The organism is Streptomyces malaysiensis subsp. samsunensis, assembly GCF_024519315.1.
GTDB classification, from domain to species: Bacteria; Actinomycetota; Actinomycetes; order Streptomycetales; family Streptomycetaceae; genus Streptomyces; species Streptomyces malaysiensis.
Genome location: NZ_JANIIC010000018.1, coordinates 1 through 115,343, shown reverse-complemented (window position 1 = coordinate 115,343; position 115,343 = coordinate 1). Strand labels below are relative to the sequence as shown.

Genomic DNA, 115,343 nt, shown 5'->3' with positions numbered 1-115,343 from the left:
GCCACCGTGGAAACGCGCCTCACCCACGAGGCACACAGACTCGCCACCAGCCTGCTCGTCGACGCCAGCCCCCGACCCTCCGTACCTCACCAAGCGCTCGCGCGATTGCGGGACTTCCTCGTGGTGAACCTGCGTCACCACCACGACGCCCAGGACGAATGGCTGTGGCCGCATATCGCGGCAGCGGCACCGGAGGCGAAGCCCGCACTCGACGACTTGACCGAACAACACAAACACCTGGACATCGCACTCACCCGCCTCGCCAACATCGACCTTGACAGCCAAGGCCACCGCCAGGCGCTACACGAGGCAGCCGTAGCCGTACGCGACAGCGTGCATGACCATCTGACCCACGAAGAGCCGGTCCTGTTCCCCGCCTTGCGGGAGCACATCACACCGTGGCAGTGGAAGAAGCTCTCCCGACGAGTCATCGCCACGACCCCTCCGGCGGCCGGGCACCTGATGATCGGACTCCTCGACGAGGTGGCCGCACCGGCCGAGCTGCGCTCGATCTTCGCGAACATGCCACCCCCGGTGAAGGCCCGGCTACCCGCCATCCGCACCCAAGCCGCCGCCGACCTGCAAGCCCTCCGAACCGGAGGCCCATGACCCCGCCCCGGCACCCCCGCACACAGACCCCCGGCGCCACCCGGATACAGACGCCCGCCGCCCACCACGACAGCACAACGCCGGCAACCGGTTCCACACCCGGATCCCGAACCCGGTAGGCTGACCTCTGGCCGCCACACCAGCGACCACCAGGGACCGGACGGATCCGTGCGGAGCCCGGCCGATGATCACCATTCACCGCCGAGCTTCCCACCACACTCCCAACCCAGTCCCCCGCCTCCGTAGCTCAGGGGATAGAGCACCGCTCTCCTAAAGCGGGTGTCGCAGGTTCGAATCCTGCCGGGGGCACCACGCATTACGCCGCTGACCTGGGGTTTCTCCCCCAGCGAGGCGCCCTATTCGGCCTCGGACTCCACGTCCGGGGCCGTTCGCGTGAGCGATGCCTGAACGCACGGGGAGTTGATCTCCCGAATAACTCCCCAAGGATCAGCATCATCCGGCACGACCTCCGGGCCAGACCTCTCCGTACCGTCCGGCTCCGGCTCCACGCCGGAAACGGTGTCCTCGGAGGCGGCACGTACGCGCGGCACGAACCGGGCAGCGGCCTCGGCGATCGCCAGATCCGCCTCGGGAGGCAGGGTCGTATACGTGTCGGCCGTGATGGTGATCACCGACTTGATCCTCACCGAGGACGGCAAGCCGTACGTGCTGGAAGTCAACAGCACGCCGGGTATGTCCCGTGACAGCAACTTCGCGGTAGGGGCGGCGATGGTGGGGCTCACGCACACGGATGTCGTCTTGGCGATGCTGCACGAGTCCCTGGCCCGCCCGCCACGGGTCTGCGCGACCGCGAAGTCGGCGGCGGCGCCCGCGATCCGGTCCTCGTCCTCGGTGCGGTCGTGCGCGGCGGTCGCGTTGGCGCGGGCCAGCAGTTTTCGGGCCGGCTGGGCATTCCGGGTCGTGACGGCCTCGTCCAGGCGCGCGAACAGTCGTCGCCCTGATCGACAGCTCTTTCACCGGCGCTCGCCTGAAACCGACTCGCCATCCGACAACACCCCGAGGAGATCAGTAGACAGGTGTCGGCCGCCGTCCGTGACGGCGGCCGACAACCCGCCTCGTCCCTCAGGTTCTCACCACGCTTTGCGTGAGCGCGCCTCGACGACCAGGTCGGGGTCGGGAACCCGTCGCTTGGCAGCGACGGTGGCAAGCATCTGCTGCGAGAAGTGGAAACCGAAGTCTTCGGCAACGAGCTTGCGCCAGGGGCGAGACACGATGTTGTGGGTTGCCCAGCGAGCGAACCGCGGGCGCTTCATGATGTCGCCTGCGATCGCCCACGCCTTCGGCAGGAGCTCCTCACGCGGAAGTACGTCGCTGACGAGCCCGTAGTCGAGTGCTTTCCGCGCGGGGATGGAGCGGCCACTGTAGATGTCGTAGGCCGCCCGCTTCGTGCCCATCAGGTGCTGTAGGGCGAGCGAGAGTCCGTCTCCCGGCGCGGTGCCCGCCATGAAGTGCGGGTCCATGAAGTCTGCGTCTTCCGCGGCCAAAGTGATGTCGCAGAGTAGCGCGAACTCGGTGTGGATCCCGGGACCGTTTACCGCCGCGATCGTCGGGATGTCGAGGTTGTTGACGAAGTTCTCGATCAGCTTCCACGCATCGATGGTCTGCTGAAAGATGTAGTCGGGCTCCTCGTCGACGATGGGCCGCGGCCACGTCTCCTCGGGGTCGCCTCGGAACCAGGTCTCGCCGGTGCCGGTCAGGATGAGGACATGGTTGTCGGGGTCGTTGCCCACGTCCTGCCACACCCGGTTCCACGCGTTGTGGGCGGCCCAGTTGTGGATGTACGGACCGCCATCAGTGTGGAGCCGAAGCTCGATGATCCCGTTCTCCCTGCGCATCTTGAAGAAGCCGGCGTACTTCTCTGAGTACTCCTCAAATGCGGTCGGTGGAACGTGGCCTTCCCACCGGGGGTCTGACATGGTCGCCAAGGTCGTCCTCCTTCGTCAGCGCCGGGATAGCGACGCTCTCGCACTAATGCGAAGATCATTACTCCGCGAGGAAGCGGCATGACCGGCAACGCAGGAAAAATCCCCAGAACCCGACCGCGATGAAGTTTGACGGCAGACAGGCGCGCCCTTCTGCCGCAATTCGGCCGGCGTCACGAGCTCCACGCCGGAACTCAAAGGGCATCGCGAGTTGCGGAGTCTGGAATCTCCGCACGGAGCCACGTCGGGATGGATCGGCACACCGCACTTGAACAACCGCATGCCCACCGAAACATCAACCTTTTCCCGTAACATAGAGTCACGTCTTATGAGTCATTTGGACGAGAGTCGGCAGGACTACGACCTCGATGAGCTCGATCGGCGGCTCATCCATGCCCTCCAGATCAACCCGCGAGCACGCTGGGCTGCGCTGGCGCCGATTATCGGGGTCGACGCGGTCACCCTCGCCCGGCGCTGGGAACGCATCGTCGAGGCTGGCATCGCATGGGTGTCCGGACATCCCGGCCCGGAGCTGAGAGGGCCGTCGGCCATACTGGAAATCGAAGCCCACCCTGCCGCCACGCTCGGTCTCGCACAGGAGATCTCGGCGGACAGTGAAGCGTTCACGGTGGACCTCACGGCCGGGGGACGCGAGATGCTCGTGCTGGTGGCCACATCCAGCATGGATGCCCTCACGGAGTATTTGATGATGCGGGTACCGAAACTTGACGGGATTCGGGCGACCCGGGCCCACTTGTTCACGTCACCCTTCGTGCACGGAGGTCAGTGGCGTCTTCGCTCCCTGTCAGCCGAGGAGATCGCTGCGGTAGAGCGGAGCATCGAGGTCTCGCGATCCCCGAGGGGCCGCGTCGACTCTCAGCTGGAGGACCAACTCCTTCGCCTCCTGGGTGCGGATGGCAGGGCGACAGTGGCTTTCCTGGCGAGGACCATCGGCGTGGGCCAACGTCGGGTACGGGATGCGGTTGCGGCCATGACTGCACAAGGGCGGTTGGACACCCGCCTGGATATGGCAAAAGCGCAATCAGGCCGGCCGGTTCATGCGTGGTACTTCCTCCGTGTCCCTGCCGCGCTCGTGCAGCGCGTCGGGTCGGTGCTCACACGTATCGGCGAGATCCGCCTCGCGGTTTCAACTGTCGGACAGTACAACCTCATCCTCGCCGTGTGGTTGCCGACGCTGGCCGGCGTGCAGCGGCTCGAGGCCGTCCTCGAGGAGAAACTTCCCGGCGTCAGCATCGCCGACCGTTCCGTCGTGCTGCGCACGGTCAAGAAGGAAGGACACCGCCTCAATGCCCATGGGCACGCCACTGGCGAATTCAGCCCTCTGCTGACCAATATGCCTCAGCCAAGCCCGTCTTTCGAGTGAAATCCTGCAACAGGCCGGGACCATTACACGCGCGGACTACCGTCCCGCTTCATGACCACTTCGACAGCTCCTGTCAGTGTCTTCGACCTGTTCACTATCGGGATCGGGCCCTCAAGTTCGCACACAGTCGGACCGATGAAGGCAGCCGCCGCCTTTGCGGAGGACCTACGACGAGCGGGCACGACGGACAGCGTCGAATCAGTGCGAGTGGAGATATTTGGCTCGCTCACCGCGACCGGACACGGGCACGGCACGTTCACCGCAGTGCTTCTCGGCTTGGATGGTGCGCAATCAGCCAGGATCGACTCCGGCGAAGTTGAGCGAAGACTGGCGGACATCACGGCATCCGGCACGGTGAGCTCGGCACAGGGCAACGAATCCCCTGCCGGATCGAGGACCTCGTGCTGCGACCGTTGACCGTACGGCCGCGCCACACGAACGCGTTGACACTCACGGCATACGGCCATGCCGGCGTTGCTGTTCGATCGGACACGTACTACTCCATCGGTGGCGGGTTCATTGTCCGCGACAGCGACGAGGAGCGCCCTTCCGGCGTGCGATCGAGAACGCCTGCGGCGGCCGCGTCGTGACCGCACCGCCGGCCGTCAACGTTGTCGAGCGCTGAAGCCGCGTCAGCCCCACCCCGCCCAACCTGCGCAGTCGAACATTCATGAAATGAGGAGCAATGGCAATCCGCACAGTCTTCAAGAATGGGACCGTCTTCGACGGAACCGCAGCAGGCATAGCCGACCTCGTCATCGAAGGCCGCCACGTCGTCGATGTCGGGACCGATCTGGACGGTGATCACGTTGTGGACTGCTCTGGAAAGTCGGTCCTCCCCGGGCTGTTCGACTGCCACGTGCACGTGATGACCCGAGACTTCAACCTCGCACGCGCCGAACAACAAGCCTTCTCCTTGCAGTATTACGAAGCAAAGCGCAACCTGTCGCTCCTGCTCGACCAAGGCATCACCTCTGCCCGAGATGCCGCAGGCGCAGACCTAGGGGTGAAGCAAGCGATCGCACAGGAACTCATCGAGGGACCGCGACTTCAGATCGCGATCTCGATGCTGTCCCAAACGGGCGGGCACGGCGATGTCCATCTCCCCTCGGGAGGTCATCGATCGATCCCGATGATGACGGCACACCCCGGACGGCCCAACCCGATCGTCGACGGCCCGGACGGAGTACGGCGAGGAGTTCGTGAAGTGCTGCGCGCGGGAGCCGACGCAGTCAAGATCGCCACCACCGGCGGAGTCATGTCTCCAGGCGATAATCCCCGCCACGCCCAGTTTCGCGCCGACGAGCTAGCGGTGATCGTCGCCGAAGCCGCCGCGGCCGACACCTACGTATTCGCCCACGCGCAGGGGACCGAGGGAATCAAGGCAGCCTTGCGGGCCGGCGTCCGTTCCATCGAACACGGCTACTACCTGGACGACGAAGCAGTCGACCTCATGCTCGAGCGTGGCGCCTGGCTCGTTCCCACGCTGTCAGCAACACGCGCCATCATTGACGCCGCTGACAGCGGCATACCGATCCCGGAAGAGAACGCCAACCTTGCCCGTGAGGCCGTCGAAGCTCATCAGGCGAGCTTCGCACTCGCCGTCCAGGCGGGAGTGAAGATCGCCATGGGGACCGACAGCCCGCCCTACTGGAGCCCGACAGCGAGCAACCTCAGAGAACTCGCTCTGATGGTGAACTCCTCGTCGATGTCCGCGCTGGATGCCTGGCGCGCCACGACGTCGAGCCCGGCCGAACTCCTTCGATTCGACACCGCCGGAAAGTTGGCAGCCGGCAAGCTCGCGGATGTGGTCGTCATCGCGGGCAGTCTGTCCGATCTCGACGACCTTCGCGGCCGGGTTCGTCAGGTGTGGCTCGACGGCACGCAGGTACGGTGACGCGTTGTGCGCATGCCCTCGATCAAGCCCAGCGAATTGACAGCCGAGCAGCGCTCGCTCGACGCTCACGTCCGACAGCTCATGGCCGGGTTGCCCGCGCCGTTTACCTCGACTGATCCCGACGGCGCGCTGATCGGCCCGTTTCCGGTGATGCTCCGCTTTCCCGGGCTCGCCCGCCCGCTGCTGGAGTGGTTCACGGCCGGCACCGGTGCCTCAGTCCTGCCCGCCCGGGTGCGCGAGGTTGCGATTCTCACCACGGGGTCGCGGTATGCCGCGGCCTACGAGCTGTACTCGCACTCCCGGGTCGCGCTCGACGTCGGTCTGCCGGAGGACATCATCGAGGGCCTGGTCGCGGGGCAGCGCCCGGCAGGCATGACCGCCGAGGAAACGGTCGCTCACGATGTGGCTGCCCGGCTGCACAGCGGCGCGCCTTTGCCGGGAGCGCTTTACCGAGCCGGGGTCCGCGCCTTCGGCGACTCCGGTATGGCTGAACTCGTCTTCCTCGTCGCGCAGTATGCCGCCATCTCGGCGATCCTCAATGCGTACGACGTGCCACTGCCGCCCGACGGCGACTGACCCTGCGTCAGGATGTTCGCCGCTTCCATGGCCTTCGCCCTGATTTCGGGGGCTCGGCACTCCCCGCCCCCGCCCCGAAACAGGGCTTTCGACACTGGGCTTCGGCCCCGGGCGCTTCCCCCCGACACCGCCAGTCCGCTACCGGGCCTCCTGGCAGCTACCCGGACCGGACTCCCACCGGCAGGCGACAACCAGCTTACGACCAAAGATCACTTACAACATCAAGACCTCCAGCCTGCTGGGCGCGCGAAAGCCCGAGGCTAGTCGGTTTGATCGCGATCGGCGTCCGTCCCGCTGCGCCGGGCTATGAGTTCATCCTCGATACGCCGGAGCGTGGCATTGACGATCTCGATGGTGGCGGGGTCGTCGATGATGCCCCGGAGGGTCCGGTCCCAGTTGTCGCGGAGGATCTGGTGATTCTGGTGGGCCTTGTCGGTGGGGTACAGGCGCACGCCTCGGGCGTTGCGGTCGTCCACGACGCGATCCACGAGCCCCCTCTTCTCCAGGCCGCGCAGTACCCGGCTGAAGTTGCTCGACGGAAGCAGGGTCGCCTCCGACGCGGCTCGCGCGGACGTGCCGGGGTGGTGGTGGATGAACCGCATGACGCCGATCTCGATCGGCGTGCACGGCTCGAAGGCGGGGTCCGCCGGGGGCCGAAGCTGCCGCCCCACGGCGAAGACCAGGTCGGCCAGCTCGTGGAGACTGGCGGCTTTGACGTCGCTCATGCCACGAGGATACCTTCCTATCGCCCGATAGCTATCAAGCGATAGCATTGGACGGCGGACGCCCCCGCGCCTCGAAGACCGTGGCGCTGCTCAGGCGATCCACCGACTCATGGATGAGGAATCCCCTATGGACATCAGCGGAGCCGTAGTACTCGTGACCGGAGCGTCGTCAGGCATCGGAGGGGCCACCGCACGCGCCGCCTCCCGCGCCGGTGCGCGCGTGGTGCTCCTCGCCCGCCGCGAGGAACGCATCCGACAGCTCGCCAAGGAACTCGGCGAGTCCGTGGCCCTGGCCGTGCCATGCGATGTGACGGACCGCGTCCAGGTCGCGGCGGCCGTAGAAGCCGCGATCGAGAAGTTCGGGCGGATCGACGTCCTGGTGAACAACGCAGGCCAGGGGCTGCAAGCGACCGTCGACGCCATCGACCCCGAGGACTTCCGGGCCGTCCTCGAACTCAACCTCGTCGCACCCCTGACCGCGACGCAGGCCGTCCTTCCGCAGATGCGCAAGCAGGGAGCCGGGGCCATCGTGAACGTGGGCTCCGGGATCATCTGGTCCTCGCTGCCCGGATCCGGCGCATACTCCGCCTCCAAAGCCGCCCTCGCCAAGCTCTCGGCCATCGCCCGCGCCGAGCTCGCCGACGACAACATCACCGTGTCGATGATGTTCCCCTCGATCACCGAGACCGAGTTCGTCAGGACAGTCCGCGGCGACGTCGCAGGCGCGCTGAAAATGGAGGACTCCAGCGGCCTGGCACCCCAGTCGCCCGAGGCCGCCGCCGACACAATCCTCGATCTGATCAGGAGCGGCGCCGAGCAGGCCGACCTCGTCCCGGAGGAGTACGGCGGCACGCTCAAAAGCTGAGCCACCGAAAACTGAAAATACCCCGACGCACGTCATGAAGCCGGGCGGGCAACGCCTTCCGCCGCTGCCGACGAAGCACAGCCGGCAGCGGCGGAAGGACACCCACCACCCGGTCCGTTACCGAAGGAAGAGACACGGCACATGGAGATAGGCATAGGGCTGCCGGGTCACGTCACCGGCCTTGAGGAGCGTACGTTGGTGACATGGGCGCGGCGGGCCGAGGAGCGGGGATTCGCCTCGCTGATCGCCAGCGACCGCCTGGCCTGGTCCACTCCGGAACCCCTGATCACACTGGCCGCGGCAGCCGGGGCCACCGAACGCATCCGGTTGGTCACCAGCGTGCTGCTGGCCCCGCTGCACACCAACCCCGCATTGTTTGCCAAGGCCGCGGCGACCTTGGACCGGATCGCGGGCGCCGGACGGCTCCATCTCGGTCTCGCTCCCGGAGCCCGCGAAGACGACTACCGGGCGAGCCACCTGGACTTCAGCACCCGAGGGCGCGCCCTGGACACACTCGTGGAACGCGTCACCGCCATCTGGCGGGGTGAAGAGGAGGTGGGTCCGGCCCCGGTCACCCCCGGAGGGCCGCCACTGTGGTTCGGCGGCGCATCGCAGGCGACGCTGCGGCGTATCGCCTCCCACGGCACCGGATGGATCGCCGGAACCGGCGGAGACATCGACGAGTTCATCACATTCGCCACCCGCCTCCACAGCCGCTGGAAAGAGGCCGGCAGACAAGGACGTCCGCGCACCAGGGCCACGGCGATGTTCGCCCTCGGCGGCCACGCACACCGATCCCTCGCCCGCGCCGTCAACGACTACTACGCCTTCGCCGGCCCCGACTACGTCCGGACCGTCATCGACACAGCGGCCACCACCGCCGACATGATCCACGCAACCGTCACCGCCCACGAAGCAGCCGGACTCGACGAACTCGTCTTCGTGGGCAACGACACCGACCCGAAGCAGATCGACCTGCTCGCCGACATCCTCGGGGACAAACTCACCTCCCCGAACAGCACAACCAGGGCGCCGGACCGCTCACATTGAAGGAACCAAGATGCCGAACGAGTTGAACCACTTCATCGTCCACTGCCGTAACGTATGCGGTCGATTCATCAGGCCCATGCGGGCGGTGCGGAAGGCGAGCAGCCCGGTCCGTACGGGGGTTGGCCGCCATACGGTGTCTCATACGCCCTCCCCTGACCTGGCCCGCCGCGCGGCCTCCTCGTAGGTGTGCAGCAGACGCTCCCCGGTCTCGCACCCGGCGCCGGGCGTCCGGCAGGCCGGGCAGCCCGCAGCGTGCTCGATGGCCTCGCGCCATTCGGTCTCCGCGGCCGGACCGGTGGAGGTCTCCGCACAGGAGGGAGCGCAGGCGCGCACCTCGTAGGTCGTCCGCGTCGCGCCTCGCCCGATCGTGACCGTGCCCAGCGGCCGATCCGCGCCCAGCGTCCGCCCGCACAAGGCGCAGTTCCAGCCCTGGAACTGCTGGTAGGTCAGCGTGTCCGGGTCGATTCCGGCGGGCCCCGGTCGCGTCGTGGCCGCCTCGTGGCTCTCCTTCATCGGAGCCCCTCATGCTCGGCCGCGGGCGCGTTGGTGAGGGTCCGCGGGTGCTGGGGCTTCGGGTGGAGGGCGTGGGCGGGGCAGGCGTACGTCACCTTGCCGACGGCGCCGCGCTCGTCCTCCACCTCGACCGGGATCGGCTCGTCGGTGGGCAGATGGCAGCGGTGGCAGAGTTGGCGTCCTTCCGGCATGCGCCCGTACTCGGCGCGGTCTGCCTCGGCCAGCGCCTCCCACAGGCGCCGGGCGTCGGTCAGGTAGTGGTCGGGCGTTAGCGGCACGCGCCAGTGGGTGCGAGGGCCCTCGATCCAGGAGGCGGGCGGGACGCCGAGGTACGTGCTCGCGTCGGTCAGCTCGGTGAGGACGCGGACCTGCCGCAGGTGCCAACTCGTGGCGGAGCCCACGGCGAGGAGCCAGTACAGGGGGCCGTGCTTGTCCTGGATCACGGCGCCGGTCTCGTCACCGAGCAGACCGAGGGCGCGTTCGCCGACGGTCGGGGCCGCGCGGACGGCGTCCCACCATCTGCCGACCAGTAACGCCTCGACGTCCTCGGTGTTCGGCGGTGTCCACAGCAGGTCTCTGGTCTTCATACCGCGCCTACCGGAGACGCGCTGCGAAGGAAGGCGATGTGAAGGGCAGTGCCGTTCTCGTCGCCGCGCTCGCCGAGCTCATATCCCGAGGCGGAGACGTAGCGTCCTTCCTGGCCGGCAATCCCCTTCACCGGATTGGCGCCGAGTGGGTTCGGCACACACAGCTGGGCATCCTTCGCCACTATCGACAGTCCGTAGGCTTTCAGTCGATCGGCAAGATCGCGGTAACCGGATGTGTCCATGCATCGATGTCATCGCACTGGAAGTCGCGGCGGGATATGACAACCTATGACATGGAGTGGATCATGACTCGGGCTGTGGCCATCACCGGCACTCGGGCGACAGCACATCGCGATCTCGCCGGCTACGCCGAGCTGTTCGCCAGCTATCTCCGCCCTTTCGCCGATGCCGACGCGCACTTCTACATCGGAGGAGCGAAGGGCATTGACAGCCTGTCCCTGTTGTGGCTGGTCGGGAACGCCGAAGCACGGATCACGGTCGTCGTCCCCGGCACGGTCCAGCAGCAGCCCGACGAGGCGCGACAGGCCATCGCCCGCAGCCGCGGCCGAATCACCGAAGTGGTCGAGCTGCGCACCGAACAGCTCGGTGCGCCCGCGTTTCATGCTCGGAATCGGTGGATGGTTGACCGCTCCGACATGGTGATCGGATTTCCCCTGGCAGGCCCTCACGGGACCTCTGGGACGTGGCAGACTCTCGATTATGCGGCGCAGCAGGTGAAACCTCACCTCGTCGTACCCGTGTGACACGGATCACCGGCATGATGAGCGCATGAGCACGTGCGAAAGCATTCGTGGCGCCGCCGCCCTCAAAGCTCTCCGAAAGGCGCGAGGCTTGTCCCTGGCCGACACGGCGCGGTCGCTCATCGATACAGCACGTCGCCTCGGCCAACCGCTCGACTCATCGGCCACGAGTGTGCAACGGTCCGTTGCCCGGTGGGAGAGCACAAAACGTCCCATCCTCCCCGGCAATCGATACCAGCTGCTGCTCGCGCACCTCTACGCCCGCGGTGCCGATGGCCAGATAGCCCTCGGTTCCGGAAGTGACTTCGTCCAGCTGCTCGATGCCCTCGCCCACCTGGGAGAGGCGGAGACGCAGCTACGCGAGCTGCGCTCCCTGCTCGTACGCACGGCCACCGACGACGGCACCGGGCTGCTCGCTCTGCTCGGACCCACGACGCAGCCATCGATGGCGGCCGCGCTCGCCGATCCGGCGCGCGTCGACGATGCGCTGCTCGCCGGGATGCGGGCAGCCGTTGGCGACGTCAATTCACAGGTGGGCTCGTTACCTTTCGCCCGGCTGCAACTACTGCTCGCCCCGGTGATCGAATCTTGTCGGCGGCTGCTGGCCGGCGACGTGCCCGAGCCGCTGCGGCCTGAGCTGCGCACGGTCGCGGCGCAGGCGTATACCCTCGCCGGCCGGCTCGCGTTCGAAACCCGGGATGACCACGCGTCCCGCGCACTCTACGCGGCCGCCACCGACGCGGCGGGACAACTCGGCGCCCCGTGGCGCCGGGCAGTCGTTCACATGAGCCACGCCCTGGTCAGGCTGTACTCGGTACCGGGCATCGAAGCGGCCCGTGAGCTGGTCGGCGCTGCGGTGCGCGATGCTCGTACCGGCGATAGCGTCCGCGTGCGGGCCCGTGCACATGCGCTACAGGCGGAGATCGCCGCCCGGTCGGGCGCCGAGCGGCACGCGCAGACCGCGCTGTCGCTCGCCTGGTACGACCTCGACCGCAACGTGGACGGCGATCCGGCGCCAACGAGCTTCACCGCTGATCACCTACGCGGATTCGAGGGCCTGTGCGAGCTGTACGTAGGAGATGCGGCGGTCGCTCACGATGTCTTCGCCAGCAGCGCGGAAGCCCTGGACTCGCCGCGTGAGCGGGTACAGCGTGCCATCGTCTCAACTGATCAGGCCCTGGCCTGCATTCGCCTCGACGCGCCGGAGAGGGCAGCGGACCTCCTGCACGCCTGCGTCGACTCGACAGCCAGCACCGGCGGGCGTGTACCCGCGCTGCGGCTGCGCCAGGCGCGTAAGGAACTGTGTCCGTGGCGACGCGAGGGCTTCGTTGCCGATCTGGATGATCACCTCATCGACGTACTGGGAAGCTGACACGACGAAACGCCTCCTCCCGGCCGCGGCGCCACACCTTCACCGGGCTGCGGGTGCTGGCCAAAGGCCGGGCGGTCCTGCTGATCTCACACCGGCTCGCCAACATGGCTCATCGCCCGCTTTCCAACCCGTTCCGCTGAGGAGAAAGATCCCAGCCATCACGGTCCCAGCTACCACGGTCCCGACCACCTCGGTCCACCGCTGCCCTGAAACCCCCGTTTTTGGGAAGGACGTGCCCCTCGTGTCCACCACGCAGGACGAATGGAACACCGGCTACGCCGCAGGTCGCCGCTATCGTCGGCTCGGCGACCGTGAGCGGTCGCTGCTCGCGGCACACGTGCCCGCACCGGTCGGTGGCAAGGCCCTCGACGTCGGGTGCGGGGTCGGAGAACTCGCTGCCCATCTGTCCTCGCTCGGCTACCGCGTCGATGCCGTCGACTGGTCGGACAACGCCCTCGCCGAGGCAACCGCCCAGCACGGTGACGCCGCGCGGTGGTTGCGCCTGGACATCGAGCTCGACGACTGGGCGCCCCTGCACGCCGAGGGGTACGACGTGATCATCCTCCGGTTCGTGTATCCCTTCCTGAAGCACCGCGACCGAACCATGCGGGCCCTCGGCGGCCGCCTGCGGTCCGGCGGCGCCATCGTGGTCATCGCGCCCCTGGCCGCCGACACTCCGGCCGAACGGCGCGGTATCGCGCTGGACGAGGTCGAACTCGTCCAGCTGGGTGCCGGCTGGGCCGACATCGAACGCCACGACGCCGAAGGGCTGGCCTTCGTGGTCCTGCGCGGCCCGCAGCCGGCGGAGGCCACACCGCTGCCCGAGCCATCGGCCGACCACACGCGATACGCACCCGCCGATGCCCGCGGCGCGACACCCACCTCGCGGCAGCACCACTTCACGCTGCTGGAGCGCTACTACGCCCAGGTGGAGGCGGGACGCAAAACGATCGAAGTGCGGGTGGGGACAACCGGAAAGGCGGCCGTCGAAAGCGGGGACACGATCGTCTTCCACGAGCCGGACAGCGGGCGGGAGCTCGACATCGTCGCCAAGCGCATCACCCCATACGGCTCATTCGACGAGCTGCTTGCCGCGGAGGATCCAGCGCGCATCGATCCCGACGCCACGCGAGAGGAGCAGCTCGCCACCCTCCGCCGTATCTACCCGCCGCACAAGGAGGCCCTCGGCGTCCTGGCCTTCGAGTTCGACCACCGCCCGGGACGGCCCGGCCACACCATGCCGCTGACGCCCGCGGAATACGTTCAGACGGTGCCCCATCACACGGTGTACGGCAGTCTGTACATCCGCGACGAGCACGATCGCCCGGTACAGCTGCGCTCGGTGTACGGCAACCGGCAGTGGCACTTCCCCGGAGGCAACGCCGACGCCGGGGAAGATCCCTTGGAGACCGCACGCCGCGAAGCGGTCGAGGAGACCGGGCTCGAACTCGGCCAGGGCCAACCACGCCTGCTGCTGACGCACTACCTCCGCGCGGGCGGCCGCTGGCCGCTGGGCAAGATCGGCTTCGTCTTCGACGGCGGCCGGCTCAGCTCCGAGCAGCTGCGCCGTATCCGGCTCGACCCTGCCGAACACGATCTGTGGGCCGTCCATGATCTCGCCGAGTGGCGGCGGCTCATGGGTGAGCCGCACTTCGCCCGTCTCGATGCCATCGAACGCACCCGCCAGGGCCGAGGGCCGCACTATCTCGTCACCGGGCCTTGACGCCCGAACCGGATGATGGGGCCACGCAGTTATCACTCGTTTCTCTCTGCTCCCGGGAGTTCCCGTGTCCGTTGAGGACCTCAACGCCGAAGCCTGGACCGTTTACGGCCGCCGCCCGGCACACGTCTCCGACCGCCCCGCACCCGACTCCAGCCGACCCGCGCGCATCTCCAGCCGGCCCCGCACCCCACGGCCGCCCGCGCCGCACGCCGCCATCGGCGTCGGCGCCATCGTCCTCGGCGACCAGGGCCTGCTCCTCGGCCGCCACCGTCACGGCACCCTCGAACTACCGGGCGGCACCGTCGAAGCGGGGGAATCCCTCCAGGAGACCGTGATCCGTGAACTCGCCGAGGAGACCGGTCTGATCGCCCGGCCGGACGACGTCACGCTCCTGGGCACGCTCCTCGACCACGTCGGAGACGTCGTACGGGTCAGCGTCGGCGCCATCGTGAACGCCTGGCAGGGCGAGCCGTTCACGCGGCCGGACGAGAGCGTCGGCGACTGGGCCTGGTACCCCCTGGACCAGCTGCCCGACGACCTTTTCGTATGCAGCGCCCAGATCCTCACCGCCTGGCGCCCCGACCTGCCCATCGACCACACCCCGGCGCATTTCACCCCCTACGACCGCCGCACGGCACCTTCGGGCGACGTCTGATCGGACCCGACAACCTCCCTAAGGCCACCGCGGGCGTTCGCCGCGTCCAGCCCGCCGGATACGGGCTACGCACCCCGCGCGGCGAACGCCGCCGCGCCCAGGAGTGCCTGGTCCTCGCCGTCGGCGCGGGCCGAGAGGGTGAGTCGGGCGAGGCTCGGGGTGTGGTGGCTGAGACCGGCGGTGAGGGGTGGGCCTATCAGGGGCCACGCGGCGGTGATGGAGCCGCCGAAGACCACCGTGTCGGCCTCGAAGGCGGTCAGCCATGGGGCGAGGGCGCCGCCCAGGGCGTGCAGGGCCGAGGTGATGATGTCGCGGGCGGTGGCGTCGTCGGCGGCGGCGCGGGCCGTCAGCTTGCGCAGCCCGTCGACGGGGCGGCCGGTGCGGTCCGTGTAGTGGGCGGTCATGGCCCGGGTGGAGACCGTGTCCTCCAGTGGGCGGCCGTCGACGGTGAGCAGGTCGACGCGGCCCTCGGGCGGTACGCGCGGGTCGTCCTCGACGATCGTCCCCCGGTCCAGGAACGCGGAGCCGACCCCCGTGCCGAGGGTGACCGCGACGAGGCGCCGGCTGCCGGGGTGGGCCGTGAGCCGGGCGCCCAGTGCGAAGGCGGAGGCGTCGTTGAGGAACCGCAGCCTTGCCGGGCGTGGGTTCAGACGGGGCGTCAGCAGGTCGCCGACGGCGAGGCCGTCGAGCGAGGCGAACTTGCCGACGCCGTGGTAGCGGGCGATGCCGCGCGCGTAGTCGAACGGCCCCGGGACCGCGATGCCCCAGGTGCCGAGGGCCGCATGCGCGCCAACGGCCGGATGTCTGCCGAGGGCCGAGTGCGCGCCACGGTCCGGATACGCGCCCCGGTCCGTACGCACGCCACGGACCGGATGCGCGCCCCGGTCCGTACGCACGCCACGGGGCGGATACGCGCCGCCGTCCGTACGCACGCCCCCGTCCGTACGCGTGCCGAGGGCGCCCACCGCGAGTACGCCATTGGCGGCCTCGGCGAGCGTGGCGAGGAAGTCCTCGGGGCCGATGCCGGGCGTCAGCGGCAGGCGGCGCCTGGTGCCGTCCGCGATCCGGGCCCGGTCGAGGTCGACGGCCGCCGCCGTGACATGGGAACCACCCACCTCCAGGACGGGCACGACGGAGGGCTCGTCGGCGCGCCGGTGCGGCCCGGGGCCTTCGGGAACCGTCATCGACGCCTACCGCGGGGCCGGATGGTCGACGAGCGTGGTCGCGATGGTCACGCGCCGCGGCGGCTGCGGGACGGTGCTCGCCTGCCGCTCGAACAGCAGCTTCGCCGCGGCCCGGCCGATTTCGACCGGGTCGTAGGAGACGACGGTGAGCGGCAGGTGCAGCATGTCGGCGAGTTCGATGTCGTCGAAGCCCGCGAGGGAGACCGGCTCCTCGTCCGGCGCACGGTCCCGCAGGGCACGCAGCGCGCCGACCGTGTTCCGGTTGTTGGCGGTCAGCAGCGCGGTCGGCGGGTCCGGCAGGGCGAGCATGGCGCGTGCCGCCTCCTTAGCGAGCCCGCTGTCGCCCCGGTGCTGGCTGACGTACCGCTCGTCGAGCGCGATGCCCGCCTCCTCCAGCGCCACCGCGTAGCCCCGGAAGCGTTCGGAGCCCGTCCACAGCGACGGCGGCAGACCGAGGAAGCCGATGCGCCGGTGGCCGCGGGCGACGAGCCGGCGGCAGGCGTCCCGGGTGCCGCCGAAGTCGTCGACGAGGACGCAGTCCACGTCGATGCCCATCGGCGGGCTGGCCGCGAGCACCACCGGGAGATCGCGCAGCCCGCCGAGGTGGCCGTGGTCATGACCGGCCGGGACGACGACCAGGCCGTCCACGCCGCGGTCCACCAGGTCGGCCACCACGTCCCGTTCGGTGGCCGGGTCCTCGCCGGTGCTGCCGAGCATGACCCGTGCGCCGTAGCTCACACAGATCTGCTCGAGGCCGACGGCGAGTTGGGAGTAGAAGGGGTTCGCCAGGTTGGTCACGACCAGGCCGATGAGCTCGCTCGGACCGCCCGAACGCAGCTCCCGGGCCCGTTTGTTGGGGCGGTAGCCGAGGGCCGCCACCTCGGCGAGCACCCGCTGCCGGGTGGCCTCGCCGATTCCGCGCTGACCGCGCAGCGCGCGGGAGACGGTCATCGGGCTGACGCCGAGCCGGGCGGCCACGTCCCGCATGGTGAGGGCCGGTTCGGAATCCGAATGTGCGCTCATACCACCTGTGCCTTCACCAGACGGACCGGATCCGGCCCCTGATTGTGCACGCGGTAGGCGGTGACGGACGCCGGTACAGCGAGAGTCTCGGCATAGTGTACGGAGTGCCGGTGGCCGACCGCGGTGGTGATGACCGCGCCCTGTCCGTCCACGACGGTCAGCACATGGAAGCGGCCGTCGGTCCGCTGCTCGGCGGCCCGGCCCGGCTCCACGGCGATCCGGTGCACCTGGAAGAACATCGCCGGGAGCGCGCCGAGCACCTCCTCCCGCCAGCCGTCGCCCGCGCGCAGCGGCCGGGGCCGCTGGATCAGCTCGCGGGCGACCGCGGCACCTGACCGCGCCGGGTCGAGGTTGCGGAAGGCGTGCTCCACGTGCACGGCACGCTGCCGGTCCGCCGCGTCCCGCCGCAGCCAGTCGTAGAACCGCAGTGAGTACAGGTAGGGGGTGGCGCTGACCTCGAGGACGACATTGCCCTCGCCGCTGCCGTGCGGTGTACCCGCCGGGACCAGGTACAGCTGCCCGGCCTCGGCGGGAAACACCTGTACGTACCGCTCGATGTCGAACGGTGTGCCGTATGCGTCGGCGGCGTGCGCACTGTGGTGGAACGCCTCGACGTCGGCGCCCTCGCGCAGGCCGAGGAAGACCTTGCTGTGCTCCCCGGCGCGCATCAGGTAGTAGCTCTCGTGCTGGGTGTACGGCCAGCCGAAGACGCTGTGCATATCGTCGGGCCTGGGGTGGCAGTGGACGGAGAGGTTTCCGCCGCCGACGGTGTCGAGGTAGTCGAAGCGGACCGGGAACGAGGTGCCGAACATCTCGTGCACGGCCGGGCCGAGCACATCCACCGGGGAGAGCGCGACGACGAGCTGGAACGGCACTTCCACACACCTGGAGGCGTCGTCGCCGAGCAGGACGCCGCTCTCCGGCGCGATCAATTCGTAGCCGAGGGCCGTGTTCTCCGCGTCCGGGTTGTGACCGAGCGTCTCCTGTGCCCAGTGCCCGCCCCATGGCGTCGAATTGAAGGTCGGCCGGGTGCGGAAGGGGCGGGTGGCGAGCGACCGGCAGGTCTCGCGCAGCGCCTGCCCACCGATCGACGCCGGGAAGACGGTATCGGTAACGTCGATCCACCGGTCGATCCGCTCCGCCATCTGGTCGCGATGGCGGTCGAGCAGCGGCCAGTCGATGTAGAGCAGCCGCCGCAGGGTCGGCGGCTCGTCCTCGGGCGCCGCGAGGTTACGGCCCCGGCCGTGCTTGACCGCCGCCTCCGCGTACCGCTTCGGCAGATCGGCCCACCACAGGACGTCGGCGTCCCCGAGCGCGGCGCCCGGCCCGAGCAGGACGCGCAGCGCGCCGTCCTCGCCCGGGGCGGCGAGCGCCGCCAGGGCCGCCGGATCCATCAGTTCGGCGAGGTCGCCACCGGCGAGCCGCGCGAAGTCGGGGTCGTCCCGCAGCTGTTCGGTCTCAGTCAGCCGCCGGACCGTCTCCCAGTCGCGCACCGCCGTCCGGACGTCCGCGAACTCCAGCCGGGTGTGTCCGTCGCCGAACGCCGCGCGGAGCCCGGTGGCGACGGCGGTCCAGTCCAGGACCGCGGGGCCGTCCACGGCGAGGACCCGGGTGCCCTTCGGGAGCGTCCCGGCCGCGTCGGCCCAGCCGACGGCGACCGCGTCGGCGAGGAGTGGATAGCACGGTGTCGGTTCGTACTGCGGCGCCTTCGTCTTGAGCTGCGGACCCTCGCCCATGTCACCAATCCCGTGAGATACGTTAACGCGCGCCTTCTCAAACCACCTGCGCGCCTGTACGTTACCGATAACTTATCAGGTCGGTGATTCCGTGACGAGGGGGTCAGATGGGGTCGATCGACATGCCATTCGGGATGAGCCGGCGCAGGGCGTTGGCCTCCTCCTTCGCAGGCATCGCCAGTCTTGCGCTCAGTGCGTGCGCACGAGGTTCGATGAGCCGGCCCGCGCCGGCCGACGTGGTCTCGGTGTTCAACGACAACCCCACCTGGGCGCCGGGTTTCCGGGCGGCGGGCAGCCGGCTGCGGCCGCTGTCCGGCTTCCGGCTCGCGCCGCGGGCGGTGCCCAACGTCAGCAACTACCAGCAGATCGTGCGCATGTCGGCGCGGACCGACTCCACGGCGGATCTCATCAAGTGGTGGAACGGGTACCGGCTGCGCGATATCGCCCGCTCCGGAATCCTCGCCGATGTCACCGACGCCTGGGACGAGGCGGCCCGGCGCGGCTGGAGCGACGACACCGCCCTGCGCGAGACCTTCAGCCACGAGGGCAGGCAGTACGGCGTCCCGCTCTACAAGTCCTACTACGTCGTCTTCCACAGCCGGTCCGTCTTCGAGCGGCTGGGTGTGGAGGTGCCGACGACCTGGCGGCAGTTCCTCGACGTGGTGGACGCCGCGCACGCCAAGGGCATCACACCGATCTCCTCCGGCGGCGCGACCACCTGGGAGTCGTCGATCTGGTTCCAGCAGCTCGTCAACGGGCTCGACCACCGCTTCTACCTCGACCTCACGGCGGGCAGGGCCTCGTACACCGACGATGTGTGCCGGCGCGCGATGGCCCTGTGGAGCGATCTGTACCGGCGGGGCGCCTTCTCCTCGCCCGACGCCTCGTCCACGGACGTGCCGGGCCAGTTCGCGCAGGGCCGCACCGCCATGTGCCTCTACGGCACCTGGAACACCGGGGCGTTCCTCGACGCCGGGGTCAAGGACGCCGACCTCGGCGCGTTCCTGCTGCCCCCGCCGCCCGGCGGCGCCCCCTCGGTGCTCGTGGAGAGCGGCGTGCTGGCGGTTTCGGCACACGCCCACAAGCGCGACGCCGCCCTCGCCGTGGCACGCGCCTGGCTCGACCCCGCGGTCCAGCGGGCGTGGACGGGCTTCCTGCGGGACACCTCCGCCGATCCGGGCGTCGTGCCGAACGTGGGCACGGTGCGCCAAGTCGCCGCCCAGGTGCGGCGGGAACGGCCGACGCAGGCCATCCGCTACTGGGAGGCATCGCCCCCGGTACTGATCGAGGGGAACGTCCAGGACCTGAGCGCCTTCATGATCGACCCCACATCGGCGCAGGCGGCGAAGACCCTGACGAACATGCAGCACCGAGCCGACAAGGAGTGGACGGTGTGGACGTCCTGACCACTGCCGACGAGGCAGCCAGCCGAACGGGGCCGCACCGGCCGGGGCCCCTCCCGCCCGATCCGCGCTCCGCCCGCCTCCGCGCCGCCGCCTGGGTGGGCGCGTTCCTGGCACCCGCCGTGGCGCTGATCCTGCTGCTCCTGGTCGTGCCCTTCCTGATCACGGCGTGGCGCAGCTTCTTCGACGACAACGGCATCACCGCGCGCTTCGTCGGCCTGTCCAACTACACCGCGCTGTTCACCGACCCCGACTTCGGCCGGTCGCTGCTGAACACCGTGCTCTGGGTGGTGGGCACGCTGGTCCTCCCCGTGCTGCTGGGCCTGCTCCTCGCGGTGCTGACCCACTCGATGCGCTGGGGCGCGGTGGCCCGGACCGCCGTGATCATCCCGTACGCGCTCTCCGGCTCGGCGACGGCGCTGCTGTGGACGTTCCTGCTGAAGAGCGACGGGGCGGTCAACCAGACGCTGGGCGCGGTGGGGCTCGGCAGCTGGCAGCAGGAGTGGCTGCTGCACTGGCCGTTGAACACCTTCGTCATGATCGTGGCGACGACATGGCAGGCGACCGGGGCCTCGCTGATCCTGTTCCTGATCGGGCTCCAGACCATCCCCGCGGACACCATCGAGGCCGCCCGGCTCGACGGCGCGCAGGGCCTCCAGCTGTTCCTGCGCGTGATCGTGCCGCAGCTGCGGCCGATGACCGTCGTGGTGGTGGGCATGTCGATCGTCAACAGCCTGAAGACCTTCGACATCGTGTGGCTGCTCACCCAGGGCGGCCCCGGAACGGCCTCCGAGACACTCGCGCTGACGATGTACCGGCAGACCTTCACCCTCAACCGGTACGGCTACGGCGCCGCCGTCTCCGTCGTACTGACGGTCGTCGTCATCGCCGCCTCCTGGCTCTACCTGCGGCAACAGGTGCGGCAGCGGTCCGGGGAGGGCGTATGACGGGCAGAAGAGCGCGCGGCGTCCTGGTCACCCTGGTCTCCGTGCTGTGGCTGGTGCCGACCTGGCTGGTCGTGGTCAACGCCTTCACCCCGGCCAAGCGGTACACCGGATCGCCACGGTGGTGGTTCACCTCCCCGGGGCTGTTCGCCAACATCCGCGCCGCGTTCGACAACGCCGATGTCGGGCGGGGGCTGCTCAACACACTGATGTACGCGGTGATCGGCGCGGCGGTGGCGGTGGTGATCGCGGCACTCGCCTCGTTCGCCGTCACCGTGATGCCGGTGCGGCGGCCCGGACTCTGGTTCTGGTTCATCTTCATCGGCACCGTGCTGCCCCTCCAGACGTTCCTGTCCCCGCTGTTCACCGGGTACGCCACCACCGGCCTCTACGACACCCAGTACGGCATGCTGCTGATCTACGTGGCGCTGACGATCCCCTTCGCGTTCTTCGTCAACCGCAACTTCATGCTCACCGTGCCGAAGGAGATCTCCGAGGCGGCCCAGATCGACGGCGTGCACTGGCTGTCGATGTTCCTGCGGATCCATCTGCCGCTGGCCAGGAACGCGCTGCTGGCCGCCTTCATCTTCCAGTTCACCTGGATCTGGAACGACCTGCTGTTCGGCATCACCCTGTCACTCAGCCCCAACGTGCGGCCGGTGACGGCCACACTGGCCGACCTCAACGGCAACTACTCCACGGTGGGACCGCCCGTCGTGCTCGCCGGCGCGCTGATCGCCTCGGTGCCGACCGTGGTCCTCTTCTTCGTGTTCCAGCGCTTCTTCGTCAACAGCCTGCGGCTCACGTCCTGAACCGAACCACCCTGGGAGAGAAGAGACACATGACGACGCGCGCCCTCGTACGCGACCGCCGCTGGTCCACCGACAAGGCCCGGACGAGCATGATCGGCCTCGCCGTCGCCGCCACCGCGCGGGCCGGCGGCACGGAACTGCGGGCCCTGCCGGAACACCTCGCACGCCGCGCCGACACCGGCGCCCGGCGCGGTGTGCGCATCCTCCTCTCCGGCGACGCGCCGGACCACGAGGGGTGGACCTTCGAGGTGGAGATCGCCGGCCGGGGCCCCGTACCCGTCGAGGTGCTGCCCGCGCCCGGCGGGCCACGCCTCATGCTCCCCCTGGAGCGCGACCGCCGCGAGGTGCGCGTCGTGGCCCGCAACGGCGACGCGTCGGCGGTGCTCGCCTTCGCGCTGGACCCGCCGCGGGACTGGACGATCCACCTGGTCCACCACTCACACCTGGACATCGGCTACACCGATCCGCAGGGCACCGTCCTCGGCGAACACGTCGCCTTCCTCGACTCCTGCCTCGATCTGACCCGTACCACCGACGGCTGGCCCGACGACGCCAGGTTCCGGTGGGCCGTGGAGTCGCTGTGGTCGTTCGAGCAGTGGGCCGCGGTCCGGCCGCCGGAGCGGGTCGCGGAGTTCGTCGAGCGGGTACGCGCCGGTCAAATCGAGCTGACGGCCATGCCGTACAACCTCCACAGCGACACCTGTTCCACCGACGAACTCCATGAACTGCTGCGTCTGGCCCGCCGGGTGCGGGACACCCACGGGATCGAGTTCCGCTCGGCCATGCAGACCGACGTGCCCGGCTCCGTCGCCGGGCTGCCGGACGCCCTGTCCCCGCTGGGCGTGCGCTATCTGTCGGTGGCGCACAACTGGGCCGGGCGCTCGGTGCCCACCACCAACGGCGGGGCACGGCTGCCGCGCCTGTTCCGGTGGCGCGCACCCTCGGGCAAGGAGGTGCTGGTGTGGATGACCGACAGCCCGCACGGCCTGGCCTACATGGAAGGGCCCGTGCTGGGCTTCGACACCTCCTACGCCATGGTGGACGACCTGCTGCCCGCCTATCTGACCTCGCTCGCGACCAACCCCTACCCGTTCCCGCCCGAACTCCTCGGCTCACCGGCCCCCGCGCCCGGGGAGCGCGAGCCCTACCCATGGGATGTGCTGCACCTGAGGGTGCAGGGCCACTTCGGGGACAACGCGCCGCCGCGGCTGATCCTCGCCGAGACCGTGCGCCGCTGGAACGAGACATGGGACAGCCCCCGGCTGCGGCTGTCCACCAACACCGACTTCTTCACCGACGCCGAGGCCCGCCTCGGCGACGCCATCCCCGCCTTCGAGGGTGACTGGGGCGACTGGTGGGTCGAGGGCGTCGGCTCGGGCGCCCGGCCCCAGGCCATGGTGCGCCGTGCCCAGTCCACCGTCACCGACGCCGCCACCCTGTACGGCATCGCCGCCCTGGCCTCCCCCGCCGGGCCCACCACCGACCTGGCCACGGCCGCCCGCGGCGGCGCCGACCAGGTGTACCGGTCGGTGTCCCTGTTCAACGAGCACACCTGGGGCGCCGCCGACCCGTGGACCCACGGTGACGCGGGCGGCGAGTCGGGCGAGCAGCAGTGGCACTGGAAGTACGGGTACGCGCTGCACGGCGACAACGACGCCGACACCTTCCTCGACCACGCCTCGGCCGCCCTCGGCGCCGTACTGCCCGCCGCGGCCGACGCCGATGTGACGTACTGGGCCGTCAACACCACGGCGGCCGCGCGCACCTCGGTCGTGACGGTGTTCCTGCGCGAGAGCCGGGTCCCGCTCACGAGCGAGGTGTCGGTGACCGACGGCCGCACGGGCGCTGAACTGCCCATGGTCCAGGAGGCGCAGACCAACCCGGTCCACCGGGACGCCGGGCGGTGGCTGCACATCCACGTGCCCGACGTGCCGCCGTTCGGCCTCGTACGGCTGGATGTGAGGGTGACCGGCGAGGACGGCGGCACGGTGGTGGCCTCCCCCGTCCCCCTCCGCCTCGACGGGGACGCGGAGGGCGAGCGGCGCAAGGAGCGCGCCGTACCCCTGCCCACCGCCGACGATCTGATCCTGGAGAACGCCCACCTGCGCGTCCGTATCGACCTGACCAGGGCCTGTGTGGCGAGCCTGGTCGAGAAGGCCACCGGCCGTGAACTCGTCGACCAGGACGCCGTCGTCGGTTTCAACGGCTATGTCTACGACACGTACACCACCGCGGGCGGCTACAACCACCAGGCCAACAAGACCACGGTGAGCGAGGAACTGGAACTCCTCGGCTCCCGGACCCAGGCCCGCCCCGCCGTGCTCCTCGAACGCGTCGACGACGCTCTGGGCCAGCGGCTGACCTACGAGTACGCGGCGGACGGCGTCCGCCGGGCCCGCACCACGGTCGGCCTCGGCCGTGACGACGCGCATCTGGTGATCGACAACCGGTTCGACAAACCCGCCACCATGACGAAGGAGAGCGCGTACCTCGCGTTCCCGTTCGCGCTGTCGCGGCCCACGGTGCACTACGAGATCACCGGCGCGCTGACCGGCACGGGCCTCGCGCATGTGCCCGGCGCGCCCCAGCACATGCGTGCCATCAGGTCGTTCGTCTCGCTGGCGGACGACGGCGGCCCCGTGGCCTGGGTCACCAGGGACGCGCCGCTGGTCGAACCGGAGACCATCGCCCTGCCCTACGCGCCCTTCCCCGACTCGACATCGCCGCGCCAGGCCGGCACGGTCTACTCCTGGGTGCACAACAACCTGTGGGACACCAACTTCCCGTCCCAGCAGGCGTTCCACACCACCTTCCGGTACGCGGTGGGCGTCCGCCGCGGCGGTGAGACCATCGACGCCGACGCCCTGGCGCTGCGCACCGCCCATGAGGTCGACCACCCGCTGATCGGCGTGGCCGCACACGGCGCGCCCGACGCGGACCGGCCGGCCGAACTCGCGCTGCTCTCCGTGGACGACGCGCGCGTCGCGGTCCGCGACGCGGCCCCGGTGCCGGGTGACGACGGCGTCGATCTGCTGGTGAGGCTCCAGTCCTTCGCCACGGAGCCGCGCACGGTCCGGCTCAGGTGCGGCTTCCCCGTCGCGGGGGCGGAGCGCGCCACGTACCTCGGCGACCCCGACGGTTCCGATGCCCCTGTCGCCCTCGACGGCCACGACATACTCGTGGAGATCCCCCGTCTGGGGACCACGGCGGTGCGGGTGCGCCTGGCGCCGCGGGGGTAGCGGGGTAGCGCATCGCCCGCCACCGGCCCGGCGCCGGTGGCGGGCGTGCCGCCGGCCCAAGGGCTCGGCCGCCGGTGCGCAAGCGGTCCCGGAAGCGACGGTAAACTGAGGGCTGATGCCGGAAACCCGCCAGCCCTGCCCAGCACCCTCGACGCCACCGGTGGACATGCCTCGTAGCGGAGGAGGCTGGCTCCCGCACGGCTTCCACCTGCACACCCACTCCCACGTCCAGGGCCAGCTGGTGTACGCGGCCGCCGGTGCCCTGGCCACCACGACCGCGCGCGGGACCTGGGTCGCCCCGGCCAACCGGGTGACATGGACACCGCCCGGATTCGACCACTCCCATCGCTTCTACGGCAGGACCGACGCCCGCCTCGTCATCATCCCGGCCGAACTGTGCGACGCGCTCGTGGCGCACCCGAGCGTCTTCGCGGTGAGCCCCCTGCTGCGAGAGGCCCTCCTGGCGCTGACCGACCGGCGGGAGGTCCGGCCCGGCGCCCACGAACGGCTGCGCGCGGTGGTGATCGACGAGCTCGCCGAGACCCCCGAGCAGTCCCTGCACCTGCCCGAACCCCGCGACGACCGGCTGCGTGCCGTCACCGACCTCCTGCACGCCGAGCCCGGCCGGACCAGGACCCTGACCGAGCTGGGACGGACCGTGGGCGCGAGCGAGCGCACCCTGAGCCGCCTGTTCCACACCGAGTTGGGCATGAGCTTCCACCGCTGGCGCACCGTCCTGCGGATCCACCACGCCCTGGTCCACCTCACCGGCGGCCGGTCCGTCACCGACACCGCGACGGAGTGCGGGTGGTCCAACCCCTCGAGCTTCATCGACGCGTTCACCGAGATCGTCGGCCAGACCCCGGGCCGCTACCAAGCGGAGCTGCGCGACGGCAGGAGGTTCAGCCGACCTTCGGGCTCCGCCGCTCGATGAGGACGACGTCGCGCCATATGCCGTGGTGGCGGCCGATGCGTTCACGGGTGCCGATGGTGCGGAAGCCCGCACGCCGGTGCAGGGCGAGGCTGGCGGTGTTCTCGGGGAAGATGCCGGATTGAATGGTCCAGATGCCCGCCGCCTCCGTGGAGGCGATCAGCGCGTCCAGAAGCGCGAGCCCGAGCAGCTTGAGGTGGTGGGAGATCGTCGGCTGCGACAGGTCGAAGGCGGGGGTGAGGTCACAGACGCAGACCTCGCCTCCGGCGCGGGAGGCGATCATCGACAGCAGCCGGAGCCGGATCGGGTCGTCCAGCGCCTTGAACACCTTCGCCAGCTCGATGGACCGTGCCTCGTCCAGGGGAGCGGTCAGCAGTCCCGGGCAGCAGCCGTCGGCGCCGTCCCGGCCGAGCACCACGAGCTCTTGTTTCGACATACCTCAATATTGACGTTCTTCGATCCATCGCGCAATCTTGCATCGAAGAACATCAATACAACCCGATGGGGGATAAGCCATGTCCCGTGTGCAGCTCGCTCTCAACGTGCCCGACCTCGACGCCTCGGTGGCGTTCTACACCAAGCTCTTCGGCGTCGAACCGGCCAAGCGCCGCCCGGGATACGCCAACTTCGCGATCGCCGAGCCGCCGCTCAAGCTGGTCCTGATCGAGGGCGAGGCGGGACAGGAGACCCGGCTGGATCACCTCGGTGTCGAGGTCGACTCCACCGACCAGGTCGACGCCGCCACCGGCCGCCTCGAGGGCGCGGGGCTCGCCACGTTCGAGGAGAACGACACCTCCTGCTGTTACGCCCTCCAGGACAAGGTCTGGGTGCACGGCCCCGGCAAGGAGCCCTGGGAGGTCTACGTCGTCAAGGGCGACGCCGACCGGATGGGTAAGAGCGCGGCCCTCGAGGGCGGCGACGCCTGCTGCTCATCAGGAGGCTGACGGTTCGTTCGACGTCCGGATCCAGCCGGGATCACGTGCCCGGACGGGGCGCTCTCAAGTGCTGGCGCTGGGCCAGTTCCTCGTCGTCGACCAGGGTGAGCATGGGCCGGCCCGGTACGCAGAGCATGGTGACGGTGAAGCGGCTCCATGAGTCCGTGCGGTTGTTCCCGTCCTGGTAGTGGATGACATCGCCGCCCGGCTCCCAGAACGTCTCCCCTGCCTTGATCACCCGCTCCGGCTCGCCCTCCAGCTCGAAGAGCATCTCGCCCTCCAGCATGAAGCCGAAGGCGGGGCCCGAGTGGCGGTGTGGCGGGAGGCCGCGCTCGCCGGGAGGGTAGTCGACGCGGATCGTCATCGCCTCCGCTTCCTCCGGCACGAACGGCGGTTTCACCGATTGCAGCACGGTGATCGCCGGGTTCAGCGCCGCCAAGCGCGCTTGGCTCTCGGCGCTGCCCGCCGTCGACGCCTTCTTCGCCATGGCGAGACCTCCAGTGGTGGGCCGGCTGGGTCGGGAAGGCCCGCCGGTGCGGTGCGTCGGTCGCCTTTCGGTCACCTTTCGCCGCGCACCGAGGGCACTGCCTCCAGATTGCGACGGTGCGCCGCGCGGCGCACGCGGGCCCGAATCCGGCCGGGCCGAGCGGAGATCACATCCCCGTCTCGTTTTGCGCTGGTTCCGCAACCGTTCAGCTTTCAGACATCTCTAGCTTCACGACCCTTCCGTTCCGGGCGCCGGGGGAGACAGGTGGCGGTCCGGGCTCAAGGGCGACCGATGCGTTACTTCACTGGAGGATTTGTGCGCAATAGAACCCGAGGCGCGGTGGGTGTGGCGATCGGCGTCGCCGTGACCGCCGCAGTGGCCGCCGGGGCCGGCGCCGTGGTGTCCAGCGGCGACGGGCCCGACCAGAAGCGGCCCTCCCCCGCGGCTGCCACGGCGGGGAAGACCACTCCGGGCGACATCGACCACGACGGGTATGCCGACCTCGGCGTGGGCGCGCCCGACGGGACCGTCTCCGGGAAGTCCAAGGCGGGCTATGTGGGCGTGACCTATGGGGCCGAGGATGGCGTCGACACCGGGCGGCACAGCACATTGTCGCAGGCCAGCGCGGGGGTTCCCGGGACCCCCGAGGCCGGGGACCACTTCGGTTCGGCCGTGGTGCGCGGCGATGTGGACGGGGACGGCTACGGCGATCTGATCGTCGCCGCGAACCACGAGGCCATCGGGGACGCCAAGCGGGCCGGTTCCGTCACGGTCGTCTTCGGCTCGAAGGACGGCCTCTCCGACGACGCCATCGCCTTCCACGCGCCGAAGGCCACGGCCTACGCGCTGTTCGGCGACACAATGGCCGTGGGCGACTACAACCACGACGGCCGCGACGACATCGCCATCTCCGACGGCACCGAGGTCCAGGTCGTGAACGGCGCGGCCAACCTGCGCGAGACGGCCACCCCGAAGATGTCCGGCGTCACGCCGCCCGGCGGCGGGGCGGGCGTGGAGCATCTGTCCTCCGGCGACATCGACGGGGACGGCTTCGCCGACCTGGTCACCGTCGCCTACCAGGACGACCCCGCCGACGAGGGCACGCTCGGTGTGCTGCCCGGCTCGCCCACAGGGCTGAAGAGCACATCGCTGGGCGAGGACGTGCCGCTGCCGTTCGCCTCGTACCGGGCCGTGGTGGGTGACATCAACGGCGACGGCAAGGACGACGTCGTCACGGACACCGGCTTCGAGGACGGTCCGGACGACGCGCGCCTGCGTACGTACCCGGGCACCGCCACGGGGCTGGACACCGCCCACCCGGTGAACTGGACGGGCAAGCGGCAGAACGGCATGGCCTCCCGGCTCACCGACATCGACGGCGACGGCCATGACGACCTCGTCGTCGGCGACACCGGCGCCGAGGCCCCCGGGGGCTACAACGACGCCGGTGCCATCACGGTGCTCAAGGGGACCGAGGACTGGCTGACCGACGCGGGTGCGCAGACCTTCTCCCTGGACACCGAGGGCGTGCCCGGTGAGATGGCGGGCAACGACAAGTTCGGCGAGGCCGTCTCGCCTGCCGACTACAACGGCGACGGCAAGCCCGATCTGGCCGTCGGGGTCCCGAACCGGACCGAGGGCGCGGGCGCCGTGGCCCTCCTGTACGCGGGTGCCGACGGGCTCACCGCCGAAGGCTCCGCCCTCATCGGGCCGAGCGATCTCGGCTCCCCGGCGGACGACGCCGCGTTCGGCCTGGAGCTGTCCGGTCCCGCGACGAAGTAGCAAACGCTTCATATCGCGCTCCACATAGATGGCCCGGCCCGGCTCGACCGGCCGGGCCATCGGCCGAACGGGGTTCTCCCGTGTACCGGCTCAGCCCGCGGCCTTGGCCAGGATGCGCCCCATCTCCTCACCGCCGAAGGCCCGCAGAGTTGTGGTGCGTACGTTGCCCGCCCCGCTGAGCTGCAAGGACGCGGCGGTGGCGGTCTCGTCGTCGGGGGCCTCCACGATGCATACCAGGTCGTACGGCCCGACCGTCCAGTAGATGTCCACGAGCCTCGCCCCCAGCTTGCTCAGCGCCGCGGCGAAGTCCTGGGAGCGCTTCGTGGTGTCCTTGTAAGCGCGGACTCCCTGCTCGGTCCAGTTCAGCAACGTGATGTAGGTCGCCACGGCCCTCACCTCCACAAGAAGAACGTCCGTGGGTTCAATTCTGGAAGTAACGTCATCAAACCGCACACCTTGCGCATCGGCGGAACGCGGAGTGGTTTGCCGAATCGGCAACGGACGTGGTCCGCGCCGCGGACGGCACGGCATGCTCGGGCCCGTCGGCCGCCACGCAGAGTGAACGCGCCGGAGTACCCCGACCCCCGGAGGGAACCATGCCGCAGACGACCACGACCGACCTCACCCACCGTCTGGTGGCCTCTCCCGCCGGGCGGATCCACCTCGTGGAGCAGGGCACCGGGCCGCTGGTGCTGCTCGTCCACGGGTTTCCGGAGTCCTGGTACTCGTGGCGCCACCAGCTCCCGGCGCTGGCCGCGGCCGGGTACCGGGTGGCCGCCATCGATGTCCGCGGCTACGGACGGTCGTCCGCGCCCGGGGCGGTGGACGCGTACCGGCTGCGGGAGCTGGTGACGGACAACGTCGCCGTGGTGGAGGCGCTGGGCGAGGAGTCCGCCGTGGTGATCGGGCACGACTGGGGCTCTCCCATCGCCGCCAACTCCGCCCTGCTGCGGCCGGATGTGTTCCGGGCGGTCGGGCTGCTGAGCGTGCCGTACTCCCCGCGCGGCGGCCCCCGGCCCTCCGAGGTCTTCGCCGGGATGGGCGGTGAGGAGGAGTTCTACGTCGCCTACTTCCAGGAGCCGGGCCGGGCCGAAGCCGAGATCGAGCCGGATGTGCGCGGCTGGCTCGCGGGGATCTACGCGGCGCTGTCCGGGGACACCATGCCCGAGCCCGGGAAGCCGGACCCGCACTTCATCACGCGCGGCAGGACGATGCGCGAGCGGTTCCCCGCCGGGCGGCTGCCCGCCTGGCTGAGCGAGCGGGACCTCGATGTCTACGCCGGTGAGTTCGAGCGGACCGGGATGAGCGCGGCGCTGAACCGCTACCGGAACATGGACCGGGACTGGGAGGACCTGGCCGAGGTGGACGGTGCGCCCATCACCCGGCCGTCGCTGTTCATCGGCGGTGCCCTGGACGCCTCCACCGCCTGGATGGGCGACGCGATCAAGGCATATCCGAACACCCTGTCCGGGCTCGTCGGCTCGCACATCCTCGAGGACACCGGCCACTGGATCCAGCAGGAGCGCCCCGAGGAGGTCAACCGGCTGCTGCTCGACTGGCTGAACGCGCTTCCCGCGTAAGGCATGTGACCCGCCCGGCTCGGTAAGAGCCTGTGTCATATCCCCGGTCGGATCAGCGTGCGGCGTCTGGTGCGTGCGATCGCAAGGCGCCGGAGCGCCCTCGTGGCGGAGCCACTCGGGCGTTTCGGCAACGCGGCGAGCGTGCGTGCCAGGCGTCGCACGCCCGGCCGGGGATATGACACAGGCTCTAAGTCTGTGTGGTCGCCCTCACAGCTTCCAGGCCCCCTTGGCGAGTGTGGAGAGCCCGCCGGCCAGCGCGAGCAGCAGCACGAGCAGGCGGGCCCCGCGTTCGGGGACGCGGGTGGCCAGTGCCCTGCCGATGAACGCGCCCGCCGCCATTCCGGCGAGCGCCAAGGTCCACAGGGAGGTGTTCAGCCGGGGGACGCCGTTGGCGGCGACGGAGAAGGCGTTCACCACGATCCCGTAGAACTGCGCGTCCGGCACGAACTCGCGGACCGTCCAGCCCGCGTTCACCGCGTACAGGGACACCGGCGGACCGCCCAGAGAATCAGCTCCGCGCCACAACAACCACTCATCACACGGAGTCTTCCCCATCCGGACCGGAGGGAGATCAATTCCTCAGTGGGCGGCGGTCCTGGGAGCGCTGGAGGGCGCGGAAGTCGTCGAAGAACCCGTAGTTGTGGGCCGGTGAGCCGTCATCGGAGCGCTCCACGGTGCGGTTGGCGTAGAGGCTGTTCAGCAGCCAGGGTTGCTTGTCGGGGCCGAACTCCCTGGTCATGGCGGCGCCTTGGGTGACCCCGTACGTGGCCACGGCGAGGCGTCCGGTGTCGCGGAAGTAACTCACCTGGTCCCTCAGGAAGTGCTTGTGGCTCTCGAACCACGGGCTCATCGAGAGGAAGTCGCGCCACTTCTCCTCGGGGAAGGGGTGCTCGACGGCTTCCTCGATCACCTTCCAGACCGGGGTGGCGGCGGGAAGGTGGTAGCGGCTCGCGAAGCGTGCGGGGATCTCGTCCTTCAGGTGCAGCTTCCACAGCTGCACCAGGGAGAACTCGGTGACCAGGAACTTCTGGCCGTCGCGCAGCCGGGGCAGGATGTAGTCGACATAGGGCTTTACCTCCTTGGGCGCGGACACATGGGGGTGGATGTCCACACCCTCCATCTCCTGGGTCCTGCGGGTGAAGGACAGCCAGCGGTCGGTGGCCGCCGTCCGCCCGTCCGGCTTGTCCAGGTGGTTGAACGCGCCCATATAGAGGCGGGTCCGGCAGTACGAGGGAAAGTGCTTCTTCCGGTACGCGACGATGTGTTCCGCGACCGTCTCGTAGAACCTGTTCAGCGCGCCCGAGCTGCGGTCCCGGGGAAGGCTCTCGATGAACGGCTCGTTGCCGATGGCCAGGACGTCGACGGTGTCGAGGACGGCGTGCAGAACCCTGTCGACCCGGGCGAGTTCCTCGGTCATGGCCGAGCTGCCCGGTCCGGGAATCGGCCGGTGGTTGTACGGGAACTTCAGCGAGAGCACCGTGCCGTAGCCGAGGTGGTGGGCGTCCAGGAGCCGCTCGATGGCGCGCTGACGGGAGGCGTCGGCCGTGACCTCGGGCATCGGGACGAAACCCCGGATCCAGCTCGCGGAGACACCGCGCAGCTCGCCGAAGGTCACGCTGTCGGGGTCCTCGTTGAAGTTCGCGCCCAGCACACCGTCCGGACCTTCGGCGGCGGCCCTCGCGTCCGGGGAGTCACCGGCCCGCTCGCGTGGCCGTTCCTCGCCCGGTGTGCACCCCGCGGCGAGGAGGACCCCGCCGGACAGGGCCAGAACACGTCGCCGTGAAAGCGGCTCCTTCCTCGTCTCCCTCTCCCGGTGCACGCTCTCCTGGTGCACGGCGTGCGCGTTCGTATCCAACTGACGCTCCCTGTCGGTGCCGGTGTTCCGGGCGCCGCTGCCCGGACCGCCCGGGAGGATGCGTCGGCGAAGGCTGCCCGTTGCCCACGGTGCCCACGTTTTTCGTGGGCACCGCGTGCCCGGGTGCGCAGCCGCCCGATCAGTGGGTGATCCGCGTGGTGACGGTCAGCGGGTGATCCGGACGGTGACGGTGAGCGCCCCTCTGTTGTCGTCGAGGCAGCCGTCGCGGTCGTTGATACGAAGCTGGAGGGAGCCCTGGCGGGATGCCTGGAAGTGCCATGCGCGCCCTACGCCGTGGGGGTTCCCGGGGTTTCCCGGGTAGCGGCCCAGGAGGGCGCCGAAGGGCGCGGCGGAGTCCATCTTGCAGTCCTTCCACGCGAAGCGGAGGGATTCGTCATCGGCGCGGGTGTGGCCGAGCGGACCGACGAGCGGCAGGTTGGCGGCGTCCACCGTCCAGGTGCCGGTGGTGTAGGTGACCATCACCTGGTCGCCCTTCCGGACCGGGGTCGGCGTCGCGGTCTGCCAGCCGCGGGCCGCGTCCACGGTCACCTTGGTGGTGGCGGAGGAAGGAGACGGTGCCTTGTCGTCGCTGTCGGACGGGGGCCCGAAGGTGAGTAAGAGGCCCGTGCCCAGGGCCGCCACCGCGAGCGTGGCGCCCGCCGTCCACCACCATGTGCGGGCCCGGCCGCGGGGTCGCGGGGGTGGCCGCCCACCGGCCGGGTCGACAACGGTCGGCTCCCGGTCCAGGGCGGGGGTTCCGGTGAGGGTGTGCGGTGCGGTCGGGGTGGGGGTGCCGGTCAGGGTCCTGGGTGCGGTCACCGTGGGGGGCGCGGTCAGCGTCGGGGGGTCCGTCACGCCTGCGGCGGACCCCGGGAAGTGGCCCGGGGACCCGGCCGTACCCGCCGTCCCCGCCGTTCCCGCCGCTTCCGGAGGCCCCGCCGGGGGCAGTGGGCCCGGGTCGTCGGCGCCGTCCGCGACCCGTCGCAGCGCGGCGCCGACCGTGGCGGCGGAGGGGCGCTGCCCCGGGGACTTGTTCAGCAGCGCCTCGACGATGGGCCGCAGCGGCCCGACCTGCTCCGGGATGACCGGATCCGCGAAGGTGACGGCGTGCAGCGCGGCGGCCCCGGTGGGCCGCTGGAACGGCGGCACCCCGGAGGCGACCGCCGACAGCGTCGCGCCCAGCGACCACAGGTCTGACGGCGGGCCGACCTCCTCGTCCGTGAGCCGTTCGGGGGCCATGTAGCCGATGGAGCCGAGGAGTTCACCGGTGGTGGTGAGCGACTCGTCGTCTTCCAGGGCGGCGATGCCGAAGTCGGTGAGAACGGCGCCGCCGTCCTGGCGCAGCAGGATGTTGGCGGGCTTGATGTCGCGGTGCAGCGCCCCGGCGGCGTGCACGGCCTCCAGCGCACCGAGCAGCTGGAGCCCGAGGGCGGCGGTGTGGCGGGGGGTGAGGGGGCCGGTGTCCGCGATCCGGCGGGCCAGGGAGGGGCCGTCGACCAGCTCCATCACGATCCACAGCCGGTCGTCGTGTTCGACCAGGTCATGGATGCCGACCACATGGGGGTGGTGCACCCGGGCGACGGTACGGGCCTCCCTCAGCGCCCGGCGCATCCGTCTGTGGTGCTCGCGGTCGTCGCTCGCGACATGCAGCTCCTTGGCCGCGACCTCGCGCGCCAGCATCTCGTCGTATGCGCGCCAGACCGTGCCCATACCGCCTCGTCCGAGCCGGTTGCCCAGCTGGTAGCGCCCCGCGATCAGCCGTACGTCGTCCCCGCCCGATGTCACCCGATCTCTCCTGTTCTCACGCCCGATGAGCATAGTCCGGATGCGTTCGAACATCATCGCGCACAACTGATTCACTCGTCAGGCGAGAGCGCAACACCTGGGTGAGATTCCCCTTGATTCAGGGAGAAAGCGGGCATCCTGTAGTCACATTCATTGCGCTTATCTCAACGCGTCCGTACGGTGTCGGCCATGCGGCAACAGTTCGACGTGGCGGAACGCGTACGTCAGGTGATCGGCGAGGCCGGTTGTACCCAGCGTGAATTCGCCCGGCGGGTCGTGATGGACCCGTCCAAGCTCTCGCGTTCGCTCAGCGGGAGCCGGCGCTTCACCGTGGCCGAGCTGGCGCGGATCGCCGACGCCGGGAACGTGGACGCCGGGTGGCTGCTCGGCACCACGGCGGCGCCCGGAGCGGCCGGCGCGCCGCGGCCGACCGTCCCCGCCGCGCCCCCCGACAGCGGTCGGCCGCTCCAGATCGTGCGGGAGACGGTGGGGCTCATCGCCGAGCGCGGCTTCCACGCCGTACGCGTCGCCGATATCGCCGCCGCCTGCGACACCAGCACCGCCACCATCCACTACCACTTCCCGGGCCGCGACGAGCTGCTCGAAGCCGCCGTGCGCTGGTGCATGGACGAGGACACCGTGCGCCGCGCCGCCCGGATCGCCGAGGCCGACGACGCGCGCGAGGAGCTGCGGCAGCTGATCGCGCTCCAGGTGCCGTACACCGCGCGGCAGCGGCAGCAGTGGCTGGTGTGGATGGACCTGTGGGCCGAGGCCGCGCGGTCCACCGCCATCGGGCGGCTGCACGCCGACTTCTACCGGCAGTGGCGGCAGACCGTCGCCGAGGTGATCCGGCGCGGGATCGGGCAGGGGGTCTTCCGCACCGTCGACCCGGAGTTCAGCGCGCTGCGGCTGACCGCGCTGATCGATGGGCTCGCGATTCAGGTGCTGGCCACCGAGCCCGGACAGGGCGGTACGAGCGCCGAGGCCATGGAGATCGCCTGCAACGCGCATGTGGACACCGAATTGACCGCACGGCGGTCCGGCACGGATGCGGCCGGCCCCGCCGACCAGCCCGTCGGCCCCACCGGCCCCACCGGCCCCACCGGCCCCACCGGCCCCGCCAGCCCGGTCGACCCCACCGACCCCGTCGACCAGCCCGGACCGTAGTCCGGACCGTAGCTCCGCGCCGTTCCGCACCGCGAGAGCACACCGCGAAAGAGGGAGAGAGCCCATGCCCATGAACGACAGCGTCATCATCACCTGTGCCCTCACCGGCGCCGGTGACACGGTGGGCCGCAGCCCCCATGTCCCCGTCACCCCCGAGCAGATAGCCCGCTCCGCGGTCGAGGCCGCGGGGGCCGGGGCGGCCGTGGTCCATATCCACGTACGCGACCCCGAGACCGGCGCCCCAGCCCGTGATCCGCGGCTCTACCGCGAGGTCGTGGAGCGGGTCAAGGAGACCGGCACCGACGTCGTCATCAACCTCACCGCCGGCATGGGCGGCGACCTCGTCATCGACCCCGAGAACCCGCTCACCCATCTCCCCGGCACCGACCTGGTCAGCGGCCTGGACCGGCTCCCCCACGTCGAGGAGCTGCTGCCCGACATCTGCACCCTGGACTGCGGCTCGCTCAACTTCGGCGAAGGCAGCAACCTCTACGTCTCCACCCCCGACATGCTGCGCACCGGCGCCAAGCGCATCCAGGAGCTGGGCGTACGCCCCGAGCTGGAGATCTTCGACACCGGACAGCTGTGGTTCGCCAAGCAGCTGCTGGCCGAGGGGCTGCTGGACAACCCGACCGTCTTCCAGCTCTGCATGGGCATCCCGTGGGGCGCCCCGGCCGACCCGGGCGTGCTCCAGGCGATGGTCAACATGCTGCCCGAGGGCGCCCAGTGGGCCAGCTTCGCGCTGGGCCGGACGCAGATGCCGTGGGTGGCGCAGTCCATCCTGCTCGGCGGCAACGTACGGGTCGGTCTTGAGGACAACCTCTACCTCAGCCGGGGTGTCAAGGCCACCAACGGCCAGCTCGTCGAGCGCGCGGTCCAGGTCATCGAGCTGCTGGGCGCGAACGTCGCCACACCGGACGAGGCGCGGCAGCGGCTGGGCCTCAAGCCCCGCGCGTAAACCCCCACCAGCTCCCTTCTTCTCTTCCCCTCCCCTCACACCCTTCTCCCCTCACACCCTTAGGACCGCCATGCCCCCATCCCCCTGCGCCCCCGAAGAGGTACGCCGCGTCGCCTGCGTCGGCGCCGGAGTCATCGGCGGCGGCTGGGTCGCCCACTTCCTGGCGCGCGGCTACGACGTCACCGCCTGGGACCCGGCACCCGACGCCGAGGAGAAGCTGCGCCGCCTCGTGGACGCCGCCTGGCCCGCCCTGGAGCGGATCGGCCTCGCCGACGGCGCCTCCCCCGACCGGCTGACCGTGGCCGCGACCGCCGAGGAGGCCGTGGCCGACGCGCAGTTCGTCCAGGAGAGCGCCCCCGAGAAGCTGGAGCTCAAGCGGTCGCTGCTGGCCCGGCTGGACGCGGCGGCCCCGGCCGGTGTCGTCATCGCGTCCTCCACCTCCGGCTATCCGATGACCGATATGCAGACCGAGGCCGCCGACCCCGGCCGCCTCGTCGTCGGCCATCCCTTCAACCCGCCGTATCTCATTCCGCTGGTCGAGGTCGTCGGCGGGAAACAGACCGACGCCGCCGCGGTCGAGTGGGCCTCGCGCTTCTACAAAGTGGCGGGCAAATCCGTCATCACCATGGAGCGCGAGCTGCCCGGTTTCATCGCCAACCGGCTCCAGGAGGCGCTGTGGCGGGAGGCGCTGCACATGGTCGCCAATGGTGAGGCCACGGTGAAGGAGATCGACGACTCGATCACCGAGGGGCCGGGGCTGCGGTGGGCGTTCATGGGTCCCTGCCTCACGTTCGCCCTGGCGGGCGGCGAGGGAGGCATGGGACATATGCTCGACCACTTCGGACCCTCGTTGAAGTCTCCGTGGACCCGTCTCGAGGCGCCTGAGCTGGACGACACGCTGCGTGCGGCCATGGTCGACGGCTGTGACGAGGCGGCGGGCGGCCGTACCATCGCGCAGCTCGTCGCGGAGCGGGACCAGGGCGTCATCGACGTCCTGCGGGCGACCGGCCGACTGCCGCGGCAGCGCACCGAGGGGACGGACGGCATCGCACATAACTCCAGCACCATGGGAGACGAAAAGTGAGCAGTACGCTCCCCGACTACCGGCAGACCGTACGTCCCGAGTGGATCGACTACAACGGCCATATGAGCGAGGCGTTCTACGTCCTCGTCTTCGGCCACAGCACCGACGAGATGATGGTGGAGACCGGTCTGGACTCCGCCTACCGCGCCAAGACCGGCTGCTCGCTCTACACCGTGGAGTCGCATATCCGGTATCTGCGCGAGGTCGACGAAGGCGCCGAACTCACCATCCGTACGCGCGTGATCGGCGTGGACGAGAAGAAGGTGCGGTTCACCCATGAGATGCATGTGGGGGAGCCGAACGCCGCCCCCGTGGCCACCACCGAGCTGCTCGCGCTCCACATCGACCAGAACGAGAGCCGCTCGGCTCCGTTCCCCGACGAGATCCGGGAGCGGCTGACGGATCTGCTCGAGAAGGCCCCCGAGTGGGCGGGCCGGGCGATCGGCCCGGTGCCGTCCGAGGCGGGTTGAACGGCGTGCCCACCTCCTGAACGCCCCGGTCCCGGAATCATCCGGGGGCCGGGGCGTTCTCCACTCCCGCCGAGGCGTTCTCCACTCCCGCCGGGGCGTTCTCCGTCCCCTGCCGGGGCCGTTCTCCCTTCCGCGGCGGGTGAGGTTGAATGGCAGTGGAGGACACTCCGAGGGACGCGCGGCCAGGGGCGGCACACGGCGAGGGGTGACGAGACCATGGCGGACGCCGGACCGAACGGCTACGGCTACGGCTACGGGGACTGGGACGGGACCGGGACCGGGACCGGGAACAGGGACGGGGACGGGGACGAAGACGGCAAGGGCCGGCGCATCGAGCTGAGCGAGGTGCCCGAGACCCTGCTGTGGAACCTCTATATGCGGGCTGCCGAGGCCCGCCGGGCGCGGACCGTGCTGGCCGACCCCAAGGCCGTGGAGCTGGTCGACCGCATCGACTACCCCTTCGAGGAGACCTTCGGCGCGCCCAGCCCGCTGCTGGCGCAGGGCCACGCGCTGCGGGTCCGCACCTTCGACACCGCCGTACGGGCCTTCCTGGACGAGCATCCGGACGGCACGGTCGTCACGCTCGCCGAGGGCCTGGAGACGCAGTACTGGCGGGTGGACAACGGGCGGGCGCGCTGGCTGTGCGTGGAGCTGCCGGAGACCGCCGAGGTGCGGCGGTCGCTGCTGCCGGACGAGGAGCGGCGGCGCACCCTCGCCCGGTCGGCGCTCGACCTGTCCTGGCGGGACGAGGTCGATCCCGCGCACGGGGTGCTGATCACCGCCCAGGGGCTGCTGATGTATCTCCGGCCGACCGAGGTGAAGGACCTGATCGCGGGGTGCGCCGAGCGGTTCCGGGGCGGGGCGCTGGTCTTCGACGCGGTGCCCCGCTGGTTCAGCGCCCGGACGCTGCGCGGCGAGATGCGCACCGCGCAGGGCTATCAGGCGCCGCCCATGCCATGGGGCATGGACGCGGGCGAGCTGCCGAAGGTGCGGACGGCCCATCCGGCGATCACGGACGTACGCGAGGTGCCGCCGCCGCGCGGGCGCGGGTTCTACTACGGGGCGCTGGCGCCCGTGATGCGGTGGCTGCCCGCGGTCCGGAATCTCCGGCCGACGATGACGGCGATCGCGCGCTTTTCCTGAGCTTCCGCGGCCCGTCCGAGCGGTCCGGTCACTCCGGCGGGACGCTGTACCGCTCCAGGGTCGCCTTGGACACCGAGGTGTCCATGAGGCGCAGTTCCCACGGTCCGGTGTTGACGTCGAAGTCCTTGCCGAAGCCGACCCACTTGCCGGCCATGCGGCGGCTGGTCGGCTCCACGAGCAGCTGAATCGCGCCGTGGTAGCACGCCCCCTGGTAGTAGCCGCCGGTGGCCGTCTGCTCGGTCCAGGTACCCGTGACCACGCTCCGGTCGACGGTGAAGTCCAGGGAGAGCGGGGAGTCGGGGTTCAGGGACGCTCCGTTGAGTGACCGTCCCGTCAGGCGATTGCCGTGCTGCACGAGCACCACGTAGTGCCTGCCCTCGAAGACGTCCTCGCGCCCTGACGAGTAGTACTCGTACCGGGAGAGCCAGACGCCGCTGTAGTTGTCTGCCGCCGTCTGCCGGCCCGCCCGGGTGTCGGCGGAGGCGGGAGCCACGCCCTCCGCGCTCGGTGTCATGTCATGCCCTCCCGCCCCATCGCCATGGACTCTCGCCATGGGCACCTGCGGGGCGAATCCCAATGACTCGATCGGCACCCCTGTGACCCTCTCCAGCGCGCGGATGTAGACCGGCCTCGGTGATCTGCTGATACCGGATTCCCAGCGTTGGACCAGCCGTTTGCTGGCCTCGTTCGGCTCACCCGACCCGACACCTGCCCGGCGGAGCGCCTTCGCCAGGTCGTCCTGGCTCATCCGCAGGCCGATCCGCACAGCCCGCAGCGCGTCATTCGGTGCGTGTACCTCGGTCGTCATGGCGTCCACGCTAGCCGCGAACGCCCATGAATGACACCGAAATGACGCCCTTCGAGGGACACCCGAGTAACGCCTTTTCTGTCGTCGCGGCGCCCTGGGCAATGGCGGGACCATCACGACCCAACGCGACAGAAGAGGCAGATCGTGATGGACAAGACAGAAAAGGGACAGCGGCTCATGAGCATGCGGGTGTCCCATGACAGTGGCCGGACCTGGAGCGCCGAAGTGGTGGTCATCAGCAGCGACCCTCTGGCTCCCCTCCTCACCTCGACATGGCCGCCCTGTCAGTGCTTACGCTGCGTGACCGGGTCGGGTCCCGCGGCCGCGCGGCTCACTGGCGGTACGGCTCGGTGAACGAGGGGCAGCGGCGAGAATGGACAGGTGAGACGCCCCATGGACATCGCCACCCCGTTGCGGCCGCGGCTGCCGTCCCCCGTGCGGGACGTGGTCGATCCGTGGCTCGCCGATCGGGGCGTGGCGCTGCGGCTGAAGCGGGACGATCTCATCCATCCGCTGGTGCCGGGCAACAAGTGGCGCAAGCTCACGCCGAATCTGCGCGCGGCCGTCGAGCGGGGGCACACGCGGCTGCTCACCTTCGGCGGGGCGTACTCCAACCACATCCGCGCGGTGGCGGCGGCCGGGGCCGCCTACGGGCTGTCGACGGTCGGGGTCATCCGGGGCGACGAGTTGGCCGACGCGCCGCGCAACTGGTCGCTGACGCGGGCCGAGGACCACGGTATGGAGCTGGCCTTCGTCAGCCGCTCCGCCTACCGCGAGACGCTGCGCGGGCTGAGCGAGGACGACCCCGGCACCCTGCGGGGGCTGGAGGAGCGGTGGGGGCGCGCTTACGTCCTCCCCGAGGGCGGTACGAACGTACTGGCGGCGCGCGGGGCGGCGGAGCTCGTCGCGGAGCTGCCCGACCTGGGGCCGGGCGACGTGGTGTGCTGCGCGGTGGGCACCGGGGGCACGCTGGCCGGGATCACCGCCGCGCTCCCGGCCGGTGCGCGGGCGGTGGGGTTCGCCGTCCTGAAGGGGGCCGAAGGCCATCTGGACGGCGAGGTGGCCGAGCTGCACCGGCGCGGTTGGGGGCGGGCGTTCGGCAACTGGCACATCGACCACGGCTACCACGGCGGCGGCTACGGGCGCGTCCCGGCGGAGCTGGAGGCGTTCGCGGCCCGGTTCGAGGAGCGGCACGGGGTGCGGGTGGAGCGGCGGTACGTGGCGAAGATGCTGTGGGGTGTCCACGGGCTGGTGGAGCGGGGCGAACTGCCGCCGGGCAGCCGGGTGACGGCGGTGATCACCGGCCCGCCGGATCCGAAGCCGGAGCCAGAGCCGGGGCGCGCGGGAAACGGAGGCGAGTCGGGGCGCGCGGCACGCGGGGGCGGGTAGGGGCGCGCGGGAAACGGGGACGGGTCGGGGCGGCTCACGGGCGGGGGTCGGGGGCGCGGCACACGGGGCGGGTCGGGGCGCGCGGCTCACGGGCAGGGGACCCGGCGCGCGGGGGCCGGTCGGAGTACGCGACGTACGGGCAAGGGCCGGGGGCACAGCGCGCGAGGCGGGTCGAGGTGCGCGGCACACGGGCAAGGGTCGGGGGCCCGGCGCGCGGGGGCCGGTCGGAGTACGCGACGTACGGGCAAGGGCCGGGGCCCGGCGCGCGGAGGCCGGTCGGGGTGGTCAGTCGGGGATGCGGAGGCGCATGACCGTTGTGGCCGCGTGGCGGACCGTGCTCTCGTGGCGGACCTCCACCGTCAGATCCGGGGCGATGGGGCGGTAGGCGATCTCGGCGCCGACCCGGTCCAGCGCGGTGGGGAGTTCGGCGGGCGGAGGCTGTGGGTCGGGCAGGTCGCGCAGGGCCGAGCCGAGCTGGGCGCGGACGCCCGTCGAAAGCGGGGCGGAGATCACGGGCGCGTCATCGCCGGGGAGCACCAGCGCCAGGGCGCGGGGGCGGAGCCGGGGCCCGACCACGCCGACGACGACGGCGTCACGGGCCTCCGAGTGGCGCAGCTTCCGCCAGTGGCGGCCCGGCCGGTACGGCTGATCCAGATCCTTGATGACCAGGCCCTCGACGCCGATCTCCGGCAGCGCCTCGTACCAGGTGGCGGCGAGCTCCGGGTCGGTGGTCATGGGAACGGCCTGGAGCGGTGGGCCGAGCGGTTCGAGGAGCGCCATCAACCGGGCGCGACGCTGTTCGTAAGGAAGCGGCCGCAGATCCTCCGCCCCGATCGCGAGCAGGTCGAAGGCGGCGTAGGAGGCGGGCAGTTCCCGGGCGAGCCGGCCCGCCCGGGACTCGGACGCGGCGAAGGCGCGCTTCTGGACGGCGGCGAAGTCCGTACGGCCGCCCGCCCACACCACCACCTCACCGTCGAGGACCGTACCGGGCGGAAGCGGCCGCGCGGCGGCCTCCAGGTCGGGGAAGGCACGGGTGATGATGCGGCCGGAGCGTGCCTGCATCCTTACGGTGTCCACCAACCGGAAGATCAGCAGCCGATGCCCGTCGAATTTGGGCTCGTACGCCAGCCGCCGTCCGGGCGGGGCGGTCGGCAGGGTGGGGACGACACGGGCCAGCGCCACCTCCACCGGTGGCTGAAGAGGCGGCTGAGGGGGCTGCCGAAGGGGCGGCTCCTGGGAGGTCATCGGTCCGCCGCGCTTTCGTCGTCCGCCGCGTCTTCGTCGTCCGCCGCGCTTTCATCGTCGGCCGCGTCTTCGTCGTCTGCCTCGCCCTCATCGGCGGCCTCGCCCTCATCGGCGGCCCCGTCCTCATCGGCGGCCCCGTCGTCCCCGCCCCCGCCGCCACCCGTCGGCAGCGGGCGTGCCTGCGCCGGGTCCAGCAGCGGGGCCAGCAGATCCCCGTGGCGGTCGAGCCGCGCGGGGATGTCGTCGATCAGGAAGGTCAGCGCCGAGGGGTCGCCGCACTCCTCGACCTCCTCCCAGGTGACGGGCGCGGAGACGGCCGGTTCGGAGAGGGCTCGCGGGGTGTACGGGGCTGCGGTGGTCTTCGCGGCCGCGTTCTGGCTGAAGTCCACGTACACCTTCCCCGGCCGCAGCGAGCGGGTCATCTTACGGATGACCAGGTCCGGCATGGCGTTCGCGGCCTCCAGGGCCAGCCGTCTGGCGTAGGCGGTGGCCTGCCGGGACGGGGTCGGCTCCAGCGGCACCAGCAGATGGAGCCCCTTGGAGCCACTGGTCTTGGCGTAAGCCGTAAGGCCGTCGGCGCGCAGCCGCTCGCGCAGCCATACGGCGACGACACGGCAGTCCACGATCGTGGCGGGCGGCCCGGGGTCGAGGTCGAGGACGAGCCGGTCGGCGCTGCCCACGCCCTGGTCGATCCGCCACATCGGGGTATGGAGCTCCACCACGAGGTTGGCCGCCCACATCAGCGAGGGCAGGTCCTGGATCAGCACCTGCCGCGCGGTCTCCCCCTTATGGCGGGTGACTTCGGCCGTGGTCACCCAGGAGGGCGTGCCCGGAGGCGGGTTCTTGGTGAAGAACTTCTGGCCGTCGGGGCCGTCCGGGTAGCGCAGGAACGCCAGTGGCCGCCCACGCAGATGGCCGAGGAGGGCGTCCGCGGTGGACGCCAGATAGTGCAGCAGCTCGCCCTTCGTGGTGCCGGTGGCCGGATGGATGACCTTGTCGAGGTTCCTGAGCGTGATCCGCCGCCCCTCCACCTCCGCGATCGGGGACATACGATAAGAATCTCACGAAAGGGATCAAGCATGCGATCTATCTGGAATGGGAACATTTCCTTCGGCCTGGTGAGCATTCCGATCAAGATGTATCCGGCCACCGAGGACCACTCGATCTCGTTCCGGCAGATCCACACCCGCGACGGCGGCCGCATCCGCTACCGCAAGGTCTGCGAGCTCGAGGACAAGCCGATCGAGTCGGGCGAGATCGGGCGGGCGTACGAGGACGCGGACGGAGCGCTGGTCCCGATCACCGACGAGGACCTCGCGGCCCTTCCGCTGCCCACCACCCACACCCTGGAGATCGAGGCGTTCATCTCCGCCTCCGAGATCGATCCGCTCCAGCTGGGCGACGCCTACTACCTGGGCACCAGCGGCGCCGCCGGGGCCAAGCCGTACACATTGCTGCGCGAGGCGCTCAAGCGCAGCGGGAAGGTCGCCATCGCCAAATACGCCCACCGGGGCCGCGAGCGGCTGGGGATGCTCCGCGTCGTGGGCGACACCATCGCGCTGCACCGGCTGCTCTGGCCGGACGAGGTGCGCGAGCCCGCGGGGGTGGCCCCCAAGGAGAAGGTGACCGTGAAACCGGCCGAACTGGACCTCGCCGACACCCTGATGGAGACGCTCGGAGAGGTGGACATCAGCGAACTGCACGACGACTACCACGAGGCGCTGGAGGAGCTGGTGGCGGCGAAGATGTCCGGCGCCACGCCCGCGGCCGAGCCCGGTGAGCGGCCTTCGGGCGCGCAGGTGGTCGACCTGATGGCGGCCCTGAAGGAGAGCGTCCGCAGCGCCAGGCAGTCCCGGGGCGAGGAGGGGGCCGGAGCGGCCGCGGCGGCGGGGGAGGCCGGTGACGCCTCGGAGGGGGGAGCCGAGGAGGAGGCGGAGGCTACGGTCCACGAGTTGCGCGGCCGCAAGAAGGCCCCGGCGAAGAAGGCCGCGGCGACGAAGAAGGAGCCTGCGGCCGTGGCCGAGAAGAAGACCGCGGGGGCGAGGAGGGGCGGGACGAAGGCCGCCAAGGCGGCGGAGAAGGAGCCTGCGGAGAAGGCCGCCACGAAGAAGGCGGGTGCGAAGAAGGCTGCGGCCAAGAAGAGCGCGGCCAAGAAGGCCACCGCGAAGAAGCAGACGGGCAAGCGGACCGCCTCCTGAGGCGGGCGTGGCACCTGGCGAGTGCGCGCCGCCCGGCGCGGAGCGTTCCGCGCGCCGTCCAGGCGTACGGACAGGACCCACCCCTGGCATAGCGCGCCTGCGGCGGGCCTTTCCCCTACCCGCCCCTTCCCGCAACCGGGGCTCCGCCCCGGACCCCGCTCCTCAATCGCCGGAGGGGCTGATTTCAGCCCGTCCGGCGATTGAGGACACGCCCGAAGGGCGTCCGGGGTCCAGGGGGCGGAGCCCCATGGTTCGGGAAGGGGCGGGTAGGGGAAAAGGCCCGCCGCAGGCGCGACTGGCCCGGCCACCCGGTCCCGGGTCCCGGGTCCCGGCACGCCGTCAGGTCCCGGCGCGGCCGGCGCCTCAGCGGAAGGCGGCCGCGCGGTCCTCCACCCACTGCGCGAACGTACGCCCGGGACGCCCCGTGACCCGCTCCACCTCCGGTGAGATCGGCTGCGGCCGGTCCACGCACTCCGCGAAGACACGCAGCAGCGAATCCGCCATCTCCGGCGTGACGAAGCCGTGCGCCATCCGCTCCCGCGCCGCCTCGTGCGAGATCTCCTCGTACCGCAGCGGCCGCCCGATCACCTCGCCGATGATGCGCACCTGATCGGCGAAGCTCAGCGACTCGGGCCCGGTCAGCTCGGGCGACTGGCCGACCAGGTCGTCGGCGAGCAGGGCGCGGGCGGCGACCGCGCCCATGTCGGCCTCGTGGATGGGTGCCATCTGCGCCCCGGCGTACGGCCCGTACACCGCGTCCCCGGCCTTGATCTGGTCCACCCACTGCATGGCGTTCGCGGCGAAGGCGCCCGGCCGGACGAACGTCCACTCCAGCCCCGTGGCCTCGACATCGGCCTCCAGCGCGCGGTGGCGGGCGCCGATCGGGTTCTCCTCGGGGTCGAGGTCGGCCAGGACGGAGGACGAGGAGAGCATCACGATCCGCCGCACCCCGCTCTCCTTGGCCCGCTCCAGGAGCTTGCCGATCCCCACCTGCCACACCACGGCGGGGTTGAGGAACAGCCCCGTGGCACCGTCCAGGGGCAGCTCATCGGTCCGGGCCGCCCGTACGCCCTCGGGCAGCCGGGCCGCCTCGGGGTCGCGGGTGAGCGCGAGCACCTCGGCGCCCGCGTCGGCCAGCTCCTTCACCACATGGCCGCCGACGTTTCCGGTGGCTCCGGTCACCACGAACATGATGAATCTCCTTGCCTGTCCTGCGATCCGTACGTAGCCGCAGCCAGGTTCATCCAAACGGATGATGTTGTCAAACATATAGATGAGAGCATGGCGGGAGCCCCCGGCTAGCCTGTCCGGGCCGAGGTCCGGGCCGAGGAAGAGGAGATGACGACGATGCAGGGGACGCCCAAGAGGCCCCGCCGCGCCCCCACGCCCGAGGAGCGCAAGCTGGACCCGGAGCGCTCCCGGCGGCTGCTGCTGGAGGCGGCCAGGGACGAGTTCTCCGAGAAGGGGTTCGCGGGCGCCCGCGTCCAGGACATCGCGGACCGGGCGGGCGTCAACAAGCAGCTGATCGCCTACCACTTCGGCGGTAAGGAGGGCATCTACCAGGAGCTGGGCCGCGAGTGGCTGAAGCGCGAGGCGACCTTCAACGACCCCTCGGTCCCCTTCGAGGAGCTGGTCGTCCGCTACCTCCGGGAGGTGTTCGACGACCCTCGCGGCATCCGGCTGGCCGTCTGGCGCGCGCTGACCGGTGAGGTGGCGGAGGAGCAGCCCGAGGACCTGTCCGACATGCGGCGCCGGCAGGCGGCCGGCGAGCTGGCCGACGACCTCGACCCGGCCGCCGTACTGCTGATGTGCTACGCCGCCGTCTCCGTACCGGCCACGATGCCGCACGCCGTCCGCCAGATCTTCGGCATCGAGCCGGACTCGCCGGAGTTCCGGGAGCGGTGGGAGGAGCAGCTGCGCCGCCTCGTCCGCCATCTCGCCGCGTAGCGCCCCGGGGGCCTACTCGCTCGCCCCGTCGATCTGGAACGTCTGCACCGACTTCTCGGCGAACGGAACGCTCAGCCGCTTGCCGTCCAGCGCCGTGTCCTGGCGCGGGGTGTAGAGATCGCCCGCGCCGGAGGTCTGGGTGGACCAGCGCGGCACCAGCCCGCCCGTGCCCCCGGTGACCCGGCCGAAGCGGGACAGATCGAAGGTCAGCGTCTGCGCGGCGCCGGGGTTGACGGCGACGAGCACGAGCCGCCGCGCGCCCGGGTCGTACGCGGCGACCGCGTGGTCCGAGCCGGTCTCCAGGATCCGCATCCGGGGGCGGACGTGGCGGGTGAACTGGGCGAGCACGTAGTACTTGGGCTGCACGGCGCCGGGCTGGGCGGTGTCCGGGTCGTAGTGGATCAGCGCCCAGCCCGCGCCGGGGTCCATGACCTGCCAGTACGACCACGCGGTGGGGTGCAGCCAGCGGAAATCGAGGCAGAGGTTGGTGGCCAGGGTGAGGCCCGTGCCGTCCTTGTCGCCGGTCTCGGAGTTCCACAGCTTCTTGCCCGCCGCGCGTACATCCAGGTACAGCAGATCGCGGCGGCCGCCCGAGCCCTGGTAGCCGTGCACATTGACCTGGTCGACCAGGGCGCGGGTGGCCGTGTCGAAGGAGTTCCAGGTGGTACGGGCCAGGTCGTAACCGGTCTCGTCCGAGGCCGAGATCCGGGTGCCGGTCAGCCCGCGCGCGTCGAGTTCGGTGCGCAGATGGCCGAGGACGGCCCGCTGGACCGACGCGTCGATATGGCAGCCCTCCTGCGTGCCGTCCGCCTTCCACCAGGCGGAGGACGGCTCGTTGAACGCCTCGACGGTGGCGAAGCGGACGCCCCAGTGGTCCTGGGCGTAGCGGGCGGTGGTGGCGAGATGGAGCGCGAACTGGCGGTGGTTCCAGGGCTGGAGGTTGTTGCCGCCGTCCGCCGCGCCCGACGGGTTGTGGTTGAGACACATCCACCACATGGGCGAGTTGGCGAACAGCTCGGCGACGGCACCCCGCTGAACGGCCTTGACCAGCGCCGCCCGCTGGACCGCGTCGGCGTCCCAGTGCCAGGCCGGGGAGGCGGGGTCCTCGCTGCTCCAGTCGTGCCAGTAGCCCTCGATCTGCTTGAACCGGGGGATGTTGGGCGAGGCCACCATGGACTCGCCCCCCGCGCTGGTCCAGGCGCAGCCGCCGAGGTTGTAGCGGGCGATGTTCAGCCCGAGACCGGGCAGCGACCGGCCGCCGTAGCCCACCGCCTCGGTGGTGAAGAAGAGATCGGCGAAGTCGTCGCGCCGCCCGAAGAGATTGGCCCACCAGGCGAGCGAGGTGCCCCAGCCCTCCCAGACCCCGTGGTCGGTGCCGGGGTCGACGCCGATGGCCTCGTCGGCCCGGGCGGTGCCGGTCGTGAGCGCGGTGCCGAGCACGGTGGTGCCCGCCGCCGCCAGAAGCGTTCTGCGCCGCATCGTCAGTCCCCTCCGCCGCGCCGGCCCCCGTCGCTTACGAAGGGTCGGGGCAGCGGCGGGAGTTGTCGAGAGGGCCCTGGGCGGTTCTCCCGGCGGTCCGCCGGAAAATCGGTTGCCTCCGCCCGCCTCCGTGTCCAGGATGTCCGCGACCTCACGTCCGCGAACGTCCGCGAAACGTCCGCGAACGTCCGCGAGCCTCTACGAGCAGGAGCGACCGATGCGCCGATTCCTCGAAACGACCCAGCGCCCCCACCGGACGACCGTTTTCGAGGACTTCAGCATCCATGCCCAGCTCTCCACGGGTCTCGCGGACCCTCAACATCGGCGTGCTCGCCCATGTCGACGCCGGTAAGACCAGCCTGACCGAGCGGCTGCTCTACGACGCCGGGGTGATCGACCGGCTCGGCAGCGTCGACGCCGGGGACACCCAGACCGACACCGGCGAGATCGAGCGGCGGCGCGGCATCACCGTGCGGACCGCGGTCGCGTCCCTCACCGCCGGGGACACCCAGATCAATCTGATCGACACCCCCGGTCACTCCGACTTCATCGCCGAGGTCGAACGCGCCCTCGGGGTGCTCGACGGCGCGGTGCTCGTGCTGTCCGCCGTCGAGGGCGTCCAGGCACAGACCCGGGTGCTGATGAAGACGCTGCGGCGGCTGCGGCTTCCGGTGCTGCTCTTCATCAACAAGATCGACCGTGCGGGCGCCCGCGACGAGGGGCTGCTCGCCGACATCCGCCGTGCCCTGGCCCCACATCTCGTCCCCCTGACGGCGGTACGCGCCCCGGGCACACGGAACGCGCACGTCCGGCCGCGTTCGTTCGACGATCCGGGGGTGCGCGCCGAGGCGGCCGAGGTGCTGGCCGAGATCGACGACGCGATGCTCGCACGGGTCGTGGACGGTCCGCTCCCCTCGGCCGAGGAGGTGTGGGCCGCGCTCGCGTCCCGTACGGCGGAGGGGCTGGCGCATCCGGTCTTCTTCGGCTCGGCGCTCAGCGGCGCGGGCGTCGCGGACCTGGTCGAGGGGGTCGCACGGCTGGTGCCGCCCGCGCCGGGCGGCACGGAGCCGCGGGGCACGGTCTTCGCCGTCGAACGCGGCGGAGGCGGCACGGGCGGTGATCGGGGCGGCGCCCGCGGCGGCCGTACGGCGTATCTGCGGCTGTTCTCCGGTGAGGTGACGCTGCGACAGCGGGTGACCCTGCACCGCCGCGAGCCCGGCGGCGCCCCGACCGAGCACACCGGGCAGATCACCGCGCTGGAGGTCATCGGACGGGCGGGCGCCGCACGGGGGCCGCTGACCGCCGGGAACATCGCGCGGGTCAGGGGGCTGCCCGGGGTCCGGGTCGGCGACCGGCTCGGGCCCGTCCATGACACCGCGTCGGACCGGCGGCACTTCGCCGCGCCCAGCCTCCAGACCCTCGTCCGCGCGCGCGAGCCCGGCGCCACCGCCGCGTCCCGGCTGCACACCGCGCTGCTCGACCTGGCCGACCAGGATCCGCTGATCCACGCGCGGGCGATGCCGGGCGGGGCCACCTCGGTACTGCTGTACGGCGAGGTGCAGAAGGAGATCATCGCGGCCACGCTGGTCCAGGACTACGGCATCGAGGCGGACTTCGAACCGAGCCGGCCCGTGCTCGTCGAACGCCCCTCGGGGGTCGGCGAGGCCGTTCATGAGATCGCGCGTTTCGACCACACCGGGCTGTGGGCGACCGTCGGGCTGCGCGTCGAACCCACCGAGCGCGGCGCCGGGGCGGTCTTCGGCTACGAGACCGAACTGGGCGCGCTGCCCCGCGCGTTCCACAACGCGATCGAGGAGACCGTGTACGAGACGCTGCTCCACGGACCGCGCGGGCGTTCGGTGACGGACTGCCGGGTCGTCCTCGTGCGCTCCGGTTTCATCGGCCCGATGAGCACCGCGGCCGACTTCCGCGACATCACCCCCGTGGTGCTCGGGGAGGCCCTGGAGCGGGCGGGGTGGCGGGTGTACGAGCCGTACCACGCCTTCGAGCTGGAGCTTCCGCCCGAGGCGCTGGCCGCGGTCACCGCCCACCTCGCCGCCGCCGAGGCGGACATCGGCGAGAGCGTGGACGGTGCCACGGGATGGCTGGTCCGGGGCGAGCTCCCGGCCCGCCGGGTGCACGGTTTCGAGCAGGTCCTGCCCCGGCTGACGCACGGCGAGGGGGTGTGGTGGTCCCGGCCGTGCGCCGACCGGCCGCTGCGCGCCGGGGCGGCCCCCGGGGCCTAGATCTCGGGCGGCCCCAGGCGGTTGTAGACGAGGCTGTTGCTGGTGCCGCCGGGCGTGGTGACCGTCACATTCACCGGCCCGGCGGACCCGGGCGGCGCGACGGCGGTGAGGGTGGGAACGCCGACGTAGAAGTACGTCACGCCGTTGCTGGTGCCGCCCGGCGTGGTCACCGTGATCTGCGCCGGACCGGCGGGCCCCGGCGGGGCGACGGCGGTGATCTGGGTGGCCGAGACGACGGTGAACGACAGGGCTGGGGTCGACCCGAAAGTGACGGCGGTGACGCCCGTAAGGCATGGCGCACTCCCTCCTGGGATGAGGGCGGGGCACGGAGGTGGACGGGACCGGACGGGCTGGACCCGCTCGCGCTCACGGAATCCGGTGCGCGGCAGCGGGCTTTGGGGCACCCGCCCGGTCCTCCTCGCGGTACGCCTGGCGCCCGGCTCCGGCGAGGGTGCGGCGCCCCAGCGCCGAAGGAAACCGGCGGGGGTCCCACCACACACTTTCAGTAATCCATCCGACGTAGCGCACCACAAGGTGGGTGACGCTACGTCACCCGAATGGCCGGGCGCGTGCGACGGGCGGCGCCGTGCACCGTACGCGCCGGGCCTGCCATCCCGCTCCGTACCACTCCGGCACGCCCCTATGCGGCCCTGGGCCCGCCCCTCACCCGTTCCCGTGACCCAAAAGACGGACGGGTCGCTTCCGTACGTCCCGGGCGTATGCTCTTGCCACATGGAGGCGGAAATGGGCATTACCGCCGATGCGACCTCCAGCGGGGGCACATGGCGGGTGAGAATCCGTAGCTCGGCCGGTGACGTCCTGGGCGCCGGAGTCCTTCTGGGCAGCGACACGGTGCTCACGTGCGCCCATGTGATCCCCGACGACGGGCTTCCGGTGCCCGCCACCGAGGTGCTGGTCGACCTGGTCGAGGTGGCCGACGCCGAGCCCGTCCCCGCGCGCGTCGCCGACGGCTGCTGGGTGCCCCAGCGCTCCGACGGATGCGGCGATGTGGCGCTGCTGCGGCTCGGCCGGCCGCAGCCCGCCGAGCACGCCGCGCCGCTCTACCGGCTGCCGCCGGTGCTCGGCCGGCCGGTGTGGATGGGCGGCTTCCCGAAGGGGCTCGACAACGGCCACTATCTGCGCGCGAAGACCGCCGGGCGGGTCGGCCCCCGCGCGGAGTGGGTGGGGCTCGACCCCAAGTCGCCCCGGGATGTGGTCCGTAGGGGCTTCAGCGGCGCCGGGGTGGAGGACGAGGCCACGCGGCATGTCATCGGCGTGGTCGTGAGCCGCTACGACGACCCCGTCGACATCCCCTCCGCCGAGCGCCTCAGCGTCTCGTACATGATCCCGGTCGAGACGATCGTGCGCCATCTGCCGGTGGTCCACCGGTGGGTGCGCGGGGACCCCGGGGTGGACCGGCCGCTGGTCTCCCGGCTGACCACCGGCGTCCAGGACATCGGCTTCGCCCAGCGGCTCGCCGTATGGCTGCGCCGGGAGCCCCTGACCGGGCGCACGGGCATCACGGACGTGGAGACCGTGGTCATCGAGGACGACGACCACGCGCGGTACGAGGCGCTCAGCCGCGCCATCACGCTCGCCGACCGCGAGCTGTCGGGCGGCGGCCCCGACGACGCGGTCTCCGCCGCGCCGCACGGCACCGTACCGCCGCTGGGCAGTGTGGACCTGGCCATCGACGTCACCGGGCGCACCGACACCGAGGTCGCGCTGCGGGTCGCGGACCGGATGGATCTGCGCTCCCCCGGCGACACCTCCCCGCTCAGCCGGGTCCGGGCCAACGCGGTGCCGCTCACCATCGTGGCCGTCGGCGTGGACCGCGCCCGTGACCCGCAGGCGCTGGTCGGCTTCATGAAGCTGCTCGCCGACCGGGGCGGCCGGCTGATGCTGGTCTTCCGCGACCCCCACTCCCGGGGGCTGCGGCTGGCCGAGCGGCTGTTCCGCCCCGAGGCGGCCCGGATCGACGCCTGGCTGGACGAGCTCGCCGGGCGGGTGGCCCTCGCCACCGGACGTGAGCACGAGGCGGCCGGGCGCGGGGCGCGCCGCTCGTCGTCATCGGACGCCGAGGACGCCACGGCCCTGCGGATCAATCTGACCCGGCTGCGCTCCGACCCCGAGCTGCGCTCCCACCGCATCGTCGCCAAGCTGGCCGCGTTCGAGCATTCGGTCCGTACGGTGGCCGAGCGGGCCGAGGAGACGCTGCGGGTGATCGACGCCCAGCAGCCGGCGGTCCAGGAGCTGAAGTGGCAGCTGGTGTCGTACACGGCGATGCTCGGCAGCAAGGCCGAATCCGAGCGGGCGGAGCTGATCCCACTGCACCGCGCGGCGGTGCGGCTGCTGGCCGAGGTGCCCTGTGATCTGCCGGAGGCGCGCCGCGCCGTCGACCGGTTCGTGGCCGCCGTGCACACATCGCCGGAGGGGGAGGCGCCATGACGAGCTGTGTCCGCCCGGACTGCCGCGGCGAGGGCCTGGGCCGGATCAACGCCCGGGGGTTCTGCTCGGAGTGCGGCCGCCGGGCACTGCCCACCGCCCCCACTCCCCCGCCCGCCGCGCCGCCCCCTTCCTCGGGCGCCCGGCCCGGCGCCGCTCTGCTGTCCGAGTCCACCGCGACCACGGCCCGTGCCCGCCGCCGCGATGTGGCGCGGAAGTTCACCGTGCGGCCGGCGGGCGAGGATCCGCTGGCCCTGCCCCGGGTCGAACTGCCCTCGCTGCGCGACCTGGTGATGGACGATCCGCGTCCCCCGTCGCGCGGCCAGACCTGCGGCCGTGAGGGGTGCGACGAGATCGTGGGCGCGCCCTACGCCGGGCAGCCCGCGCTCTCCCGGGGCTACTGCCCGCGCTGCCGCCATCCGTTCGACTTCACCCCGCGGCTGAGCCCCGGGGATCTGCTGGGCGATCAGTACCGGGTGATCGGCTGCGTGGGGTACGGCGGGCTCGGCTGGGTCTATCTCGCCGAGGACACCCAGCTGGACGACCAGCCCGTGGCCATCAAGGGCCTGATCAACAACGAGGACGAGGCGGCCCTGCGGACGGCGGTCGAGGAGCGCCGCTATCTGACCGTGCTCGACCACCCCGGCATCGTCCGGATCATCAACTACGTCACCCAGCCCGACCCCCGGGACGGCGCGCTGACCGGCTACATCGTGATGGAGTTCGTCGACGGGATGACGCTCGCCCAGATCAAGGACCACATCGCGGACGCGGTGCGGCCGTACGACGGGCCCCGGCTGTACGAGCACATCCTGGCCTACGGCTGTCTGGTGCTGCGCGCGGTGGGCTATCTGCACGGCGAGAAGCTGCTGTACTGCGATCTCAAGCCGAGCAATGTGATGCACCACGAGGACCGGGTCAAGGTGATCGACCTCGGCGCGGTGCGGCGGCTGGGCCAGCGGGACGGCGGACCGCCGGTGATCACCGAGGCGTTCGCCGCCCCCGAGGTGCTCGCCCGGGGCGCCTCGGCCCTCACCGAGCGCCATGACCTCTTCGGGGTCGGCAGGACGCTCGAAGAGCTCTCGGAGAGCGCCACCCGGCAGGCCCAGCGGCCGCCGGGCCTGGGCGCCGAGTCCTACCGCCGGGTGCTGGCCCGCGCCACCGCGGCCGACCCGGAGCGGCGGTTCGGGTCGGCCGCGGAGATGTCCGAGCAGCTGTGGGGCGTCCTGCGGGAGATCCACTCGTTGCGGCTGAGCCGCGAACAGCCGCAGCCCTCCACGCTCTTCGCCCCGACCTCGGCGCTGCTGGACTCCTCGCTGGGCCGGATCCCGGACCTGGAGCGCTGGCTGGACGGAGAGCCGCGCCCGCTGCTCGTCTCCGGGCTGCCCCGCCCCGGGCAGGTGCCGCTCGGGCTGCCGGTGCCGTTCCCGGACGCGGCCGACCCCGGCGCCGCGCTGCTGGGCGTCCCGACCGACAGCGGGCCGCGGCGCCTGATCGAGCAGCTGCACGCCTTCCCCCGCCCCTCCGCCGAGATCCGGCTGCGCACCTGCCGCGCCTATCTGGAGCTGGGTGAACGGGACGCGGCGGCCCAGGAGCTGGCGGTCGCCGTGGAGCTGATCGGCTCCGCCGCCCCGTACGACTGGCGGCTGTCCTGGCACCGCGCCCTGCTGCGGCTCGCGGACGGCGCGGTGGCCGACGCCCGCCGGGAGTTCGACGCGGTCTACAGCGCCCTGCCCGGGGAGTACGCCCCCAAGCTGGCGCTGGGCTACTGCGCCGAGCACCTGGGCGACCACGAGGCCGCGAAGCGGTTCTACGACGCGGTGTGGCAGCGCAACCGCTCCCAGGGCAGCGCCGCCTTCGGGCTGGCCAGGCTCCGGCTGGCCGCGGGCGACCGGGGCGGCGCGGTGGACATCCTCGGCGGGGTGCCGAAGGTCTCCCGCCACTACGACGCCGCGCGGATCGCCATCGTGCGGGTGCTGTCGGGGCGTTTGGGCCGGACCGAAGGCGGCGCCGCCCTGCCGACGGCCGAGGACCTGGCGGAGGTGCGCACCCGGCTGCCGCGGCTGTATCTGGACGAGGGAAGGGAGTCCGGCCCGGCCCGCGACCGGCTGACGGCGGAGTCACTGGAGGTGACGCTGGATTGGGCGGAGCGGCAGTCCGGCTCCGACCAGCTCCCTGACCGGGCCCGTTCAGGGAGCTGGAGTAGTTGGGGGAGACCACGACGCCGCGGCGGGGGGCACCTCCCCGCGGTAGCCGGGGGAGAACCGAGCCCCGGAAAAGGGCCCTTGCCCATTGTCTTCGGTGAATGGGAGGACGAGAGCGCGCTGCGCGCGGAGCTGGAGCAGACCCTGCGCCGGCTGGCCCGGCAGGCGGACAGCCCCGGGGCGCTCGGGACGCTGATCGACCGCGCGAATGCCATCAGGCCCATGACCCGCGTCTGACAGGGGGATCAGATGAGCGAGGACGACAGAAAGCAGTACGGCCCGGACGGCGCGGACGGCGGTCCGGCCCTCACCCTGCGGGTGCACCAGAACAAGTACCTGCCCGTCTCGGCGGGCCGCACCGAGATGCACGCCATCGTCAGTGTGCGGGCCCAGGGCCTGGGCCCGGCGGCGGCCCGTACCGCCGCCTCGGAGGTCATCGTCATCGACTGCTCGATGTCGATGAGCTGGCCGCCGACGAAGATCGCGGCGGCGCGGCGGGCCACCGCCACCGCGGTGGGCATACTCCGCGACGGCACCCGCTTCGCGATCGTCGAGGGCACCGAACAGGCCCAGATCGTCTATCCGTTCACCGGCGGCATGGCGGTCGCGGGGCCCGACACCAAGGCGGCCGCCGCCCGGGTCGCGGCCCGGCTGCCCGCGATCGGCGGCACGGCGATCGGCTCATGGCTGGATCTCGCCCGCCGGCTGCATCTGCGGCAGCCCGCCGCGATCCGGCACACCCTGCTGCTCACCGACGGCCGTAACGAACACGATCCGCCCGGCTATCTGGACCAGGTGCTGGATGCCTGCGCCCCGCACTTCACCTGTGACGCGCGCGGTATCGGCGACGGCTGGGACGCCGCCGAGCTGAAGCGGATCGCGCGGCGGCTGCACGGCAGGGCCGACGCGGTCCTGGAGGACTCGGCGCTGGCCGCCGAGTTCGAGGAGATGGTCTCCAGCTCGATGGCCAAGGCGCTGGCCGGGGTGCGGATCCGGATCCGCACCCGGTCGGGCGGCCGGATCGGCTTCGTCAAGCAGGTGCACCCCACCCGGGCGGACCTCACCGAGGAGGGCGTCCGCCCCGATGAGCGCACCTGGGAGTGGACCACCAGGGCGTGGGGCGACGAGACCCGCGAGTACCAGGTGTCCGTGCTCGCCGATCCGCGCGGCGATCCGATGGGCGAGGACGTGGAGCTGGCCGCCGTGGAGCTGGTGGTGGAGGGCGACACCGCGCTGCCGCTGCCCGAGCCTGAGTCGGTGCTGGTCCAGTGGACGGACGATGTGGTGCTTTCGTCCCGTATCGATCCCCGGCTGGCGCACTACGACGCCGACTCCGAGCTGGGCCACGCCATCACCGCGGGCTGTGACGCGTACGAGGCGGGTGACCGGGAGCGGGCCCACCACCAGTGGGGGCGGGCCGTGCAGCTGGCCCATCAGCTGGGCAGCGAGAAGATGCTGACCCGGCTGGGCGGGCTGGTGCACATCCTCGACGCGGCCACCGGCGAGGTGCGGATCCGCGAGCCCATCCGGCCGCTGGACCTCAACTCGGCGATCGTCGTGTCGGAGGAGAGCGTCCACTTCGTGGGCGCGGAGCGCCCGGAGCCCGCCGCGCCGCCCGCCGAGGATGTCATCTGCCCGGCCTGTCTGCGCCGGGCGCCCGCCACCGCCGGGTTCTGCCAGCAGTGCAACGCCCCGCTGAGCGGCGAACCGGACGGCGGGAGCGGCACGGAAGGCACGGGCGGCGGGGGCAGCGGGAGCGGCACGGACGGCGGGAGCGGCACGGACGGCAGGGGCGGCGGGGGCGGCGGAGGCTGCACGGACGGCGCGATATGAGCGGCGCCCACGCCATCAGCGGCACCCGCGCCTTCCTGGTGCGCCGGCTGATCGCCCTGCTCGTGGTCACGGCGGTGGCCGTGACCACGCTGCTGGCCGCGTACTACGGCGTCAGCCGCAACTCCAGGGCGGTGACCGACCGCTCCACCCCGGCGATACTCCAGGTCGCCGCCGCCATCGACGCGCTGACCGCCTCCTACGACGAGGCGCGGCGCAGCATCTCGAGCCCCACCGCGGAGTTCGAGGGGCTCAGCGAGGAGTACCGCGACAAGCTGTCGACGGCCAAGCAGAGCCTGGCCCAGGTGTCCAAGAGCACCATCGGCGGCGAATCGGCGCGCGGGTCCCTGCGCACCTGCGCGGCGCTGGTGACGTCCTATGGCGACACCGTCGAGCAGGCGTACGCGAACCGCGACAACCCGACGCTCAGGGGTGCCTATCTGGGGTACGCGGGCTCCATACTGCGGCACGGCCACAGCGGCATCCTGGACCGGCTGAAGGCGGTGCAGGACCGGCAGTTCGACGTGCTCGACGACCAGACCTCCTTCGGCTGGCTGCTGTCGTTCGCCTGGTGGCTGCTGGTGCCGGGGCTGTTCCTGACGCTGGCGGCGCTGCTGGTGCACACCCAGCGCTTCCTGCGGCACCGCTTCCGGCGGCTGGTCAATCCCTGGCTGGCGGCGGCGACCGCGCTGCTCGTCGCCCTGCTGCCGCTGGCCGTCTTCACGTATCAGACCCAGGACCGGCTGGAGTCGGCGCGGGCCAGCCTGACCCGATCCGACATCGGCCGCACCGGCGGCCCCACCGCCAGGGAGGTCGCGAGGACGATGCGGAACGCGCATTGGCAGGCCGGTGCGGTCGGCTGGATACCCGTGGGCGGGGCCGTGCTGGCCGTGCTGATCCTGGTGGGTCTCCAGCCGCGTATCGACGAGTACCGGTTCCAGCCCCGATGAGCGCGGCGAAGCGGTCCGGCCACGCCACGGCCACGGTCCTCGGGCTGTGGATGGTGCTGCTGTGCGTCGTGGGCGCGGGCGATACGAGCGGCTGGCAGTCGCGCGGCAGTGTGAGCGTGCTCGCGTCGTGGACCGGCGACGAGGGCGCGGCGTTCCGGCATCTGCTGGACACCTTCACCCGGCACACCGGCATCCATGTCGGCTATCAGGGCACCACCGCGCTGCGCGAGGTGCTGGCCTCGGAGGTGAGCTCGGGCACGCCGCCCGACATCGCCGTGCTGCCCAGCGGGGGCGAGCTGGCCGCCTACGCCCATCAGCGCCAGCTGATCCCGCTGGACGCGGTGATCCCGAGCCGGGAGCGCACGGCCTACGGACGGCTGTGGACCCCTCGGCTGAGCTCCGACGGGCCGGTCTACGGCATCGCGGTCAAGGCCGACCTGAAGAGCATCGTGTGGTACGACCACGACCGCCGCCCGGACACGCTGCCCGCCCTGGCCGCCGACGGCCGCCGGTGGTGCGTCGGCATGGGGGACGACGCGGCCTCCGGCTGGCCCGGCACCGACTGGATCGAGGATCTGCTGCTCCAGCAGCAGGGCAGGGCCGTCTACCAGGACTGGGCGACCGGCGGGCTGCCGTGGACGGACCCCCGGGTGGCGCGGGCCTGGCGGAGCTGGGGGTCGCTCTTCGGCAAGGACACCGCGCGTACCGCGCTGATCACCGACTTCCGGACGGCGGGCACGAAGCTGTTCGGCGCGGACCCGCCGTGCGCGCTGGAGCACCAGGGGTCGTTCATCCGCGGCGGCTACCCGCGACCCGCCGAGGCGGACTTCGCCTTCTCCCCCGGGCTGCTCCCCGATACGGACGGGCGGTCCACCGCCCGGGAGGTGTCGGGGGACTTCGCCGCGATGTTCCGGGACACACCGCAGGCGCAGGAGCTGATGCGCTACCTGATCTCGGCCGACGCCCAGCGGGCCTGGGGGAGGACGACCGCGGGCAGCAGCACCCACCCGTTCTTCGCCAACCGCGACGTCCCGCTCGACGCCCAGGGCGACGACACCGTGGACCGGAGGATCGCGACGACCCTCCGGGACTCGGCCACGCTGTGCCTGGACGCCTCCGACGCCATGCCCACACGGATGCGGCTCGCCTTCCAGCGCGCCGCGCTCAGCTACCTCAGCGACACCAGCCGGCCGCCGGACGGGCTGCTGCGCAGCCTGGAGAAGATCCGCCAGAGCCTGCGCGGCGCCCCCGACCAGCCCTGGCTGTCCACGGTCTGCGGCTGAGCCGGCTCAGCCGAGCCGGCTCACGGTCTTCCGCGGGGCGGGCTCAGGGAGCCATCTCCTCCGGGCAGGGCGTGCCGCGCGGCAGCTGGTACTTGCCCGTTATCCGGTAGACGCCGGGCCGAGGGGCGTGCAGCACGGTCCACTCGTCCTCCGGCTGGCCCTCCTCACCGCCCTCGGTCTGCTTGGTGAGGCAGCCCTCGCGGTTGACCGGCAGCTGGTCGTCCTTGCCCTTCGGGGCGTGGACGCTGTTCCCGTCCTCGTCCACCAGGCCCAGCCACGGCGAGTACGGGACGCGGATCAGCACCGGGCCCTTGGAGCGGACCGACACCACCAGCTGGTCGGCGCCGGCGCGCTGCACGGTGGCGGGCGGGTCGGCGATCTGCGTCGGGTCCTTGACCTCGTACAGCTTCCAATTGGCGTCCGACCAGACCTCGCGCAGATACGGCAGGCCGGTGCCGAGCAGCTCGGCCTCCTGCTCCGCCGCGGTGTCCGGGTCGTCCGCGGGCAGCACCACATAGTGCACCGCCCAGCGCTTGAGCCATTCGTGGTAGCTGGCCGGGGTGAGGGTGTCCTCGCCGTAGAAGATCGGGTTCCGGTCGATGTCGCGCTGGCGGTTCCAGCCGCGCGCCAGATTGACGTACGGGGCGAGCGCGGAGGACTCGCGGTGGCTGCGCACCGGAACCACCTCGACCCGGCCCCGGTCGGCCTTCTCCCGCTTGAGCCGGTCGACCAGCGGCGCCAGCTCACGGGCCCAGGACGCCGAGGGGGTGGTGTGGATGACATCGTCGGCGGTCTTGACCCCCTGCCACACCGTGACGGTCACGAGCGCCAGCACCAGGACCGTCCAGCGGCGGCCGGCCGGCGTCGAGCGCAGCTCGGCGCGCGGGGGCCTGCGCAGGGAGGGCAGCGCGGCGATCAGCACCACCCCACCGAAGATCATGCCGAGGCGGGAGATATTGGTGCCGACCTGGGAGGGAATCACCCAGGTGAGCACCACCCCGAGGCAGTAGAGCCCGGCCCCGACCCGCACCGTCGACCACTCGCGCGGTACGCAGAACAGCACGGCGCCACCGGTGATGAACGGCAGGATCACCGACCCGATGCCCATCGGCTGCTCACCGGAGAACGGGAACAGCCACGCCGACAGACCGACCACCAGCACGGGCGTGATCCCGAGCGCGTACGCGGCGGGGCGCCGCTTGGTCAGCCACAGACCGGCGGCCACTATGCCCACGAACAGGCCGGCCACCGGGCTGGACATGGTCGACAGCGCCGCCAGCAGGGCGGCCAGCGCAAACCGACCGGTCTTGTGGTGCCAGTGCCGGGACCGCCATCGGCGGGGCCAGGCGAAGATCACGGCCACCGCCGCGAGCCCGAACATCGCGCCGAGCCCGAAGGTCACCCGCCCCGAGATGGCGTTGCAGGTCAGCGCCAAGGTGCCGTAGAGGGCGGGCCACAGCGGCCGCCGCACGGCACGGCTGCGCACCAGCAGCAGCGCGAGCAGCCCGGCGCCCAGCGTTCCCGCGATCATCATCGTCGAGCGGACCCCGAGGACCGCCATCAGATATGGCGAGATCACGCTGTACGAGACCGGGTGCATCCCGCCGTACCAGGCCAGGTTGTACGCCGAATCCGGATGCTGGAGGGCGAACTCCGCCCAGGCGTCCTGCGCGGCGAGGTCACCGCCGCTGTTCGCGAGCAGCGCCACCCACAGCAGATGCAGCAGCGCGGCGGCGGCCAAAGCGGCGAGAACAGGGTGACACAGGGCAATCCGGGCGCGCTCGAGCAGCCCGCCAGAAGCCTCCCGGTCGCTCCCGCGCTCCGCCTCCGCCGGGGCCGCCGGCCCGGCCGGCCAGCGCTGCGTGGGTACGCGTATTCGCGCGGCGGTGCTCTCCTCCGAGCCCCCGCCTTCATCAGCCCGTGTCGGATCCACGGTGGTCACTGCGGCTCTCCCCGTCTTCCCCCGAGGTCTACCCCATCGGTCCTCAACCCTGTGCCGGGTCACTCCGGTTCGCGTGCGGGTCCAGGCCGGGGACCCTCGCGACGCTAGCACGCGAGGGCGGCCCCGAGCCGTGTCGGACCCCGGCGGCGTTTCGTGCCGGGGCCACTTCACACGTCCTCCTTAGCCCACTTCCCCAGTGGGTCAGCCGATACGGGTCAGTTTCGCGCCGAACGACGGCTCGGACAGATCCTCCTGAAGCGCCACCGGCGCCGTGAGCTGTCCGGGGCCCGTGCCCACGGTCACCTCGCCGACGACCGTGCCCGCCTTGGCGGAGTGCGGCACCTTCTCACCGCCGTCGCCGATCTTGATGTCGACCGCGAGACCGGACCAGCCGACCGCCTTCAGATCCTTGGTGGCGACGACCGGCGTGGTGCCGCCCAGCCCGTCGTCCACCTGTCCGACGACATCGCCCTTCTTGATGACGGTGGCCGAGGTGAGCGCGTCCTGCACGGCGGTGATCAGCTTGTAGCTGTTGGTCTGCGCCAGCTGGAGGCTGGCGTCCAGCGTGGTGGTCGCGCGCTGCTCGAGGACGACACCGAGGATCCGCTGCTGCTTGCCGTCGATCGTCCGCACCGCACCCCACATCAGCGCACCGCCGGCCGGGGTGGACGAACCGGTCTTGATACCGATCACCCCCGGCTTCACCAGCAGATTGTTGTTGTTGTAGATCCGGTCCTTGAGACCCGGGATATCGGTGTTGGGCGTCGCCACGACCGCCCGGAACGCCTCGGACTGCATCGCCGCCTTCGCCAGCTTCAGCTGGTCGGCCGCGGTGGACTTGGTGGACTCCTTCAGACCGCTGGGGTCGGTGTAGGTGGTCTGCTTCATCCCCAGGCTCTCGGCCGCGTCGTTCATCTTCTTGACGAACGCGTCCAGCGAACCGGCGTCCCAGCGGGCGAGCAGCCGGGCGATGTTGTTGCTGGAGTTGATCAGCAGCAGCTGGAGCAGCTGGTGCTGGGTGAAGGTCTGCCCCTCCTTGACCGCCGCCCGCGACTCGTCGGCGGACTTCGCCTCCTTGGCCGCCTGGGCGTCGATCTCTATCTTCGGGCCCTCCGCGTCGCCCTTCAGCGGATGGTCCTTGAGCACCACATAGGCCGTCATGACCTTGGTGACGCTGGCGATCGGCACCGGCTTCTGCTCCCCGGAGGCGCCCAGGGTGCCCACGCCCTCGACCTCGGCGGCGGACTGCCCCTGGTCGGGCCACGGCATGGAGAGCTCACCGCCGCCGAAGCGGTAGGTGGGGTCCGAGGTGAGCTTCAGCGATGGATCCGGCAGCGGCCGCAGCGCCTGGACGACACCCAGGATGATCACGAGCAGCGCGGCCAGCGGCGTCCAGATCTTGACCCGGCGGACGACCGTCCGCAGCGGTGTCTCCGGCTTGGGCGGCGTGTTGGTCAGCTGCGCCAGCAGGTCGAGCGGCGCCGGCTGCTTGCCGTCCTCCGTCATCGGCGGCAGCGGCTGCTGCTTGGTCCGCTCGGCCTCGGGGACCGCCGGCGGGGCGGCGGAAGGGGCCGGCGCGGAGGGCTTCGGCGCGGAAGGCGCGGCGGAGCGCTTCGGCGGGGCCGGGTCGTCGGGGGACCGCAGCGGGACGAACTTGCTGGTCCGCTCGTTGTCCGACTCGCCGACGGGCTTCTTGCCGGACGTCTTGCCGTCGGCCTTGTCGGCGGTCTTGCCGTCGGCCTTGTCCGCGGCCGGGGCCGGGGGGCTGACCGCCTTGAAGGCGGTTGTCGGCTGGTCGACGCCCTTCTTGCCGCCCTTTCCGGGCTTCTCCGGGAGTACGCCGAAGGCGGCCGTCGGGCGGTCGATCGGCTTGCCGGAGGCGGTGGCATCCGCGCCGGAGGCGGTGGCCTTGCCGGACGCGCCCTTGGACTCGCCCTTCTCGGCCTCCTCGGCCCCTTCCTTCTTATCGGACTCCTTGGCCTCTTCCTTCTTGGGCTCTTCCTTCTTGGCCTTGCCCTCGGCCCGACCGTCCTCGGCGTCGTCCTTCGGCTTCACCGTACGGAAGACAGCCGTCCGCTGATCGACCGACGGCTTCGACGGCTCACCGCCGCCCTCGTCCGCCCCGGCTCCGGACGCGTCCTCAGCCTTCACATCGGCGTCGGCGTCATCGGCCTTCGCCGCGTCAGTCTTGACGTCCCCCCGGTCCGCGCCGCCGGAGACATCGGCGCCATCGGCGCCATCCGCTTCCGGCTCCGCGTCGGGCTCGGACGCCTCCCCCTTGGGCGATCCGTCCGACGCACCGGAATCCGCGTCCGGCTCGGCCGTCGCCTCCGACGTCCCGGAACCTTCGCCCTGTTCACTATCGCGAACACCAGAAACTTTGGCGTCGCCCTTATCGGCCGCCGATGTCTCAGGTTCCGCTTCAGCCTCCGCTTCGGCCTTCGCCCCGGAGGTCACTTCGGGTTCGCCGGGAGCCGATTCCGGCTCACCCGAACCCGACCGGAGGTCGTCGGACACGACGGCGACCGCCGTCGAGCCCTGGCCCGCCTCCGCCTCGCGCGAGATCGCGAGCCGCGGATCGCGCTCTCCCCTAGCCGTCTCCCCCGACGACTGCTGCTGATCCGACCTGCCGGGGGACTCGCCCGCCACCGATGCCTCCTCGATATGTGTCGCGGGACGCCGTACGCCCCATGGCGTCACGTCCCGCAGCCCAACCTCTACCAGTGTCCTGTGTGTCCGGCACGCGATCGCGCAACGCCACAGCCGGAGAGCGTCCTCAGGTGCCCGCCCACCTGCTAGACGAGAACGACATACCTACTGGTTCCCACCCAAACCCCCCAGGCACTCTCGACAGACCAATGTGAGAGGGGTCACCCTGTCATTCATCCACGCGGGGAGGCATGGATGGGCAGGAGCCGCAGAACAATTCCGGAGGAGCTTCTGCTGCTCGCTTTGGACCCGACCACGGGTACCACGGCGCAGCCGCAGTCGCTCGACCTCGGTCTTGCCGGGGCACAGCTAGTAGAGCTGGCCCTGGCCGGACGAATAGCCCCTGACGGGGATCGTATCGCCGTGGTGCTGCCACGGCCGACCGGAGATCCGACTCTGGACTCCGCGCTGGAGTTGCTGCGCCGACGCGGCAGTCCGGTGCGGGCCGTCCACTGGATCGGCGGGCCCCGGCTGGGGCTGCGCCAGACGTACCTCACGCACCTGGAGCGTTGCGGCATGGTGCATGCCGTGGCGGGCCAGATGTGTGGCGTATTGCCGACGACGCGCTACCAGGCGACGGACACGGCGATCAGCCGGGAGATCAGGGCCCGGCTGGACAGCGCGATCCGCACCGGCGTACCGCCGGACCCGCGGACCGCCGCGCTCGCCGCCCTGGCCCACGCGGTCGGGCTCGGCAAGCATCTGTACCCCGGGAACGAGGGGCGCTCCTCGCGCTCCAGGCTCCGGGATCTGATCCGGCACGACCCGATGGGCGGTCTCGTGGCGCACGCCGTGATGGACGTGCAGAACGGTGTCGCGGCGCAGCCACGGCGCGCACCGGCCGGAGGACGACAGCCGGGGGCACGCGCCGCGGTGGAGCCCGCGGCCGGCGTTCCGGCCCAGCCGTCCCGCCGCGGGAGCATGGCCCGCGTCGGAGCGCGCTGAGGCGCCTTCGGGGCACCACCGCACCACCGCGCACCACCCGAGCCCGTCGAACGCACCAGCAGCCCGTCAGCGGGGCGGCGGAGCCCGTTCCCGGCACCGTCCGGGGCGGAGCGCCACCGTCCGGCTCCGAGCAGCACCCAGCACCACCGACGCTCCACCGACCGCACCGCAGTCCCCACCGACCCGGTTCGGGAGCCGCTGAAGCGCGCGGGGTGGTGGGACGGCCGATTTGGACGACCGGCCGTCCCACCGCCCCGCGCGCGCGTTCGCCCACCGTTGTGCGGCCGCCTTTTGTGCGGCCATTTCCCAGCGCGGTCCCGTCCGGTAGTGGCAGGCTGCTGAACAGCAGAAATCAGCAGTACGAAGCCGGAGGTGCACGTCCTGTGACATCGAACGTCGGCCCCACTGTCCGGCGACGCCGGTTGGGCCAGGAACTGCGCAGGCTCCGCCAGGAGAAGGGCATGACGGCGGAGGAGGTGGCGGAGGAGCTGATGGTCTCCCAGTCGAAGATCAGCCGACTGGAGAACGGGCGCCGCAGCATCAGCCAGCGCGATGTGCGCGACCTCTGCCGCACGTACAAGGTGGAGGACAAAGCACTCGTCGATTCTCTTATGCAAATGGCGAAGGAGTCGCGCCAGCAGGGTTGGTGGAACGCCTTCGGCGATGTGCCGTACAGCGTCTACATCGGCTTCGAGACGGACGCGGCGTCGCTGCGGGTCTATGAACCCCAGGTGCTGCCCGGCCTCTTGCAGACGCCGGAGTACGCGGAGGCGGTGATCAGCGGCGCCCTGCCGGAGGCCCCGCAGGACCAGATCGCCCAGCGGGTCCAGGTCCGGCTCAGGCGCCAGGAGCGGATCACCGATCCGCTGGCCCCGCTGCGGCTGTGGGCGGTGGTGGACGAGGCGGCGATGCGGCGGGTGGTCGGCGATTCCAAGATCATGAGTGATCAGCTGGACTATCTGGTCCGGATGAGCCACGAGCCGCATGTGACGGTGCAGGCGCTTCCGTTCGACATGGGGTCGCATCCGGGAATGAGCGGGCAGTTCACCATCCTGGAGTTCTCGGACGAGTCGGACACCAGCGTCGTCTATCTCGAGGGCGTGACCAGCGACCTGTATCTGGAAAAGCTCAGCGATGTGCAGAGCTACAGCATGATGTACGAGCATCTGCGGGCCCAGGCGCTCAACGCGGACCAGAGCCGTCAGTTCATCACCGAGGTGGCCCAGGAGCACGCCCGCCGACACCGGGAGCGGGGCGGGACGACCCCGGCGGGCTGAGCGGGAGCGGGGGGCGCACAGGGCATGGAAACACCCCGGGGAACGCTCCGGGAGACGCTCCGGCGCGAACGGCGAAGAGCGGAGGCTACACCTCCGCACCGAGCCGCGGAAGGGGCCACGGGAATATGCCACTCGGTCGAGTGAATGGCCCGCTTTCCAGACGATGTTGCCGAGTAACGTCGGTGACGCCTCCAATCGGGGGTTCGTCTCATCAACAAAACGCATCGGAGCAATCGTGTCCATTCAGCAGGGAAAGACGAGCATGTGGGTGAAATCCTCGCACTCGGCCGGAAACGGCGCTTGCGTGGAGATCTCCTCCCCGGTCACCAGCGAGGTCGCCGTGCGCGATTCCAAGGACCCCCAAGGACCGACGCTCAGCTTCGCCCCCGCAGCGTGGTCGGCCTTTGTGTCCGACGTCAGCCGGGGCGGCTTCGACCTCGACTGATCTCCGTGACACCCGGCCGCGGCAGCGCGGTCGGCGGCGTGGAGCCGCAAGCCTGTATCCGAGCCCTCTCGACCGGTCGCCGTCCCCGCCGAGAGGGCTCCAGGCATTTCCGGCGCTTTCCGGCATAGCCGCTTCAGCGGAGTTCCGCCACGTATTGGTCCGTACCGGGAATCGTCGGAATGAACGGCGCCATGAATTCCACCCGGCCGAGCCCGGCATCGGCCACCTCACCGTCCAGACCGGTGAAACAGCGTTCCCAGCATTCCCGGGGATCGGTCTGGAGGAACCAGAGCAGCGTCAGCCGGGTGCCGACCCCCTCGACCTGCTTCACATACGACATCCGGTCCAGGGGAAGCGGGGTCGGCCGGAAGACCGTGACCATCGCGGCGGGCGAGCCCGCGAGCCGGCGCGGCAGATGTCTGGACCGGAGCCACTCGAGCAGCTCCTCCCGCCGCTCCGGGCCCTCGCTCTCGATCACCTCCAGCACCAGCCCGGCATAGGGGTGGTCCAGCGCGTGGTGATCGCGCGGACCGGCCGCCCCGTCCCGGTAGACGGTGGCCTCATGGTCCTGGAAGGCCGTGAAGACATGCGTACGGTCCTGGTGGACCCGGCCGTCCCGGAGCAGCCGCTTGTTGATCCCCACCGTCCATCGCATGTGGTCCGCGTAGCGCCCCTCGGTGAGCCAGTAGACGGAGAGGTAGCAGCCGGCGGTCACCGGCTGGGCAATGGCCGATTTCTCGGGGTAGCGCAGCAGCTGTAGCTCACGGGTGGCGACCCAGCGGCGGCCCGCGTAGATCCAGGGCATGGCCATCGCGCCCGCGATGAAGTGGTCGTCCTCGTACCAGCGGTTGTAGGCGTACTCATGGCCGGGGTGCGGTTCGACCATCGTGATCAGGGCGTGGCCAGGGCGCACCCCGTACGGGCCGACGGAGGCCAGTTCCGCGTACGCGTCGCTCGTCATGTCCCCCAGGTGTAGCTGACGTGGCGTCAGTTGGGGAGGGGTCGGTCGGCATCAAGTGTGCCGATTCGGACGATTGACGGGCCGGGGCGTCCCGTGGCGCCTTCCACCGGGGTCGCCCCGCGGCGCTCTGGCCATCTGACGGCCGTCCCCCTAATCTGACGCGACGCCAGATACGGGAGGTGCCGCCATGCCGTTACAGGGCAAGACCATCGTCGTCTCCGGGGTGGGGCCAGGGCTGGGAGCCCGGGTGGTCGCCGCATGCGTCCGGGACGGCGCCCGGGTGGTGATGGGGGCGCGGACCGAGGAGCGGCTGCCGAAGGTGGCGGACGAGGTCGATCCGGGCGGGGAGCGCACCGCCTGGCGGACCACCGACATCGCGGACGAGGCGCAGTGCGAGGCCCTCGCCGCGCTCGCCCTCGACCGCTTCGGACGGATCGACGCCGTGGTCCATGTGGCCGCGCTGGACAGCCATTTCGGCGGGCTGGAGGACGCCGACTTCGGGTCCTGGGCCCAGGTGGTGGACATCAATCTGTTCGGGACGCTCCGGATGACCCGCGCCTGTCTGCCCGCGCTCAAACGGAACGGCGGCTCGGTGGTGCTGATCGGCACCCAGTCGTCCTCCGCCGCCCCCACCAAGGTGCGTCAGACCGCGTATGCCGCCTCCAAGGGCGCGCTGACCTCGACCATGTACGCGCTCGCGCGCGAGCTGGGGCCGCACCGGATTCGCGTCAACACCGTCCAGCCGGGCTGGATGTGGGGGCCGCCGGTGCGGGCGTATGTGGCCTTCACCGCACAGGCCGAAGGCGTGAGCGAGGCCGAGGTGCTGACCCGGCTCACGGACGGAATGGCCCTGCCCGAGCTGGCGACGGACGGCGATGTGGCGGAGGCCGCGGCGTTCCTGGCCTCCAACCGGGCCCGGGCGATCACCGGGCAGTCGCTGCTGGTGAACGCCGGTGAACTGATGCGTTAGCGCGACTCCTGTCCGGCCCTTTCGGGATCCCGCTCCCGTATTGACCCATCGATAGGTGGGCATGCGTCTGACGGCGTCTCACGAAGTGCCCGCTCATCGTGGGTTCACCGGTATGCGGCAGACAACGCCCCGTCAGGTCAAGAAAGAGTAAATTGGTTCTGCTTCCTGATTTGCGTTCACACTCGTGACCCTTAGAACCCTTGACCGGTTACCCGAACGAGCGGTTCAATCCCGGAAGTACCCCGCTCCCGCTCGGGGGAACCGCCCATGACGAACGTCGCGGCGAAGTGCGCACCCGTTCATATGGCGGACCCTGGGAGGGGACATGAACAGTCTCGACTGGGCTGTACTGATCGGATACTTCGGTGTCATGGTCGCCATCGGCCTCTGGTCCCACAAGCGTGTGGACAATGTCAGCGACTTCTTCACCGCCGGCGGCAAGATGCCCTGGTGGCTGTCCGGGATCTCGCACCACATGTCCGGCTACAGCGCGGTGATGTTCACCGGATACGCGGCGATCGCCTATCAATACGGCATCACCTCCTATGTCACCTGGTCCTTCCCGATCGCCATCGGCATCGCGATCGGCGCGAACCTCTTCGCACCGCGCCTCAACCGGGTGCGCAGCAAACTGCGTGTGGCCTCGCCGCTCGAATATCTGAAGAACCGCTACAACCTCCCCACCCAGCAGGCGCTGGCCTGGTCCGGGGTGCTGTTGAAGATCGTCGACGTGGGCGCCAAATGGGCGGCCATCGCGACCCTGCTGTCCGTCTTCACCGGTGTCTCGCTCAACCAGGGCATCCTGATCACGGGCGCGGTCACCGCCATCTACTGCACGGTCGGCGGGCTGTGGGCCGACGCGCTCACCGAACTCGGCCAGTTCATCATCCAGTTCGTGGCGGGCATCGCGATGCTGATCGCGGTGCTCCATGAGCTGGACGGCTTCTCCACCCTGTGGAGCGTCTGGGACGACCTCCCCGACAGCCACCACCAGCCGACCGTCGGCCCGTACACCCTGATCTTCCTGCTCGCCTACCTCTTCATCAAGACGTTCGAGTACAACGGCGGCATGTGGAACCAGGCACAGCGCTACATGGCGACCGACAGCGCCCACTCCGCCAAGCGCTCGGCCCGGCTCTCGGCCATTTTGTGGTTCGTCTGGCCGCTGGTGCTGTTCTTCCCCATGTGGGTCGCGCCGCTGATCATCAAGACGGACAAGCCCGACAACTCCTACGCCGAGATGGCCGAGCACCTGCTGCCGCACGGTCTGCTGGGCCTGGTGATCGTCGGCTTCTTCTCGCACACCATGGCGATGTGCTCCTCGGACGCCAACGCGATCGCGGCGGTGGTGACCCGGGACATCATGCCCGCCGTCTTCAAGTCCGTACGGGAATGGTCCACCCGCACCGGGCTGCTCGCGGCCCGCTACACCACACTGCTCTTCCTCGCCCTGTCGATGGCCATCGCCACCCAGGTCAACTCGGACTTCTTCGGCGACATCATCAGCGTCGTGATCAAGTGGGTCGCCGGGCTGATGGGGCCGATCGCGATCCCGCTGATGCTGGGCATGCTGCGCGCCTTCCGCAAGTCGGGCCCGACGGCGGCGCTGATCAGCTGGGCCATGGGGCTGATCGCCTTCTACCTGGTCAACTACCCGATCAACGACGCGATCGACGGAGGCGTGAACCTGGAGTACCAGATCTCCATCCCGCTCGCGGTCTCGCTCGTGCTCTTCATCGTCATCGGCTACATCAAGCCGGAGGACACCCCGGAGCGCGATGCCATCCTCGCCTCGCTCAACTCGGATGACGACGGGCCGGGTTCGGCGGGTGCCGCACTGTCGGAGCCGGAGTCCGGCGCGTCCGGCCACAAGTCGGTGGCGAGCGCCACGGACTGACGCCTTCCGCTCTGCGGCCATGGACCGGGCCGCCGGTCACCACCCATCGCGGGGTGACCGGCGGCCCGGTCGCGTCTGGCCACAACTGGGCGAGCGGGTCATAAGCGGAATGCGATGACCAGGCGTCGTTCAGCGAACGTGGCAGTCCAGGCGATCTTTTCTTCACCTGAGGTCCACATCCGGAACGTACTATGGTCGGCCGTCCGCCACCCGCCACCGACCGCACCGCCCGGACCCGGCTCGCCCCGCTCCCACCGAGCCGCCGTCCACCGGGACCTCTGGAGCCCCCGTGACCGCCACCCAGACGATCACCGACTCCCGGATCCACCGGGCCCGTGCCGCCGTACTGCGCCGGCCGGTTCTGTGGGCGGCGGTGTTCTGCCTGCTCTCCTTCACCGGATTCTGGATCGCGCAGCGGGCCGCCCAGGTGTCGATGGTCGATCTGCTGGTCTACCGCGCCGAGGGATGGACCGTACGCGATGCGACGGATCTGTATGACATGCGGGCGACTCAGCACAATCTCCCCAATACCTATCCGCCGTTCGCGGCCCTGCTCTTCACCCCGCTGACCGTGATGGGCACTGGCGTCCTGCGGACCTTCGGGACGGCCCTCAATCTCGTCCTCATGGTCGCCGTGGCCCATCTGTCGCTGCGGCTGGTCGATCCGCCCGCCCGGGTGCCGCGGCCGGCCGCCGTCCTGGCCCTCGCCGCCGCCGGGGTGTGGTGCGAGCCGGTGTGGACGACACTGCGCTACGGGCAGATCAATCTGCTGGTCACGGCGCTGGTGCTAGGGGATCTGACCCGCCGGGCCGGCCACCGCTGGGCGGGGGTCGGGACCGGTATCGCCACCGGGATCAAGCTGACCCCGGGGCTCTTCGTGGTCTTCCTGGGCCTCGCCGGACTGCTCCTCGGCCTCCGGCGGCTGCGGGCGCCCCGGGCGCCCGGGAGGCGGACCGGGCCCGCGGGCGGCCCGCTGTGGCGGGGCTTCGGGAACGACCATCTGCGGCGCGCTGCCGTCGCCGCCGCCGCCTTCGCCCTCACGGTCGGGTTCTCGGCCCTGGCGCTGCCGCATGACTCCCGGCGCTTCTGGACCGAGGTCGTCTTCGCGACCGACCGCCCCGGCGATGTCGAGGGCGCGGGCAACCAGAACCTCAAGGGCGCCCTCGCCCGGCTGCTGCACACCCCCGACCCGGGCATGTGGTGGCTCACGGCGGCCGTACTGGTCGGCTGTGCGGGCCTGGCCACGGCGGTCGCCGCCCAGCTGACCGACGACGGCCGACTTCCGAACGCCCGCGCCTGGGCCGCCCTGACCTGCGCCGTGACCGCCCTCATGGTCAGCCCGGTCTCCTGGTCGCACCACTGGGTGTGGGCCGTCCCGATGGTCCTGCTGCTCGCGGTGGAGGCGGTGCGGCGGCGTACGGCGGGCTGGACGGCCTGGACGGTGGTGACCGGGCTGCTGTTCTGCTCCTTCATGGTCTGGTACGCGCCCCACAGCCGGCCGACCCGGGTGGAGCTCCACCAGAACCCCGCCCAGATGCTGCTCACCGCCGTCTATCCGCTGCTCGGCCTCGCCTTCCTGGGCGTGGCCGCGTATCTGACCGTGCGCGCCGTAAGGCGTCCATGGCGCCCATGGCGTCCATGGGAGGGGAACGGGCCCGTACAGCGGCAGATGGCCACCGCCGGTGCGGGTGCGCGGTGGCGGCCGGAGCGGACTCACCCGCGTGGGTGAGCGGACCTACGCGCGCGGGTAGCGGGTGAGCCAGGCCGGGGAGGAGCTGCCCGGGCCGTGGAGGGCCGGGCCCTGGGTCATCTCCATGGCGAAGTCGTCGGCCAGCTCCAGGATCGTGCCGCGCCCCTCGACCTCCGCCAGCCAGGCGGGCGGCAGCGCGGTCTCGCCGTGCAGCGCGCCCAGCAGATTGCCGCAGACGGCCGCCGTGGAGTCGCTGTCCCCGCCGTGGTTGACCGCGAGCAGCAGCCCATGGCGGACGTCCTCGGCGACCAGGGCGCAGTACAGCCCCATCGCCAGGGCCTCCTCACCGGTCCAGCCCTCGCCCAGGGACGCCACCCGCTCGGAGGTCGGCAGGCCCTGCCGTACGGCGCCGAGAGCGCGCCGCAGCGCGTTGGTGGTCTCCTCGTGGCCGGGGCGGGTGGCCAGATGGGCGAGGGCGCGCTGGACGGCTCCGTCCAGCGCCTCGCCGCGTGCCAGGCCGTGCACGATGAGGGCGAAGGCGCCCGCGGAGAGATAGCCGGTGGGGTGGCCGTGGGTCTGGGCCGCGCATTCGATGGCCAGTTGGAAGACCAGCTGCGGCTCCCAGCCCACCAGCAGGCCGAAGGGCGCCGAGCGCATCACGGCGCCGCACCCCTTGGAGTCGGGGTTCTTGGGCGCCTCCAGGGTGCCCATGGTCTCGTCGGCGAGCGCGGTGATACAGGCCCGCCCCGGGGAGCGCTGGGCGTACAGCCACTCCTCGCGGGCCAGCCAGCCGGCGTCCTTACGGCGCTCATCGGGGCCCCAGTCGCGCTGGGTGGAGTACCAGCGGCGGTGTGCGGAGTGGATGTCGGTCGGCGGATGCCAGGCCCCGGTGTCGCGGCGCACCTGCGCCCGTATCAGTCCGTCCACCGTGAACAGCGTCATCTGGGTGTCGTCGGTGACCCGTCCACGGCCGCCATAGGCGGGCAGGAAGTCCGTCACACCCTCGGGTCCGTGCGCCTCCCTGATCTCTTCCAGCGAGGCGAACTCGACGGCCGCCCCCAGCGCGTCCCCGATGGCGCCGCCGAGCAGGCAGCCGCGCACCCGGCTGCGGAAGTCCTGCTGTTCGGCGCGGCCCCATACGCCGGTCGCTGCGCTGGCGGTTGCGGTCACGACCTTTGCCTCTCTTCTTCGTTGATTCTTCGTTGCGTGAATGGCCCTGGACTGTCTTTGAACTGTAATGGACATCGAATGATCGCCTCTTGGCCGCCGCGGTTTGTGAAGGCGTCATCACGGAGAAGACGACGGACGGCCGCATTCCGAGAATTGCGAATTCCCTCACCGAATGTCGTCTCCGCACCCCGAATGTCGTCTCCGCGCCGAATCCTTATCGAGCACTGTCCGGGCCGGGGCCCAGGGCCGTGCGGAGCTCGGCGAGCGGGGCCCGGAGGGCGGTGAGGAGCGCGCCGTCCGCCCCGGGACACTGTGCGAGGTCATCGAGGGCTCGTACGCTCTCGTCGGCGATCTCCCAGTACGGCCGGGTGACGGAGAGCTCCGCCACGAAGCGCTGTGCCCCGGCCCCGTCCCCGAGGGCGGCTCTGCTGACGATCGGTGCGGCCACCCGGGCCTGTGGATCCCACTGGCCGCCGTGCTCCTCCAGGAGCGCCTCGAAGGCGGTCCACCGCTCCCGCGCCTGGGGGAGACCGGCGCTGAGGCTCACCAGCAGCGCGTGCTCGAAGGCGATGTCGAGGTCCTTGTCGTCCAGGGCCGCCGCCCGTTCGATGTCCGCGGCTGCCTCGGCGTACCGGCCCGCCCCGCGGTGGCATCTGGCTCTGCCCTCCAGCGCGAGCAGGTCGTCGGGGTCGAGCCCGAGCGCCCGGTCCAGGTCGGCGAGGGCGGCCGCCTCGTCGCCCAGGCGCAGCCGCAGGGCGCCCCGGACCGCCGGTGCCCAGGGGTCGTCGGAGTCGGCGGCCACGGCGGTGTCGAAGTCCGCCAGGGCCTCGGCGAGGCGGCCGGTGTGCTCATACGTCTGTCCTCGCCGGACCAGCGCGAAGACATACGAGGGCGCCAGCTCGACGGCCCGGCCGAAGTCCTCCAGCGCCTCCGGGAAGCGGTCCGTCATCCGGTACGACTCACCGCGCTCGGCCAGCACCGCCTGATCGTCCGGGTGGGACGCGAGATAGCTGTCGGCCGCGCTGATCGCCTCCTCGTAGCGGTCCAGGTTGCGCAGCGCGTGGATACGGCTGAACCCGGCGTTCTCGGAGCCGAGTTCGATGGACCGCTCGGCGTCCGCGAGGGCCTCCTCGTACCGCCCGAGCATCCGGTAGGCCGTGGCACGCTCCGCGTGGGCCCAGGCCCATTCCGGCCTGATCTCCAGCGCCCGGGTGAAATCCGCCAGCGCGCTGTCGTAGTCCCGGACGGCGGAGTGGACCAGGCCGCGGGTGGACACGGTCCACGCGCTCGCGTCGTTCAGCTCGAGGGAGCGGGTGAGGTCGGCCAGGGCGTCCTCGAACCGCCCCAGAAGGCTGTTCACCTCGCCGCGCTGGGACAGCACCCAGGCGAAGTCGGGATCGAGTTCGAGGGCGCGGTCGAGGCTTTCCCGCGCCTGCTCGTACCGCTTCATGCCGAGGTAGGCGTATCCGCGGGCGGCGTGGGCGCGGTCGCTGCCGGCGTCCAGCTCCAGCGCCCGCTCCGCGTCCGCCAGCGCCTCCTCCAGCTCCTCCATGTCCGCCCGGGCCATGCCGCGGAGCGCGAAGGCCACGGCCGAGGCCCGCTCGTCCTGCTCGACCTCGCCGATCAGGAGCGTCATCGTCGTCGCCATGTCGCTCAGCGTGGACTCCGCCAGGAAGCGTTCGCCCCACGCCCGTACGGACTCCACTCCGCTGTCGCGGCCCGCCTCCAGCAGCGTCCGCATCCAGCGGCGCTCCCAGGACGTCGCCGTATGGTTCAGGTAGTCGCACAGATACGCGCGCAGCTCCCCGCGCAGCGCTTCCTCCGGGGTCGCGCACAGCCGGTGGTACGCCTCCTCCAGCCGGCAGTCCAGCCACCGCTCGTGCTCCCACTTCTCGTCGCCCCGCAGCGTCTCCTCGATCTGCCGCTGCCACCGCGCGAACGCCTCGGCCAGCCGCAGGTGGCGGGCGCGCCACGCCTGCGGGGACCGGTTGCGCTGGAGCCGCAGCATGGCCGTGCGGACGACGTCGTGGTAGTGGCAGCGGCCGGAACCGTCGTTGACGAACGGCAGCGAGCGCAGCCAGCCGTAGAGCTCGGCCGCCCCGTCCTCCACCGTGGCCGCGAAGACGTCCTCGTCCAGCCGCCGGGGCAGGGCCGCGGCCAGCGCGACCGAGCGGTGGGTCTCGTCGCTCACCCACTTCAGGAAGCGCTCGACGGCGGTGCCGGAGGGGTCGCCCACGGCCTCGGGGGTCGTGGGCCGCGCCTCGGCCAGCATGGACACCAGCACCGGCAGCCCTCCGGTGAGCCGGAGGACGACCTCGATCACCTGCTCGTCGACCACGCCCTTGGCCGTCAGGAGCTGCCGGGCCTCCGCCTCCGTGAAGGGCACCAGGGGGAGTTCGGCGACGAGGTCGGCGTAGTCGGCCCAGCAGCGCGGGGCGAGCGTGCCCTGTCCGGCCAGCGTCACGACCGCGTTGGCCGGGAGCGAGCCGTAGCGGCCCTCGAACATCACATCGCGCAGCCACAGATCGAGCAGCGGCCCGGTGCGCTCATAGGTGTCGAAGAACCACGCCATCCAGGGCACGGAGGCGGCCGCCTCGCCCACGTCCTTCAGGAACGCGGGGGTGAGAGCCTCCAGGGGCGAGATCACCAGGTCCACGTCGTCATGGCTGCGGAAGCGGGCGCTGAGCTTGGCCCGCGCGCGGTCGGCCGCCTGTGCGACCCGGTCCGGCTCCGCCGCCCCGGCGAACGCCCCGACGCCCGGCACCAGGCCCAGCCCGATCAGCCCGGCACGAGCGGCGAAGGCGCTCGACGCGGAGGGCTGGGGGCCGACGGTCGCGTCCTCCTGCGGCGCGGGCTGCTGGGCCGCCGAATCGGCCTCGTGGCGCCGCTGCCGGTAGGTGGCCAGCAGCTTGTCGAAGGACTTCAGCGGATGGCCCTGCTCGGCGAACTGGGCGCTGATGGCCGCCATCACCTCGGGGACGCTGTGCACCGACTCGTCCACGGCGGCGGTGAGCGCCCGGTGCTCCCGCGCGGTGTTCTCCAGCTGCCGCAGGAGCGTCGTCTTGCCCACCCCGGCGTCACCGCGCACATGGAACAGGAAGTGGTGCGAGGCGTCCTCGGGCGGCACGGCGAAGTTCTCCCGGAACGCGGCCAGCTCCTGCCGCCGCCCCACGAACCGGCGCCGCTGCCGGATCAGCTCCCGAATCGTCGGACGCTCCGCTGCCATGGGTGCCCCTCCCCGTCTTTCCCATGGCAGCGTATCCACGCGGCGCGCCCTCGAACCGCGAGCCGGGCTCAGTCCTCCAGCACCGGGAGCAGCTCCGGCAGATGGCCGTCCGAGGCGAGGGCGGCGGCCCGGCGCTCCTCGGGGACGGTGCCGTAGGTGGTGGTGCGGGGGCGGGCGGGGCGGCCGGCCAGTTCGGCGATGCCCACCAGGTCCTGGATGGAGCGGTAGGAGCCGTAGGAGGAGCCCGCCATGCGGGAGATGGTCTCCTCCATGAGGGTGCCGCCCAGGTCGTTGGCGCCGGAGCGGAGCATCTCGGCTGCGCCCTCCGTGCCCAGCTTCACCCAGCTGGTCTGGATGTTGGGGATATGCGGGTGGAGCAGGATCCTCGCCATGGCCGTCACCGCGCGGTTGTCGCGGCTGGTGGGGCCGGGGCGGGCGATACCGGCGAGGTAGACGGGGGCGTTGGTGTGGATGAAGGGGAGGGTGACGAATTCGGTGAAGCCGCCCGTCTCCTGCTGGATCCCGGCGAGCAGCCGCAGATGGGCCAGCCAGTGGCGGGGCTGGTCCACATGGCCGTACATCATCGTGGAGGAGGAGCGGATGCCCAGCTCATGCGCCGTTTTGACGACCTCGATCCAGGTGGCCGTCGGCAGCTTGCCCTTGGTGAGGACCCAGCGGACCTCGTCGTCCAGGATCTCGGCGGCCGTGCCGGGGATGCTGTCCAGGCCCGCCTCGCGCGCCGCCGTGAGCCATTCGCGGATGGACATCCCGGTGCGGGTCGCGCCGTTGACGACCTCCATCGGGGAGAAGGCGTGGACATGCATTCCGGGCACGCGCTCCTTGACGGCGCGTGCGATGTCGAAGTACGCGGTGCCGGGCAGATCGGGGTGGATGCCGCCCTGCATGCAGACCTCCACCGCGCCCACCTCCCACGCCTGCTGGGCGCGGTCCGCGACCTGGTCCAGGGAGAGGGTGTAGGCGTCGGCGTCCGTACGGCGCTGGGCGAAGGCGCAGAAGCGGCAGCCGGTGTAGCAGACATTGGTGAAGTTGATGTTCCGGGTGACGATATAGGTGACGTCGTCCCCGACCGTCGCCCGGCGCAGATCGTCGGCGATGCGACACAGGGCGTCGAGCGCCGGGCCCTCGGCGTGCAGCAGGGCCAGCGCCTCGGGGTCGGTCAGCCGGGTCGGGTCGTCGGCGGCCCGCGACAGCGCGGCCTTGACGTCGGCGTCGATACGGGACGGGACCATCCCGGGGACGGCGGCCTCGCGCAGCGCCTCCCAGTCGCCGTAGACCTCGTCGAAGTCCTCACGGCGGTCACCGGTGCGGCCCTCGGTGTCGATGGTGCGGTGCAGATCGGTGCGGCCGGAGGCGCTGAACGCCTCGTCAGGCTCCTGCCAGGGCAGCCCGGTGGGGATCGCGTCCTCGCGGGCCAGGCCGGTCCCGGGGTCGGCGAGCGCGGTCACATGCGGCAGCAGCCGGGGGTCCAGCCAGGGCTCGCCGCGCTGGATGTACTCGGGGTAGACCGCGAGCCGTTCGCGCAGCCGGAAGCCGGCGGCGGCGGAGCGCTCGGCCAGCTCGTCCACCTGGGGCCAGGGGCGCTCGGGGTTGACATGGTCCGGGGTGAGCGGGGAGACGCCGCCCCAGTCGTCGATACCGGCGCCGATGAGCTGCTCGTACTCCGCGTCGACCAGGTTGGGCGGGGCCTGGACGCAGGCGGTCGGGCCCAGGATGTGGCGGGCGACGGCCACGGTGGCGACCAGGTCGTCCAGCTCCGCGTCCGGCATCCCCCGCATGGCGGTGTCCGGTTTGGCGCGGAAGTTCTGGACGATGACCTCCTGGATGCCGTGGTACGAGCGGGAGACGCGGCGCAGCGCGAACAGCGACTCCGCCCGCTCCTCATACGTCTCGCCGATCCCGATCAGCAGCCCGCTGGTGAACGGGACGGAGCTGCGCCCAGCGTCTTCCAGCACGCGCAGCCGCACCGCGGGCTCCTTGTCGGGCGAGCCGTAGTGGGGGCCGCCGGGCTCGCTCCACAGCCGCTCGGCCGTGGTCTCCAGCATCATGCCCATGGAGGGGGCGACCGGCTTGAGCCGCTGGAAGTCGGTCCAGGTCAGGACGCCGGGGTTGAGGTGGGGCAGCAGCCCGGTCTCCTCCAGGATCCGGATCGCCATGGCCCGTACGTACGCGATGGTGTCGTCGTAGCCCTCGGCCTCCAGCCATGCGCGCGCCTCGGGCCAGCGGTCCTCGGGGCGGTCGCCGAGGGTGATCAGCGCTTCCTTGCAGCCCATTTCGGCGCCGCGGCGGGCGATGGCGAGGACTTCGTCGGGCGACATGAACATCCCATGGCCCGCGCGGCGCAGCTTGCCGGGGACGGTCGCGAAGGTGCAGTAGTGACACTTGTCCCGGCACAGCCGGGTGAGCGGGATGAAGACGCTGCGCGAGTAGGTGATGACCCCGGGGCGGCCGGCCGCCTCCAGGCCCGCGTCGCGGACCCGGGCGGCGGAGGCCATCAGCTCTTCGAGGTCGTCACCGCGCGCCTGGAGCAGCACCGCCGCCTCGGCGGTGTCCAGCGCCACGCCGTCGCGGGCGCGCTTGAGCGCACGGCGCATCGCGTTCGCTGTGGGGGCGGCGGAGCCAGTCGGGGCAGCCGGTTCGTTTCCCTGCGCGCTCGTGGTCATCCTCCGAGGATACGAGCGGTGCGGGACACCGCCAGACGGCCCGGGCCTGCGGTTTTGTGGGTCTGATCACGGCGGCCGCGGGCCGTGGGCGGGAATACGGCGCGGTGAAATGTGCGGGCTACCCGCAGGGGGCGCCGACGGCCGTTGTCCGGGCGGGACTTGGCGGGGCGCGGACCGCCGCGCGACGCCGACCGGACCCGGGGGCGGAGCCGCGCGTTTCCTCGCCGCCATGGAGTTATCCACAGGGCTTTCCGCGCGTGTCACCCACGCGTACAACGGTGTCACGCGGGTGTCGGACGGCACTCTCGACTCTGGGGGGGCACCTCATGCAGCGACGCGATGTACTCAGGCTCTCCGCGCTTGCGGGCGCGGCAGGCGTGCTGACGCTCGATCCCATGACCTTCGACCAGGCCGACGCGGCGGGCACGGCCGGCGGCCCCGAGCAGACGAAAACCCTCAGCGGCCATCTGCCCACCGGCGCGCCGGACTTCGTCTACGTGCCGGTGGAGGTTCCGCGCGGGGTGCGCGAGATCGCCGTGTCGTATACGTACGACAGACCGACCGTCCCGGCCGGCACGCAGGGCAACGCATGCGACATCGGCATCTTCGACGAGCGCGGCACCGAGCTGGGCGGGCGCGGCTTCCGCGGCTGGTCCGGCGGGGCCCGTACGGAGTTCACCATCAGCGCCGAGGAGGCGACGCCCGGCTATCTGGCGGGGCCGGTGAAGGCGGGCACCTGGCATGTGGTCCTGGGGCCGTACACGGTCGCCCCCCAGGGCCTGGACTACAAGGTCACCGTCACACTGCGGTACGGCGCGCCCGGCACCACCCCCAAGCAGGGGGCACCTCCCGGACGGAGTCTGGGGGCGTACCCACCGCAGCGGGCGAAGGGCCGGGGCCGCGCCTGGTACCGGGGCGACTCGCATCTGCACACCGTGCACTCCGACGGCAAGCGCACCCCGGCCGAGCTGGTCGCCGCCGCCCGCGCCGCGGGGCTGGACTTCATCACCACCACCGAGCACAACACCACCTCGGCGCATCGCGCGTTCGAGGGTCTGTGGGGCGATGACCTGCTGATCCTCACCGGTGAGGAGATCACCACACGCAATGGTCATGTGGTGGCCCTCGGCACCGACCCCGGCGTCTTCATCGACTGGCGCTACCGCGCCCGGGACAACCGCTTCGGCCAGTTCGCCCGCAAGGTCCGGCAGGCCGGCGGCCTGGTGATCCCGGCCCATCCGCACGGCACCTGTGTCGGCTGCAACTGGAAGTTCGGCTTCAACGAGGCCGACGCCGTCGAGGTGTGGAACGCGGACTTCACCCCGGACGACGAGATCACCATCTCCGAGTGGGACAACACCCTGGTCGCCGCCGCCCGCGGCGACGGCCGCTGGCTGCCCGCCGTCGGCCACAGCGACGCCCACCGCGAGCCCGATGTCGTGGGCCTGCCGCAGACGGTGGTGCTCGCCGACGACCTCTCCCGCACCGCCCTCCAGGACGGCATCCGGGCCGGCCGCAGCTGGATCGCCGAGTCCTCGAAGATCGACCTCACCTTCGAGGCGGTCGGCGGCCGCGGCAGGCACGCCGGTATCGGCGAGCGTCTGAAGGTGGGCTCCGCGGAGGAGGTGACGGTCCGCCTGAAGGTCTCCGGCGTGGGGCCGGGCTGCTCGGTGCGGATCATCACCGACCAGGGCCAGCTGTACGGCACCGCGGTCCCCGACTCCGGCGAGAGCTCGGCCGAGTGGAAGACGACCCCCTCCTACGCGGCGTATGTGCGCGCCGAGGTGCGCCACGCCCCGGCGGACGGCGGCGCGTCGGGCATACCGGGCCCGATGGCGGCGATGACGAACCCGATCTGGCTCGGCGAGCGCTGACGGCTTCCCGGCCGGGCGGCGCGGCGGGCGGCGTCAGAGGCGGCAGCTGATCTCCATACCGTCCTCGATGGGGAAGCTGACGTTCTGGTAGCCGTTCGCCGGGTCGCGGACATAGTCGAGGTACGGCCGCATGGGGCCCTCGAACTGGTCGATGTCGTCGGCCACCACGAGGGCGCCCGGCCGCAGCCTCGGTTCGAGCATCCGCAGCACCGGCAGGCACAGGTCCTTCCAGCCGTCGAGCAGCACCAGCTCCAGGGGGCCCTCGAGGTCGGCGAGGGTCTCCCGGGCGTCCCCCTCCAGCACGGTGATCAGGTCGTCAAGACCGGTCTCGGCGAAGGTGCCGCGGGCCGCGGCGATCTTCTCCTTGCTCAGCTCCGTGGTGATGACGCGCCCGGTGCCGTTGTCCCGCACGGCGGCGGCCAGATGGAGCGTGGAGATCCCGTAGGACATGCCGAACTCGACCACGGTGGCCGGGCGGATGGCGCGCACCAGGTTGTAGAGCAGCTTTCCGCCGTCGGCGGAGATCGGCATATAGATCCCGGCCGCGGCGTCGGCGAGCTCCTGCGGGGCCATCGATTCCAGCGCACCGGGCGGCAGCTGCGCCTGGGCGGTCTCGTCCTGCGCGGACAGTTCGAACATCCGGCCGATGGCGGCCTCGACCCGGGGGTCGGCAAGGGTGTGAGTGTGTGTCATGGACGTTAGAGTAGACGCTACGTTGCGTCTCGTCTAGCGAATACGGAGGGCGCTACCGGACCGCCTCCCCGGTCCAGATGCGGGGTCCCTGTCCGGTCAGCCGATGCGCCGCGCCGCGCGGACCCGGCGGCCGCCGTCGACCACCAGGTCCGCGCCGGTGATCCAGGACGCCTCGGCCGAGACCAGCCAGCGGACCGCGTGCGCCACGTCCTCCGGTTCGCCGATACGGGCCATCGGGAGCGTCGCGGCGATCTCGCGCTCGTCCGGCTCCCAGACGAAGCGGGCCATCTCGGTGCGGACCAGGCCAGGGGAGACGGCGTTGACCCGGACGGACGGAGCCAGTTCGGCGGCGAGCTGGCGGGTGAGGCGCAGCAGGGCGGTCTTCGCGGTGCCGTAGGCGCCGATCCCCGGGCCCACGCCGTCCGTGCCCTCGGTGCAGATGTTGACGACCGCGCCGCCGTGGTCGCGCATCCAGGCCCGCCAGGCCGCCTGGGTCAGCCGCAGCGGGGCCTCCACATTGACCGTGAACGCCGAGCGCCAGGCGAGCGGGTCCACGGTCATCAGCGGGCCGAGCGGGGCGTTGGTGGCGGCGTTGTTGACCAGGATGTCGAGGCGGCCGAACTCGGCCAGGGCGCGGGCCACCGCCGCCTCCGGATGGGCCGGGTCCGCCACGTCCCCCGGGCAGCCGATGGCGCGCGGACCGAGGCGGCGTACGGCATCCGCCAGCCCCTTCGGGTCCCGCGCCGTGACACACACCGCCGCGCCGTCCGCCGTCAGCGCCTCCGCCACGGCGAGCCCGATCCCGCGCGAGGCGCCCGTGATCAGCGCGGCCCGGCCGCTGAGGGAGCCGGGGCCACCGCCGGGCCCGGCACCGGGCCCGCCACCCGGATCAGGCCCATCGCCCGCGTCAGGCCCGCCGCCCGCACCAGGCCCACCGCCCGCGTCAGACCCGCCCCCCGTCGTCACCGCCGTCTCAGCCCCTCGTGCTCACCGTCTCCGTGTCACGGCCCGACCGCAGTACCCGCCCCGGCACCGCGCCGGTGATCTCGTCGTCCCGGATGGTCTCGGTGCCGCCCACCCGGACGCTCACGATGCCCATGGCCCGAGAGTCCAGCCGGGGGCTGTCGCCGGGCAGGTCGTGGACCAGCCGCGCCTGGCCCGCGTCGATCCGCTCGGGGTCGAAGAGGACGAGGTCGGCGTGGTAGCCCTCGGCGATCCGGCCGCGTTCACGCAGCCCGAGCAGGCGCGCCGGATCGTCCGTCAGCATCCGTACCGCGCGCTCCAGGCCGACCAGCTTCCGTCCGCGCAGACAGTCGCCGATGAAGCGGGTGGTGTACGGGGCGCCACACATCCGGTCCAGATGGGCCCCGGCGTCGGAGCCGCCGAGCATGACGTCCTCGTGCTCCCAGGTCCGGCGCCGCAGCTCCCAGCTGGCCGGGTCGTTGTCGGTCGGCATGGGCCACAGCACCGTACGCATCTGGTCGGCGGCACAGATCTCCACCAGGCAGTGGAAGGCGTCCTGTCCGCGCTCGGCTGCGATGTCCTGGACGACGCGCCCGGTCAGCCCGGCGTTGGCCGCGCTATAGGTGTCGCCGATGACGTATCGCCCGAAGTGGGTGAGCCGCCGGAAGACCCCGGCCTCGGGGCTGTTGGCGCGGCGCAGCATCTCCTCCCGTACGGCCGGGTCCCGGAGTTTCGCGATCCGGTCCGGGATGGGCAGTCCGAGGACGTCGCCCCAGCCCGGGATGAGGTTCAGCGCGCAGAAGGTGCCGAGCGACATGTTCATCGGGGTGAGGATCGGCATGGTGAGCGCCACGATCCTGCCGCCCGCCGCACGGGCGCGTTCGCTGGCCTGGAGCTGGCGCGGCACCCGTTCGGGGACGGCCGCGTCGATGGTCAGGACGTTCCAGTTGAGCGGGCGGCCGGCGGCCGCGCTCATCTCCACCAGCAGATCGATCTCCGCGTCGGCGAACTGGTCCAGACAGCCCGCCACGATGGCCTCGATCTGGGTGCCCTCGTGTTCCCCGACGGCCCGGGAGAGCGCCAGGAGTTCCCCGGGCTCCGCATGCCGGGAGGCGACCGGCTGTCCGTCCCCGTCGGAGTGGGTCGAGGACTGGGTGGTGGACAGCCCCCACGCCCCCGCGTCCATCGCCTCGTGGAAGAGCCGCAGCATCTCCTCCAGCTGCGCGGGCGTGGGCTGTCCGCCGATCGCGTCCTCGCCCATCACATGGCGGCGCAGCGCGCAGTGCCCCACCATGAAGCCCGCATTGACGGCGGTCCGGCCCTCCAGCGCGTCCAGGTACTCGCCGAAGCCGTGCCAGTTCCAGGGCGCGCCCCGCTCCAGCGCCACCAGCGACATGCCCTCGACCCGGCTCATCATCCGCCGGGTGTAGTCGGCGTCGCCGGGCCGGTCGGGGTTGAGCGGGGCGAGGGTGAAACCGCAGTTGCCGCCGGCCACGGTGGTCACGCCGTGGTTCATGGAGGGGGTGGCGTACGGGTCCCAGAACAGCTGGGCGTCGTAGTGGGTGTGCGGGTCGACGAACCCCGGCGCGAGGACGAGTCCGGTGGCGTCCTCGGCGGACCGCGCCGGTTCGGTTACGGTCCCGGGCTCGGCGATGGCCACGATCCGGCCGTCCCGGATGCCGACGTCGGCGACGTACGAGGGCGCGCCGGTGCCGTCCGCCACGGTGGCGCCCTTGATCAGGTGGTCGAGCACGGGTGGGTCCCTTCTCGCGGCTGCGGCTACGGGGTCTCGGCGTGGCGGAAGCGGGTCGTACGGTGCACCGGATCGGTGTCGATCTTCGGGATGATGTGTTCGCCGATGAGCTTGATCGTGTTCATGGTGTCCTCGTAGCCGATCCCGATCGGCAGCCCGAACGACAGCTGGTCGGCCCCGGCCTGCTCCCACCGCTTGCACTGGCGGAAGACCTCGTCCGGGTCGCCGCAGATCATCAGCTCCTCGGCGATGAGGAGTTCGATGATCTCCTCGGTGTACTCCGGCAGCAGCTCGGGCCACTCCGGGATGCCGTCCGGGCGCGGGAAGGTGTCGTGGTAGCGGAAGAGCAGCGACTGGAGGTAGTTGAGCCCGCCGCCGACCGCGATCTCGACGGCCTTGGCATGGGTCTCCGCACAGATCGCGGTCGAGGTGACCATCACGTTGTCGTTGACGAAACCGCCGACCGGCTCGGCCTCCTTGATCGCGTTCTTGTAGGAGTCGAGGACCCACTCCATGTCGGAGACCTTCTGGATGGAGAAACCGAGCACGCCGAGGCCCTTCTTGCCGGCCATCGCGTACGAGGGCGGCGATCCGGCCGCGTACCACATCGCCGGGTGGGCGCCCCCGTACGGCTTGGGCAGCACCTTGCGCGGCGGCAGCGACCAGTGCTTGCCCTTGAAGCCCTGGTACTCGTCCTGGAGCCACATCTTGGGGAACTCGGCGATCGTCTCCTCCCAGATCTCCTTGGTGGCGTTCATGTCGGTCACGCCCGGGAGGAAGCCGAGGATCTCGTGGCTGCCCGCGCCCCGGCCGGAGCCGAACTCGAACCGGCCGCCGGAGAGGTGGTCCAGCATCGCGACCTTCTCGGCGACCTTGACCGGGTGGTTGACCGGTGGCAGCGGGTTGAAGATGCCGGAGCCGAGGTGGATGCGCTCGGTGGCGTGGGCGAGATAGCCGAGGTAGACGTCGTTCGCGGAGAGGTGGGAGTACTCGTCCAGGAAGTGGTGCTCGGAGGCCCATGCGTACTTGAAGCCGGACCGGTCGGCCTGGATGACGTACTCGGTCTCCTCTACAAGCGCGTGGTGCTCGGCCTCGGGGTCGGTTCGGCGTCGGCTTTCGGGGACGTATCCCTGCACAAAGAGTCCGAATTCCATGGAGGTTCACCGCCTCAGACGAGGTCATCTGACGCATCGTCAGATTTTGATTGACTCTGGCACCGCGGACACGGACCGTCAAGGGCCGTGGAAGGCCGCACGGGGCCAGGGGGCTTGCGGGGGCGTTCCGGCGGGTCTTTCCCCCTCCCCGCCCCTTCCCGCACCCAGCGGCTCCGGGGGCGACGAGCCGACCGTCGCCGCCATCAGCTGACCGGCCGGGGTCCGGGCGGAGCCCCACACGCGACGGAGCCGCATAGCGTCAGGTGCCGGGAAGGGGCGGGAGGGGAAAAACCCGCCGCGGGCGGCGCGATCCGCCGGACACTCGCCTAGAAGACCGAGACGCCGGTCAGCCAGCCGCCGTCGACGACGAACGGCTGGCCCGTCACATACGAGGAGTCCTCCGAGGACAGGAAGACCGCCAGCCGCGCCACCTCCTCCGGGCGGCCGATCCGGCCCAGCGGCACCACCTTGCGGTAGAGCTCGTCCACCGCCGCCGACGCCTCTTCGGTGTCGGCGAGCGGGTCGAGATGGGCCGGGTTGGTCATGGGGGTGTCGATCGCGCCCGGGCAGATCGCGTTGACCCGGATGCCCTTGTCCGCGAGCTCCATCGCGGCCACCCGCGTCATCCCCACCACCGCCGCCTTCGTCGCGGCGTACGAGGTGAGGAAGGGCATACCGGACAGGGCGACATACGAGGCGGTGTTCACGATCGTCCCGCCGCCCGCCGCCGCCAGCTCCGGCGCGAGCGTCCGCATCCCCAGGAACGCGCCGACCTGGTTGACCTGGACCACTTCCAGATACTCCGCCAGCGGGGTGTTGACCAGCTCGTTGAAGCGGAGGATCCCGGCGTTGTTGACCAGGCCGTCCACCGAGCCGAAGGCGTCCTTGGCGGCCGCGACGGCGGCGGTCCAGTCGTCCTCGCGGCCCACGTCCAGATGGACGAAGCGGGCCCGCTCCCCCAGCTCCTTGGCCAGCGCCTCGCCCGGCTCGTCCAGGACGTCGCCGAGGACCACGCGCGCGCCCTCCGCCGCGAACAGCCGCGCCTCCTGCTCGCCCTGTCCGCGCGCCGCCCCGGTGATGATGACGACCCGCCCGTCCAGCTTGCCCATTCCGATCTCCTTAGTCATCCCTGGTCACCGAGGTGCGGAGCGACATCGGCGGCGAAGGCCGCCATCTGGTCGGTCAGTTCGATGTGGTCCCGGCAGCGGAACCGCACCTGGATCTGGTCCACCCCCATCGCGGCGTACGCGCGCAGGCTCTCGGCCAGTCGCTCCGGCTCCCCGGTCAGGGTCCGGCGTCCCACGTCCCGGCCGGGCTCGCCCACGTACAGCGGCTCGGTGATCGCGCCGATCTCGGCGGGCTCCTCGATCCCGGCCTCCTCCCGCAGCGCGCGCAGCCGGGCGATCTGGCCGGGCAGCCGGTCCCGTGGATCGCCCTGCGGCAGCCAGCCGTCGCCCCGGACCGCCGCCCGGCGCACCGCAGCCGGCGAGGAGCCGCCGACCCACAGCGGGGGCCGCGGCGTCCGGACGGGGCGCGGAGCCTGCCCCAGACCGCTGAAGGCGAACCGCTCCCCGTGGAAGTCGGGGAACTCCTCCGGTCCCAGCGCCGCCTTCAGCGCGTCGACCGTCTCGTCCAGCAGCGCCCCGCGCCGGGCGAAGTCCACCCCGAGCGCCTCGAACTCCTCCCGGACGTGCCCGGCCCCGACCCCGAGGATCAGCCGGCCGCCGGAGAGGTGGTCCAGCGTCGCGTACTGCTTGGCGGTCAGCAGCGGATGCCGCAGCGCGGCGACGGCCACATGGCTGAGCAGCAGCACCCGCTCGGTGGCCGCGGCGAGCCAGCCGAGGGTCGCCACCGGGTCGTACCAGACGGTGCCCATCGCGGCGGCCAGCCGCCGCGGGATCGCGACATGGTCGCAGACGGCCAGGTAGGCGAAGCCGAGCCGGTCGGCGGCGCGGGCGACCGCGAGCAGCTCGGCCGGGCCCGCCGCCGCCTCCCATGACTCGGCGTAGAGAGTGGACTGCGACTGGATCGGCAACTGCATGCCGTAGTTCAACCGGCCCCGGGGCAGGACGCGCATGCCGGGCCTCCTCGTCGGTGGACCGCCATCGTCGGATCTGACGTCGGCCATGGTGATATCTGACGGTCCATCAGACAAGAGGTGTGGCGACCTCGTCACACCCTGCAACCCCCTGCTAGCGTACGGACGTTCGGACCTCGGGGCCCACGCCCGCCTCCCCGCCCAGGGGCCACCACGGGGGCACGGCGAGGGGCTCACGGAGGGGCACTTGTTGATCGAGACGGTCTTCCGCTGCGAGGATCTGCCCAGAGCGGATCGGTTCGACTTCTGGCGCGAGCAGATGGCACAGCTCATGGCGCCGATGGAGATGACCACCGACCACACCCGTGACTTCCGGGGCGAGGTGCGCATCCTCCAGTTCGGCGCCGCCTCGGTGTGGCCCACGAAGTTCCGTGAGATGAACTTCCGGCGGACGCCCAAGCTCATCCGGCAGTCGGACCCCGAGCTGTACCACTTCTCGTTCATCCAGCAGGGAAACCTCCAGGTCTCCCAGTCCCGCCAGGAATCCGCGCACAGGGCGGAGGGCCTCTACGTCGTCGACACCTCACGGCCCTTCGACTGCGTGGCCTTCGGCGGCCCGCCCGCAGGCGTGGGTCTGGAGATCCCGAAGGCCCTGATCCCGGTCCCCCACGACCGGATCGACCGGCTGCTCGCCCGGCCCATCCCGGTGCGCGAAGGGGTGGGCGCCCTGCTGACCGGGTTCCTCGCCCGGCTCGCCACGGACCGCTCCTTGAGCCCCTCCGACGGGCCGCGCCTGGGGACCGTGCTGATCGACCTGGCGGCGGCGCTGCTGGCCCATGCTGTCGAGGCCGACGACGCGCTGCCGCCCGAGACCCGCCGGCACGCCCTGGCCCTGCGGGTGCAGAGCTTCATCCAGCGGAACCTGTCCGACCCGGAGCTGTCACCGGCCACCATCGCCGCAGCGCACCACATCTCCGTCGGCCATCTGCACCGCCTCTTCCGGGCCCGCGATACCACGGTCTCCGGATGGATCCGGCAGCAGCGGCTGGACCGCGTGCGGCGCGACCTCACCGACCCCGCTCTGCGTACGGTCCCCATCCACGAGCTCGCCGCCCGCTGGGGCTTCGCCCACCCCGCCGTCTTCAGCCGCGCCTTCCGCGCCGCGTACGGCATGCCGCCCAGCGACTACCGCCGGCTGGCACTTGTGTCCTGCGCGCCGGGCGCTACCCCGCGACGCCCGGTGCGCACGGACACTCACACTCGGCCCTCCGCGCCGCCCCAGGCCCCTGTCACGTCATAGGGGTGGGTGACCGGCGTAGGGGGCGGGAGGCCGATATGCCCCCACAGACTGCCGGAGCGCCCGGAGGATGTCATTGACCGTCAGTGACGCCTTTCTTGCTCCTCCGTGACCACGGCGCCGCCGTGGTCGGCGCGCCACAGCGGCGGACGGGCACCGCGGTCAACACCCCCGCGCCCCACGCGTCCCACGCGCCACACGGGCGTGCCCGCGCGGCGCTACGCCCCCGGCGCCCCCGCCCAGAGCCCATCCGCCGTGAGCCCGAGCAGCTCGATCGCGTTGCCGCGTACGATCCGATCCACCACATCCGGTGCCAGATGGCCCATCTGCGCCTCGCCGACCTCCCGCGACTTGGGCCAGGTGGAGTCGGAGTGCGGATAGTCCGTCTCGTACAGCACGTTGCCCACCCCGATCGCGTCGAGGTTGCGCAGCCCGAAGGCGTCGTCGAAGAAGCATCCGTAGACGTGCTCGGCGAACAGCTCGGACGGCGGGCGCAGCACCTTGTCGGCCACTCCGCCCCAGCCCCGGTTCTCCTCCCACACCACGTCGGCGCGTTCGAGGATGTAGGGGATCCAGCCGATCTGGCCCTCGGCGTACATCACCTTGAGGTTCGGGAAGCGCTCGAACTTCCCGCTCATCAGCCAGTCGACCATGGAGAAGCAGCAGTTGGCGAAGGTGATCGTGGAGCCGACGGCGGGGGGCGCGTCCGCGGAGGTCGAGGGCATCCGGGAGGAGGAGCCGATGTGCATCGCGATGACCGTGCCGGTCTCGTCGCACGCGGCGAGGAGGGGGTCCCAGTCGTCGGTGTGGATGGACGGCAGCCCCAGGTTCGGCGGGATCTCCGAGAAGCAGACGGCGCGCACGCCACGGGCCGCGTTCCGCCGCACCTCGGCGGCGGCCAGCTCGGCGTCCCACAGCGGGATGATGATCAGCGGGATCAGTCTGCCCCGGGCCTCGGGGCCGCACCACTCCTCCACCATCCAGTCGTTGTACGCCCGGACCCCGAGCAGCCCCAGCTCGCGGTCGGCGGCCTCGGTGAAGGTCTGCCCGCAGAAGCGGGGGAAGGTCGGGAAGCAGAGCGCCGACTGGACGTGGTTGACGTCCATGTCCGCGAGCCGGTCCGGCACCGAGAAGGAGCCGGGCCGCATCTGCTCGTAGGTGATGGCCTCCAGCTTGACCTCGTCCCGGTCGTAGCCGACGGCGGTGTCCAGGCGGGTGAGCGGCCGGTGCAGCTCCTCGTAGATCCACCAGTCGGCGAGCGGCCCTTCGTCCCCGGGCGCGCCCATCTTCGGGGCGAACCGGCCGCCGACGAAGGTCATCTCCTTCAGCGGCGCCCGGACGATGCGCGGCCCGGTGTCGCGGTACTTCGACGGGAGGCGGTCCCGCCAGACGTGAGGGGGCTCAACCGTGTGGTCGTCCACCGAGATTATCTTCGGGAAGCTCTCCATGACTGCACGGTAGCGCCGATCTGACGGATCGTCAGCTAGCTGGTCGTCTCCCGGTACTTCGACGGATGCCACGGACACGTCGCGCTCTTTGCTGACGTACGTGCCACGAGCACGGCAGACTGGCCGTACAGCGAGGAAGCACGTGCGGGGGGCACCATGGCCGGCGACGAGCGCCTGGGGCGGCAGGAAGGTTCCACCGGATCCGTATCGGACCGGTCCTGGCACGGTGATGAGGCGCGGTCACCCCTCGGCCGGGACCCGGACCCCGGCCTCGGCCGCACCCGGCTCGAACTGGAACTGGAGAGCGGCTACCCCGCCGATGTCGTCCCCGAGCTCCGGTCGCGTCTCGGCCCGCGGCCCGCCGCGTACTCCCGGCCCACCGCCGCCAGCCGCCCCCAGCGCCCCCTGGCCGAAACCGCCCCCGTCGTCCGCCCCGCGCAGCTGCCCGCGGCGGTGGCGGACTTCACCGGCCGCGAGCACCTCGTACGGGAGCTGAACGAGCGGCTCGCGGCCCCCGCCGACCGGCCGGCCGCCATCGCCATCGCCGGTGTCGGAGGCATCGGCAAGACCGCCCTGGCCGTCCATCTCGCGCACACCGCCCGCCACCGCTACCCCGACGGCCAGCTCTACATCGACCTCGGCGGCGCGGGCTCCTCCCCCGCCGACCCCGAAACCGCCCTCGGCGCCTTCCTGCGCTCGCTCGGCACCCCCGACGCCGCCATCCCGGACGGCACCGAGGAGCGTGCCGCGCTCTACCGCGCGAGCCTCGAGGGCCGCCGGGTGCTCGTCCTCCTGGACAACGCCCGCGACGCCGCCCAGGTCCGGCCGCTGCTCCCGGGCGACGGCGCACCGGACTGCGTCGCGCTGATCACCAGCCGCGCCCATATGACCGGCCTGGACCGCACCCACCCGGTGGACCTGGACGCCATGAGCCCGGCGGAGGCGTTCGCCCTCTTCGCGCTGATCGTGGGCGAGGAGCGGGCGGCCGTCGAACGCGCCGAGGTGATGAACGTGGTGGCGTCCTGCTCCTACCTGCCGCTCGCGATCCGCATAGCGGCCTGCCGGCTCGCCTCCCGCCGCACCTGGACCGTCTCCGTCCTCGCCCGCAAACTCGCCGATGAGCGACGGCGGCTGGACGAGCTGCGGGCCGGGGATCTGGCGGTCAAGGCGACCTTCGAGCTCGGCTACGGACAGCTCGACCCGGCCCAGGCCCGCGCCTTCCGGCTGCTCGGCCTGGTCGGCGGCCCGGACATCTCCCTCCCGGCCGCGGGCGCCGTGCTCGGCCTGGACGTCGCGGAGACCGGCCGCCTCCTCACCTCCCTGGTGGACATCTCGCTGCTGGAGTCCGCCGTACCGGGCCGCTACCGCTTCCATGACCTCGTACGGCTCTACGCACGGGCCTGCTCGGAGCGCGAGACGCGGGCCCCGGCGGAGCGCGAGGAGGCGCTGTCGCGGCTGCTGGACTTCTACCTCGCCACGGCCGCGCGGGTCTACGCCATGGAGCGGCCCGGGGACCGCATGGTCGACCACCTGGAGTCCACCGGCCATCCCGGACTTCTCTTCGAGACCTCGAAAGCCGCCCTGGACTGGCTCTTCGCGGAGGCCGACTGCCTGCTCGCCTGTGTGCCCAGGTGCACCGGGGAGTGCACCCGCCGCCGCGCCGGGGATCTGCTGCTCGGCGCCCTCGACCTCGCTGAGTCCGGTGCCCGGCCACGCCAGTACGAAACGGTGGCGCGCGCCGTCGGCGACGCGGCCCACGCCGCCGGGGACTCCCGTACGGAGGCCCGCGCCCGCTCGGCGCTGGGGCATCTGTACAGCTTCACGGGCCGGTACAGCCACGCCGAGCGAGAGCTGCGCCGCGCGCTGGAGCTGGACGGCGAGGATCCCGTGGTCGCCAGCCGCGCCTCCAACCAGCTCGGCATCGTCACCAACGGACTGGGCCGGTACGAAGACGCCGAGAGATACCTGGGACAGGCGCTCGAGGCGTTCCGCGCCGATGGCAACGAGGCCGGTGAGGCGAGCGCCCTGGCCAATCTCTCCCGGCTCCATGTGAGCCGGGGCCGCACCAGGACCGGTGTGGAGCTGGCCGAGCAGGGGCTGGCCATCTACCGCAGGCTCGGCGCCCCCTTGCGGCTCGCCAACGGGATGTACACACTCGGCATCGCGCTGACGCGTGCCCATCGGCTGGAGGAGGCGTCCGTTCATCTCGCCGAGGCGCTCGACCTCTTCCACGACGCGCGTCAGCCGCTGTGGGAAGGCATGGCCCATTTCCGGCTGGCCGAAATTCAGCTGATGGCGAATCGCCCCGACCAGGCGGTGGCACATGCCCAGCAGTCCCTCGCGCTGGGCGGCCTCGGCGGTGAGTGGCGCCGCTTCTCCTTTCTCACCGTGCTGGCAAAGGCCCTGATGGCGGCCGGACAGCGGGGCCAGGCCGAGGACTGCTGGAGGCAGGCGCGGGCCCTGCGGGAGCGGCTGGGCTCCCCCGAGCCCGAGGAGGTGCGTCAGCTGCTGTCGGCCTCGGCACCGGACCTCCCGGCGGCCCAGGATCCATTTCCCGGCCATCGGGACGCCTATGGAGTCGGCCCCCCGGTGACCGAAAGCGACCCCTGGATCTGACGGACCGTCGGCTGTCGGGGGCCCGGAAGTCTTGCGGGCCTTGTGGAGAGGTCCGGCCCCTACTGACGTGAGGGGTATTGGCAAGGCAAACTGGCCCGTGCAACTGGGAGCAGAGGCAGGGGGAGACCATGGCCGGCGAGAAGGAGCGGGCACAGGAGCAGCCCTTGCGCTTCACCGTGCTCGGACCCGTACGGGCCTGGCGGGGCGAAGAACTGCTGAGCACCGGATCACCACAGCAAAGAGCCCTGCTCGCCGCCCTGTTGCTGCGCGGCGGGCGCACCGCCACCGCCCCCGAGCTCATCGACGCCCTGTGGGGTGACGATCCGCCGGACGCCGCCATCGCGGCCCTGCGCACCTACGCCTCCCGGCTGCGCAAGGCATTCACCCCGCACTCCGACGTCCTGGTCAGCGAATCGGGCGGCTACTCGGTCCAGGTGGGCCTCGGGGCCCTGGACACCGACGTGGCCGAGCGCCTGGTGGCGGAGGCGGAGAAGGCACGGCACTCGGGCGACCGGCTGCGCGCCCATGAACTCATCGGCCGGGCGCTGGACCTCTGGGACGGCGAAGCCCTGGCCGGGGTGCCGGGGCCCTACGCCACGAACCAGCGCGCCCGGCTCTCGGAGTGGCAGCTCGTCCTCACCGAGACCAGGCTCGATCTCGACCTGGAGCTGGGCCACCACACCGAGGTGGTCTCCGAGCTCACCGCGCTCACCGCCGCCCATCCGCTCCGGGAGCGGCTGCGCGAGCTGCTGATGCTGGCGCTGTACCGCAGCGGCCGGCAGGCCGAGGCGCTGGCCGTCTACAACGACACCCGGCGGCTGCTCGCCGAGGACCTCGGCGTGGACCCCTGCCCGGAGCTGTCCGAGCTGCACCAGCGCATTCTCCAGGCGGACGCCGATCTGGCGGCCCCGGTGGACGACCGCGCACACGCGGGCCCCGGCTTCGTGCGGCCGGCCCAGCTGCCCGCCACGGTCGCGGACTTCACCGGCCGGGTCGCCTTTGTCGACGAGCTGAGCGATCAGCTCGCCACCGCCGAGGGGCGTGTCATGGCCGTGTCAGCGGTGGCCGGAATCGGCGGGGTCGGCAAGACGACGCTCGCCGTGCACGTCGCCCACGCGGCCCGCGTCCACTTCCCCGACGGCCAGCTCTACGTGGACCTCCAGGGGGCGGGCCCGGTCCCGGCGGAGCCCAACGCGATCCTGGGCGCCTTCCTGCGCGCCCTCGGCACCCCGGACAACGCGATCCCCGAGGGCGTCCAGGAGCGTGCCGCGCTCTACCGCTCGATGCTGGACGGCCGCCGGGTGCTCACCCTGCTGGACAACGCGCGCGACGCCGCACAGGTCAGGCCGCTGCTGCCCGGCACCGAGGGCTGCGCCGCGCTGATCACCAGCCGGACCCGGATGGTCGACCTGGAGGGCGCCCACCTGGTCGACCTGGATGTGATGACGCCCCAGGAGGCGCTGGTCCTCTTCACCCGCATAGTGGGCACCGAGCGCGTCAGTTCCGAGCGCGACGCGGCCATGGACGTGGTGGCGGCGTGCGGCTTCCTGCCGCTGGCCATCCGGATCGCCGCCTCCCGGCTGGCCTCCCGCCGCACCTGGACCGTCTCCACACTGGCGCGCAAGCTGGCCAACCAGCGCCGCCGGCTGGACGAGCTGCGCGCGGGCGACCTGGCCGTACGGGCCACCTTCGAGCTGGGCTACGGCCAATTGGAGCCGCAGCAGGCGCGGGCGTTCCGGCTGCTGGGTCTTGCGGACGGCCCCGACATCTCGCTCGCCGCGGCGGCCGTCGTCCTGGACCTCGACACCTTCGACGCCGAGGAGCTCCTGGAGTCCCTGGTCGACGCCTCCCTGCTGGAGTCCGCGGCACCGGGCCGCTACCGCTATCACGACCTCGTGCGGCTCTACGCACGTGACTGCGCCGAACGGCACCAGTCGGCCGCGGACCGCGAGGCGGCGCTCTCCCGGCTGCTGGACTTCTACCTCGCCACCGCGGCGCGGGTGTACGCCATGGAGCGGCCGGGCGACCGGCTGGGCGAGCACCTGGCCCCCGCCGACCACCCCGGCCTGGCCTTTCCGCATCAGGACGCCGCCCTGGACTGGCTGTTCACCGAGGCGGACTGCCTGCTGGCCTGCGCCCAGCAGGCCGCCTCGGGCACCACCCTGGGCGGGGCGGCGGATCTGCTGCTCGCCGCCATGGACCTCGCCGAGTCCGGCGCCAACGCCCCGCGCTACGAGGCCGTCTCCCACATCGTCAGCGAACGGGCGCACACCGTCGGCGACACCCGGGCCGAAGGCCGGGCGCGTACCTGCCTGGCCAAGGTGCGCAACCTCACCGGCCGGCTCGAGGAGGCCGACGCGGAGGCCGAGCGCGCCCTGGCCCTGGGCTCCGTGGTCGAGGACCACGTGACCATGGGGCGCGCCCTCACCGAGCGCGGCATCATCGCCCACCTCAGCCGCACCCGCTGGGACGACGCGGAGCGGCACTTCCTCCGCGCCATCGACGCCTACCGGGCCGTGGACGACCAGCCCGGCGAGGCCAGCGCGCTGTGCAACCTCTCCCGTGCGTATGTGGAGATGGGCCGCATCGACAGCGCGGTGGAACTGGCCCGGCAGGGCGTGCGGATCTACGGCAGCCTGGGGCGCACCCTGCGCCTGGCCAACGGCAAGTACGCGCTCGGCATCGCCCTGACCGGGGCCGGAAGCCTGGCGCACGCGCTCGAACAGCTCACCGAGGCACTCGGCCTCTTCCGTGAGCACCGCCAGCCGCTCTGGGAGGGCATGACCCACCAGCGGCTGGCCGAGGCCCACCTGTCCATCGGGCGCCCCGCGGAGGCCGCCACCCACGCCGAACAGTCCCTCGCCCTGCGGGGCATCGGAGGCGAGTGGCGCCGGGCCATCGTGCTGACGCTGCTCGGCAAGGCCCTGCTGGAGCTCGGCCAGAACGAGCGGGCGGACGCCTGCTGGCGCGAGGCGCTGTCCATTCACGAGCGGCTGGGAGCGCCGGAGGCGGATGACGTCCGGGGGCTCCTGACCCCCGCGACCGCGGCGTAACGGCCCGCCCGGCCCCGCATGGCCGGGGCGTAACGGCCCGCCCGGCGCCGCGCGGCCGGAGCGTAACAGCCCGTCCGGGCCCCGCGCGGCAGGAACGTAACAACTCGTCCGGTCCCCACGGCCGGGGTGTGACAGCCCCCGTCCCACCCGGGCGAACCGCGGCACCGGAGGCCGCCCGACCCGCGCGAACCGCGCTACAAGAGGCCGGCCGACCCCGGCGAGCGGGGCATAACAGCCCGCCTCGCGGACCGTTCATCAATCGTTTATCGCCATCCGGGAGTCTTAGTAGCGGTCGACCCGTCCCCGCGGGGGGCAGACGGGTCGGTTGCGAGGTCACACCGTAAGGTGGACGGCCCTTTTGAGACACCCGCCCGGCGACCCACGGGGGAGTCGCCGGACGGGTGTCAACGGCCTATACCGACCAAAGCATCCGATGGAGTTGATCGTGACAAACACGGACAAGAAACCTGAGTCCGACGTCTACCGGCCACTGGAGGCCGACCCGGCGCCCTTCACTCCGCAGGACGAGGGCCACACCCCAGCGCCTCCACAGGTGACCACCCAGGGCGAGGGGCATACACCGGCCCCGCCCCAGCTGATCACCCAGGGCGAAGGGCACACGCCCGCGCCGCCGCAGCTGATCACCCAGGGCGAGGGGCATACGCCCGCGCCTCCGCAGTCGCTCACGCAGGGCGAGGGCCACACACCGGCACCGCCGCAGCTGAGCCCCGAGGGCGAAGGGCACACGCCCGCGCCGACCACGCTGAGCACCAAGGGCGAGGGCCACACTCCGGCACCGCCGCAGCTGAGCGCCGAGGGGGAGGGCCACACACCCTCGGCACCCCAGTAGGCGCGCACCCAACGTCGCTCATATCCATGAGGTAACACCGCGGGGCCGATGTCGATGACTCGGAGGGGAAGTCATCGGCATCGGCCCCTTTGCGCGGGCGCACCCTCGGACGAGCAACCCTCCCGCACCACCGGCGCGCCCCCTTTCCGCCAAGGTTCGACCACTTCCGGCCAGATGGCCGAACATACGTACCCCTCATTGTTAATTTGCAGTACAAAACAGTTAATCACCCCCCGTAACGGAGGAACCGGAATGACTCGTGCCACAAAGGGCGTCGCGACCTTGATTATCGCGATAGGTGCCGCGGTCGGAGCCACCAGCCAGGCAACCGCATTCGCGGTTGCAAGCGATAGTCACACTCCTATCGTCGGCGTGAACAGTGGTGAATACACCACTGCTGCCATCCCGGGCCCGCAGGGCGAGGGTCATGCCCCCACCAGCCCGCAGTAGGCGCCACGAGACACCTCGTGCGTGCCGAAGGGGCCGGGCGAAATCGCCCGGCCCCTTGTTGATGCCCCGCCGGCAGCGCCTTGACCCCGGCAAGTCGGCTGGCGGAAAAGTGCCTTCGCGGATGAGGGTCTTCTCGGATGAGGGCCTTCTGAGGTGAGGGCCTTCTGAGGTGAGGGCCTTCTGAGGTGAGGGCCTTCTGAGGTGAGGGCCTTCTGAGGTGAGGGCCTCCCATGCGGTGGACGCGGGGCCTACGCCCCTGACCGCCCCGCCCGGAGCCTGGCCTTGAGGACCTTGCCGCTGGCGTTACGCGGCAGCTCGGACAGGAACTCCACCTGCCGGGGCACCTTGTAGTTGGCCATCTCCCGGCGTGACCAGGCGATCAGGTCGTCCGCCGTGAGCGTCGACTCCGGGCGGCGGACCGCGTACGCCTTGGCCACCTCGCCCAGGCGCGCGTCCGGGATGCCGACCACGGCGACGTCGGCCACATCGGGGTGGCGGGCGATGAGTTGCTCGATTTCAGCGGGGTAGGCGTTGAAGCCGCCGACGATGAACATGTCCTTGATCCGGTCGGTGATGCGCAGATTCCCCTGCTCGTCCATCACCCCGACATCGCCCGTCCGCAGCCACCCGTCGGGGGTGATGGCGCGGGACGTGGCGATCGGGTCCTCGAAGTAGCCGGGGGTGATGTGGTAGCCGCGGACCCAGATCTCTCCCGCCCGGCCCGGCGGGAGCTCGCCTCCGGTGGAGTGAGCGATCCTGATCTCGGTGTGCGGGATCGCGCGGCCCGACGTGCCCGCGATGACCTCGGGCGGATCGCCGCGGCGGCACATCGTGACGGTGCCGGACGCCTCCGTCAGGCCGTACGCCGTCAGAACGGTGGCGACCCCGAGCTCCGAGCGCAGGCGTTCCACCAGTTCCAGCGGGACGACGGCGGCGCCCGTGACGACCAGGCGCAGGGTGGACAGATCGTGGGCGGCGCGGGACGGATGGTCGAGCAGGGACTGGTGGAGCGTGGGCGGACCGGGCAGGACGGTGATGCGCTCGGCGGCGATATTGGCCAGCGCGGTCTCCACGTTGAAGACCGGCTGCGGCACCATCGTGGCACCGCGGCTCAGACAGGCGATGATGCCCGCCTTGTAGCCGAAGGTGTGGAAGAACGGGTTCACGATGAGATAGCGATCACCCGCCGCCAGCCCCGCGATCTCGCTCCAGGTGTCGAAGACACGCACGGTCTGGGAGTGGGTGGTCACCACGCCCTTGGGGTGGCCGGTGGTGCCGGAGGTGAAGGTGATGTCCGAGGGGTCCGTGGGGCGCACCGCCTCCGCCCGTGCCCGGACCTCCTCCGGCGGCACGGCGTCGCCCGGCGCCAGGAAGTCGTGCCAGGTGCGGAAGTCCTCCGGGCCGTTGTCGGCGAGGACGACCACCTCCCGCAGATGGGGCAGCCCCGGCAGGGGGCCGCGGCCCGTCCCCTCCCCCGCCGCCCGGCGCAGCGAGGCCACATAGGAGGTGCCCAGGAAGGTACCGGTGATGAACAGGTGCGTGGCCCGGGTGCGGCGCAGCACATACGCCGCCTCAGCGCCCTTGAAGCGGGTGTTGACCGGGACCAGCACCCCGCCCGCGGTGACCACGCCGAGCGCCGCCACGATCCAGTCGGTGGTGTTGGGCGCCCAGATCGCGGCGCGGTCGCCCGGTTCGAGGCCCGAGGCGACACATGCGGCCGCGGCGCGTTCGATCCGTGCGCCGAGCTCCGCGTAGGAGATCCGGGCGCGGCCCTCGACGACGGCCTCGGCCGGGCCGTGCCGCTCGACGGCCGCCCGGATCAGGGCCGGGATGGTGTTTCTCATCGGACCGCTCCCCTCCCCGGAACCCGGGACGGACGACCCCAGTAGCTGACTGTCCGTCAGATTAGCGGTAGCCTTCCCCGCTGTCAGCACCGGTGAACGCGACGATGGAGGCGGCCATGGGGGCGGCAAGTACGACGGCGACCTTGAAGGACGCGACGGCGATAGCCGGTATCGGGCAGACCCCCTTCGCCAAACGCCTCCCCGAGTCCGAGAAGACCCTGGCCTGCCGGGCGATCCTCGCCGCGCTCGACGACGCGGGCATCGCCCCGTCCGAGGTGGACGCCTTCGCCTCGTACACCATGGAGGAGACCGACGAGGTCGAGATCGCCAAGGCCATCGGCGCCGGGGATGTGACGTTCTTCGGCAAGGTCGGCTACGGGGGCGGCGGTTCCTGTGCGACAGTCGCACATCTGGCCGCCGCGATCGCCACCGGACAGGCGAGCGTCGGGGTGGCCTGGCGGTCGCGCAAACGCGGCAGCGGGCCGCGCCCCTGGACCAACACCCGGGTGCAGCTGCCCACCCCGGCCCAGTGGACCCGGCCGTACGGGCTGCTGCGCCCCGCCGATGAGATCGGGCTGCTGGCCCGGCGCTATATGCATGAGTTCGGCGCGACCCGCGATCACTTCTTCAATGTGGCGCTGGCCTCCCGCAACCGGGCCAATCAGAACCCCGCCGCGATGATGTACGACCGACCGCTGACCCGCGAGATGTATATGACCGCGCGCTGGATCAGCGAACCGCTCTGCCTCTTCGACAACTGCCTGGAGACCGATGGCGCGCTGGCCTGTGTGGTGGTGTCGGCCGAGCGGGCGCGCGACTGCCGGCGACGGCCCGTGTACGTCCACTCCGCCGCCCAGGGGCTGCCCGCCCAGCACCACGGGATGGTCAACTACTGGAACGACGACCCGCTCACCGGCCCCTCCTGGACCGCCGCCCGACGGCTGTGGAAAACCGCCGACTTCGGACCGCAGGATGTGGATGTCGCGCAGATCTACGACGCGTTCACCCCGCTGATCCCGCTCTCCCTGGAGGGCTACGGCTTCTGCGCCCGTGGCGAGGGCGCCGCCTTCACCGAGGGGGGCGCCCTGGAGATCGGCGGACGGCTGCCGCTCAACACCGGCGGAGGCGGGCTGAGCGAGGCGTACGTCCATGGCTTCAACCTCATCACCGAGGGGGTCAGACAGCTGCGTGGCACCGGCACCGCCCAGGTCCCCGGCGCCACGACCTGCCTGGTCACGGCGGGTGAAGGGGTTCCCACATCGGCCCTGCTGCTGAGGAGTTGACCGACGCCATGACAGAGACGGACACGACGAGGGACACGACGACGACCACAGGCGGCGGGGACGAGCGGGCCGACGGGCTGCTGGCCCCCGTACCCGACGACGACGGGGCGCCCTTCTTCGCCTACGCGGCACGCGGCCAACTGCGCGTCCAGTGCTGCGCCGGCTGCGGTGAAACCCGCTTTCCGCCCCGGCCCTGCTGCCCCCACTGCCAGTCCTTCGAGAGCCTGTGGAAAAAGTTCAGCGGCCGTGGCCGGATCTGGTCGTACGTTCTGCCCCATCCACCGCTGTTGCCCGCCTACGCGGCGCAGGCGCCGTACAACGTCGTCCTCGTGGAGCTCGTGGACGCCCCGCGCGTCCGGCTGGTGGGCAATCTGGTCGCCTCCGCGGACGCCGCGCTGAACTCGGTCCCGCCCGAGCGGATCCGCATCGGCGCGCCCGTGAAGGCCGCCTTCCACGAGACGGACGGCGGGCTCACGGTGGTGCGCTGGCTGCTGGAGCGGCCATGACCGTCCGTACGAAGGTGGAGCAGAGCGGGGTCGCGGTCGTCACCCTCGACCGGCCCGAGCGGCACAACGCCATCGACCTGGAGACGGCCGCGGAACTGACCGCCGTATGGCGGCGCTTCCGCCAGGACGACACGGTCCGGGCCGTCGTCCTCACCGGCGCGGGCGGCCGGGCCTTCAGCACCGGTATCGACCGCTCGGTGGAGGTCGCGCAGCCGCCGTCGCCCTACGCGATGGACGATCCGCTGCGCACCGTGGGGCCCAAGGCGAACGACCTGTGGAAGCCGGTGGTCGCGGCGGTGGCCGGGATGGCGTGCGGCGGGGCGTTCTATCTGCTGGGCGAGGCCGAGTTCATCGTCGCCGACGAGACCGCGACCTTCTTCGATCCGCACACCAGCTATGGGATGGTCAGCGCCTACGAGGCCATCTATATGGCGCGGCGGATGCCCATGGGCGAGGTCGCGCGGATGGCGCTGATGGGGACGGCGGAGCGGCTCTCGGCCCAACGGGCGTATGAGACGGGCCTGGTCAGCGAGGTGGCCCCGGCCGGTGAAGCCCTTACGGCGGCCATGCGCGCGGCGTCGGTCATCGCGTCGTATCCGACGGAGGCGGTGCAGGGGACCGTAAGGGCGCTGTGGGCGGCGAAGGAGGCGGCGCTGGCCCAGGCGCTCGCACAGGCCCCGCAGTTGATCGCGCTGGGCAATCTGCCGCCGGGGCGCCAGGCCGCGCTCTTCGCGGCCCGTACGCCCGGCTTCCGTACGCGGTGAGGGCTGCTCAGCAGCCGATGACCGCCGGGGGCAGCCGGCCCCCGGTCAGCTCGGGTACTTGAGCGCCGAGGTGACCTTGCAGGTGAAGGACGTCTGCTGGCTGAGGTAGCGGTAGGAGGTGGCGTTCACCGTCTGGCTGCTGCCGGAGGACACCGTGATGGACTGGTAGTCGGAGCCCAGCAGACCGCTGCCGTCCTGGTTGTCCCACTGGATGGTGATCGAGTAGCGCATGGACTGCGTCTCGGGGTTCCTGACGTTGAGGGTGTACTCGAACGAGTGGGTCGACTCGTCGTAGTCGCAGCCGCTGGCGGTGATGTCGTTCGTGCCGTCCGAGTTGTAGGTGGGCGGCGCCGAGTAGGTGTACGACGGCGTCGGGGCGTCGTAGGACGGCAGATCGGAAGGTGCGCCGCTGGGCAGGTCGGTGGGCAGACCGCTGGGGAGGTCGGTGGGGCCGGACGCCGGGTTCTCGCCGCCGCTCCCGCCCGAGACGAACCCCCCGAGGCCACCGTCGTGGCTTCCGCCCTTCTTCTTTCCGCAGCCGGTCAGCACGATGAGCCCGACCAGGGCGACGGCGCATATGCGCATGGAGCGGCGTTGCATGGTATTACCCCCGTTGAAAATGCACTTTCAAGCCAAACATGGCCTGTTGACAAGTGCACGCCACCCTAGCAACGGGCTTTCGTACCCCAAAGTCACATGGAAGCGCGCCTGTCCTGGCTCTCAGAGGACGGAGACGACCTCACAGCGCACCACGGTTCCCGCGAGCGAGGGATCGTCGAGCGGCACCCGTACGGTCCTCGACCGCCCCGCGGGGACCCGCACATCGGCGCGGCCGGAGGTGAGGGTCGAGCCCTGCCGGTCCTTGAAGCTCATGTCGACGAGGTAGCTCTCGGCCGTGCCGGAGCGGTTGCGCACCTTCACCGTCGCCGCCGGACGGCCGCTCTTGTCCTTGCCCGCGCAGGTGACGACGGTCGCCTCGGGCTCGGATGACGACGCCGAGCCGCCCGAGGAGCCGCTGGACGCGCTGTCGCCGTAGTCGTCATCGTCGTAGTCGCGGTAGCGGGAACCGCCGGAGCCAGAACCGGTGGTGGAGCTCTCGTCGTCGGAGTCCGAGTAGCCACCGGAGCCGGAACCCGACCCCGAGTGGTGCGAGGAGGAGCTGGAACAGCCGCCTCCGCCACCCCCATGGCCATGCCCGCGGCCCTTGAACCCGGTCAGCGCCACCAGCACCGCGGTGAGCACGGCCGCCAGCCGTAGACCACGCCGCATCTCAGACCCCCGTCCCCCGAAGACCGCGCAGAGTTACCCATCGACCTCCCGGCTCCCAGGAGGTCGATGAACGCCCGTAACCGTAGCAGGAATTGTCAGGGACACGGCCCGCGACCGGCCGGGACACGGGCTGGGGCTCGGACCCACGAGCGGCCGGAGCACGGCCCACGACAGGCCAGGACGCGGAGCGGCCTACGACAGACCGGAGCACGGCCCACGACAGGCCAGGACGCGGAGCGGCCTACGACAGACCGGAGCACGGCCCACGGCAGGCCAGGACGCGGCCCACGCCGAGCCGTCCCCGGCGCGTCGCCGCGCCGCCCGGAAGCCCGGTCAGGCCCGGCCGCCCGACGGCCGGGACTGGCCCGTGCCCTTGACCGCGTCCAGCGCGTACACACAGCGGTCCTTGCTGCACGCGTACACCACGCCCCCGGCGGCCACCGGGGATCCGGTGATCTCACCGCCGGTCGCCAGCTTCCAGCGCAGCTGTCCGCCCGCCGCGTCCACCGTGTAGAGGCAGTGGTCGGCCGAGCCGAAGTGGACCCGCCCGTCGGCGACCACCGGCGAGCCGATGACCTCGCCGCCCGCCGCGAACCGCCACTTGGGCGTGCCGGTGACCGCGTCGAGCGTGTAGAGCGCGCCGCCGCTGCCCAGATGGACCGAGCCGTCGGCCACCAGCACCGGCTCGATCGACTGCCGGGCCTCGGTCGCGATACGCCAGCGGTCGCGGCCGTTCGCCGCGTCCAGCGCGTACACCGTGCCCAGATAGTCGGCGATGTAGATACCGCCGCCGGTCACCGCGGGCCCCGGCGCGTACGCGGGGGCGCACAGGAAGACGGCGGGCGCCTCGAAACGCCACCGCACATCCCCTCGCGCGACATCGAGCGCCAGCACCCGCGTCCCCGCCGAGACATAGACCGCCCCGTCGGGCGCCGCCAGCAGCCGCAGCGGCACCCCGCCGCACGACGCCGCGTCGCCCACCGGATACGACCAGCGCTCCGCGCCGGTGCGCGCCTCGAGGGCGCGCAGCCGCGCGTCCGCCCACACATACACCGTGCCGTCGTGGACGACCGGGCCGGATTCGGGCGTCTCGAAGTCGGTCTGGAGGCCCTGCATCTCCCACAGCAGCTCGCCGTTGGCCGCCTCCCACGCCTGGACGCCACCGCCGCGGGTCCCGGTGACGACCGTGCCGCGGTCGACGTTGAGGGAGTAGACCCAGCCGTCGGTCGACAGCCGCCAGCGCTCGGCTCCGTCCTCCGCGTCCAGCGCGTACAGCGTGGGGCCGTCGGAGGCGTGGATCCGGCCGTCCGCGACGGCCATCGCCCACGCCACGTCGCGCGTCTTGAACTGGCGCCTGCCGGTGGCCACATCCAGCGCGTGCACCTCGAACGAGGTCACGTACAGCAGATCCCCGGCGACCGCCGGGGTGCCCCAGACATCGTTGGACATGCGGAACCGCCACGGGCGCCAGCGGCCGTGCCCGGCCGCCCCGGCCGGCGGCTCGGGCGGCGCGGCGGACGGGGAGTGGGTCGGCGGCGGGACGGCGGCCATGCCGTCGCCCCCGTTCAGCCCTCCGCTCGTCACCCCGTCCGGCGGGCGCACCCAGCCGGTGGCCGGCCCGGTGCCGTGCTGCGGCGGTACGTCCCGCGCGTCGGCGGCCCGGAGCCCCGGGCCGATCGGCACCTGCGAACCGGGCAGCCGCACCGCCCCGTCGGTCCCGGCGGGTGCCGGAGCGGGCGCGGCGGCGGACGGGGCGGCGTGCCGCCCGGGCCCGATGGAACCCAGCGCACTCGGCGGGCTCGCGGCCTCCGGTGCGCGCAGGCCCCCGCGCGGATCGCCCACGCCCACGGGCTCCCAGCCGCCCGGGGAGGCGGGCCCGGAAGCGGCGGCGCTGTGCCGCCCGCCATGGCCCTCAGCGGCGGCTCCCGCGGCCGGGGCGTACGAGGGCGGCGGTGTGGACGGGCGCTCGGGCGGCAGCGGCCCGGAGGGGCGGCTGCCCGCGCCCGCGGCGTTCCCCGCGTTTCCCGCGTCTGCGGCGCTCCCGGCCGGACGGCCGCCCCCGGCCGCGGGGCGGGAGGAGCCGCGCACCTGGTTGCGGCCGCTGCGCTTGCGCTCGATGAGCGCGACGGCGCCGGGCGGCAGCCAGGCCGAGGCCGTACCGCTGTCGTCGGCGTTGGAGGCGAACAGATGCGGGGCCAGCTGGGACTGGAGATCGGCCGGGGAGGGCCGCCGCTCGGGCTCCATCTGCATGAGCGACTCGATGAGCGGCCGCAGCTCGTCGGGCAGCCCGGCCAGGTCGGGGCCCTCGCGCAGCAGCATGAACACGGTCTCCACCGGGTTGGCGCCGTGGAAGGGCGCATGCCCGGTGGCCGCGAAGGTCAGGGTCGAGCCGAGCGAGAAGATATCGCTCGCGCCCGTCACACTGCGCGAGTCGCGCGCCTGTTCGGGCGACATATAAGCGGGGGTGCCGACCGCGACGTTGGTCATCGTCAGCCGCGTGTTCGAGACACCGGAGGCGATACCGAAGTCGATCACGCGCGGGCCGTCCTCGACCACCAGCACATTGGACGGCTTCAGATCCCGGTGGACCAGCCCCGCGCCATGGATGGACTGAAGCGCCTCGGCGACCCCGGCCGCCAGCCAGCGCACCGCCTGGGCCGGCATCGGCCCGCACTCGTTGACGATCTCCTCGAGGGAGGGAGCCGGGACATAGGCCGTGGCCAGCCACGGCACCGCGGCGCGCGGATCGGCGTCCACGACGGCGGCCGTATAGAAGCCGCTGACCGCGCGGGCCGCCTCCACCTCACGGGTGAAACGGACACGGAACAGCTGGTCCTCGGCGAGCTCGGTCCGGACCGTCTTGATCGCGACCCGTCGGCCCGATGCCGAGCGGGCCAGATAGACCAGCCCCATGCCGCCCGCGCCGAGACGTCCGAGCACCTCGAAAGGGCCGATGCGCCTCGGATCGTGCTGCGTCAGCTGCTCCACCACTTGCCTGCCACCTCCCCGTGGGGGCTTGAAAAAATACAGCCCCGTGCAGCGTCTCACCGACAAACCAACCGGCGGCACGCATCCTGCATTCTCTCTGGCGAAGGCGGCGGTTGCGAACCCGGGGGCGAATCGTCGTGTCATCGGGCGATACGGAGCCGGGGCCCGCGCGGTTCGACCGAGGATCATCCGAGTGCCCTCAGACCCGTATACCCCAGTCTCCACCCAGGGTTCAGCCCACCGTCGAGTTATCGATGACAGCGAAGGCCGCGCCCTGATTGTCCACAAGGACCGCGAAACGCCCGTACGGCGTATCTTCGGCGGTCTTGAGAACCCGCCCGCCCAGCCTGTGGACCGTACGCAGCGTCTGATCGCAATCCGCCACCACAAAGTACGTCAGGAAGTGGGCGGGCAGAACGGCCGGGTACTCCTCACCCATCACCACGCGTCCGCCGATCGCGTGACGGGGATCCGGGGGCTCTCCGCGCGGTGTCCACAGGACCACCTCGGCCGGCGCGCCCTCGGCCGAGGGCTCCATGGGCCCCATCCCATACCCGAAGACCGCCCGGTAGAAGGCGTCCACGGCGCGCGGCTGACGGGTGTGGACCTCGGTCCAGCCGTATGAGCCGGGTGCGCCGCGCCGCGCGAAGCCGATGTGGCTGCCCGCCTGCCAGATCCCGAAGACGGCGCCGCCCGGGTCGGCGGCCGTCGCCATGACGCAGAACTCGTCGATCCACACGGGTGGCGTGATCACCCGGCCACCGGCCTCGCGGATCCGGACGGCGGTCGCGGCGGCGTCCCGGGCGGCGAAGTAGATGTTCCAGACGGTGGGCATCCGGCCGTCCGGCTTGGGAACCAGCCCCGCGACATCCTTACCGCCGAGGAGAGCCCGGGTGTACGAGCCGTAGTCCGTGACGATCTGCTCGAAGGTCCAGCCGAACAGCTCACCGTAGAAGCGCCGGCCCGCCGCGAGGTCGGACAGCAGCACATCCGCCCAACAGGGCACGCCTTCCGCGAATGCCGCCATGACCCGGGTCCTCTCGCGTCCCTCGCCTCGGTCCTCGGTTCTCGCTTCTCGGTTACTGGTCCTCGGTTTCTGATCCTCGGCTGTCGGTTCCCGCTGTCGGTTCTTGGCGCTTGGCCCTCGGCTCCTGGTCCTTCGTGCGCGATCCTCCGACCCGCGGCCCCGCGGGTTTGCTCACAGCCCGTTTAGGGACGCTTGGCACGCATTTGAGGTCGCTTGGTTCATTCACCTCACTTGCCACGCTAACGGGGTATCGCCCGGTCTGCCCGTCCCAGAACTCGAAATATTTGGCCAATCCTTTCCGCGCCGAGGCGGATCCGACCCCGTCATCCACCGTTGTTATCCACAGGCTGTTGATAACACGATTCACGCGCGTGGGTGAGCGGTGATTGAGGGCTTGACGACTGTGGACAGGGATCGGAATCAGCCATTCCAGCCTGCTCGGCGAGGTTCGCAAACCCTCCCATCCCGCCCTAACCCCATTTGCACGCAGCCGAATCGCGCTCCGATCACCCCTCGGTAAGCTGACGGCATGACAGGACAAGTACGCACAGTCGACGGGCGGGTGGCCGGTCGTCGCGGGCAGGCGACGCGGCAGAAGCTGCTCGACTGCCTCGGCGAGATGCTCAGCACATCCCCGTATCGAGACGTCAAGGTCATCGATGTCGCACGTAAGGCAGGGACCTCGCCTGCGACGTTCTACCAGTACTTCCCCGATGTGGAGGGCGCCGTCCTCGAGCTCGCCGAGGAGATGGCGAAGGAGGGCGCGACCCTGACCGATCTGGTCGCCGACCGCTCATGGGCCGGCAAGTCCGGCACGGCCGCGGCGGAGGACCTGGTCGAGGGGTTCCTCTCCTTCTGGCGCAAACATGACGCCATCCTGAGGGTGGTCGACCTGGGCGCCGCCGAGGGTGACAAGCGGTTCTACAAGATCCGCATGAAAATCCTCAATTCCGTCACCAACTCCCTGACGGAGGCCGTCAAGGAGCAGCAGGCCAAGGGCCGGATCGACGAGGACCTCAACCCGGGCGCCATCGCGGGCTCGCTGGTCGCCATGCTGGCCGCGGTCGCGGCGCACCAGAAGGGCTTCCAGAGCTGGGGCGTCAAGCAGGCCGACCTCAGGCCGAGCCTGACCTGGCTGGTCCACCTCGGCATCACCGGGCGCAAACCCCCGAAGTAACGAATCCGCACCCTTCCCCGGCCCTCTCCTGCCCCTTCCCCGGCCGCTCCACGCCGGCCCCCGGCCGGGCCCGCACGTCCTGTCACGCCGCGGCGGATCACTCCCCAGTGATCCGCCGCGGCCGTTTGCGCCCACCGGCCACGGTTGGCCGCGGGCACGCCTGAGGCCGGGGAGCCGGATGCCGGGGGCCGGGTGCTGGGGGCTTGGGAGGTGAGGGGCCGATGGTCCCGGCGAGGCCCTGGGCGCGTACCTCCGGGGCCTGCCGCTGGGCACCGCACCCGGGTCAGCGGCCATCGCGGACCGGCCCAGGCCCTCCCCGTCCGATGGACCGGTTCCTCCCCCGTCCGATGGACCGGTTCAGTCCTCCCCGACGCGCTGGAGGCGGAAGAGGCGGATCTCGCGCTCCACCCGCGACTGGTAGGCCGCGTACGGCGGCCAGAAGGCGAGCACGGCCGCCCAGGCCGCCTCGCGCTCGGCGCCCTCCAGCAGCCGCGCCCGGACGGCGATGCCCCGGCCCCGCCAGCTGATCTCCGCGTCCGGGTGCTTCAGGAGGTTCGCGGTCCAGGCCGGATGGCCCGGGCGGCCGAAGTTGCTCCCGATCAGGATCCAGGTGCCGCCGTCCTCCGGCATGCAGGCCAGCGGCGTACGGCGGGGAAGCCCCGACCTCGCGCCGCGCACGGTAAGGATCACACTCGGCAGCATCCGCGCGCTCGGCAGCACCTTGCCCCGGGTCAGCCGGTGGACGGTGCGGTCGAAGGCGGGGATGACATGGGGCGCGACCTTGGCGAAGGCGCGGGTCGAGGACACCTTCCGGACCAGCTTCACGCCGTAACCGGCCATCAGACCGCCACCGCCTTCCGCGGCCCGTCCCGCCCATCAGGCCCGTCAGGCCCGTCAGGCCGACCCTGCCCGGCGTGCGCCCCTTGTACCCCTTGGGCATCGCGCCCGCCGTGGACATCGTTCCCGCCGCGCCCGTCATGGCCGCCGTAAGGAGCGCGATCGGCCGCGCCGAAGAGTCCCTCCCGTTCCGCGGCCCGTGCCCGCAGCCGGTGGACGGGGCCGAAGAGCAGCTCGTCGGAGGCGGCCCGCTTGAAGTAGAGATGCGCCTCATGCTCCCAGGTGAAGCCGATACCGCCATGCAGCTGTACCGCCTCGGCCGCCGCCGTGCGCTGCGCCTCCAGTGCCTGGGCGAGCGCGAGCCCGCCCGCGACCGCGGCCTCCGTGTTCTCCGCACCGCCGCCCTGGGCCGCCGCCCAGGCCGCGTAGTACGCCGCCGAACGGGCCGCCTGGACCGCGACGTACACATCCGCCAGCCGGTGCTTGACCGCCTGGAACGAGCCGATCGGACGGCCGAACTGCTCGCGCGCCCGCACATAGTCGACTGTCCGCGCGAGGGCCGCGTCCGCCGCCCCCACGGCCTCGGCGGCGAGCACGGCCGCGGCCGCCGTACCCACGGCCGCCAGCGCTTCCGCCACCTCCTCTCCGCCCCCGCTCCCGCCGCCGTCCACGCCCAGCAGCTCGGCCGGTACGTCCCGCAACTCGACGCGGGCCTGCGGCCGCGTCGCGTCGAGCGCGGTCAGCCGGGTGCGGACCAGCCCGTCCGCCTCGGCCGGGACCAGGAACAGCAGTGTCCGCCCGCGCGCATAGCCCCCGGCGCGGGCGGCGACCAGCAGCAGTTCGGCGCTGTGCCCGCCCAGCACCTGCTCCACCTGCCCGTACAGCCGCCACCCCGCGCCCTCATCCCTGTCCGGGCGCGCCTGGACACCTCCGGCGCGCCCCCCACCGGCCCACGAACCGGCCTGCGCGCCGTCCCACACGCCGTTCCGCGCGCCGTCCCGTGCTCCTACGAGCCCGAGCGCCTCGGGCAGCGCGCGCCCCGGCACCGCGAGCGCCGCCGTAAGGGCGCCCTCCGCGATACGCGGCAGCAACTCGGCGCGCTGCTCCTCCGTCCCGAGCGCGGCGACCAGGGGCGCGGCGAACACGGCGGTGGGCAGGAGCGGCGAGGGGAGCAGCACGCGCCCGGTCTCCTCACAGGCCAGCGCCAGCTCGGTGACCCCGCAGCCGACGCCCCCGTACGCCGCCGGAAGGGCGAGGCCGGGCAGCCCGAGCGTCCGGGCGAGCTGCCGCCACAGGGCCTCGTCGTAGCCGGGCGCGGCATGGACCGCCGCCTTGACCTCGTCCGGCCCGCAGCGCTCCCGCAGCAGTGTGCGCAGCGTACGGCGGATCTCGTCCTGTTCCTCGGTGAACGCGGCGTCCATCGGCGAGCACCTCCGTTTCTGACGGACCGTCATACTAGGGATGGCCTCCGGACTTTCCCACCCCCGCGCCCCATCCACGGCTAAACCGCCGGCGCCCCACCACGTTCCTCCCCGTTCGCTCCGCCGGAGCACGGACCGGCGGTGACCCTGTCCTCCGGGGCCTGCCGGAGGAGCGACCCCCTGCCTCCGCGCCCCGCCTCCCGCGCCCGCTCGGCCATACGCCCCCTTCCACTCCCTCTGATCTGATGTACCGTCAGATTCATGCCGCCCGCAGCGCAGCGCACCCGTAAGGTCGCCGTCGTCGGCGTCTCCCTCTCCGACTGCGGCCGCGTCGACATGGCCACCCCCTACGCCCTCCACGCCCAGGCCGCCCGCCGGGCCCTCGCCGACTCCGGTCTCGACCGGTCGGTCGTCGACGGCTTCGCCTCGGCGGGGCTCGGCACCCTCGCACCGGTCGAGGTGGCCGAGTATCTGGGGCTGCGGCCGACCTGGCTCGACTCGACGGCCGTGGGCGGCTCCACCTGGGAGGTCATGGCGGCGCACGCGGCGGACGCGATCGCCGCCGGGCACGCCCGCGCCGTCCTGCTCGTCTATGGCTCGACCGCCCGCGCCGACATCCGCGCGGGCCGCCGCACCTCGAACCTCTCCTTCGGGGCGCGCGGACCGCTTCAGTTCGAGGTGCCGTACGGTCATACGCTGGTCGCCAAGTACGCGATGGCCGCGCGCCGCCATATGCATGAGTACGGCACCACACTTGAGCAGCTGGCGGACATCGCCGTTCAGGCGCGTATCAATGCCGGGCACAATCCGGACGCGATGTTTCGCGAGCCGATCACGATCGATGACGTCCTGAGCGGCCCGATGATTGCCGACCCCTTCACCAAGCTGCACTGCTGCATCCGCTCGGACGGCGGCTGCGCGGTGCTGCTCGCGGCCGAGGAGTACGTACCGGACACGGCGAAGCCCCCGGTGTGGGTGCTGGGTTCGGGCACGGCCGTCTCGCACACCACCATGTCCGAATGGGAGGACTTCACGGTCTCCCCGGCCGCGGCCTCGGGGCGGGCGGCCTTCGCACGGGCGGGCGTCCGGCCGTCGGACATCGATGTGGCCGAGCTCTATGACGCCTTCACCTATATGACCCTGGTGACCCTCGAGGACCTCGGCTTCTGCGCCAAGGGCGAGGGCGGGGCGTTCGCGGCGAAGGGGCGGCTGACACGGGATGGTGAGCTGCCGACCAACACCGACGGCGGCGGTCTCTCCGCCTGCCACCCGGGGATGCGCGGACTGTTCCTGCTGGTCGAGGCGGTACGGCAGCTGCGCGGCGAGGCCGGGGAGCGACAGGTGCGCAAGGCGGGCGGACGGCTGCCGGAGCTGGCCGTGGCGTCGGGGACGGGTGGCTGGTTCTGCTCGGCGGGCACGGTCGTCCTGGGCCGCGGCTGACGGGGCCACGCGGCTGACGGGGCCCATACGGGCGCCGGGACAGACTCGGCAGCCGGGAACGGCCCGGCCCGCCCCAGCCGTGCGTACTCGCCCGCCCCCGCCTTACGTACTCACCCGCACCGCCCCTCCATACACCTCCGCTTGCCCCGGCCCCTCGTGGGTGATCGGATGGGGAGCCGATGAGCGACGACCAGGATGAGGCCGAGGCATTCCGCGCACTGCTGCGCGGCCTGCGCGTACCGCATGCGGGCGATCTGCCCGTCTTCGACCCGGACACGGCCCCGGACGCACCGCTACCGCTCTTCCGGCGATGGCTGCGGGAGGCCGCCGAGTCGGGGGAACCCGGCCCGCACACCATGACCCTGGCCACCGCGGGCGCCGATGGCCGCCCGTCCCAGCGCACGGTGATGCTGCACGACGCCGATGAGCGCGGCTGGCACTTCGGTACGCATCGCACCAGCCGTAAGGGCCGGGAGCTGACCGAGAACCCGTACGCCTCGCTCGCGTTCCACTGGATGCGGCCGGGCCGTCAGGTACGCGTCAGCGGGCGGGTCGGCGAGGCCGGACCGGAGGCCAGCGCCGCCGATCTGCGCGGCCGGTCCCCCGCGGCGCTCGCGGCGGCGCTGGCCGGGAGCGGACGGCAGAGCGAGACGCTCGGCTCGTACGAGGAGCTGCTACGGGCCTTCGAGGCGGCGTACGAGCGGGCCGGACGCGAACCGGACGCGACCGCACCCACCTGGACCCTGTACGTCCTGGAGGCGGACGAGGTCGAGTTCTACCAGGAGGAGGCGCGGCGGCGGCATGTACGCGTCCGCTACCTCCGTGCCCCCAAGGAGCCCGGCGGCTGGCGGCGCGAGCTGCTGTGGCCATGACGGCGGTACATGGCCGTATGACGCCTGCCATAAGACGACGACCGTAAGGCGGTGCGGCGGAAGGCGACGCGACCGTAAGGCGTGCACCGTTGAAGAACACGACCGTAAGGCGCCGACGCCGCAAGCCTAAGTGGTCGGCTCCGGAAGTCCTTCGGGGGTTGACCCCGGGACGGCGCGTCTGTCGGGTGTCGCCGAACTCCTGGCTGGCACAGCCGTTGACGAGGGCTGCTACCGCCAATCCGGATGGCCACGGCCATCACCGACCGCCTGGCCGGCCGCGGGCTCGACGTCATCACTCCCGCGCCAGTGGACCGCCCGTTCGTCCACCAGGTCATCTTCAACGGACACACCCGGAGGTGTGCGTCAAACCAAACGGTTTGGGCGTTGTTCTCAGTCCGAGCGAGGGAACATGTGCTCGACGGCGGCCACCAGTGCGGCGCGGCGGGCGGCGATGGAGGGGTCCACGGCCTGGTCTGCGGCAGCGGCGGCGATTTCGGGCTGACCTGCCCAGGTCATGGCGATCTGGTTGATCAGGGCGAGGACGTCGACCGGGTCCCAGGCCGGGTCGAGCAGCCCGATGCGCTGTGCGTCGCGGAGTTGGTCGAGCTTGCCGGCGATCGTGGCCTGGAGGGGGCTGGTGGTGTTGTCTGCGGGCTCGGCCAGCTCCAGGCGGCCCCACATGATCAGGCGGTAGTGGTCCGGACGTGCCGTGAAGTGGTCGAAGAGGATGCCGGCATAACCGGGCAGGTCGGCCGGGTCCAGCTGAGTGGCCTCGACGAGTGCGGTCGTCTCGCGTTCGGCGACGTGCGCGTAAAGGGCTTCCTTGCTGCGGAAGTAGGCGTAGACACGTTCCTTGCTCGTCCTGGCCTGCTTGGCGATGCGGTTCACGCGGGCGCCGGCGATCCCGTGCCGGGCGAACTCCTCCTTGGCTGCGGCGACGATCCGCTGGCGCGTGGAGTCGGCGGACTCGCCCGCGATGGCGGCGTCCGAGGTCTGGCCAGGGTTGGTGGAGCGAGGCATGAGCCCAGGATAGGCGACCGAACCGTTCGGTTTTGCGTTGCGCTCCAGACAGGCGTAGGTTCAAACCGAACAGTTTGGTTTGGTCAGCTATGGGCTGCCGACATGACACGAGGAGCGATCTCATGCAGCACCGCACCCTGGGACAGCAGGGACTGCGCGTCTCCGCGCTCGGACTGGGCGTGATGGGGATGTCCCTGGCCTACGGCCCCTCGAACGACGAGGACGGCATCTCCACCATCCGCCGCGCCCACGAACTCGGAGTCGACTTCTTCGACACCGCCGAGCTGTACGGCCAAGGCACCGGCAGCAACGAGACGCTGCTCGGCAGCGCAGTCAAGGACTTCCGCGACGAGGTCATCCTGGCCACCAAGTTCGGCTTCGACATGACCAGCAAGACGCCGGGGAGCGGCGTCAACAGCCGCCCGGAGAACATCCGCAAGGTCGCCGAGAACAGCCTGCGCTACCTCCAGACCGACCGCATCGACCTCTTCTACCAGCACATCTCCGACCCCGACGTACCGGCCGAGGAGGTCGCCGGCACTGTCGGTGACCTGATCGCCGAGGGCAAGGTGCAGTACTTCGGCCTGAGTAACGTCGGCCCGCAGTACATCCGCCGCGCCCACGCCGTCACCCCGGTCACAGCCCTTCAGTACGAGTACTCGGTCTTCGAACGCGAAGTAGAGGACGAGATCCTGCCGGTCCTGCGAGAGTTGGGGATCGGCCTGGTACCGTACTCGCCGCTCGGCCGCGGCTTCCTCTCCGGCGTGGTCAAGCCCGCTGACGAGTACCCCGAGGGCGACATGCGCCGCTGGGACGAACGCTGGCAGGGCGAGAACTACGCCTACAACCTGAACGCCGCCGAGCAGCTCCGAAAGCTCGCCGCCACCAAGGGCATCACCCCCGCCCAGCTTGCCCTGGCCTGGCTGCTCGCCCAGGGCGAGGACGTAATCCCGATCCCGGGCACCCGCAGCGCCACACGTCTGGAGGAGAACGTCGGCGCCACCGACGTAGAACTCACCGAGGCCGACCTGGCCCGTATCCGGGAGGTCCTCCCCCAGGGCTCCGCAGGCAGCCGCTACCCGGCCTCGATCATGGCTGGCTACCGCACCGACTGACAGCCCGTACACCAAGTTCGGCGGTCCCGGGCATGCGGCGGCGAGCAGCGGCGGCATGTCCTCTCAGGCGGGGCTGTGACCGGGGTCTGTGCCCACGTGCGCACCAGCCACGGCGCGCCCTGCTCCTCCTGATCAACCTCGAGGTCAACCGCTGACGGACGATCCGGCGGGGTGCCGGGGGTGCGACGGGCAGGGCTTCCCAGAATGCGGGCGGCCAAAAACCACTTCTACAGATTGGCCTGCCTGTCTTGTCTGTTGCCCCGGCCCGTGCGATAGCCCCGACCCCCGCCGAGCGCGAGCGGCTGAAGAGGATGGCCTACGGCCCAAAGACCGAGCACCGGCTGCGTATGCGGGCTCAGGTGGTCCTGCACGCGGCGCGTGGGCGCTCCAACGCGCGCATCGCCCGTGAGACCGGATTACACCTGGACACCGTGCGGACCTGGCGGAACCGATTCGCTGCGCTGGGACTCACTGGG

General features: G+C 71.4%; 91 protein-coding genes, 1 tRNA gene and 3 pseudogenes (1 of these 95 running past the window's edge). 53 read left to right on the top strand and 42 right to left on the bottom strand.

Annotation, left to right across the window (positions count from 1 at the left end; genetic code table 11):
- Both NQU54_RS17650 and NQU54_RS17645 read left to right on the top strand, forming a co-directional pair.
- Positions 1-609: the 3' portion of a hemerythrin domain-containing protein gene (locus tag NQU54_RS17650; protein WP_257631904.1), read on the top strand. Its footprint begins 30 nt before the window's first position; 609 of the gene's 639 nt are visible here — the last part of the coding sequence; its start codon lies beyond the left edge, outside the window; its stop codon occupies positions 607-609.
- A 236-nt stretch (positions 610-845) separates the two neighbouring features.
- A tRNA-Arg gene (locus NQU54_RS17645) sits at positions 846-921 on the top strand.
- 44 nt (positions 922-965) lie between these two features.
- Here the strand turns inward: NQU54_RS17645 and NQU54_RS17640 are convergent.
- On the bottom strand, positions 966-1,352 hold the full coding sequence (locus NQU54_RS17640) for a hypothetical protein (protein WP_502362203.1): 387 nt from the start codon (positions 1,350-1,352) through the stop codon (positions 966-968).
- Positions 1,353-1,700: 348 nt separating this feature from the next.
- Positions 1,701-2,546 (bottom strand): enoyl-CoA hydratase/isomerase family protein, encoded by an 846-nt coding sequence (locus NQU54_RS17630; RefSeq protein ID WP_257631925.1) that lies wholly within the window; start codon positions 2,544-2,546, stop codon positions 1,701-1,703.
- Between the two features lie 334 nt (positions 2,547-2,880).
- Between NQU54_RS17630 and NQU54_RS17625 the strand changes: the two genes are divergently transcribed.
- The 4 genes and pseudogenes from NQU54_RS17625 (at position 2,881) to NQU54_RS17610 (ending at position 6,409) form a co-directional block, all read left to right on the top strand.
- Complete coding sequence (locus NQU54_RS17625; protein ID WP_257631902.1) at positions 2,881-3,936, top strand: Lrp/AsnC family transcriptional regulator; 1,056 nt, start codon at positions 2,881-2,883, stop codon at positions 3,934-3,936.
- Between the two features lie 51 nt (positions 3,937-3,987).
- Positions 3,988-4,526, top strand: a pseudogene (locus NQU54_RS17620) (serine dehydratase beta chain).
- A gap of 95 nt (positions 4,527-4,621) precedes the next feature.
- A complete protein-coding gene (locus tag NQU54_RS17615; protein ID WP_257631900.1) occupies positions 4,622-5,833 on the top strand; it encodes a metal-dependent hydrolase family protein in 1,212 nt (403 codons plus the stop codon).
- Between the two features lie 12 nt (positions 5,834-5,845).
- Complete coding sequence (locus tag NQU54_RS17610) at positions 5,846-6,409, top strand: carboxymuconolactone decarboxylase family protein (protein ID WP_257631899.1); 564 nt, start codon at positions 5,846-5,848, stop codon at positions 6,407-6,409.
- Between the two features lie 260 nt (positions 6,410-6,669).
- Here the strand turns inward: NQU54_RS17610 and NQU54_RS17605 are convergent, their stop codons facing one another.
- Positions 6,670-7,134: a MarR family winged helix-turn-helix transcriptional regulator gene (locus NQU54_RS17605; protein ID WP_257631898.1), complete on the bottom strand. Its 465-nt coding sequence runs from the start codon at positions 7,132-7,134 to the stop codon at positions 6,670-6,672.
- Between the two features lie 127 nt (positions 7,135-7,261).
- Between NQU54_RS17605 and NQU54_RS17600 the strand changes: the two genes are divergently transcribed.
- Positions 7,262-7,999 (top strand): SDR family oxidoreductase, encoded by a 738-nt coding sequence (locus tag NQU54_RS17600; RefSeq protein ID WP_257631897.1) that lies wholly within the window; start codon positions 7,262-7,264, stop codon positions 7,997-7,999.
- Positions 8,000-8,140: 141 nt separating this feature from the next.
- Entirely contained in the window at positions 8,141-9,049 is a 909-nt protein-coding gene (locus NQU54_RS17595) for an LLM class flavin-dependent oxidoreductase (protein WP_257631896.1), read from the top strand.
- A gap of 138 nt (positions 9,050-9,187) precedes the next feature.
- Here NQU54_RS17595 and NQU54_RS17590 read toward each other — a convergent pair whose 3' ends face one another.
- Genes NQU54_RS17590 through NQU54_RS17580 form a run of 3 tightly spaced genes read right to left on the bottom strand, consistent with a single transcriptional unit; the run spans position 9,188 to position 10,391 of the window.
- Entirely contained in the window at positions 9,188-9,562 is a 375-nt protein-coding gene (locus NQU54_RS17590) for a hypothetical protein (protein WP_257631895.1), read from the bottom strand.
- A complete protein-coding gene (locus NQU54_RS17585; protein ID WP_257631894.1) occupies positions 9,559-10,149 on the bottom strand; it encodes a hypothetical protein in 591 nt (196 codons plus the stop codon). The genes NQU54_RS17590 and NQU54_RS17585 overlap by 4 nt, the downstream gene beginning before the upstream one ends.
- Positions 10,146-10,391 (bottom strand): hypothetical protein, encoded by a 246-nt coding sequence (locus tag NQU54_RS17580; protein WP_257631893.1) that lies wholly within the window; start codon positions 10,389-10,391, stop codon positions 10,146-10,148. The genes NQU54_RS17585 and NQU54_RS17580 overlap by 4 nt, the downstream gene beginning before the upstream one ends.
- A gap of 51 nt (positions 10,392-10,442) precedes the next feature.
- Between NQU54_RS17580 and NQU54_RS17575 the strand changes: the two genes are divergently transcribed.
- The 4 genes and pseudogenes from NQU54_RS17575 to NQU54_RS17560 form a co-directional block, all read left to right on the top strand.
- A complete protein-coding gene (locus NQU54_RS17575) occupies positions 10,443-10,913 on the top strand; it encodes a DNA-processing protein DprA (RefSeq protein WP_257631892.1) in 471 nt (156 codons plus the stop codon).
- A gap of 25 nt (positions 10,914-10,938) precedes the next feature.
- Positions 10,939-12,282 carry an NsdA family TPR-like regulatory protein gene (locus NQU54_RS17570; protein ID WP_257631891.1) on the top strand — a complete coding sequence of 448 codons (1,344 nt, stop codon included), beginning with the start codon at positions 10,939-10,941 and terminating at the stop codon, positions 12,280-12,282.
- A gap of 241 nt (positions 12,283-12,523) precedes the next feature.
- Complete coding sequence (locus NQU54_RS17565; protein WP_257631890.1) at positions 12,524-14,005, top strand: NUDIX domain-containing protein; 1,482 nt, start codon at positions 12,524-12,526, stop codon at positions 14,003-14,005.
- Between the two features lie 154 nt (positions 14,006-14,159).
- Positions 14,160-14,660, top strand: a pseudogene (locus NQU54_RS17560) (nucleotide triphosphate diphosphatase NUDT15); the annotation flags it as partial.
- Positions 14,661-14,725: 65 nt separating this feature from the next.
- On the opposite strand, the gene NQU54_RS17555 reads toward NQU54_RS17560, so the two are convergent.
- Genes NQU54_RS17555 through NQU54_RS17545 form a run of 3 tightly spaced genes read right to left on the bottom strand, consistent with a single transcriptional unit; the run spans position 14,726 to position 18,603 of the window.
- Positions 14,726-15,844, bottom strand: a complete 1,119-nt coding sequence (locus NQU54_RS17555; RefSeq protein ID WP_257631889.1) for an ROK family protein — start codon at positions 15,842-15,844, stop codon at positions 14,726-14,728.
- A gap of 6 nt (positions 15,845-15,850) precedes the next feature.
- The gene (locus NQU54_RS17550; protein ID WP_257631888.1) at positions 15,851-16,867 is read right to left on the bottom strand and encodes a LacI family DNA-binding transcriptional regulator; all 1,017 of its coding nucleotides are present in this window, start codon (positions 16,865-16,867) and stop codon (positions 15,851-15,853) included.
- Positions 16,864-18,603, bottom strand: coding sequence for a DUF8485 domain-containing protein (locus tag NQU54_RS17545; protein WP_257631887.1), 1,740 nt, complete (start codon positions 18,601-18,603; stop codon positions 16,864-16,866). Before NQU54_RS17545 ends, NQU54_RS17550 begins: the two co-directional genes overlap by 4 nt.
- 212 nt (positions 18,604-18,815) lie before the next feature.
- Between NQU54_RS17545 and NQU54_RS17540 the strand changes: the two genes are divergently transcribed.
- From NQU54_RS17540 to NQU54_RS17520, 5 genes are all read left to right on the top strand, one after another.
- The gene (locus NQU54_RS17540; protein ID WP_257631886.1) at positions 18,816-20,009 is read left to right on the top strand and encodes an ABC transporter substrate-binding protein; all 1,194 of its coding nucleotides are present in this window, start codon (positions 18,816-18,818) and stop codon (positions 20,007-20,009) included.
- Complete coding sequence (locus NQU54_RS17535) at positions 19,997-20,953, top strand: carbohydrate ABC transporter permease (RefSeq protein WP_257631885.1); 957 nt, start codon at positions 19,997-19,999, stop codon at positions 20,951-20,953. Before NQU54_RS17540 ends, NQU54_RS17535 begins: the two co-directional genes overlap by 13 nt.
- Positions 20,950-21,762: a carbohydrate ABC transporter permease gene (locus NQU54_RS17530; protein WP_257631884.1), complete on the top strand. Its 813-nt coding sequence runs from the start codon at positions 20,950-20,952 to the stop codon at positions 21,760-21,762. Before NQU54_RS17535 ends, NQU54_RS17530 begins: the two co-directional genes overlap by 4 nt.
- Positions 21,763-21,791: 29 nt before the next feature.
- A complete protein-coding gene (locus NQU54_RS17525; RefSeq protein ID WP_257631883.1) occupies positions 21,792-25,001 on the top strand; it encodes a glycoside hydrolase family 38 N-terminal domain-containing protein in 3,210 nt (1,069 codons plus the stop codon).
- Positions 25,002-25,167: 166 nt separating this feature from the next.
- On the top strand, positions 25,168-25,935 hold the full coding sequence (locus NQU54_RS17520) for a helix-turn-helix domain-containing protein (protein WP_257631882.1): 768 nt from the start codon (positions 25,168-25,170) through the stop codon (positions 25,933-25,935).
- Here NQU54_RS17520 and NQU54_RS17515 read toward each other — a convergent pair.
- Positions 25,904-26,368: a helix-turn-helix domain-containing GNAT family N-acetyltransferase gene (locus NQU54_RS17515; RefSeq protein WP_257631881.1), complete on the bottom strand. Its 465-nt coding sequence runs from the start codon at positions 26,366-26,368 to the stop codon at positions 25,904-25,906. The genes NQU54_RS17520 and NQU54_RS17515 overlap by 32 nt on opposite strands.
- 79 nt (positions 26,369-26,447) lie before the next feature.
- Between NQU54_RS17515 and NQU54_RS17510 the strand changes: the two genes are divergently transcribed.
- Complete coding sequence (locus NQU54_RS17510) at positions 26,448-26,876, top strand: ArsI/CadI family heavy metal resistance metalloenzyme (protein WP_257631880.1); 429 nt, start codon at positions 26,448-26,450, stop codon at positions 26,874-26,876.
- Positions 26,877-26,907: 31 nt separating this feature from the next.
- Here NQU54_RS17510 and NQU54_RS17505 read toward each other — a convergent pair whose 3' ends face one another.
- Complete coding sequence (locus tag NQU54_RS17505; RefSeq protein WP_257631879.1) at positions 26,908-27,354, bottom strand: cupin domain-containing protein; 447 nt, start codon at positions 27,352-27,354, stop codon at positions 26,908-26,910.
- A 315-nt stretch (positions 27,355-27,669) separates the two neighbouring features.
- On the opposite strand from NQU54_RS17505, the gene NQU54_RS17500 reads away from it, so the two are divergent.
- Positions 27,670-29,136, top strand: a complete 1,467-nt coding sequence (locus NQU54_RS17500) for an FG-GAP and VCBS repeat-containing protein (RefSeq protein ID WP_257631878.1) — start codon at positions 27,670-27,672, stop codon at positions 29,134-29,136.
- A gap of 90 nt (positions 29,137-29,226) precedes the next feature.
- Here the strand turns inward: NQU54_RS17500 and NQU54_RS17495 are convergent, their stop codons facing one another.
- Entirely contained in the window at positions 29,227-29,523 is a 297-nt protein-coding gene (locus tag NQU54_RS17495; protein WP_257631877.1) for a GYD domain-containing protein, read from the bottom strand.
- 209 nt (positions 29,524-29,732) lie between these two features.
- Here NQU54_RS17495 and NQU54_RS17490 point away from each other — a divergent pair, with 209 nt between their 5' ends.
- A complete protein-coding gene (locus NQU54_RS17490; RefSeq protein ID WP_257631876.1) occupies positions 29,733-30,716 on the top strand; it encodes an alpha/beta fold hydrolase in 984 nt (327 codons plus the stop codon).
- A 207-nt stretch (positions 30,717-30,923) separates the two neighbouring features.
- On the opposite strand, the pseudogene NQU54_RS17485 reads toward NQU54_RS17490, so the two are convergent.
- The 3 genes and pseudogenes from NQU54_RS17485 to NQU54_RS17475 form a co-directional block, all read right to left on the bottom strand.
- Positions 30,924-31,229 (bottom strand): annotated as a pseudogene (locus NQU54_RS17485) (sulfite exporter TauE/SafE family protein); the annotation flags it as partial.
- 58 nt (positions 31,230-31,287) lie between these two features.
- Positions 31,288-32,571: a hypothetical protein gene (locus tag NQU54_RS17480; protein ID WP_257631875.1), complete on the bottom strand. Its 1,284-nt coding sequence runs from the start codon at positions 32,569-32,571 to the stop codon at positions 31,288-31,290.
- Positions 32,572-32,736: 165 nt separating this feature from the next.
- Positions 32,737-34,356 (bottom strand): serine/threonine-protein kinase, encoded by a 1,620-nt coding sequence (locus NQU54_RS17475; protein WP_257631874.1) that lies wholly within the window; start codon positions 34,354-34,356, stop codon positions 32,737-32,739.
- Positions 34,357-34,545: 189 nt separating this feature from the next.
- Between NQU54_RS17475 and NQU54_RS17470 the strand changes: the two genes are divergently transcribed.
- From NQU54_RS17470 to NQU54_RS17450, 5 genes are all read left to right on the top strand, one after another.
- On the top strand, positions 34,546-35,523 hold the full coding sequence (locus NQU54_RS17470) for a TetR/AcrR family transcriptional regulator (protein WP_257631873.1): 978 nt from the start codon (positions 34,546-34,548) through the stop codon (positions 35,521-35,523).
- A 64-nt stretch (positions 35,524-35,587) separates the two neighbouring features.
- Positions 35,588-36,481, top strand: coding sequence for a beta-keto acid cleavage family enzyme (locus NQU54_RS17465; RefSeq protein WP_257631872.1), 894 nt, complete (start codon positions 35,588-35,590; stop codon positions 36,479-36,481).
- A gap of 70 nt (positions 36,482-36,551) precedes the next feature.
- The gene (locus NQU54_RS17460; RefSeq protein ID WP_257631871.1) at positions 36,552-37,565 is read left to right on the top strand and encodes a 3-hydroxyacyl-CoA dehydrogenase NAD-binding domain-containing protein; all 1,014 of its coding nucleotides are present in this window, start codon (positions 36,552-36,554) and stop codon (positions 37,563-37,565) included.
- On the top strand, positions 37,562-38,035 hold the full coding sequence (locus NQU54_RS17455; protein WP_069864971.1) for a thioesterase family protein: 474 nt from the start codon (positions 37,562-37,564) through the stop codon (positions 38,033-38,035). Before NQU54_RS17460 ends, NQU54_RS17455 begins: the two co-directional genes overlap by 4 nt.
- 216 nt (positions 38,036-38,251) lie before the next feature.
- Positions 38,252-39,178: a class I SAM-dependent methyltransferase gene (locus NQU54_RS17450; protein ID WP_257631870.1), complete on the top strand. Its 927-nt coding sequence runs from the start codon at positions 38,252-38,254 to the stop codon at positions 39,176-39,178.
- 28 nt (positions 39,179-39,206) lie between these two features.
- On the opposite strand, the gene NQU54_RS17445 is transcribed toward NQU54_RS17450, so the two are convergent.
- A complete protein-coding gene (locus NQU54_RS17445) occupies positions 39,207-39,986 on the bottom strand; it encodes a helix-turn-helix transcriptional regulator (protein ID WP_257631869.1) in 780 nt (259 codons plus the stop codon).
- Between the two features lie 393 nt (positions 39,987-40,379).
- On the opposite strand from NQU54_RS17445, the gene NQU54_RS17440 reads away from it, so the two are divergent.
- Positions 40,380-41,375 (top strand): 1-aminocyclopropane-1-carboxylate deaminase/D-cysteine desulfhydrase, encoded by a 996-nt coding sequence (locus NQU54_RS17440; protein WP_257631868.1) that lies wholly within the window; start codon positions 40,380-40,382, stop codon positions 41,373-41,375.
- 285 nt (positions 41,376-41,660) lie between these two features.
- Here the strand turns inward: NQU54_RS17440 and NQU54_RS17435 are convergent, their stop codons facing one another.
- Positions 41,661-42,620, bottom strand: coding sequence for an ATP-dependent DNA ligase (locus NQU54_RS17435; protein WP_257631867.1), 960 nt, complete (start codon positions 42,618-42,620; stop codon positions 41,661-41,663).
- Positions 42,617-43,669: a non-homologous end-joining DNA ligase gene (ligD, locus tag NQU54_RS17430; protein WP_257631866.1), complete on the bottom strand. Its 1,053-nt coding sequence runs from the start codon at positions 43,667-43,669 to the stop codon at positions 42,617-42,619. The genes NQU54_RS17435 and ligD overlap by 4 nt, the downstream gene beginning before the upstream one ends.
- Positions 43,670-43,699: 30 nt before the next feature.
- On the opposite strand from ligD, the gene ku reads away from it, so the two are divergent.
- Positions 43,700-44,818 carry a non-homologous end joining protein Ku gene (ku, locus tag NQU54_RS17425; RefSeq protein ID WP_257631865.1) on the top strand — a complete coding sequence of 373 codons (1,119 nt, stop codon included), beginning with the start codon at positions 43,700-43,702 and terminating at the stop codon, positions 44,816-44,818.
- A gap of 363 nt (positions 44,819-45,181) precedes the next feature.
- Here ku and NQU54_RS17420 read toward each other — a convergent pair whose 3' ends face one another.
- Positions 45,182-46,009 (bottom strand): NAD(P)H-binding protein, encoded by an 828-nt coding sequence (locus tag NQU54_RS17420; protein ID WP_257631864.1) that lies wholly within the window; start codon positions 46,007-46,009, stop codon positions 45,182-45,184.
- 147 nt (positions 46,010-46,156) lie between these two features.
- On the opposite strand from NQU54_RS17420, the gene NQU54_RS17415 reads away from it, so the two are divergent.
- Positions 46,157-46,765 (top strand): TetR/AcrR family transcriptional regulator, encoded by a 609-nt coding sequence (locus NQU54_RS17415; RefSeq protein WP_257631863.1) that lies wholly within the window; start codon positions 46,157-46,159, stop codon positions 46,763-46,765.
- Between the two features lie 12 nt (positions 46,766-46,777).
- Here NQU54_RS17415 and NQU54_RS17410 read toward each other — a convergent pair whose 3' ends face one another.
- The gene (locus tag NQU54_RS17410) at positions 46,778-48,244 is read right to left on the bottom strand and encodes a glycoside hydrolase (RefSeq protein WP_257631862.1); all 1,467 of its coding nucleotides are present in this window, start codon (positions 48,242-48,244) and stop codon (positions 46,778-46,780) included.
- Positions 48,245-48,528: 284 nt separating this feature from the next.
- On the opposite strand from NQU54_RS17410, the gene otr(A) reads away from it, so the two are divergent.
- Positions 48,529-50,490: a tetracycline resistance ribosomal protection protein Otr(A) gene (gene otr(A) / locus NQU54_RS17405; RefSeq protein ID WP_257631861.1), complete on the top strand. Its 1,962-nt coding sequence runs from the start codon at positions 48,529-48,531 to the stop codon at positions 50,488-50,490.
- On the opposite strand, the gene NQU54_RS49775 is transcribed toward otr(A), so the two are convergent.
- Positions 50,487-50,894: an IPT/TIG domain-containing protein gene (locus tag NQU54_RS49775; RefSeq protein ID WP_257631860.1), complete on the bottom strand. Its 408-nt coding sequence runs from the start codon at positions 50,892-50,894 to the stop codon at positions 50,487-50,489. The two genes, otr(A) and NQU54_RS49775, sit on opposite strands and share 4 nt — an antisense overlap.
- A 340-nt stretch (positions 50,895-51,234) precedes the next feature.
- Between NQU54_RS49775 and NQU54_RS17395 the strand changes: the two genes are divergently transcribed.
- From NQU54_RS17395 to NQU54_RS17375, 5 genes are read left to right on the top strand one after another with little or no spacing between them, the layout of a single operon-like run.
- On the top strand, positions 51,235-52,938 hold the full coding sequence (locus NQU54_RS17395; protein ID WP_257631859.1) for a S1 family peptidase: 1,704 nt from the start codon (positions 51,235-51,237) through the stop codon (positions 52,936-52,938).
- The gene (locus NQU54_RS17390; protein WP_257631858.1) at positions 52,935-55,376 is read left to right on the top strand and encodes a serine/threonine-protein kinase; all 2,442 of its coding nucleotides are present in this window, start codon (positions 52,935-52,937) and stop codon (positions 55,374-55,376) included. The genes NQU54_RS17395 and NQU54_RS17390 overlap by 4 nt, the downstream gene beginning before the upstream one ends.
- Positions 55,377-55,388: 12 nt before the next feature.
- Positions 55,389-56,972 carry a vWA domain-containing protein gene (locus NQU54_RS17385; RefSeq protein ID WP_257631857.1) on the top strand — a complete coding sequence of 528 codons (1,584 nt, stop codon included), beginning with the start codon at positions 55,389-55,391 and terminating at the stop codon, positions 56,970-56,972.
- Entirely contained in the window at positions 56,969-57,919 is a 951-nt protein-coding gene (locus NQU54_RS17380) for a GlnX family signal transduction membrane protein (RefSeq protein ID WP_257631856.1), read from the top strand. Before NQU54_RS17385 ends, NQU54_RS17380 begins: the two co-directional genes overlap by 4 nt.
- Positions 57,916-59,202 (top strand): ABC transporter substrate-binding protein, encoded by a 1,287-nt coding sequence (locus NQU54_RS17375; protein ID WP_257631855.1) that lies wholly within the window; start codon positions 57,916-57,918, stop codon positions 59,200-59,202. Before NQU54_RS17380 ends, NQU54_RS17375 begins: the two co-directional genes overlap by 4 nt.
- Before the next feature lie 43 nt (positions 59,203-59,245).
- Here NQU54_RS17375 and NQU54_RS17370 read toward each other — a convergent pair whose 3' ends face one another.
- Together NQU54_RS17370 and NQU54_RS17365 are read right to left on the bottom strand one after the other, a co-directional pair.
- Positions 59,246-61,144, bottom strand: a complete 1,899-nt coding sequence (locus NQU54_RS17370; protein ID WP_257631854.1) for a DUF8823 domain-containing protein — start codon at positions 61,142-61,144, stop codon at positions 59,246-59,248.
- A 201-nt stretch (positions 61,145-61,345) separates the two neighbouring features.
- The gene (locus NQU54_RS17365; RefSeq protein WP_257631853.1) at positions 61,346-63,793 is read right to left on the bottom strand and encodes a D-alanyl-D-alanine carboxypeptidase family protein; all 2,448 of its coding nucleotides are present in this window, start codon (positions 63,791-63,793) and stop codon (positions 61,346-61,348) included.
- A 255-nt stretch (positions 63,794-64,048) separates the two neighbouring features.
- Between NQU54_RS17365 and NQU54_RS17360 the strand changes: the two genes are divergently transcribed.
- From NQU54_RS17360 to NQU54_RS17350, 3 genes are all read left to right on the top strand, one after another.
- Positions 64,049-64,798 carry a GOLPH3/VPS74 family protein gene (locus tag NQU54_RS17360; RefSeq protein ID WP_257631852.1) on the top strand — a complete coding sequence of 250 codons (750 nt, stop codon included), beginning with the start codon at positions 64,049-64,051 and terminating at the stop codon, positions 64,796-64,798.
- 383 nt (positions 64,799-65,181) lie between these two features.
- On the top strand, positions 65,182-66,075 hold the full coding sequence (locus tag NQU54_RS17355) for a helix-turn-helix domain-containing protein (protein ID WP_257631851.1): 894 nt from the start codon (positions 65,182-65,184) through the stop codon (positions 66,073-66,075).
- Between the two features lie 235 nt (positions 66,076-66,310).
- Complete coding sequence (locus NQU54_RS17350; protein ID WP_257631850.1) at positions 66,311-66,520, top strand: DUF397 domain-containing protein; 210 nt, start codon at positions 66,311-66,313, stop codon at positions 66,518-66,520.
- Between the two features lie 133 nt (positions 66,521-66,653).
- On the opposite strand, the gene NQU54_RS17345 is transcribed toward NQU54_RS17350, so the two are convergent.
- Positions 66,654-67,481 (bottom strand): hypothetical protein, encoded by an 828-nt coding sequence (locus tag NQU54_RS17345; RefSeq protein WP_257631849.1) that lies wholly within the window; start codon positions 67,479-67,481, stop codon positions 66,654-66,656.
- 187 nt (positions 67,482-67,668) lie between these two features.
- Between NQU54_RS17345 and NQU54_RS17340 the strand changes: the two genes are divergently transcribed.
- The 3 genes from NQU54_RS17340 to NQU54_RS17330 all read left to right on the top strand — a co-directional run bounded on the left by NQU54_RS17340 (position 67,669) and on the right by NQU54_RS17330 (position 72,077).
- Positions 67,669-68,451, top strand: coding sequence for an SDR family oxidoreductase (locus NQU54_RS17340; RefSeq protein ID WP_257631848.1), 783 nt, complete (start codon positions 67,669-67,671; stop codon positions 68,449-68,451).
- Positions 68,452-68,776: 325 nt separating this feature from the next.
- The gene (locus NQU54_RS17335) at positions 68,777-70,348 is read left to right on the top strand and encodes a sodium:solute symporter family protein (RefSeq protein ID WP_257631847.1); all 1,572 of its coding nucleotides are present in this window, start codon (positions 68,777-68,779) and stop codon (positions 70,346-70,348) included.
- 289 nt (positions 70,349-70,637) lie between these two features.
- A complete protein-coding gene (locus NQU54_RS17330) occupies positions 70,638-72,077 on the top strand; it encodes a glycosyltransferase 87 family protein (RefSeq protein WP_257631846.1) in 1,440 nt (479 codons plus the stop codon).
- Between the two features lie 6 nt (positions 72,078-72,083).
- Here the strand turns inward: NQU54_RS17330 and NQU54_RS17325 are convergent, their stop codons facing one another.
- From NQU54_RS17325 to NQU54_RS17315, 3 genes are all read right to left on the bottom strand, one after another.
- A complete protein-coding gene (locus tag NQU54_RS17325; RefSeq protein ID WP_257631845.1) occupies positions 72,084-73,208 on the bottom strand; it encodes an ADP-ribosylglycohydrolase family protein in 1,125 nt (374 codons plus the stop codon).
- Between the two features lie 214 nt (positions 73,209-73,422).
- The gene (locus tag NQU54_RS17320) at positions 73,423-76,434 is read right to left on the bottom strand and encodes a tetratricopeptide repeat protein (RefSeq protein ID WP_257631844.1); all 3,012 of its coding nucleotides are present in this window, start codon (positions 76,432-76,434) and stop codon (positions 73,423-73,425) included.
- Between the two features lie 68 nt (positions 76,435-76,502).
- The gene (locus NQU54_RS17315) at positions 76,503-79,115 is read right to left on the bottom strand and encodes a bifunctional FO biosynthesis protein CofGH (RefSeq protein ID WP_257631843.1); all 2,613 of its coding nucleotides are present in this window, start codon (positions 79,113-79,115) and stop codon (positions 76,503-76,505) included.
- 326 nt (positions 79,116-79,441) lie between these two features.
- Here NQU54_RS17315 and NQU54_RS17310 point away from each other — a divergent pair, with 326 nt between their 5' ends.
- Positions 79,442-80,989, top strand: coding sequence for a CehA/McbA family metallohydrolase (locus tag NQU54_RS17310; protein ID WP_257631842.1), 1,548 nt, complete (start codon positions 79,442-79,444; stop codon positions 80,987-80,989).
- Positions 80,990-81,022: 33 nt separating this feature from the next.
- Here NQU54_RS17310 and NQU54_RS17305 read toward each other — a convergent pair whose 3' ends face one another.
- The 6 genes from NQU54_RS17305 to NQU54_RS17280 form a co-directional block, all read right to left on the bottom strand.
- Entirely contained in the window at positions 81,023-81,682 is a 660-nt protein-coding gene (locus tag NQU54_RS17305; protein ID WP_257631841.1) for an O-methyltransferase, read from the bottom strand.
- A 96-nt stretch (positions 81,683-81,778) separates the two neighbouring features.
- Positions 81,779-82,648: an SDR family oxidoreductase gene (locus NQU54_RS17300; RefSeq protein WP_308408492.1), complete on the bottom strand. Its 870-nt coding sequence runs from the start codon at positions 82,646-82,648 to the stop codon at positions 81,779-81,781.
- Positions 82,649-82,655: 7 nt separating this feature from the next.
- Positions 82,656-84,398, bottom strand: a complete 1,743-nt coding sequence (locus NQU54_RS17295; RefSeq protein WP_093700728.1) for an N-acyl-D-amino-acid deacylase family protein — start codon at positions 84,396-84,398, stop codon at positions 82,656-82,658.
- A 26-nt stretch (positions 84,399-84,424) separates the two neighbouring features.
- Positions 84,425-85,552, bottom strand: a complete 1,128-nt coding sequence (locus tag NQU54_RS17290) for an LLM class flavin-dependent oxidoreductase (RefSeq protein WP_099014611.1) — start codon at positions 85,550-85,552, stop codon at positions 84,425-84,427.
- 326 nt (positions 85,553-85,878) lie between these two features.
- A complete protein-coding gene (locus NQU54_RS17285) occupies positions 85,879-86,661 on the bottom strand; it encodes an SDR family NAD(P)-dependent oxidoreductase (protein ID WP_167502808.1) in 783 nt (260 codons plus the stop codon).
- Between the two features lie 14 nt (positions 86,662-86,675).
- Positions 86,676-87,629, bottom strand: a complete 954-nt coding sequence (locus NQU54_RS17280) for a TIGR03619 family F420-dependent LLM class oxidoreductase (protein ID WP_069865029.1) — start codon at positions 87,627-87,629, stop codon at positions 86,676-86,678.
- A 208-nt stretch (positions 87,630-87,837) separates the two neighbouring features.
- Here NQU54_RS17280 and NQU54_RS17275 point away from each other — a divergent pair, with 208 nt between their 5' ends.
- The gene (locus NQU54_RS17275) at positions 87,838-88,890 is read left to right on the top strand and encodes a helix-turn-helix domain-containing protein (protein WP_257631840.1); all 1,053 of its coding nucleotides are present in this window, start codon (positions 87,838-87,840) and stop codon (positions 88,888-88,890) included.
- Between the two features lie 215 nt (positions 88,891-89,105).
- On the opposite strand, the gene NQU54_RS17270 is transcribed toward NQU54_RS17275, so the two are convergent.
- Positions 89,106-90,335 (bottom strand): amidohydrolase family protein, encoded by a 1,230-nt coding sequence (locus NQU54_RS17270; RefSeq protein WP_069865033.1) that lies wholly within the window; start codon positions 90,333-90,335, stop codon positions 89,106-89,108.
- A gap of 156 nt (positions 90,336-90,491) precedes the next feature.
- Between NQU54_RS17270 and NQU54_RS17265 the strand changes: the two genes are divergently transcribed.
- The 3 genes from NQU54_RS17265 to NQU54_RS17255 all read left to right on the top strand — a co-directional run bounded on the left by NQU54_RS17265 (position 90,492) and on the right by NQU54_RS17255 (position 96,854).
- Complete coding sequence (locus tag NQU54_RS17265; protein WP_257631839.1) at positions 90,492-92,951, top strand: ATP-binding protein; 2,460 nt, start codon at positions 90,492-90,494, stop codon at positions 92,949-92,951.
- A gap of 77 nt (positions 92,952-93,028) precedes the next feature.
- Positions 93,029-96,004, top strand: coding sequence for an SARP-family global regulator AfsR (gene afsR / locus NQU54_RS17260; protein ID WP_502362202.1), 2,976 nt, complete (start codon positions 93,029-93,031; stop codon positions 96,002-96,004).
- 445 nt (positions 96,005-96,449) lie between these two features.
- The gene (locus tag NQU54_RS17255) at positions 96,450-96,854 is read left to right on the top strand and encodes a DUF1631 domain-containing protein (protein ID WP_141729788.1); all 405 of its coding nucleotides are present in this window, start codon (positions 96,450-96,452) and stop codon (positions 96,852-96,854) included.
- Between the two features lie 698 nt (positions 96,855-97,552).
- On the opposite strand, the gene NQU54_RS17250 is transcribed toward NQU54_RS17255, so the two are convergent.
- The gene (locus NQU54_RS17250) at positions 97,553-99,148 is read right to left on the bottom strand and encodes a FadD3 family acyl-CoA ligase (RefSeq protein ID WP_257631837.1); all 1,596 of its coding nucleotides are present in this window, start codon (positions 99,146-99,148) and stop codon (positions 97,553-97,555) included.
- A 116-nt stretch (positions 99,149-99,264) separates the two neighbouring features.
- On the opposite strand from NQU54_RS17250, the gene NQU54_RS17245 reads away from it, so the two are divergent.
- The 3 genes from NQU54_RS17245 to NQU54_RS17235 are packed head-to-tail and all read left to right on the top strand — an operon-like array spanning position 99,265 to position 101,701.
- Positions 99,265-100,431: a lipid-transfer protein gene (locus tag NQU54_RS17245; protein ID WP_257631836.1), complete on the top strand. Its 1,167-nt coding sequence runs from the start codon at positions 99,265-99,267 to the stop codon at positions 100,429-100,431.
- A gap of 8 nt (positions 100,432-100,439) precedes the next feature.
- Positions 100,440-100,937, top strand: coding sequence for a Zn-ribbon domain-containing OB-fold protein (locus NQU54_RS17240; RefSeq protein ID WP_257631835.1), 498 nt, complete (start codon positions 100,440-100,442; stop codon positions 100,935-100,937).
- Positions 100,934-101,701 carry an enoyl-CoA hydratase/isomerase family protein gene (locus NQU54_RS17235; protein ID WP_257631834.1) on the top strand — a complete coding sequence of 256 codons (768 nt, stop codon included), beginning with the start codon at positions 100,934-100,936 and terminating at the stop codon, positions 101,699-101,701. The genes NQU54_RS17240 and NQU54_RS17235 overlap by 4 nt, the downstream gene beginning before the upstream one ends.
- A 45-nt stretch (positions 101,702-101,746) precedes the next feature.
- Here NQU54_RS17235 and NQU54_RS17230 read toward each other — a convergent pair whose 3' ends face one another.
- The 4 genes from NQU54_RS17230 to NQU54_RS17215 form a co-directional block, all read right to left on the bottom strand.
- Positions 101,747-102,301 (bottom strand): PT domain-containing protein, encoded by a 555-nt coding sequence (locus NQU54_RS17230; RefSeq protein ID WP_257631833.1) that lies wholly within the window; start codon positions 102,299-102,301, stop codon positions 101,747-101,749.
- Between the two features lie 120 nt (positions 102,302-102,421).
- The gene (locus NQU54_RS17225) at positions 102,422-102,970 is read right to left on the bottom strand and encodes a hypothetical protein (protein ID WP_257631832.1); all 549 of its coding nucleotides are present in this window, start codon (positions 102,968-102,970) and stop codon (positions 102,422-102,424) included.
- A 333-nt stretch (positions 102,971-103,303) separates the two neighbouring features.
- Complete coding sequence (locus NQU54_RS17220; RefSeq protein WP_257631831.1) at positions 103,304-105,961, bottom strand: outer membrane protein assembly factor BamB family protein; 2,658 nt, start codon at positions 105,959-105,961, stop codon at positions 103,304-103,306.
- Between the two features lie 229 nt (positions 105,962-106,190).
- Positions 106,191-106,985: a VOC family protein gene (locus NQU54_RS17215; protein WP_257631830.1), complete on the bottom strand. Its 795-nt coding sequence runs from the start codon at positions 106,983-106,985 to the stop codon at positions 106,191-106,193.
- 529 nt (positions 106,986-107,514) lie between these two features.
- Here NQU54_RS17215 and NQU54_RS17210 point away from each other — a divergent pair.
- A complete protein-coding gene (locus tag NQU54_RS17210) occupies positions 107,515-108,162 on the top strand; it encodes a TetR family transcriptional regulator (RefSeq protein WP_257631829.1) in 648 nt (215 codons plus the stop codon).
- A gap of 357 nt (positions 108,163-108,519) precedes the next feature.
- On the opposite strand, the gene NQU54_RS17205 is transcribed toward NQU54_RS17210, so the two are convergent.
- Both NQU54_RS17205 and NQU54_RS17200 read right to left on the bottom strand, forming a co-directional pair.
- A complete protein-coding gene (locus tag NQU54_RS17205) occupies positions 108,520-109,002 on the bottom strand; it encodes a nitroreductase family deazaflavin-dependent oxidoreductase (protein ID WP_257631828.1) in 483 nt (160 codons plus the stop codon).
- Positions 109,002-110,420: an acyl-CoA dehydrogenase family protein gene (locus NQU54_RS17200; RefSeq protein WP_257631827.1), complete on the bottom strand. Its 1,419-nt coding sequence runs from the start codon at positions 110,418-110,420 to the stop codon at positions 109,002-109,004. Before NQU54_RS17200 ends, NQU54_RS17205 begins: the two co-directional genes overlap by 1 nt.
- A 261-nt stretch (positions 110,421-110,681) precedes the next feature.
- On the opposite strand from NQU54_RS17200, the gene NQU54_RS17195 reads away from it, so the two are divergent.
- Both NQU54_RS17195 and NQU54_RS17190 read left to right on the top strand, forming a co-directional pair.
- Entirely contained in the window at positions 110,682-111,860 is a 1,179-nt protein-coding gene (locus tag NQU54_RS17195; RefSeq protein WP_257631826.1) for a thiolase C-terminal domain-containing protein, read from the top strand.
- Positions 111,861-112,039: 179 nt separating this feature from the next.
- Positions 112,040-112,732 carry a pyridoxine/pyridoxamine 5'-phosphate oxidase gene (locus tag NQU54_RS17190; protein ID WP_257631825.1) on the top strand — a complete coding sequence of 231 codons (693 nt, stop codon included), beginning with the start codon at positions 112,040-112,042 and terminating at the stop codon, positions 112,730-112,732.
- A 390-nt stretch (positions 112,733-113,122) separates the two neighbouring features.
- Here the strand turns inward: NQU54_RS17190 and NQU54_RS17185 are convergent, their stop codons facing one another.
- Positions 113,123-113,752: a TetR/AcrR family transcriptional regulator gene (locus NQU54_RS17185; RefSeq protein ID WP_208523177.1), complete on the bottom strand. Its 630-nt coding sequence runs from the start codon at positions 113,750-113,752 to the stop codon at positions 113,123-113,125.
- A 122-nt stretch (positions 113,753-113,874) separates the two neighbouring features.
- On the opposite strand from NQU54_RS17185, the gene NQU54_RS17180 reads away from it, so the two are divergent.
- Positions 113,875-114,867 (top strand): aldo/keto reductase, encoded by a 993-nt coding sequence (locus NQU54_RS17180; protein ID WP_137969575.1) that lies wholly within the window; start codon positions 113,875-113,877, stop codon positions 114,865-114,867.
- 248 nt (positions 114,868-115,115) lie between these two features.
- The coding region (locus tag NQU54_RS17175; RefSeq protein ID WP_257631824.1) for a helix-turn-helix domain-containing protein at positions 115,116-115,343 on the top strand (228 nt) is incomplete at its 3' end.

Coding starts and splice junctions, on each gene's coding strand:
- NQU54_RS17630 (WP_257631925.1), bottom strand. CDS start 2,546: ATGTCAGACCCCCGGTGGGAAGGCCACGTTCCACCGACCGCATTTGAG.
- NQU54_RS17625 (WP_257631902.1), top strand. CDS start 2,881: ATGAGTCATTTGGACGAGAGTCGGCAGGACTACGACCTCGATGAGCTC.
- NQU54_RS17615 (WP_257631900.1), top strand. CDS start 4,622: ATGGCAATCCGCACAGTCTTCAAGAATGGGACCGTCTTCGACGGAACC.
- NQU54_RS17610 (WP_257631899.1), top strand. CDS start 5,846: ATGCCCTCGATCAAGCCCAGCGAATTGACAGCCGAGCAGCGCTCGCTC.
- NQU54_RS17605 (WP_257631898.1), bottom strand. CDS start 7,134: ATGAGCGACGTCAAAGCCGCCAGTCTCCACGAGCTGGCCGACCTGGTC.
- NQU54_RS17600 (WP_257631897.1), top strand. CDS start 7,262: ATGGACATCAGCGGAGCCGTAGTACTCGTGACCGGAGCGTCGTCAGGC.
- NQU54_RS17595 (WP_257631896.1), top strand. CDS start 8,141: ATGGAGATAGGCATAGGGCTGCCGGGTCACGTCACCGGCCTTGAGGAG.
- NQU54_RS17590 (WP_257631895.1), bottom strand. CDS start 9,562: ATGAAGGAGAGCCACGAGGCGGCCACGACGCGACCGGGGCCCGCCGGA.
- NQU54_RS17585 (WP_257631894.1), bottom strand. CDS start 10,149: ATGAAGACCAGAGACCTGCTGTGGACACCGCCGAACACCGAGGACGTC.
- NQU54_RS17580 (WP_257631893.1), bottom strand. CDS start 10,391: ATGGACACATCCGGTTACCGCGATCTTGCCGATCGACTGAAAGCCTAC.
- NQU54_RS17575 (WP_257631892.1), top strand. CDS start 10,443: ATGGAGTGGATCATGACTCGGGCTGTGGCCATCACCGGCACTCGGGCG.
- NQU54_RS17570 (WP_257631891.1), top strand. CDS start 10,939: ATGAGCACGTGCGAAAGCATTCGTGGCGCCGCCGCCCTCAAAGCTCTC.
- NQU54_RS17555 (WP_257631889.1), bottom strand. CDS start 15,844: ATGACGGTTCCCGAAGGCCCCGGGCCGCACCGGCGCGCCGACGAGCCC.
- NQU54_RS17550 (WP_257631888.1), bottom strand. CDS start 16,867: ATGAGCGCACATTCGGATTCCGAACCGGCCCTCACCATGCGGGACGTG.
- NQU54_RS17545 (WP_257631887.1), bottom strand. CDS start 18,603: ATGGGCGAGGGTCCGCAGCTCAAGACGAAGGCGCCGCAGTACGAACCG.
- NQU54_RS17540 (WP_257631886.1), top strand. CDS start 18,816: ATGAGCCGGCCCGCGCCGGCCGACGTGGTCTCGGTGTTCAACGACAAC.
- NQU54_RS17530 (WP_257631884.1), top strand. CDS start 20,950: ATGACGGGCAGAAGAGCGCGCGGCGTCCTGGTCACCCTGGTCTCCGTG.
- NQU54_RS17525 (WP_257631883.1), top strand. CDS start 21,792: ATGACGACGCGCGCCCTCGTACGCGACCGCCGCTGGTCCACCGACAAG.
- NQU54_RS17520 (WP_257631882.1), top strand. CDS start 25,168: ATGCCTCGTAGCGGAGGAGGCTGGCTCCCGCACGGCTTCCACCTGCAC.
- NQU54_RS17515 (WP_257631881.1), bottom strand. CDS start 26,368: ATGTCGAAACAAGAGCTCGTGGTGCTCGGCCGGGACGGCGCCGACGGC.
- NQU54_RS17510 (WP_257631880.1), top strand. CDS start 26,448: ATGTCCCGTGTGCAGCTCGCTCTCAACGTGCCCGACCTCGACGCCTCG.
- NQU54_RS17505 (WP_257631879.1), bottom strand. CDS start 27,354: ATGGCGAAGAAGGCGTCGACGGCGGGCAGCGCCGAGAGCCAAGCGCGC.
- NQU54_RS17490 (WP_257631876.1), top strand. CDS start 29,733: ATGCCGCAGACGACCACGACCGACCTCACCCACCGTCTGGTGGCCTCT.
- NQU54_RS17470 (WP_257631873.1), top strand. CDS start 34,546: ATGCGGCAACAGTTCGACGTGGCGGAACGCGTACGTCAGGTGATCGGC.
- NQU54_RS17465 (WP_257631872.1), top strand. CDS start 35,588: ATGCCCATGAACGACAGCGTCATCATCACCTGTGCCCTCACCGGCGCC.
- NQU54_RS17460 (WP_257631871.1), top strand. CDS start 36,552: ATGCCCCCATCCCCCTGCGCCCCCGAAGAGGTACGCCGCGTCGCCTGC.
- NQU54_RS17450 (WP_257631870.1), top strand. CDS start 38,252: ATGGCGGACGCCGGACCGAACGGCTACGGCTACGGCTACGGGGACTGG.
- NQU54_RS17445 (WP_257631869.1), bottom strand. CDS start 39,986: ATGACGACCGAGGTACACGCACCGAATGACGCGCTGCGGGCTGTGCGG.
- NQU54_RS17440 (WP_257631868.1), top strand. CDS start 40,380: ATGGACATCGCCACCCCGTTGCGGCCGCGGCTGCCGTCCCCCGTGCGG.
- NQU54_RS17435 (WP_257631867.1), bottom strand. CDS start 42,620: ATGACCTCCCAGGAGCCGCCCCTTCGGCAGCCCCCTCAGCCGCCTCTT.
- ligD (WP_257631866.1), bottom strand. CDS start 43,669: ATGTCCCCGATCGCGGAGGTGGAGGGGCGGCGGATCACGCTCAGGAAC.
- ku (WP_257631865.1), top strand. CDS start 43,700: ATGCGATCTATCTGGAATGGGAACATTTCCTTCGGCCTGGTGAGCATT.
- NQU54_RS17420 (WP_257631864.1), bottom strand. CDS start 46,009: ATGTTCGTGGTGACCGGAGCCACCGGAAACGTCGGCGGCCATGTGGTG.
- NQU54_RS17415 (WP_257631863.1), top strand. CDS start 46,157: ATGACGACGATGCAGGGGACGCCCAAGAGGCCCCGCCGCGCCCCCACG.
- NQU54_RS17410 (WP_257631862.1), bottom strand. CDS start 48,244: ATGCGGCGCAGAACGCTTCTGGCGGCGGCGGGCACCACCGTGCTCGGC.
- NQU54_RS17395 (WP_257631859.1), top strand. CDS start 51,235: ATGGGCATTACCGCCGATGCGACCTCCAGCGGGGGCACATGGCGGGTG.
- NQU54_RS17390 (WP_257631858.1), top strand. CDS start 52,935: ATGACGAGCTGTGTCCGCCCGGACTGCCGCGGCGAGGGCCTGGGCCGG.
- NQU54_RS17385 (WP_257631857.1), top strand. CDS start 55,389: ATGAGCGAGGACGACAGAAAGCAGTACGGCCCGGACGGCGCGGACGGC.
- NQU54_RS17380 (WP_257631856.1), top strand. CDS start 56,969: ATGAGCGGCGCCCACGCCATCAGCGGCACCCGCGCCTTCCTGGTGCGC.
- NQU54_RS17375 (WP_257631855.1), top strand. CDS start 57,916: ATGAGCGCGGCGAAGCGGTCCGGCCACGCCACGGCCACGGTCCTCGGG.
- NQU54_RS17360 (WP_257631852.1), top strand. CDS start 64,049: ATGGGCAGGAGCCGCAGAACAATTCCGGAGGAGCTTCTGCTGCTCGCT.
- NQU54_RS17345 (WP_257631849.1), bottom strand. CDS start 67,481: ATGACGAGCGACGCGTACGCGGAACTGGCCTCCGTCGGCCCGTACGGG.
- NQU54_RS17340 (WP_257631848.1), top strand. CDS start 67,669: ATGCCGTTACAGGGCAAGACCATCGTCGTCTCCGGGGTGGGGCCAGGG.
- NQU54_RS17335 (WP_257631847.1), top strand. CDS start 68,777: ATGAACAGTCTCGACTGGGCTGTACTGATCGGATACTTCGGTGTCATG.
- NQU54_RS17320 (WP_257631844.1), bottom strand. CDS start 76,434: ATGGCAGCGGAGCGTCCGACGATTCGGGAGCTGATCCGGCAGCGGCGC.
- NQU54_RS17315 (WP_257631843.1), bottom strand. CDS start 79,115: ATGACCACGAGCGCGCAGGGAAACGAACCGGCTGCCCCGACTGGCTCC.
- NQU54_RS17310 (WP_257631842.1), top strand. CDS start 79,442: ATGCAGCGACGCGATGTACTCAGGCTCTCCGCGCTTGCGGGCGCGGCA.
- NQU54_RS17305 (WP_257631841.1), bottom strand. CDS start 81,682: ATGACACACACTCACACCCTTGCCGACCCCCGGGTCGAGGCCGCCATC.
- NQU54_RS17290 (WP_099014611.1), bottom strand. CDS start 85,552: ATGGAATTCGGACTCTTTGTGCAGGGATACGTCCCCGAAAGCCGACGC.
- NQU54_RS17285 (WP_167502808.1), bottom strand. CDS start 86,661: ATGGGCAAGCTGGACGGGCGGGTCGTCATCATCACCGGGGCGGCGCGC.
- NQU54_RS17280 (WP_069865029.1), bottom strand. CDS start 87,629: ATGCGCGTCCTGCCCCGGGGCCGGTTGAACTACGGCATGCAGTTGCCG.
- NQU54_RS17270 (WP_069865033.1), bottom strand. CDS start 90,335: ATGGAGAGCTTCCCGAAGATAATCTCGGTGGACGACCACACGGTTGAG.
- NQU54_RS17265 (WP_257631839.1), top strand. CDS start 90,492: ATGGCCGGCGACGAGCGCCTGGGGCGGCAGGAAGGTTCCACCGGATCC.
- NQU54_RS17250 (WP_257631837.1), bottom strand. CDS start 99,148: ATGAGAAACACCATCCCGGCCCTGATCCGGGCGGCCGTCGAGCGGCAC.
- NQU54_RS17245 (WP_257631836.1), top strand. CDS start 99,265: ATGGGGGCGGCAAGTACGACGGCGACCTTGAAGGACGCGACGGCGATA.
- NQU54_RS17240 (WP_257631835.1), top strand. CDS start 100,440: ATGACAGAGACGGACACGACGAGGGACACGACGACGACCACAGGCGGC.
- NQU54_RS17235 (WP_257631834.1), top strand. CDS start 100,934: ATGACCGTCCGTACGAAGGTGGAGCAGAGCGGGGTCGCGGTCGTCACC.
- NQU54_RS17230 (WP_257631833.1), bottom strand. CDS start 102,301: ATGCAACGCCGCTCCATGCGCATATGCGCCGTCGCCCTGGTCGGGCTC.
- NQU54_RS17225 (WP_257631832.1), bottom strand. CDS start 102,970: ATGCGGCGTGGTCTACGGCTGGCGGCCGTGCTCACCGCGGTGCTGGTG.
- NQU54_RS17215 (WP_257631830.1), bottom strand. CDS start 106,985: ATGGCGGCATTCGCGGAAGGCGTGCCCTGTTGGGCGGATGTGCTGCTG.
- NQU54_RS17210 (WP_257631829.1), top strand. CDS start 107,515: ATGACAGGACAAGTACGCACAGTCGACGGGCGGGTGGCCGGTCGTCGC.
- NQU54_RS17205 (WP_257631828.1), bottom strand. CDS start 109,002: ATGGCCGGTTACGGCGTGAAGCTGGTCCGGAAGGTGTCCTCGACCCGC.
- NQU54_RS17200 (WP_257631827.1), bottom strand. CDS start 110,420: ATGGACGCCGCGTTCACCGAGGAACAGGACGAGATCCGCCGTACGCTG.
- NQU54_RS17195 (WP_257631826.1), top strand. CDS start 110,682: ATGCCGCCCGCAGCGCAGCGCACCCGTAAGGTCGCCGTCGTCGGCGTC.
- NQU54_RS17190 (WP_257631825.1), top strand. CDS start 112,040: ATGAGCGACGACCAGGATGAGGCCGAGGCATTCCGCGCACTGCTGCGC.
- NQU54_RS17185 (WP_208523177.1), bottom strand. CDS start 113,752: ATGCCTCGCTCCACCAACCCTGGCCAGACCTCGGACGCCGCCATCGCG.
- NQU54_RS17180 (WP_137969575.1), top strand. CDS start 113,875: ATGCAGCACCGCACCCTGGGACAGCAGGGACTGCGCGTCTCCGCGCTC.